The organism is Comamonas sp. wu1-DMT, from assembly GCF_040187805.1.
Taxonomy (GTDB): domain Bacteria; phylum Pseudomonadota; class Gammaproteobacteria; order Burkholderiales; family Burkholderiaceae_C; genus Comamonas; species Comamonas thiooxydans.
Map to the genome: position 1 here is coordinate 115344 of NZ_JBANEM010000006.1, position 112119 is coordinate 227462.

General features: G+C 63.3%; 103 protein-coding genes, 1 tRNA gene, 1 pseudogene and 1 riboswitch (2 of these 106 running past the window's edge). Of the genes and pseudogenes, 47 read left to right on the forward strand and 58 right to left on the reverse strand.

Annotation, left to right across the window (positions count from 1 at the left end; all coding sequences use genetic code 11):
• The 12 genes from V8Z78_RS10890 to V8Z78_RS10945 form a co-directional block, all read right to left on the reverse strand.
• On the reverse strand, positions 1-177 hold the 5' end (the start) of the coding sequence (locus V8Z78_RS10890; protein ID WP_280006480.1) for an ABC transporter substrate-binding protein. 828 nt of this gene lie to the left of the window's left edge; only the first 177 of its 1005 coding nucleotides appear in the window; the start codon lies at positions 175-177; its stop codon lies beyond the left edge, outside the window.
• Between the two features lie 14 nt (positions 178-191).
• On the reverse strand, positions 192-521 hold the full coding sequence (locus V8Z78_RS10895) for a 4Fe-4S dicluster domain-containing protein (RefSeq protein WP_003069544.1): 330 nt from the start codon (positions 519-521) through the stop codon (positions 192-194).
• Positions 518-2149, reverse strand: a complete 1632-nt coding sequence (locus V8Z78_RS10900; protein WP_034363127.1) for an FAD-dependent oxidoreductase — start codon at positions 2147-2149, stop codon at positions 518-520. Before V8Z78_RS10900 ends, V8Z78_RS10895 begins: the two co-directional genes overlap by 4 nt.
• A 151-nt stretch (positions 2150-2300) precedes the next feature.
• A complete protein-coding gene (locus tag V8Z78_RS10905) occupies positions 2301-3506 on the reverse strand; it encodes a DegT/DnrJ/EryC1/StrS family aminotransferase (RefSeq protein WP_349731361.1) in 1206 nt (401 codons plus the stop codon).
• 1 nt (position 3507) lies between these two features.
• Positions 3508-3894 (reverse strand): DMT family transporter, encoded by a 387-nt coding sequence (locus tag V8Z78_RS10910; protein WP_003069549.1) that lies wholly within the window; start codon positions 3892-3894, stop codon positions 3508-3510.
• A 12-nt stretch (positions 3895-3906) separates the two neighbouring features.
• Positions 3907-4275 (reverse strand): DMT family transporter, encoded by a 369-nt coding sequence (locus V8Z78_RS10915; protein WP_003069552.1) that lies wholly within the window; start codon positions 4273-4275, stop codon positions 3907-3909.
• Positions 4268-5176 carry an alpha/beta hydrolase gene (locus V8Z78_RS10920; RefSeq protein WP_003069554.1) on the reverse strand — a complete coding sequence of 303 codons (909 nt, stop codon included), beginning with the start codon at positions 5174-5176 and terminating at the stop codon, positions 4268-4270. The genes V8Z78_RS10915 and V8Z78_RS10920 overlap by 8 nt, the downstream gene beginning before the upstream one ends.
• Entirely contained in the window at positions 5173-5886 is a 714-nt protein-coding gene (locus tag V8Z78_RS10925) for an MtnX-like HAD-IB family phosphatase (protein ID WP_003069555.1), read from the reverse strand. Before V8Z78_RS10925 ends, V8Z78_RS10920 begins: the two co-directional genes overlap by 4 nt.
• Positions 5879-6814 carry an HlyD family secretion protein gene (locus V8Z78_RS10930; protein WP_003069556.1) on the reverse strand — a complete coding sequence of 312 codons (936 nt, stop codon included), beginning with the start codon at positions 6812-6814 and terminating at the stop codon, positions 5879-5881. Before V8Z78_RS10930 ends, V8Z78_RS10925 begins: the two co-directional genes overlap by 8 nt.
• A gap of 2 nt (positions 6815-6816) precedes the next feature.
• On the reverse strand, positions 6817-7572 hold the full coding sequence (locus V8Z78_RS10935) for an ABC transporter ATP-binding protein (protein ID WP_003069557.1): 756 nt from the start codon (positions 7570-7572) through the stop codon (positions 6817-6819).
• A gap of 10 nt (positions 7573-7582) precedes the next feature.
• Positions 7583-8731, reverse strand: a complete 1149-nt coding sequence (locus V8Z78_RS10940) for an ABC transporter permease (protein WP_003069558.1) — start codon at positions 8729-8731, stop codon at positions 7583-7585.
• Positions 8728-10116, reverse strand: a complete 1389-nt coding sequence (locus V8Z78_RS10945; protein ID WP_057094277.1) for an efflux transporter outer membrane subunit — start codon at positions 10114-10116, stop codon at positions 8728-8730. The genes V8Z78_RS10940 and V8Z78_RS10945 overlap by 4 nt, the downstream gene beginning before the upstream one ends.
• A 235-nt stretch (positions 10117-10351) precedes the next feature.
• Here V8Z78_RS10945 and V8Z78_RS10950 point away from each other — a divergent pair, with 235 nt between their 5' ends.
• Together V8Z78_RS10950 and V8Z78_RS10955 are read left to right on the forward strand one after the other, a co-directional pair.
• Entirely contained in the window at positions 10352-11101 is a 750-nt protein-coding gene (locus V8Z78_RS10950) for a response regulator (RefSeq protein WP_003069560.1), read from the forward strand.
• Entirely contained in the window at positions 11086-12258 is a 1173-nt protein-coding gene (locus V8Z78_RS10955; protein ID WP_057094275.1) for a sensor histidine kinase, read from the forward strand. Before V8Z78_RS10950 ends, V8Z78_RS10955 begins: the two co-directional genes overlap by 16 nt.
• Here the strand turns inward: V8Z78_RS10955 and V8Z78_RS10960 are convergent.
• The 3 genes and pseudogenes from V8Z78_RS10960 to V8Z78_RS10970 all read right to left on the reverse strand — a co-directional run bounded on the left by V8Z78_RS10960 (position 12233) and on the right by V8Z78_RS10970 (position 15241).
• Positions 12233-12865 carry a DUF3482 domain-containing protein gene (locus V8Z78_RS10960; protein ID WP_349731395.1) on the reverse strand — a complete coding sequence of 211 codons (633 nt, stop codon included), beginning with the start codon at positions 12863-12865 and terminating at the stop codon, positions 12233-12235. The two genes, V8Z78_RS10955 and V8Z78_RS10960, sit on opposite strands and share 26 nt — an antisense overlap.
• 508 nt (positions 12866-13373) lie before the next feature.
• A pseudogene (locus V8Z78_RS10965) lies at positions 13374-13793 on the reverse strand (GTPase); the annotation flags it as partial.
• Positions 13793-15241: a DUF2868 domain-containing protein gene (locus V8Z78_RS10970; protein WP_179627271.1), complete on the reverse strand. Its 1449-nt coding sequence runs from the start codon at positions 15239-15241 to the stop codon at positions 13793-13795. The gene V8Z78_RS10970 and the pseudogene V8Z78_RS10965, both read right to left, overlap by 1 nt.
• A 187-nt stretch (positions 15242-15428) precedes the next feature.
• Between V8Z78_RS10970 and trpB the strand changes: the two genes are divergently transcribed.
• The gene (gene trpB / locus V8Z78_RS10975) at positions 15429-16631 is read left to right on the forward strand and encodes a tryptophan synthase subunit beta (protein ID WP_034389931.1); all 1203 of its coding nucleotides are present in this window, start codon (positions 15429-15431) and stop codon (positions 16629-16631) included.
• A gap of 120 nt (positions 16632-16751) precedes the next feature.
• A complete protein-coding gene (locus tag V8Z78_RS10980) occupies positions 16752-18128 on the forward strand; it encodes a glycerophosphodiester phosphodiesterase family protein (protein ID WP_280031085.1) in 1377 nt (458 codons plus the stop codon).
• A gap of 66 nt (positions 18129-18194) precedes the next feature.
• Here the strand turns inward: V8Z78_RS10980 and V8Z78_RS10985 are convergent, their stop codons facing one another.
• Both V8Z78_RS10985 and V8Z78_RS10990 read right to left on the reverse strand, forming a co-directional pair.
• Entirely contained in the window at positions 18195-18515 is a 321-nt protein-coding gene (locus V8Z78_RS10985; protein WP_003069574.1) for a hypothetical protein, read from the reverse strand.
• Between the two features lie 26 nt (positions 18516-18541).
• Positions 18542-19774, reverse strand: a complete 1233-nt coding sequence (locus V8Z78_RS10990) for an ammonium transporter (RefSeq protein ID WP_179627273.1) — start codon at positions 19772-19774, stop codon at positions 18542-18544.
• A 209-nt stretch (positions 19775-19983) separates the two neighbouring features.
• On the opposite strand from V8Z78_RS10990, the gene cls reads away from it, so the two are divergent.
• The 3 genes from cls (at position 19984) to V8Z78_RS11005 (ending at position 23713) form a co-directional block, all read left to right on the forward strand.
• Positions 19984-21426 (forward strand): cardiolipin synthase, encoded by a 1443-nt coding sequence (gene cls, locus V8Z78_RS10995; RefSeq protein WP_179627274.1) that lies wholly within the window; start codon positions 19984-19986, stop codon positions 21424-21426.
• A 245-nt stretch (positions 21427-21671) separates the two neighbouring features.
• Entirely contained in the window at positions 21672-23012 is a 1341-nt protein-coding gene (locus tag V8Z78_RS11000) for a C4-dicarboxylate transporter DctA (protein WP_179627415.1), read from the forward strand.
• 8 nt (positions 23013-23020) lie between these two features.
• A complete protein-coding gene (locus tag V8Z78_RS11005; protein ID WP_003069582.1) occupies positions 23021-23713 on the forward strand; it encodes a GntR family transcriptional regulator in 693 nt (230 codons plus the stop codon).
• Positions 23714-23787: 74 nt separating this feature from the next.
• On the opposite strand, the gene metH is transcribed toward V8Z78_RS11005, so the two are convergent.
• On the reverse strand, positions 23788-26547 hold the full coding sequence (metH, locus tag V8Z78_RS11010) for a methionine synthase (RefSeq protein WP_003069583.1): 2760 nt from the start codon (positions 26545-26547) through the stop codon (positions 23788-23790).
• Positions 26548-26583: 36 nt separating this feature from the next.
• A riboswitch (S-adenosyl-L-homocysteine riboswitch) is annotated at positions 26584-26693 on the reverse strand.
• Between the two features lie 417 nt (positions 26694-27110).
• Here metH and gltS point away from each other — a divergent pair.
• Positions 27111-28349, forward strand: a complete 1239-nt coding sequence (gene gltS / locus V8Z78_RS11015) for a sodium/glutamate symporter (protein WP_003069585.1) — start codon at positions 27111-27113, stop codon at positions 28347-28349.
• 109 nt (positions 28350-28458) lie between these two features.
• Here the strand turns inward: gltS and V8Z78_RS11020 are convergent, their stop codons facing one another.
• On the reverse strand, positions 28459-28962 hold the full coding sequence (locus V8Z78_RS11020) for a PACE efflux transporter (RefSeq protein WP_003069587.1): 504 nt from the start codon (positions 28960-28962) through the stop codon (positions 28459-28461).
• A 93-nt stretch (positions 28963-29055) separates the two neighbouring features.
• On the opposite strand from V8Z78_RS11020, the gene V8Z78_RS11025 reads away from it, so the two are divergent.
• Together V8Z78_RS11025 and V8Z78_RS11030 are read left to right on the forward strand one after the other, a co-directional pair.
• Positions 29056-29967: a LysR family transcriptional regulator gene (locus V8Z78_RS11025; protein ID WP_003069589.1), complete on the forward strand. Its 912-nt coding sequence runs from the start codon at positions 29056-29058 to the stop codon at positions 29965-29967.
• A 126-nt stretch (positions 29968-30093) separates the two neighbouring features.
• The gene (locus V8Z78_RS11030; RefSeq protein ID WP_349731362.1) at positions 30094-31203 is read left to right on the forward strand and encodes a PPK2 family polyphosphate kinase; all 1110 of its coding nucleotides are present in this window, start codon (positions 30094-30096) and stop codon (positions 31201-31203) included.
• Positions 31204-31357: 154 nt separating this feature from the next.
• On the opposite strand, the gene V8Z78_RS11035 is transcribed toward V8Z78_RS11030, so the two are convergent.
• Positions 31358-32281 carry a fumarylacetoacetate hydrolase family protein gene (locus V8Z78_RS11035; RefSeq protein WP_314353065.1) on the reverse strand — a complete coding sequence of 308 codons (924 nt, stop codon included), beginning with the start codon at positions 32279-32281 and terminating at the stop codon, positions 31358-31360.
• A gap of 209 nt (positions 32282-32490) precedes the next feature.
• On the opposite strand from V8Z78_RS11035, the gene V8Z78_RS11040 reads away from it, so the two are divergent.
• A complete protein-coding gene (locus tag V8Z78_RS11040; RefSeq protein ID WP_034363165.1) occupies positions 32491-33798 on the forward strand; it encodes a Glu/Leu/Phe/Val family dehydrogenase in 1308 nt (435 codons plus the stop codon).
• A gap of 207 nt (positions 33799-34005) precedes the next feature.
• Here V8Z78_RS11040 and V8Z78_RS11045 read toward each other — a convergent pair.
• Positions 34006-34082, reverse strand: a tRNA-Met gene (locus V8Z78_RS11045).
• Positions 34083-34263: 181 nt separating this feature from the next.
• Here V8Z78_RS11045 and radA point away from each other — a divergent pair.
• The 5 genes from radA (at position 34264) to V8Z78_RS11070 (ending at position 38819) form a co-directional block, all read left to right on the forward strand.
• The gene (radA, locus tag V8Z78_RS11050) at positions 34264-35649 is read left to right on the forward strand and encodes a DNA repair protein RadA (RefSeq protein WP_012836620.1); all 1386 of its coding nucleotides are present in this window, start codon (positions 34264-34266) and stop codon (positions 35647-35649) included.
• A 180-nt stretch (positions 35650-35829) separates the two neighbouring features.
• Positions 35830-36285, forward strand: coding sequence for a hypothetical protein (locus V8Z78_RS11055; protein WP_012836619.1), 456 nt, complete (start codon positions 35830-35832; stop codon positions 36283-36285).
• A gap of 81 nt (positions 36286-36366) precedes the next feature.
• Positions 36367-37305 carry a branched-chain amino acid transaminase gene (locus V8Z78_RS11060; protein ID WP_349731363.1) on the forward strand — a complete coding sequence of 313 codons (939 nt, stop codon included), beginning with the start codon at positions 36367-36369 and terminating at the stop codon, positions 37303-37305.
• A gap of 144 nt (positions 37306-37449) precedes the next feature.
• A complete protein-coding gene (locus tag V8Z78_RS11065) occupies positions 37450-37659 on the forward strand; it encodes a zinc-finger domain-containing protein (RefSeq protein ID WP_003059801.1) in 210 nt (69 codons plus the stop codon).
• Positions 37660-37739: 80 nt separating this feature from the next.
• Positions 37740-38819 (forward strand): glycosyltransferase, encoded by a 1080-nt coding sequence (locus V8Z78_RS11070; RefSeq protein WP_349731364.1) that lies wholly within the window; start codon positions 37740-37742, stop codon positions 38817-38819.
• On the opposite strand, the gene V8Z78_RS11075 is transcribed toward V8Z78_RS11070, so the two are convergent.
• The gene (locus tag V8Z78_RS11075) at positions 38809-39573 is read right to left on the reverse strand and encodes a glycosyltransferase family 25 protein (protein ID WP_046461721.1); all 765 of its coding nucleotides are present in this window, start codon (positions 39571-39573) and stop codon (positions 38809-38811) included. The two genes, V8Z78_RS11070 and V8Z78_RS11075, sit on opposite strands and share 11 nt — an antisense overlap.
• A gap of 76 nt (positions 39574-39649) precedes the next feature.
• Between V8Z78_RS11075 and V8Z78_RS11080 the strand changes: the two genes are divergently transcribed.
• The gene (locus V8Z78_RS11080; RefSeq protein ID WP_349731396.1) at positions 39650-40948 is read left to right on the forward strand and encodes an O-antigen ligase family protein; all 1299 of its coding nucleotides are present in this window, start codon (positions 39650-39652) and stop codon (positions 40946-40948) included.
• Here the strand turns inward: V8Z78_RS11080 and V8Z78_RS11085 are convergent.
• Both V8Z78_RS11085 and V8Z78_RS11090 read right to left on the reverse strand, forming a co-directional pair.
• The gene (locus V8Z78_RS11085; protein ID WP_187427560.1) at positions 40939-41838 is read right to left on the reverse strand and encodes a lysylphosphatidylglycerol synthase transmembrane domain-containing protein; all 900 of its coding nucleotides are present in this window, start codon (positions 41836-41838) and stop codon (positions 40939-40941) included. The two genes, V8Z78_RS11080 and V8Z78_RS11085, sit on opposite strands and share 10 nt — an antisense overlap.
• Before the next feature lie 32 nt (positions 41839-41870).
• On the reverse strand, positions 41871-42887 hold the full coding sequence (locus V8Z78_RS11090; protein WP_039049354.1) for a glycosyltransferase family 2 protein: 1017 nt from the start codon (positions 42885-42887) through the stop codon (positions 41871-41873).
• 265 nt (positions 42888-43152) lie between these two features.
• Here V8Z78_RS11090 and V8Z78_RS11095 point away from each other — a divergent pair, with 265 nt between their 5' ends.
• The 3 genes from V8Z78_RS11095 to V8Z78_RS11105 are packed head-to-tail and all read left to right on the forward strand — an operon-like array spanning position 43153 to position 46873.
• Positions 43153-44532, forward strand: coding sequence for an ArnT family glycosyltransferase (locus V8Z78_RS11095; protein ID WP_052263520.1), 1380 nt, complete (start codon positions 43153-43155; stop codon positions 44530-44532).
• Positions 44529-45539, forward strand: a complete 1011-nt coding sequence (locus V8Z78_RS11100) for an NAD-dependent epimerase (RefSeq protein ID WP_003069624.1) — start codon at positions 44529-44531, stop codon at positions 45537-45539. Before V8Z78_RS11095 ends, V8Z78_RS11100 begins: the two co-directional genes overlap by 4 nt.
• Positions 45536-46873, forward strand: coding sequence for a UDP-glucose dehydrogenase family protein (locus V8Z78_RS11105; protein WP_349731365.1), 1338 nt, complete (start codon positions 45536-45538; stop codon positions 46871-46873). The genes V8Z78_RS11100 and V8Z78_RS11105 overlap by 4 nt, the downstream gene beginning before the upstream one ends.
• A gap of 52 nt (positions 46874-46925) precedes the next feature.
• Here the strand turns inward: V8Z78_RS11105 and V8Z78_RS11110 are convergent, their stop codons facing one another.
• From V8Z78_RS11110 to V8Z78_RS11120, 3 genes are all read right to left on the reverse strand, one after another.
• The gene (locus V8Z78_RS11110) at positions 46926-48146 is read right to left on the reverse strand and encodes a HAMP domain-containing sensor histidine kinase (protein ID WP_349731366.1); all 1221 of its coding nucleotides are present in this window, start codon (positions 48144-48146) and stop codon (positions 46926-46928) included.
• A complete protein-coding gene (locus V8Z78_RS11115; protein WP_034363143.1) occupies positions 48146-48895 on the reverse strand; it encodes a response regulator in 750 nt (249 codons plus the stop codon). Before V8Z78_RS11115 ends, V8Z78_RS11110 begins: the two co-directional genes overlap by 1 nt.
• Before the next feature lie 124 nt (positions 48896-49019).
• Positions 49020-50378 carry an AmpG family muropeptide MFS transporter gene (locus V8Z78_RS11120; RefSeq protein WP_223305695.1) on the reverse strand — a complete coding sequence of 453 codons (1359 nt, stop codon included), beginning with the start codon at positions 50376-50378 and terminating at the stop codon, positions 49020-49022.
• A gap of 103 nt (positions 50379-50481) precedes the next feature.
• Between V8Z78_RS11120 and V8Z78_RS11125 the strand changes: the two genes are divergently transcribed.
• The 4 genes from V8Z78_RS11125 to V8Z78_RS11140 all read left to right on the forward strand — a co-directional run bounded on the left by V8Z78_RS11125 (position 50482) and on the right by V8Z78_RS11140 (position 54806).
• A complete protein-coding gene (locus tag V8Z78_RS11125; RefSeq protein ID WP_003069633.1) occupies positions 50482-51177 on the forward strand; it encodes a helix-turn-helix domain-containing protein in 696 nt (231 codons plus the stop codon).
• A 113-nt stretch (positions 51178-51290) separates the two neighbouring features.
• Complete coding sequence (locus tag V8Z78_RS11130; RefSeq protein WP_349731397.1) at positions 51291-52163, forward strand: DMT family transporter; 873 nt, start codon at positions 51291-51293, stop codon at positions 52161-52163.
• Between the two features lie 37 nt (positions 52164-52200).
• On the forward strand, positions 52201-53034 hold the full coding sequence (locus V8Z78_RS11135) for a M48 family metallopeptidase (protein ID WP_057094248.1): 834 nt from the start codon (positions 52201-52203) through the stop codon (positions 53032-53034).
• 95 nt (positions 53035-53129) lie between these two features.
• Positions 53130-54806 (forward strand): acyl-CoA dehydrogenase family protein, encoded by a 1677-nt coding sequence (locus tag V8Z78_RS11140; RefSeq protein ID WP_349731367.1) that lies wholly within the window; start codon positions 53130-53132, stop codon positions 54804-54806.
• Between the two features lie 6 nt (positions 54807-54812).
• On the opposite strand, the gene V8Z78_RS11145 is transcribed toward V8Z78_RS11140, so the two are convergent.
• The gene (locus V8Z78_RS11145) at positions 54813-55715 is read right to left on the reverse strand and encodes a helix-turn-helix transcriptional regulator (protein ID WP_046461727.1); all 903 of its coding nucleotides are present in this window, start codon (positions 55713-55715) and stop codon (positions 54813-54815) included.
• A 167-nt stretch (positions 55716-55882) separates the two neighbouring features.
• Here V8Z78_RS11145 and V8Z78_RS11150 point away from each other — a divergent pair, with 167 nt between their 5' ends.
• The 7 genes from V8Z78_RS11150 to V8Z78_RS11180 all read left to right on the forward strand — a co-directional run bounded on the left by V8Z78_RS11150 (position 55883) and on the right by V8Z78_RS11180 (position 64246).
• On the forward strand, positions 55883-57445 hold the full coding sequence (locus V8Z78_RS11150) for a 3,4-dehydroadipyl-CoA semialdehyde dehydrogenase (protein WP_046461775.1): 1563 nt from the start codon (positions 55883-55885) through the stop codon (positions 57443-57445).
• Positions 57446-57448: 3 nt separating this feature from the next.
• Entirely contained in the window at positions 57449-59011 is a 1563-nt protein-coding gene (locus tag V8Z78_RS11155) for a benzoate-CoA ligase family protein (RefSeq protein WP_046461728.1), read from the forward strand.
• Positions 59012-59201: 190 nt separating this feature from the next.
• Positions 59202-60365 carry an ABC transporter substrate-binding protein gene (locus tag V8Z78_RS11160; RefSeq protein WP_003069648.1) on the forward strand — a complete coding sequence of 388 codons (1164 nt, stop codon included), beginning with the start codon at positions 59202-59204 and terminating at the stop codon, positions 60363-60365.
• A gap of 154 nt (positions 60366-60519) precedes the next feature.
• Entirely contained in the window at positions 60520-61389 is an 870-nt protein-coding gene (locus V8Z78_RS11165; RefSeq protein ID WP_349731368.1) for a branched-chain amino acid ABC transporter permease, read from the forward strand.
• Between the two features lie 160 nt (positions 61390-61549).
• A complete protein-coding gene (locus tag V8Z78_RS11170; protein ID WP_349731369.1) occupies positions 61550-62644 on the forward strand; it encodes a branched-chain amino acid ABC transporter permease in 1095 nt (364 codons plus the stop codon).
• The gene (locus tag V8Z78_RS11175) at positions 62637-63407 is read left to right on the forward strand and encodes an ABC transporter ATP-binding protein (RefSeq protein ID WP_046461731.1); all 771 of its coding nucleotides are present in this window, start codon (positions 62637-62639) and stop codon (positions 63405-63407) included. The genes V8Z78_RS11170 and V8Z78_RS11175 overlap by 8 nt, the downstream gene beginning before the upstream one ends.
• 137 nt (positions 63408-63544) lie before the next feature.
• Positions 63545-64246, forward strand: a complete 702-nt coding sequence (locus V8Z78_RS11180; RefSeq protein ID WP_349731370.1) for an ABC transporter ATP-binding protein — start codon at positions 63545-63547, stop codon at positions 64244-64246.
• 769 nt (positions 64247-65015) lie between these two features.
• Here V8Z78_RS11180 and V8Z78_RS11185 read toward each other — a convergent pair.
• The 4 genes from V8Z78_RS11185 to V8Z78_RS11200 form a co-directional block, all read right to left on the reverse strand.
• Positions 65016-65489 carry a PaaI family thioesterase gene (locus V8Z78_RS11185; RefSeq protein ID WP_003069658.1) on the reverse strand — a complete coding sequence of 158 codons (474 nt, stop codon included), beginning with the start codon at positions 65487-65489 and terminating at the stop codon, positions 65016-65018.
• 223 nt (positions 65490-65712) lie between these two features.
• A complete protein-coding gene (gene scpC, locus V8Z78_RS11190) occupies positions 65713-67227 on the reverse strand; it encodes a succinyl-CoA:acetate CoA-transferase ScpC (protein WP_349731371.1) in 1515 nt (504 codons plus the stop codon).
• Positions 67228-67465: 238 nt separating this feature from the next.
• A complete protein-coding gene (locus V8Z78_RS11195) occupies positions 67466-68788 on the reverse strand; it encodes a solute carrier family 23 protein (RefSeq protein WP_003069662.1) in 1323 nt (440 codons plus the stop codon).
• Positions 68789-69020: 232 nt separating this feature from the next.
• A complete protein-coding gene (locus V8Z78_RS11200; protein WP_349731372.1) occupies positions 69021-70940 on the reverse strand; it encodes a B12-binding domain-containing radical SAM protein in 1920 nt (639 codons plus the stop codon).
• A gap of 173 nt (positions 70941-71113) precedes the next feature.
• Here V8Z78_RS11200 and V8Z78_RS11205 point away from each other — a divergent pair, with 173 nt between their 5' ends.
• Positions 71114-73201 (forward strand): acetoacetate--CoA ligase, encoded by a 2088-nt coding sequence (locus tag V8Z78_RS11205; RefSeq protein WP_349731373.1) that lies wholly within the window; start codon positions 71114-71116, stop codon positions 73199-73201.
• A 72-nt stretch (positions 73202-73273) separates the two neighbouring features.
• On the opposite strand, the gene V8Z78_RS11210 is transcribed toward V8Z78_RS11205, so the two are convergent.
• Positions 73274-74023: an enoyl-CoA hydratase/isomerase family protein gene (locus tag V8Z78_RS11210; RefSeq protein ID WP_003069668.1), complete on the reverse strand. Its 750-nt coding sequence runs from the start codon at positions 74021-74023 to the stop codon at positions 73274-73276.
• A 149-nt stretch (positions 74024-74172) separates the two neighbouring features.
• On the opposite strand from V8Z78_RS11210, the gene minC reads away from it, so the two are divergent.
• Genes minC through minE form a run of 3 tightly spaced genes read left to right on the forward strand, consistent with a single transcriptional unit; the run spans position 74173 to position 76083 of the window.
• Positions 74173-74907: a septum site-determining protein MinC gene (minC, locus tag V8Z78_RS11215; RefSeq protein WP_003069670.1), complete on the forward strand. Its 735-nt coding sequence runs from the start codon at positions 74173-74175 to the stop codon at positions 74905-74907.
• Between the two features lie 58 nt (positions 74908-74965).
• Entirely contained in the window at positions 74966-75778 is an 813-nt protein-coding gene (gene minD / locus V8Z78_RS11220; protein WP_003069672.1) for a septum site-determining protein MinD, read from the forward strand.
• Between the two features lie 5 nt (positions 75779-75783).
• On the forward strand, positions 75784-76083 hold the full coding sequence (minE, locus tag V8Z78_RS11225; protein WP_349731374.1) for a cell division topological specificity factor MinE: 300 nt from the start codon (positions 75784-75786) through the stop codon (positions 76081-76083).
• A gap of 90 nt (positions 76084-76173) precedes the next feature.
• On the opposite strand, the gene gorA is transcribed toward minE, so the two are convergent.
• The 6 genes from gorA to V8Z78_RS11255 form a co-directional block, all read right to left on the reverse strand.
• Entirely contained in the window at positions 76174-77538 is a 1365-nt protein-coding gene (gene gorA, locus V8Z78_RS11230) for a glutathione-disulfide reductase (protein ID WP_349731375.1), read from the reverse strand.
• 129 nt (positions 77539-77667) lie between these two features.
• The gene (locus V8Z78_RS11235) at positions 77668-78579 is read right to left on the reverse strand and encodes a TauD/TfdA dioxygenase family protein (RefSeq protein ID WP_349731376.1); all 912 of its coding nucleotides are present in this window, start codon (positions 78577-78579) and stop codon (positions 77668-77670) included.
• Positions 78580-78710: 131 nt separating this feature from the next.
• Positions 78711-79235 (reverse strand): flavin reductase family protein, encoded by a 525-nt coding sequence (locus V8Z78_RS11240; protein WP_034406713.1) that lies wholly within the window; start codon positions 79233-79235, stop codon positions 78711-78713.
• Positions 79236-79432: 197 nt separating this feature from the next.
• Entirely contained in the window at positions 79433-80074 is a 642-nt protein-coding gene (locus V8Z78_RS11245) for a 3'-5' exonuclease (protein ID WP_046461739.1), read from the reverse strand.
• 26 nt (positions 80075-80100) lie between these two features.
• Positions 80101-80592, reverse strand: coding sequence for a homoprotocatechuate degradation operon regulator HpaR (gene hpaR, locus V8Z78_RS11250; protein WP_003065209.1), 492 nt, complete (start codon positions 80590-80592; stop codon positions 80101-80103).
• A gap of 113 nt (positions 80593-80705) precedes the next feature.
• A complete protein-coding gene (locus tag V8Z78_RS11255) occupies positions 80706-82082 on the reverse strand; it encodes a D-amino acid dehydrogenase (protein ID WP_280031093.1) in 1377 nt (458 codons plus the stop codon).
• Between the two features lie 42 nt (positions 82083-82124).
• Between V8Z78_RS11255 and V8Z78_RS11260 the strand changes: the two genes are divergently transcribed.
• A complete protein-coding gene (locus V8Z78_RS11260; RefSeq protein WP_057094227.1) occupies positions 82125-83039 on the forward strand; it encodes a LysR family transcriptional regulator ArgP in 915 nt (304 codons plus the stop codon).
• A gap of 146 nt (positions 83040-83185) precedes the next feature.
• Here the strand turns inward: V8Z78_RS11260 and V8Z78_RS11265 are convergent, their stop codons facing one another.
• Genes V8Z78_RS11265 through V8Z78_RS11275 form a run of 3 tightly spaced genes read right to left on the reverse strand, consistent with a single transcriptional unit; the run spans position 83186 to position 85510 of the window.
• Positions 83186-83608: a universal stress protein gene (locus V8Z78_RS11265; protein ID WP_003065214.1), complete on the reverse strand. Its 423-nt coding sequence runs from the start codon at positions 83606-83608 to the stop codon at positions 83186-83188.
• Positions 83609-83637: 29 nt separating this feature from the next.
• On the reverse strand, positions 83638-84516 hold the full coding sequence (locus V8Z78_RS11270; protein WP_003065216.1) for a metallophosphoesterase: 879 nt from the start codon (positions 84514-84516) through the stop codon (positions 83638-83640).
• A 13-nt stretch (positions 84517-84529) separates the two neighbouring features.
• A complete protein-coding gene (locus tag V8Z78_RS11275) occupies positions 84530-85510 on the reverse strand; it encodes a LysR family transcriptional regulator (RefSeq protein WP_349731377.1) in 981 nt (326 codons plus the stop codon).
• Between the two features lie 135 nt (positions 85511-85645).
• Between V8Z78_RS11275 and V8Z78_RS11280 the strand changes: the two genes are divergently transcribed.
• A complete protein-coding gene (locus V8Z78_RS11280; protein WP_349731378.1) occupies positions 85646-86074 on the forward strand; it encodes a hypothetical protein in 429 nt (142 codons plus the stop codon).
• A 318-nt stretch (positions 86075-86392) separates the two neighbouring features.
• Here V8Z78_RS11280 and V8Z78_RS11285 read toward each other — a convergent pair whose 3' ends face one another.
• Together V8Z78_RS11285 and V8Z78_RS11290 are read right to left on the reverse strand one after the other, a co-directional pair.
• Positions 86393-88249 carry a phosphoenolpyruvate carboxykinase (GTP) gene (locus V8Z78_RS11285; RefSeq protein WP_063662576.1) on the reverse strand — a complete coding sequence of 619 codons (1857 nt, stop codon included), beginning with the start codon at positions 88247-88249 and terminating at the stop codon, positions 86393-86395.
• 321 nt (positions 88250-88570) lie between these two features.
• A complete protein-coding gene (locus tag V8Z78_RS11290) occupies positions 88571-88708 on the reverse strand; it encodes a hypothetical protein (RefSeq protein ID WP_349731379.1) in 138 nt (45 codons plus the stop codon).
• Positions 88709-89011: 303 nt separating this feature from the next.
• Here V8Z78_RS11290 and V8Z78_RS11295 point away from each other — a divergent pair, with 303 nt between their 5' ends.
• The gene (locus tag V8Z78_RS11295) at positions 89012-89782 is read left to right on the forward strand and encodes a slipin family protein (RefSeq protein ID WP_003065227.1); all 771 of its coding nucleotides are present in this window, start codon (positions 89012-89014) and stop codon (positions 89780-89782) included.
• A gap of 22 nt (positions 89783-89804) precedes the next feature.
• On the opposite strand, the gene V8Z78_RS11300 is transcribed toward V8Z78_RS11295, so the two are convergent.
• On the reverse strand, positions 89805-91004 hold the full coding sequence (locus V8Z78_RS11300; protein WP_314353045.1) for a threonine ammonia-lyase: 1200 nt from the start codon (positions 91002-91004) through the stop codon (positions 89805-89807).
• 305 nt (positions 91005-91309) lie between these two features.
• Between V8Z78_RS11300 and boxC the strand changes: the two genes are divergently transcribed.
• The 4 genes from boxC (at position 91310) to V8Z78_RS11320 (ending at position 96586) form a co-directional block, all read left to right on the forward strand.
• Positions 91310-92968, forward strand: a complete 1659-nt coding sequence (gene boxC / locus V8Z78_RS11305; RefSeq protein ID WP_349731380.1) for a 2,3-epoxybenzoyl-CoA dihydrolase — start codon at positions 91310-91312, stop codon at positions 92966-92968.
• A 42-nt stretch (positions 92969-93010) separates the two neighbouring features.
• Positions 93011-94435, forward strand: a complete 1425-nt coding sequence (gene boxB, locus V8Z78_RS11310) for a benzoyl-CoA 2,3-epoxidase subunit BoxB (RefSeq protein WP_046461743.1) — start codon at positions 93011-93013, stop codon at positions 94433-94435.
• 108 nt (positions 94436-94543) lie between these two features.
• Complete coding sequence (gene boxA / locus V8Z78_RS11315) at positions 94544-95845, forward strand: benzoyl-CoA 2,3-epoxidase subunit BoxA (protein ID WP_057094218.1); 1302 nt, start codon at positions 94544-94546, stop codon at positions 95843-95845.
• A gap of 138 nt (positions 95846-95983) precedes the next feature.
• On the forward strand, positions 95984-96586 hold the full coding sequence (locus V8Z78_RS11320; protein ID WP_034351213.1) for an HD domain-containing protein: 603 nt from the start codon (positions 95984-95986) through the stop codon (positions 96584-96586).
• A 140-nt stretch (positions 96587-96726) separates the two neighbouring features.
• On the opposite strand, the gene V8Z78_RS11325 is transcribed toward V8Z78_RS11320, so the two are convergent.
• Both V8Z78_RS11325 and V8Z78_RS11330 read right to left on the reverse strand, forming a co-directional pair.
• On the reverse strand, positions 96727-97455 hold the full coding sequence (locus V8Z78_RS11325; RefSeq protein WP_003065239.1) for an aspartate/glutamate racemase family protein: 729 nt from the start codon (positions 97453-97455) through the stop codon (positions 96727-96729).
• A gap of 1 nt (position 97456) precedes the next feature.
• Positions 97457-98338 (reverse strand): amino acid ABC transporter substrate-binding protein, encoded by an 882-nt coding sequence (locus V8Z78_RS11330; protein WP_003065241.1) that lies wholly within the window; start codon positions 98336-98338, stop codon positions 97457-97459.
• Between the two features lie 280 nt (positions 98339-98618).
• Between V8Z78_RS11330 and V8Z78_RS11335 the strand changes: the two genes are divergently transcribed.
• Positions 98619-99842, forward strand: a complete 1224-nt coding sequence (locus V8Z78_RS11335; protein WP_349731398.1) for a D-amino acid dehydrogenase — start codon at positions 98619-98621, stop codon at positions 99840-99842.
• 12 nt (positions 99843-99854) lie between these two features.
• Here the strand turns inward: V8Z78_RS11335 and V8Z78_RS11340 are convergent, their stop codons facing one another.
• Positions 99855-100763 carry a LysR substrate-binding domain-containing protein gene (locus V8Z78_RS11340; RefSeq protein WP_003065245.1) on the reverse strand — a complete coding sequence of 303 codons (909 nt, stop codon included), beginning with the start codon at positions 100761-100763 and terminating at the stop codon, positions 99855-99857.
• Positions 100764-100784: 21 nt separating this feature from the next.
• The gene (locus V8Z78_RS11345; RefSeq protein WP_149355367.1) at positions 100785-101351 is read right to left on the reverse strand and encodes a cob(I)yrinic acid a,c-diamide adenosyltransferase; all 567 of its coding nucleotides are present in this window, start codon (positions 101349-101351) and stop codon (positions 100785-100787) included.
• Between the two features lie 184 nt (positions 101352-101535).
• On the opposite strand from V8Z78_RS11345, the gene V8Z78_RS11350 reads away from it, so the two are divergent.
• Positions 101536-101904 carry an EF-hand domain-containing protein gene (locus V8Z78_RS11350; RefSeq protein ID WP_179627296.1) on the forward strand — a complete coding sequence of 123 codons (369 nt, stop codon included), beginning with the start codon at positions 101536-101538 and terminating at the stop codon, positions 101902-101904.
• A 24-nt stretch (positions 101905-101928) separates the two neighbouring features.
• On the opposite strand, the gene V8Z78_RS11355 is transcribed toward V8Z78_RS11350, so the two are convergent.
• Together V8Z78_RS11355 and V8Z78_RS11360 are read right to left on the reverse strand one after the other, a co-directional pair.
• Positions 101929-102900 carry a BMP family lipoprotein gene (locus V8Z78_RS11355; protein WP_349731381.1) on the reverse strand — a complete coding sequence of 324 codons (972 nt, stop codon included), beginning with the start codon at positions 102898-102900 and terminating at the stop codon, positions 101929-101931.
• Positions 102901-102915: 15 nt separating this feature from the next.
• Positions 102916-103914: a Bug family tripartite tricarboxylate transporter substrate binding protein gene (locus V8Z78_RS11360; protein ID WP_012836571.1), complete on the reverse strand. Its 999-nt coding sequence runs from the start codon at positions 103912-103914 to the stop codon at positions 102916-102918.
• Between the two features lie 299 nt (positions 103915-104213).
• Here V8Z78_RS11360 and V8Z78_RS11365 point away from each other — a divergent pair, with 299 nt between their 5' ends.
• Positions 104214-105641, forward strand: coding sequence for an FAD-binding oxidoreductase (locus V8Z78_RS11365; RefSeq protein ID WP_279089449.1), 1428 nt, complete (start codon positions 104214-104216; stop codon positions 105639-105641).
• Between the two features lie 87 nt (positions 105642-105728).
• Here the strand turns inward: V8Z78_RS11365 and V8Z78_RS11370 are convergent, their stop codons facing one another.
• Positions 105729-106556: a hypothetical protein gene (locus V8Z78_RS11370; RefSeq protein WP_003065256.1), complete on the reverse strand. Its 828-nt coding sequence runs from the start codon at positions 106554-106556 to the stop codon at positions 105729-105731.
• A 49-nt stretch (positions 106557-106605) separates the two neighbouring features.
• Entirely contained in the window at positions 106606-107208 is a 603-nt protein-coding gene (locus V8Z78_RS11375) for a tetratricopeptide repeat protein (protein ID WP_003065258.1), read from the reverse strand.
• A gap of 197 nt (positions 107209-107405) precedes the next feature.
• On the opposite strand from V8Z78_RS11375, the gene V8Z78_RS11380 reads away from it, so the two are divergent.
• Positions 107406-108158 carry a class I SAM-dependent methyltransferase gene (locus V8Z78_RS11380; RefSeq protein WP_057094208.1) on the forward strand — a complete coding sequence of 251 codons (753 nt, stop codon included), beginning with the start codon at positions 107406-107408 and terminating at the stop codon, positions 108156-108158.
• Positions 108159-108164: 6 nt separating this feature from the next.
• Here the strand turns inward: V8Z78_RS11380 and sorU are convergent, their stop codons facing one another.
• The 5 genes from sorU to V8Z78_RS11405 all read right to left on the reverse strand — a co-directional run bounded on the left by sorU (position 108165) and on the right by V8Z78_RS11405 (position 111989).
• Positions 108165-108500, reverse strand: a complete 336-nt coding sequence (gene sorU / locus V8Z78_RS11385; protein ID WP_034362057.1) for a SorU family sulfite dehydrogenase c-type cytochrome subunit — start codon at positions 108498-108500, stop codon at positions 108165-108167.
• 91 nt (positions 108501-108591) lie between these two features.
• Positions 108592-109803 carry a SorT family sulfite dehydrogenase catalytic subunit gene (gene sorT / locus V8Z78_RS11390; RefSeq protein WP_003065262.1) on the reverse strand — a complete coding sequence of 404 codons (1212 nt, stop codon included), beginning with the start codon at positions 109801-109803 and terminating at the stop codon, positions 108592-108594.
• Positions 109804-109832: 29 nt separating this feature from the next.
• Positions 109833-110438 carry a hypothetical protein gene (locus V8Z78_RS11395; RefSeq protein WP_349731382.1) on the reverse strand — a complete coding sequence of 202 codons (606 nt, stop codon included), beginning with the start codon at positions 110436-110438 and terminating at the stop codon, positions 109833-109835.
• Positions 110435-110995: an RNA polymerase sigma factor gene (locus tag V8Z78_RS11400; RefSeq protein ID WP_012836565.1), complete on the reverse strand. Its 561-nt coding sequence runs from the start codon at positions 110993-110995 to the stop codon at positions 110435-110437. Before V8Z78_RS11400 ends, V8Z78_RS11395 begins: the two co-directional genes overlap by 4 nt.
• 100 nt (positions 110996-111095) lie before the next feature.
• The gene (locus tag V8Z78_RS11405; RefSeq protein ID WP_314353039.1) at positions 111096-111989 is read right to left on the reverse strand and encodes an AraC family transcriptional regulator; all 894 of its coding nucleotides are present in this window, start codon (positions 111987-111989) and stop codon (positions 111096-111098) included.
• 77 nt (positions 111990-112066) lie between these two features.
• Between V8Z78_RS11405 and V8Z78_RS11410 the strand changes: the two genes are divergently transcribed.
• Positions 112067-112119, forward strand: the start of a protein-coding gene (locus tag V8Z78_RS11410; protein WP_054073418.1) for an MFS transporter. It continues 1225 nt past the right edge of the window; 53 of the gene's 1278 nt are visible here — the first part of the coding sequence; its start codon is at positions 112067-112069; its stop codon lies beyond the right edge, outside the window.

The following is a 112119-nucleotide window of genomic DNA, read 5'->3' on the forward strand; positions in this document are numbered from 1 at the left end:
ATAAGCAGGCCTCTTTCCAGGACCGATATAGCCGATACGCAAGGTCTGCGCCGCGCTTTGAGACTGCGCTTCACCCAGCATGGGAATACTTGCCGCCAAAGCGCCAAGCAGCCATTGACGACGATTGAAAGCGGCACAAGAGCCTGCTTCCGACAAACGGATTTCATGTTCTGACATGGATGACAAAATTTCTAATGCGCACGCGCCAGCAGCTCGTAGCTGGCATCCAGTGCCGCGGTAGATTGGCGACCTTTGCCCCAACCAACGGAGGCGCGATAGCTGCCCAGCAAAGCTTGCGTGGCAGGCGAAAGCTCATCCACATGGGCAGCCGCATCTGCCACCGGGGCAACATACAAGGCGTCCTCGGGGCAATACAGCTCGCACATAAAGCAAGTCTGGCAATCGCTTTGCCGGGCAATGCGCGGAGCCTGCCCTTTGACCATGTCGAACACATTGGTAGGACAGGCATGGACGCAGATATTGCAGCCGGTGCAACGCTCTGAGCTGATGATTTCGATCATGCGAGCACTCCTTCGGAAGACGGCACTTCTTTGACCCGCTGACGACGCACCCAGACTTCATCAAGGCCGCCAGAAATCAATCGATGTCTCTGGCCAGGGTCCAATTCTTGATGATCGCGACGGCGATGCATGCCCCGGGTTTCGGTACGCTGCAAGGCACTCCGGTACATCCATCGCGAGGTAGCCAGCATGGCTGTTGCCTCCCTCAGGCGCAGGCGCTCTTCGATGGACTGGAACTGCACACCAGTACGCAGGCGCAGCCACAAGGCATCAAGGTTCTGCAGAGACTGCTGCAACTCATCGGATTGGCGATTCCAGTTGCGCTCGTACGGGAAGACTTCGGCCTGTACCGCTTGAATCAGCTGACTGCTGTCCAGCCGAGCTTGACCCTGCTCCTCAAGACCTGGACTGCCTGCGCGGTAAAGCAGCCGTTTTTTCATCGGGTTATGCAAGGCAAAGCGCGCAGCGCCGGCACCAGCCCAGAATCCCGAAGAGAGCGCCCAGGCTGCGTTATGACTGCCGCCCCCGGTAAAGCCACCACAGATCAGCTCGCGCGTTGCTGCATCGCCTGCAGCGTACAGCCCGGCCACGGAGGTTGCACAGTCGGCATCCACCACATTCAGACCGCCAGTGCCACGCACCGTTCCTTCCAGCCGCAAGCTGACCGGGAACATTTCATGAAAAGGGTTGATGCCTTTGCGGTCAAACGAGACAAAGAAGTTGGGCTGTGCCGTGCGCATCCATGCCTGAATGCTCGCATCGGCTTTATCCAAGCGCGCAAAAACAGGCTGTGTTTGCAACGTCTGCGCAATGATGCTGCGCCCACGCGAAGACCCTGCACCATCGATCAGCGAGCCGTCTGCATAGTAAAAACTGGCCCAGTTGTAGAACAGGGACTTGGTGACCGAAGAGAACGCCGGCCCCAGCCCATAGGCATTGGAGAATTCCATGCCCGAGAGCTGTGCCCCCACCTCGGCGGCCATCAGGTATCCATCACCGGTCAGCACATTGCAGCCCAGCGCGCGGCTAAGAAAAGCGCAGCCGCCGGTGGCAATGATGGTTGCACTTGCACGCACAACCCAGGTATCTTCGGCTTGCCTGCGCACACCTGTTGCGCCGCATACCGTGCCAGCGTCATCCACGAGCAATTCCAGCGCCGGGCTATGGTCAAGAATACGTACGCCGGCAGCCTTGACCTGCTTGCGCATCAAACGCATATATTCAGGGCCTTGCAGGGAGTTGCGCCGCAGCTTGCCTTCCACATCGACAGGAAACGGGTAGCCCCATTCAGTCAACAGCTCGATGTTGTTCCAGGTCTGCTCCAGCACCCGATCCATCCATGCCTGCTCGGCCAGCATGCCGCCCATGGTGTAACGGCTGGCTTTGGCTTTCTCACGCAAATCCCCGGTATTGTCGACATGCCAAACGCCGCAGCCCGAAGGTGCAGTTGCGCCCGATGTTCCGCAATATCCCTTGTCGACCAGCAGCACGTTTGCCCCCTGGCTGGCCGCACTGATGGCAGCCCATGCCCCTGCTGGCCCAGCGCCGATAACCAGAACATCCACATCGTGCTGGCAGGCCCCCGCCGCGCTTGACAGCGCTTGCCTTGAGCGTTTTCCTACTCCCATTTTCACCACTCCTTGTGCCTTGATCTGCGGGGCAACAGGCCATGCAGTCCGTTCAAGTTCAGTGTAGAAACGAGCCGGCGAAAACAGAACGAATGGATTTCTATATCGTTATTGCAGACAGATTGCAGGCGTAGGCGTAGGCGTAGGCATATCAGCGTGCTGCCAGCGTGTCCAGCAAATCCGCAAAGCGCTCGTCATCCAGCCATGGGCTATTGCTGATGGCCAGCAAGCGCTGCGCCCAGTCGCGCGCCTGGCTGACCGCATCGTCGCGTGCAGCACCCAGTACATGGTCGTAGCGGCCATAGTCGGGCAGCACATGGACAAAGGGCAGAGACAGACCACAGCCACCGCCCCAATGCGCGCGCAGCACGGCATCCCTGGCCTGCTGGCTCGGCATGCGCAGCAGGATCACCGGCCACACGCCCTGTGCCCGGGGCACGGCATCCTGCACCACTTCCAGCCCGCAAGCCTGCAACTGAGCGATGCGCAGGCGGGCCTGTCCGGATGCTTGCTGCTGAAACCCCTCCAGCCGCCGCAATGCCCTGGCCCCCACGCTCTGGCGCCAGCGCCCCAGACTGTGCTGGGGAATGAGATCGTCGAAGTCATCGCCTGCGGCCTCTACCCAGTCACCACACGACAATGATTTCTCCAGCGGCTTGCCATAGGCCATGCGCAGACCCGAGGGCCGGTAGAGCATGGCGTAGCCCAGCAGCTCGATGCTGCGGCGCAGCTCCCACCACAGGCTGAACCGGGTGGCGGCGCCGGCTGCGCTCAGCGCAGCACGCATGGAAGGCTCGCGCGCCATCAGCACGCCACCTTCAAAGGTGCTCAACCCCTTGCCGACGGCCAGGCTGAAAAAGCCGATATCGCCTTTGAGGCCCACCGAAGCTCCGCCGCTGCGCGCTCCCAGCGCCTGGGCGGCATCCTCGATCACATAGGCGCCCACGGCGCGCGCGCATTGCAGGGCGGCGTCCACATCGGCCACACGCCCGCACAGATGCGTGGGCAGCACGGCCAGCGTCCGGTCGCTGCACAGGCGCTGCAGGCAGACAGGGTCCATGTCCAGCGCATCGGCGCGCAAATCGCACAGGCGCAGTTGCAGCCCGCACTGCGCAATCGCCAGCGCCACCAGCGGACAGGTATAGGCCGGTGCAACGACCTCGCTGCGCCCAGGACTGAGGGCCTGCAGGCTGCGCAGCGCCACCATCAGGGCCGAGGTCCCCGAGCATTCGAGTTGCACCGCCTCCACGCCCAGCCAGCCAGCCAGCTGTCCTGCCAGGCTGCCCGCACCCGAAGGCCAGAGGTCGCCGAGCTGTAGTGGCAGGCCGGCCGTTGGCGGCACCGTGGGCTGGCGCATGTCAGGCGGCCTGCTCGGCCTCTGGCTTCTCGCTCACCGCCAGGCACATGATGCCGGCCACGATGAACAGACAGCCAATGATCTGCGGCCAGCCAATGGGCTCGTTGAACAGCCAGTACGAGATCGCCAGCACCGAGATGATCTCCAGATGCGAGGCCGCGAATGCCGGGCCGATGGGAGCGTGCTTGAGCAGGCTCATCCAGGTGAAAAAGGCACCGATGTAGCCAACGAATGCACCGTAGATCCAGGGCTGGCTGAACACGCGCAGCAGCCAGCCGGTGGAGAACTCCAGCGGCAGTGCGGAATCACCGGCCTGCTTGAAGCTGAGCTGCGCCAGCGTGTCAAAGGCCATGAGTACCAGAAAGCCGACAATGTAAAAACGCTTCATAGCCGACGGCCCTCAGTGCAATCCAACGATGGCCACGCCTACGGACACCAGCACGATGCCGGCTACGCGCATGGGCGCGAGCTTTTCGCGAAACAGCACCCGGCCCAGAATCATGATGGCGACGATGTTGATCGAGCCCAGCAGCACCCCGTCCGACAGCGGCACCAGCGACAGAAATGCCAGCCAGACCAGAAACTCCGCCACATAGCAGGCAATGCCCACCCACAGCCAGGGCCTGGCCAGCATGAAGCGCCAACGCTCCGTGCCATTGCGATGCCCCGGCTCGCTGGCCGCGGCCTTGAAAGCCAGCTGTCCCCCGCTGTCCACCAGCACATTGAGTATCCACAGCGTCACCACCAGGGGCGAGAGATCACTACCCATTCGCACCCCTGGCAGGCGCTGCCGAGCTGGCGATGCGCGCGATGAACTCGTTGAGCTTGGCAATCACGGTGCGGCGCTCGCGGTCGATGGTGATCATGTGATAGCAATTGTCCAGCAGAACCAGGTCGACATGGGCGTTGACCGCGCCGCGCTGGATATCGTGGGCATTGCTGACCGAGGAAATATCGTCTTCCCGGGCGTGAATGACCAGACAGGGCGAGCGCAGCTGAGCCAGTCCGGCCTGCACATTCGCGGACAGGGCGCGCAGCTCGATGACGCTCCACCAGGGATTGCCGGGCAGGCCTGCGGCAGAGCTGTCGCCGCTGTTCATCTGCTCGACCACGCGCGCGCGCAAGGCCTCGTCCTTGATGCCGTAGGGTGGCGCCTCCATGAAGACGCTGTTGCGGCCAATGCCCAGCAGGCGGAATAGCGGCAGCAGGAACGCCAGCTTGGTATAGGCAGGGATGCTCCAGCCGTCATAGCGGAAGGTGGTGGACAGCGCGCAGACGCCCGCAACCTTGTCGGGATGGCGCTCGGCCACGGCCAGCGACAGCAGCGCCCCCATGGAAAGACCGCCGACCACCACATGGTCCACATGCAGCGAAAAGCGCTGCAGGCCCGACTCCACACTTGCCAGCCAGTCCGTCCAGCGAGCAGCCACCAAGTCTTCCATGCTGCCGCAATGTCCTGCCAGCTGCACCCCGTAGACCGTGAAGCCCTGCTTGTTCAGCCCTTTAGCGAGCAGGCGCATCTCGGCGGGCGTGCCGGTCAGGCCATGGATCAACAGCACGCCCGTGCGGGCATTGCGGCCTTCGCCGGGCATGACGAACTCATGCGGCGTCACGCACAGCTGCTGCAAATCCGGCTGCTGCAGCAGCCCCAATCCATCGGCCGCATTCATGCAATCTGCTCCATGCCGAGCAGGACCTGCTCCAGCAGCTGGGTGGCCTGCGCAAAATGCTCGAAGCGCGCGTGGGCAATCCCCTGGCTCTCGCAATAGTCGATGAGCTTGTACTTGGCCAGCACGAAATCCGCCTTGCCGGAAACGCAGAAGTCCGACGTGCTGTCGCCGATATAGAGCACCCGCCCATGAACGGCCTGCTGCTCGGCCAAGCGTTCGCACTTGCAGTTGCCGCTGGCCCGTGTGCAGCGATTGCTGGCCCAGGGCGAATCCAGTCGCCAGCTACGCTCGCCCGTCTGCACCAGATGGTTGGCGATCACTTCCAGATCCCCGAGGCCATGGCGTGCGAGCACATGGCGAATCGCATAGTCAATGCCGTCGCTGACGACCTGCACCTTGATGCCATGCAGCCTGGCCTCGGCCACGAAGCCGGCAAAGTGCTCGTCGATCTCGATGCTGTCCAGATGGTTCTGCAGTTCGACCTCGCTCATGTCCAGCAGGGCCACCTGCCCCTTCATGCATTCGCGCGAGCCGATATCGCCGCGCTCCCAGGCGTCTTCCAGTTCCTGCCAGCCCGGCTTGCCAAAGCGATTGAGCAGAGTATCGGTCACGTCCAGCAGGCTGATGGTGCCGTCGAAATCGCTTTGCACCATCCAGCCGGCCGCAGCTGTACCTGCAGGCGACGGGAAAATCTGAATGCGCTTATTCATGGAAACTGACCCTCACGTTCTGACCGACCTTGACATTGGCGGGCGGCTGGTCAAATGCCAGCACGCATTCCACAACCCTTACCGGGCCGCGCTGCGCGTCGTCCTGCAGCTTGGCCGCTCCATAGACGGGACTGATGCGCAACACGGTCGCAGCAGGAAACTCCTGGCGGGCAGCGCTGCCGTCTGCGTCCACCGTCACCAGGGCCTTCATGCCCTCGCGAATCGCCGTCACAAAGCTTTCGTTGACTTCGGCACGCACGATAAAGGGGCGCTTGGGCAGCAGCACCGCCACCGGACTGCCGCTTTGCAGCATGCTGCCGCCCTGTGCCTGCAGACGCACCACGACTGCGGCCTCGGGCGCACGCAGCTCGTGGCGCTGCAGCAGGGCCCGCAACTGCTCGGCCTTGCGCTTGGCGACCGTGACTTCTGCAGCCGCAATATCCACTTCGGACTGCGCATCACGCAGGGCCTGCACGGCTTCGTCCACGCTCTGCAGGTCCGCTGCCCCCTGTTTGGCAGCGGACTGCCAGCGCGTCAGCGTGGCCTTGAGCGCGGGCAGGCGATTCTGGCGCGTCTTGAGTTTGGTCTGCGCCAGCTGCAGCTCGGACTCCGCCACCGCCAGATCGGCGCGCGCCGCATCGTCGGCGAGACGCAGCACTGGCTGGCCTTTCTGCACGCTCTGGCCTTCCTTGACCAGCAATTGCTGCACCACGCCCGATGCGGCAGACGAGAGATCGAGCAGACCGCCTTCGACATCGATCTTGCCCCGCGCAACGGCTACCTGGCTTTGAGGCTTGATCTGGGCTGCGGCCGGCGTGATCACGGAGGCTGCGTCCTGAGACGGAGAGCACCCGCCCAGCATCAGCACGGCAGCCGCCAGCAGCGGCGCGCCCGACACAATGCTGAGACGAAATGGGCTTGGGTTCATGTTTATTCCTTGATGGGGCTGTTCTGGCGCCAGTCGCTGCGAATGGCGCCGTCTTCCATGCCCAGCACACGATCGGCGTGGCGTACCAGGCGCGGATCATGGCTGACGCAGAGCACCGTGGTGCCGTGCGTGCGCGCTGCACGGTGCAGCAAATCAATGACACGCTGGCCGCTCTCGGCGTCCAGCGCACTGGTGGGCTCGTCGGCGAACAGCAGGCGAGGCTGCTTGGCCATGGCACGTGCGATGGCCACACGCTGCTTCTCGCCGCCCGACAGCTGGGCCGGGCGCATATGACTGCGGTGCGAGAGCCCCACTTCATCGAGAGCCTCCTTGGCACGGCGCAATGTCTCGGCGTTCTTGAGGCCCATATAGCCAAGCGGCAGCTGCACCTGCTCCAGTGCCGTCAAGGCCGGAAACAGATTGAAGCCCTGGAAGACAAAACCCGTATGACGCAGACGAAATTTCTCCAGTGCCGCCGTACCGAGCTTGGCCAGGTCCTCGCCCAGTGCCAGCGCATGGCCGGCATCGGGCTTTTGCAGTCCCGACATCAGCGACAGCAGCGTGCTTTTGCCGCAGCCCGAAGGGCCGGAGATCAGGCTCAACTCCCCCGCATACAGGCTGACGGACAGTCCTTGCAGCACATGCACCTGGACGATGCCCGACACAAAGGATTTGTCGAGACGCACGGCCTCGAGGCTGGGCGCTGCATCCTTGACTGCAGCAGAATTTTTGATGCGCTCCATGGTCTCGGCTTGCATGTTTCAGGCCTTAACGCAACAGGGTTGCCGGGTCGGCACGCAGCAAGCTGCGCATGGCGCCCAGACCCGACAGCAGCGACAGCACGGCCACCAGAAAGCCGCACGCAAGTACCGCGGACAGGTTGAGGGCAACAGGGACGCGGTAGCTGGATGCAATGCTGAGCAGCACCGCGCTGGCCAGTGCCGCCAGCACAAAGCCCAGGCCGCCAATCCAGCAGGCCTGCTCGACCACCACGCGGCCCAGGGCTGCTCGGCTCACGCCCAGAGCATTGAGCACCGCATACTCGCGGGCGGACCCTGCCACCACCGCCTTGAGCGACTGGCTGGTCACGATGGCGCCCACTAGGCAGACGATGACGGCCATGAAGAGCACGCCGGCACCGGCGCCGGTATCGAGCATCCAGTAACGCTGAGAGCGGCGCGCAAAGGCATCCGCCGTCCAGACCTCGTACGGGCCGAAGCTGCTGCTGGACTGACTCAATCTCGCCTGTGCCTCGCCGGCCTTGGCTCCTTGCTTGAGGCGCGCCACGAAATAGGTGCTGCCATGCTCGGCACTGGTTTCTGCAATTTCGCGGGCCGTGCTGAGCGAGGCGATCACGTTGACACCGCCCAGGCCGCGCAAGCCGTCTACGGCAGCCACGATCTTGACCGCATGGTTGTTGATCCAGGCCGTGCTGCCTTCCTGCGCGCCCAGAGTCCCCAGGTCCGCCCTGTCCACAATCACGGCACCGGGCTCGCGCAGCAGCTGTCGCTGCCAGGAGGTGAGCACCTTGGTGAACATCATGGAGTTGTCCGCAGTGCTGACGCCCGAAAGATAGACCGAGACTCCGCCTCCGGTCGCGCCCTGGGCACCGGCGCGCGCGCGCCAGTCGCCATCGACCCAGACATAGGATTCCACGGCCGCCACATCGGGGTCCATGCGCAGACGCATCTCCACATCGCTACCGATATTGCGCCCGAAGTTCACGCTTTGCGTGCCCGGATAGCCCACCCAGAGATCGGCCGAAGAAGCCGTCACGTAGATCGCGGCAGAGCCGAAGATGCCCAGCACCAAGGCGGCCTGCATGGCCAGCAGAACGCCCGAAAAGCCCACGGCGAACACCGAAGGGACAAAGCGTCTCCACTCATGGATCAGCGTCTTGCGCGCCAGGGCAATCATGGCTGAGCCTCTGTGGTCCGGGTAACAAGCGCGGCATCGACAGGGGCAGCACCCACTGCCTTGTAGAGAGCCACATAGGCCAGCGCCTCGGCAGCCCTGGCGGTTGCCAGCTCGCTCTGGTTTTGCAGGCTGGCGCGGGCGCTATCGATGCCCGCAAGCTCGCTGGACAGGCCCAGTTGCTGGCGCACTGCCTGAGCCTTCTCGCGCCCGGCATGAATCTGCTGCTGGGACTGCAGCTGCTGCTGCCTTTGCTGCTGGGCGGCAACCGCTGCCAGGGCAGTTTCGGCCTCGGCAATGCCATTGAGCACGGCCTGGCGGTATGCCTTGATGCTGGCCTGCAGCGCCAGCTCCTTGCCGTCTGCCACGGCACGGCGGCGACCCCAGTCAAAGAGCGGAATGTCGATCTGCGGACCGACCATGGGAATGGAGTCCGAGGTCGTGCGGTGATTGCGCGTCAGGTTGTATGCATACAGCAGGGACCCCGTCAGGGTCAACCGCGGATAGAGCGCCGCGCGCGACACGCCGACCTCGGCCGCAGCCTGCTCCACCGCAGCCTCGGCACTTTGAATATCGGGGCGGTTGCGCAGCAGGTCTGCCGGCAGTACGGCAAGCGCCTGCATTGCGGGCAACGCGGCATCCGTCCTGGGCTGCAGCCACTGCGGCTCGGCACGCTCACGTCCCAGCAGGGCAGCCAGCGCATGGGCAGCACGCGCCTGGGCCTCGTTCAGGGTGGACAGCTGAGACTCTGCGGTGCGCAGCTGCAGCTGTTGCTGCTCCAGAGACTGGGCATCTGTCAGTCTCTGCTCATGCCGAATCTGCAAGAGCTGCAGCTGTCGCTGCGCCTGCTGCAATTGCCTCTCGACCAGGCTGCGCTGCACCTGGGCCAGCCGGATATCGAGATAACGGTGCACCACATCGGCCACCAGCGCCACTCGCGCTGCATGCAGCTGGGCTTGCGCATCCAGCACGCTGGCCGCGCCTGCACGGCGCGCCGCTTCGGAGTCACCAAACAGACCAAGATCCCAGCTCACATCAATGCTGGCATGGAAGTAAGTATCAACTGCTGCAATATCCTGCAGAGTCCGCGCTCCGGTGCTGACTATGGGGCGAAAAGCCGCATCTGCCGTACCCGCCAGCAAGCGCTGCTGACGCAGACGCAGCACGGCCTGAGCCACATCAAGATTCTGGGCCAGTGCCTCATCCACCAGCGCATTGAGAGCAGGGTCATTCCAGGCACGCCACCATTGAGCCAGCTCCGCGGGGTCCGACTTTTGAGCCGACTCCTGCTGCTGCCATTGGGGTGGCGTGGTCCGGTCCAGCTTGACTGCCTCGGGCGCAGCACAGCCTGCCAGCAACGACAAGACACACAGACACAGACTGCCCATGCGAAGACGCGAGACGTGAGAGGGAAATATCACAGCGCAGTTGGCTCAAGCTTTAGGTTGTACCCCGGGGAAGCTGCAGAAAGCAGAGACAGCTTTCCATCCTCGCCATTGAACGGCAGCAAGCTTTCGCCAGATTGCAGGGTTTATGTAGGAATTATGGAGAGCCTCCGCCATTCGGCTATTGCAGCGGCAACGCACATAATGTGCAGATAACAAGTTTCAGGGAGTCCAGCAGATGCATGACTTTGCTGCACACAAAACCATGACTACTTTTACGCAACCCGCTTCCACGCCCATGGTGCTTGTAGTCGAAGACGAACCCGGAATTGCCGGCGTTCTCAGCGCCTATCTGGAACGCGACGGCCTGCGCATTCGCATGGCGCAAGACGGCGAGGAAGCCCTGCAGAGCTTTCGCCAGCTGCGCCCGGACCTGGTGCTGCTAGACATTCATCTGCCCAAGGTCGATGGAGTGGATGTGCTGCGCATGATTCGCAATGACAGCGATGTCCCCGTCATCATGGTGACGGCCCTGGCAGACGATGTGGACAAGCTGCTGGCACTGCGCCTTGGGGCGGACGACTATGTGGTCAAGCCTTTCAACCCTCCCGAGGTGGTGGCCCGGGTGCGTGCCGTGCTGCGCCGCACCCAGGCCAAGCCTGCGCCGGTGGCCGCGCCCATACGCGTCGGCCCCATAGAGATCGACGTGGAAGCCCATAGTGCAGCCGTCTATGACGATGCGGGCCAGGCCGTGCCTCTGGCGCTGACGCTCACGGAATTCCGTCTGCTGGCCTGCCTGGCGGCCCAGCCACGCCGCTGCTTTTCACGTGCCTACCTGATTGAGAACTGCCTGCCGGAAAGCGATGCGCTGGAGCGGGTGATCGACTCCCACCTATCCAAACTGCGCCGCAAGCTGCAACTGGCCGGCCAGGACGGGCTGATCGAGACCGTGCGCGGTATTGGCTATCGTCTATGGCCCTGGGACTGAACCGCATCTGGGTCCGCTTTGGTCTGTGGATCACGGCGGCCGTGCTGCTGGCCATTGCCTCCCTGGCCATTGGCGTGCTGGCGTTTTCCGAGCTGCAGTACCGCGAGTTCTACCGCCACCTGCCAAGTCCCGTCAGAACCGAGCTGGAGGCGTTGAAGTCCCAGGATCTGGAGGACAGCCCCAGAGCCCTGCAGATCTACTCCGAGTACTGGGAAGGCGACCGCCTGTTTGGCGAGAAATGGTCGCTGGTCATCGGCCTGGCTGTCAGCCTGCCTTTCGGCATGGCCGTGGGCTTCTGGATTTCGCGACGCATCACCAGTCCGCTGGCCTCCATGGTGGAAGTGGCTGCGCGCGTGGAGCGTGGCGATCTGGCCTCCAGAGCCGTCAAGGGCAATGCCCATGGCGAGATGGCCGAGATGATCGATGCCTTCAACGGCATGGTTGATTCGCTGGAGACGCTGGAAGCAGAGCGTCTGGCCACGGCCGCCTCCATCTCCCACGAGCTACGCACCCCATTGACGGTGCTGCAGGCAAGACTGCATGCGATCTGCGACGGCGTCATCGACTCCAGCCAGGCCGAGATGAAGACGCTGCTGGCCCAGGTCGAGCATCTGGGACGGCTGGTCGGCGATCTGCACACCCTGTCCATGGCCGACGCCGGACAGCTGTCTCTGCGCAAGGAACGCATAGACCTCGCCGCACTGGTCGGTGATGTCGTCGAGGACTTGCACCCGCAGCTGCAGAAGCTGGACATGGCCCTGTCACTGGATCTGCCCATGCAGGACGGCGATGGCAGCACCGACATCAAGGCCGACACCGATCGCTTGCGCCAGATCACCACCAACCTCATCAGCAACGTGCTGCGCCATGCCAGCAGCGGCCACTGGCTGAGCATCCGGGTGCATGCGAGCTCCGACCACCAGAACCAGTCATGGGTGATCCTGGAAGTAGGCGATGCGGGGCCCGGCCTTGCTGACGAAGTTCAGGCCCATCCGTTCCAGCGCTTTGCCCAGGCCCCAGGAAAGCGCCGCAGGGAAGGCTCTGGCCTGGGCCTGTCCATCGTCAAGGCTCTGGTGACCTCGCAGGGCGGCACCGTCAGCACGGGCGTCTCCGAGCGTGGCGGCGCGCTTTTTACCGTGCGCTTTCCCCGTCTCTGACACCGCACTCTGCATTCAGCCCCGGATAGAGGTCGGCCATGATCTGCTGCAGGCTTTGCGAGAGCAGCTCCATCATGGCGACTCTCTGCGCATCGGTAGCCGCTCCTGCGGCATGTGCTTCGCGCAGCTGCGCCCAAAGTGCGGCCCATTGCGCGGCATGCGTCTGCACCGTGCCTTGGGCCAGCTCACTCCATTGACTGGGCGCCGCAGGGCTGGTGTAGCGACCGCGACCACGGCCGAAATGCGAGATCAGCAGGTACTTGAGCAATACCTGACCCGCTGCTGCGTTCAGATAGTCGGTCGAGAGTTGAAAGCTCTGCTGCTCCTGGTTGAACATCTTGTTCGCTCCCCAAGCAGCGCCCCCAAAGGTGATGGCCCCCAGCAGCGCCCCCACCAGGGCCCCGGCACCCAGCGTCAAACCTCCTGCCATCAGATCGGCCCCCAGTCCTGTGGCTGCGCCGGCAGTCAACGCCCCCCCACAAGCTGGCTGCCTGCGCATCGACCGGCGTGGTGATCTGAAGCTGGCTGCGCAATTGCTCCTGTATCTGACTGGCCGCCTGACCGTCGAGTCCATGAATCTCGAGCAAGCGCTGGGTGGCCTGCACATCGGCCTGACGCAAAGCCTGCATCAGCCGCTGAACGGCTGCCTTGGCCTGGGCTCCGAGCCGCTCTTCACCCTCTGCCGATTTACCCAATTTGGAGGTGAGCTGGCTCAGGCTTTGCCAGGCTCGCGCCAGCAGTTTGCCTTGCTCGGGATCAAGCTTTTCATGCAGACCTGCCGCAGCTATCAGCTGATCTGCCATGACCCCCAGGCTCGCCTGCTCGCGCTGCTGCTGCAGCAAAGCTCGCTGTGCCAGCAGGCGCTGATAGGCAGACTGTTTGGACTGAGGCAACAAAGGCGCAATGCTTTGCATCATCTTGCGCTCATGCCACCAGCTGCGCGTGAAGGCATCCAGCACCAGCACATCGCGCACCACGCTTTGAAAGCTCTGCGTCGCCTGCTGCCAGCGCCGCAAATCTTCCTGTGTCTGCTCTGCCGTGGTGTCGCTGCCAATCTGGTTGAGAAGCACGATGACCGGCTTGTTCATCCAGGCCAGAATGTTCATCTCGGCGCTCCAGTAGCCTGCATCGGCCGGGTCTTCAGCCGCGTTGACGAGGTAGAGCATCACATCCGCATGATCGCGCGCAGCGAGCAAGGCACGCTGACTCAGATAGAAAGGCCTGTCGCGCCAGCGATCCCAGACATTGCTGAGAAACCAGCCCAGCGGATTGCCCTGCTGCCGCAGGCGTTCATAAAGCCGCACCGAGTCGCCGAAGCCCGGTGTATCCCAAAGCCACAGCTCATCGCCCTGCTGCGTTTTCTGAAGCAGATAGCGCTGTGACTGAGTGGTCACATGTGCGGCATCGTCAATCTCGCCGACATCGTCGGCCACCAGCGTACGGGTCAGCGTGGTCTTGCCGATATTGGTGTGCGACAAAAGACACCACTGAATGCTGCTGTCAATCGGAACCAGCTCGTTGCTCTCACTCATCATCACACTCCTGCGCCTGGCACCAGGGTCGCGTTCAGGCCCGCGCCGCGCACAAATTCCCGCCACAGCTGCTCGCGCTCCTGCACTCGCGCCGGGGCACCGCTGTTGCGCGCACGAAAGTCCGCCGCCCATAGCCACACATCGGTATGCGCGCCCCAGCGGTTCAATACCTGCGCCAGCAGCACGCCATGAATTTCCGCCTCGGGCGTGGCAGCCAGATTGAGCAACAGCACCTGCTGTGCGTCAACAGCCGAAGCGTCCGGCAAGGGCGATCCATAGGCCAGCACCGGCAGCAACGCAAGCTGCGCACCAGCGCCGTAGCTCTGCGCCACATGGCTGCGCAGGGCGGCTTCGCGCTCGGGCGTGATGTCCAGGCTGTAGGGCTGCACCAGCAGCGCCGTTGCACGCCCCGCCCAGTCACGCTGCAGCTTCTGGAAATAGGGCTGCTGCAGCGGCAATGTCAGATGCTGGCTCAACCACCAGACCCTGGCACCCTGCCACAGCGCCAGCAGCAGACGCGGCGCCACCACCATCAATCCCAGCAACCAGCTGTAGAGCTGCACCCAGCGCGGCCCCGCATCTGCGGCATCACCGGCCGACCAGCCCTGCAGTGCCTGGATCTGCGCCAGACTCCACGGTGCTTGGCCCAGCAGATGCTGCACCGGCGCAAACAGCATGTTCAGACAGGTCTGCACGGCAGAAGGCGAGAGGAAAGTGCTCTCCCACCCCACTTGATAAGCCTTGGTAAGGCCGGTGAGCCATAGTGATGCCAGCGCACCCAGTGCCAGCATTGCCGCACCCAGATGCAGACACACAAGCCATTGCGCATGGCGCGGTCTCTGGTTGACCTGCCACCAGTTGCGCTCGAAGTTCAGCGCCATCTTGCGCAGCCCGGTGCCGCGCGAAACACTCCACCTTTTCGTCTGCAGCTTTTGCAGCCAGCCACCGGGTGCAGCCACGAGCCGCTGCGGCGCAGCGCCCTGACCCGGCTCAGGCTCCAGCGGTGCAATCACTGTTTGCCTGCGCCGAACAAGACTGCGCAGCCAGGAGAGCAGCAACAGCACATAGACCAGCAGATTCCACAGCACGATACCGATCAAGGAGGCGGAGAGCAGATCCACACGATGCGGGTCCGTGATCGCATGACCCGCAAAGCCCAGCGCAAATGCCGCTGTCATCACGGCCAGCACCAACCAGCGTGAAATACCGGCGCGCTGCCGGGCCACGGCGCGTATGTCGGCAGGCAGCTGCGCTGCAGCAATCACGCGTTGTGCCCGCTCCTGCAGAAAACTCTCGAACGCGGCACGGCCGCCGCCCTTGGCCTTGCCCTGGGCATGCAGGCACTCCTGCGTGATGGCAGTGCAGCGTTCGGTCGTGGGCAGCGCCTCGTGCGGAGCTGCGGTTTCCAGGGCATGGGCAAAGACAATATCGCGGGCTGAGCTGGCTTTCATGTCGCTATTGTGTTTCAGAGCAGGAGCAGGTTGCCTGCCAATATCAAAACAATAGCTGTCAGCGCTTTCATCTTGAGGGCTGCGTTCATTTCTGTGCTGATTCCATCCGGACTTGCCTGCAAGCGACTTGAGCCCGCCGTGTGCTATGAATGCAGCTTTGCTGCACCACACACCAAGGAGACAAGCCATGACCCAGAACCCCCAGGCCATGCCCGATGCGCAAGGCTTCTTCGGCCCCTACGGCGGCCAGCTCGTGCCGCCAGAGCTCAAGCGATGCATGGACGAGATTGCCGCGGCCTACGAGGAGATCGTCAAACGCCAGGACTTCCAGGACGAGCTGGCCGCGCTGTTTGCCGACTATGTGGGCCGGCCCAGCCCCATCTTTCACGCCAGGCGCCTGTCCGATCAACTGGGCGGCGCGCAGATCCATCTCAAGCGTGAGGATCTGAATCACACGGGGGCTCACAAGATCAACCACTGCCTGGGCGAGGCACTGCTGGCCAAATTCATGGGCAAGAAAAAAGTCATTGCCGAGACCGGTGCCGGCCAGCATGGCGTGGCCCTGGCCACGGCCTGTGCGCTGGTGGGCATTCCCTGCGAGATTCACATGGGCCAGGTGGATATCGAGAAGGAGCACCCCAACGTCACCAAGATGCGCATCCTGGGCTGCAATCTGGTGCCAGTCACGCGTGGCGCGGCCACGCTGAAGGAGGCAGTGGACAGCGCCTTCGAGGTCTATCTGCAGGACCCCGTCAACACCATTTACGCGATTGGCTCGGTGGTCGGCCCCCACCCCTTTCCCATGATGGTGCGGGACTTCCAGTCCATCGTCGGTCGTGAGGCACGCGAACAGTTCCAGACCCGGCACGGCAAGCTGCCCGACCATGTGGCCGCCTGCGTGGGCGGGGGCAGCAATGCCATGGGCATCTTCACGGCCTTTCTGGGTGACGAGTCCGTGCATCTGGTGGGCGTGGAACCTGCCGGCGAGGGCGTGGACAAGCCCGGCCGCCATGCCGCCACGCTGTCGGTTGGCAAGCCCGGCGAGATTCACGGCATGAAGTGCTATGTGCTGGAGAACGCCGACGGCACGCCGGCCGCCGTGCACAGCATTGCCTCGGGCCTGGACTACCCCGGCGTGGGCCCGCAGCACAGCTATCTCAAGGATATAGGCCGCGTGGACTACCAGTCCGTGGACGACAAGGAATGCCTGAATGCCTTCATGACGCTGTCGCGTGTGGAGGGCATCATCCCGGCGCTGGAAAGTGCGCACGCCGTGGCCTGGGCCATGCGCGAAGCGCCGGGGCTCGGCAAGGACCAGCATATTCTGGTCAACCTCTCGGGTCGCGGCGACAAGGATGCCGATTACGTAGCCAGGAAGCTGGGACTGTAACTGCCGCACCCCGCACAAGGCTGCCGCCCCGGCAGCCTTGTGCTTCGGAGCGTGACATGCTCCGAGGGCACGGTCACACAACCGTCATCAACAAGCGCAAGCATGAGGCGATCTCCATCCATGCCTGAACCCATGTCCCATACCCGCCACCCCGTCTTTGCTCTGACCTTGCTAGCAGCCTTTGCCCTGAGCGCCTGTGGCGGCGGAGACGGCCCGACACCAGCGCCTGCGCCGCAGTTTCTGACGCTGGACGGCAAGCAGCCCCAGGTCATCGCCCACCGCGGCTACTCGGGTCTGTACCCCGAGCAGACCCAGATGGCCTATGAAAAAGCCATTGATGCGGGCGCCGACATGATCGAGCTCGACATGCACATGACGCGCGACTGCCAGCTGGTGGCACGCCACAACGCCTGGCTCAGCGACAGCACCAACATCGCCGACGTTGCCAAGAGCAATTCCTATGTGGCCGCGCGCAAGCGCACCACGCCCGGGGTATGGGTCGATGTGAAATACCCCGCGACACCCGACAACGGGCCGGCCCGCTATCTAAGCGACCGTATCGATCCCAACAACCAGAAATCCGTGCTTCAGGCCCTGGTCGTCGATGGCGAGGACCACACCGGCGACTGGTCCATCTCCGACTTCAGCCTGCATGAGCTGCGCACGCTGCTGGGCGGCACCATACTGGACAACCGTGCCGACCGCCCCACGGAATGGAATGGCAAGCTGCCGCTGATCAGCGCACAGGATGTGATCGATATCGCGCTCGCCAAGGGCAAGGCGGCAGGCCGCACGATTGCCGTCTACGCCGAGACCAAGAACCCTTACTGGAACAACCAGCAGGCCATCGCCAACAGCTGCGGCACGGGCGAGCATCCGTTCGAGGATGCCGTGATGGAGCTGCTCGAGAAGAACCAGCTCAACCGCAAGGATGCACCCATCTACATCCAGAGCTTCGATCCTGACAGCCTGAAGTATCTGCGCAAGGCGGGCATGAAGGCCAAGGGCGTGCAGCTGATCGATGGCAATGACTACAACTTCAGGGACGGCTCGGTCGGCTACATCACCAGCGACGAATGGACCTTCATCAGCGGCCGCCCCTACAGCTGGACGCTGGCAGGCGATGCGCGCACCTTCGCGGTCATGCAGACGCCGGCAGGCCTGGCCGAGATCAAGACCTATGCCGACGGCATCGGCCCCTGGAAACCCCAGGTGCTGGCCCATTCCGTCGTTCCCTACAAGGACGGAGCAGGCCTCAAGGATGTGAACACCTTGAAAGACACGGGCCTGATCGCCAATGCGCACAAGGCAGGACTGGTGGTGCACAGCTTTACCTTCCGCAGCGAGGCCAGCCGCCTGGCTGGCATCTTCAAGGGTGACCCTGCACAGGAATACCTCGCTTACTACCGCCTGGGCATTGACGGCGTATTCACCGATTTCACTGCTGCTGGCGTCAAGGCTCGCGAAGCCTATATCGCCGAGCTGAAAAAGCAATAGACCGGGCTCGTTGCCGGCATCGGCCTGAGCGCCGGTGCCGTCCCGGCCTCAGGTCCTGCTTGTGCCTCAGCGCAGCCCGCCGATATAGCGTGCCGAGGTGCGCAGTATCTCGGCGGCCTTGGTGGTGACCGAGCTGTCGCTCTGCGCAGTCTCGGCAGGCGCTGCATGCCGGGGCTTGTCGCCGCTCCAGCTGCCCTGCAGACGCCGGGCCAGGCGCGCCAGCTCCTCGTCCTGTTGCTCTCGCGCATGCTCCAGCGCAAAAGCCACCATGGCCTGTGCATAGGCCTGGTTGCAGGCCATCCATTCGGTATCGGTCACCCGGCCCGTCTTGCGCCGCAGCACCACATGCAGATGTGCGGCCACCGCCACTCGATCGCTGTCCTCCATACACCGCTCCTGTCTTTGATGGATCACTAGTGCTGACGCTCCAGATGCAGACTGATATCCAGGCCCTCCATTTCCTGCACGGCATCCACACGCAAAGGCATCAGCAGACGGATCAGCACCAGCACCCCGGCCGTGGCTGCGCCGCTGTAGGCAGCCACCGCTGCCACGGCAATCAACTGGTTCACCACCGTGGCGCCTGTGCCCGCAATCAGGGGGTCGGCAAACACCGCCGTGAGGATGGAGCCCACAATGCCGCCCACGCCATGCACGCCGAACACATCGAGCGAGTCGTCGGCCCCGAGACGGCGCTTGAGCCAGGTTGCGCCCCAGAAACAGACTGCGCCCGCAATCAAGCCTATCCACACCGCACTGCCCACCTGTACAAAGCCGGCAGCCGGTGTGATGGCCACCAGTCCGCCCACCATGCCCGAGAGCAGGCCCAACAAGGTCGGAGCACCGCGAACCAGCCATTCCACCACCATCCATGCCAGACCGGCAGCCGCTGCCGCCACGAGAGTGACCACAAAGGCCAGCGCTGCACGCCCATCGGCAGACAGGGCCGATCCCGCGTTGAAGCCGAACCAGCCGAACAGCAGCAGCGCCGTGCCCATGGCCGTCCAGCCCAGGCTGTGCGGCTCGAATGGCTCGGTTCCGTAGCCGCGCCTGCGCCCCATCATGAAGGCACAGACCAGTGCCGCCACGCCCGCATTCACATGCACCACGGCGCCGCCGGCAAAGTCCAGTGCGCCAAGCTGGTTCAGCCAGCCCCCGCTCTCCCACACCCAGTGGGCCACCGGCGCATAGACCACCACGCTCCACAGCGCGGCAAACACCAGCAGGGCCGCAAAGCGCATGCGCTCTACCACGGCCCCCACGATCAGCGAGGTGGTGATGATGGCGAATGCGGCCTGGAACAGGGCATAGGCCGCCTCGGGCAGATGCGGTGCCAGATGGCTGACCGAGATCACGCTGCGCCGGCCATCGAAGTGCAGCGAGGCAAACCAGGCTCGTCCCAGATTGCCAAGCCAGGCAGACTCGGCGGTGAACGCAAGCGAGTAGCCCAGGCCGAACCAGGTCAGGGTGACCACGCAGGCCACCGCAAACACGGCCACCATGGTGTTGACCACATTCTTGCGCCGCACCAGCCCCGCATAGAACAGGGCAATGCCCGGCAAGGTCATCAGCAAGACCAGCGCCGACGCGACCATGACCCAACCGGTATCTGCCTTGTCGATGGCAGTCAATGGCACCATTTCCATGCACTCCCCCCTGCTTGTTTGCTTTGACGAAAAAAGGAAGCAGGTTCCATGCCAGTGCCATGCCGATCTGTCGATGCTTCATGATGGATAGCAGCATGCGTTGATCCATCAAGGTCTTTGCGCCTGTTTCATGAGAACCACGACGGGCAGCTTGTGCTCAGGCCTGAGCCCGTTATGCTCGACAAGGTCCATCGTTGCTGCACTGATTCATGACCTGGCTGCTGCTGACTCTTCATGTATTGCTGATTGCCGGCTTCGGCCTGCGCATTCTGCTGCGCAGAGACATGCGGCCCGATGTGCGGCTGGCCTGGCTCATGGTCATCGTGCTGCTGCCCTATGTGAGCTGCCTGCTGTACTACCTGTTTGGGGAAGTGGCCCTGGGCCGTGTACCTGGCCGCAGAAGGCTCAATGTGCGCGAGTTCTGTCAGACCCGGGGCAGCGCCCTTGCGTCCGCACCCGGCCCCATGTCGCAGGCACGACCCGCCATTCCCGATCAATGGCTGCCGGCCTTCCGCTATGCCTCGTCCATCAACGGCTTTGTACCGCTGCCCGGCCACAGGGCCGAGCTCATGCGCGATGGCGCGCATGCCCGTGCGCAGATGCTGGCCGACATGGATGCCGCGCGCCACGAGATCAATGTGCTGTACTACATCTGGCTGGACGACAGCACCGGCACCGATGTGGCCCATGCCCTGATGCGTGCCGCGCAGCGCGGCGTGACCTGCCGGGCCATGGTCGACGGTCTGGGCTCGCGCGCACTGACGCGCTCGCCACTGTGGCAGCAGATGCGGCAGGCCGGCGTGCACCTGGCGATTGCCCTGCCCATCAGCAATCTGCTCAAAGTCATGCTGACCAGCCGCATCGACCTGCGCAACCACCGCAAGATCACGCTCATAGACGGCAGGATCAACTATTGCGGCAGCCAGAACTGCGCCGACGAAGGCTTTCGCATCAAGGCTCGCTATGCCCCCTGGGTGGACATCATGCTGCGCCTGCAGGGTCCGGTGGTCATGCAGATGCAGCAGGCTTTTGCCAGCGACTGGGCGCAGTCTGATGCGTGCCTTGCACCACCGACCCCCGAGGCCGGCGCTGCCGCTGACGACGGCTTCCATGCCGTTGCGATTGCCGAAGGGCCGACGGAAAGAGCACGCTCTACACCCCAGCTGGTTGCCAGCCTGCTGGCCTGTGCGCAGCGCGAGGTCGTGATCTCCACCCCCTACTTCGTGCCCGACAGCACGGTGCTAGATGCCTTGTGCGCCGCCGCGCTGCGCCAGGTGCAGGTCACACTGATCCTGCCCGCCCGCAATGACTCATGGATAGTCGGTGCCGTCAGCCGCAGCCATTACTGGCGGCTGCTGAGCGCCGGGGTCCATATCCACGAATTCCGCCCCGGCCTGCTGCATGCCAAGACCCTGTGTCTGGACGGATCGGTCAGCCTGATCGGCTCCACGAATCTCGATCTGCGCAGCTTTGACCTGAACTTTGAAAACAATGTATTGCTGCACGACGAAGCCATCACCGAGGCCATCCGTCATCGGCAACAGAGCTATCTGCACGAATCCGATGTGGTGACGCTGGCACAGGTGCATTCGGCTCCCTGGTGGAAGCGCATCTGGGACAACCTGCTGGGCGCCCTGAGCCCGCTGCTGTAAGCGCCATGCCCTGGCTTTGGGCATGCCCAAAGCCCGCGCACCACGCGCGTGCACACTGGCGCCCCCTCTCGCACCAAGGCGGAACGCCCTTTTATTTCATACGTGAAAGTCAGGGCTGATCCTCCCCTAATTTACACAAATCTGCAGGAATACCCTCTGCTGGCACGCCTTTCGCTTGCCTACATTCTTGTATGCAAGTTGCAGACAACTTGCATACAAGATTCCACAACTTGCGAAAGACGACTATGCGCCGCTTTGTCAGATCACTGTTCGGACAGGTGGTGATCGCACTCATACTGGGTGTGCTCGCCGGACTACTGGCCCCTGAATGGGCCGTGAAACTCAAACCCCTGGGCGATGGCTTCATCAAGCTCATCAAGATGATCATCCCCATATTGGTGTTCTGCGTGGTCGTGCACGGCATTGCCGGTGCAGGCGACCTCAAGCGCGTAGGCCGCGTGGGCGTCAAGGCCCTGATCTATTTCGAGGTTCTGACCACCATCGCCCTGGGTATGGGCCTGGTGCTGGCCTTTGTCTTCGAGCCCGGCGTGGGCATGAACGTGGACACCAGCAAGCTCGATGCCTCGGCCATGGCGGCCTATGCCAGCAATGCCGACAAGCTGACCAGCGGCGGCACGGTGGATTTCCTGATGAAGCTCATTCCCACCACCGTGGTGGAAGCCTTCGCCAAGGGCGACGTGCTGCAGGTACTGCTGTTCGCCGTGCTGTTCGGCTGCGCGCTGACCATGCTGGGAGAACGCGGCAAGCCCGTCTCCGCGCTGGTGGACGCCTTGTCCATGGCTCTGTTCAAGGTCATGGGCATCATCATCAAGCTGGCACCGCTGGGCGTGCTGGGCGCCATCGCCTTCACCGTGGGCCAGTACGGCATAGGCTCGCTCAAGCAGCTGGGCATGCTGGTGGCGCTGTTCTACGTCTCGGTGCTGATCTTCGTGTTCGTGGTGCTGGGTCTGGTGATGCGCCTGTCGGGCTTCAGCCTGATCAAGCTGCTGCGCTATCTGCGCGAGGAGCTGACCATCGTCTTCGCGACCACCTCTTCCGACAGCGTGCTGCCCCAGATCATGGCCAAGCTGCGCAACATGGGTGTGCGCGACTCCACCGTGGGCCTGGTGATTCCCACCGGCTACTCGTTCAACCTGGACGCGTTTTCCATCTACATCACACTGGCTGCGGTCTTCATCGCCCAGGCCACCAACACCCCGATCAGCATGTCCGACCTGCTGACCATTCTGGCCATCGCGCTGGTGACCTCCAAGGGCGCACACGGCGTACCGGGCTCGGCCATCGTGGTGCTGGCAGCCACCCTGCATGCCATTCCCGCCATCCCTGCGATCGGCCTGGTGCTGGTGCTGTCGGTGGACTGGTTCATGGGCATTGCACGCGCCCTGGGCAATCTGATCGGCAACTGTGTGGCCACTGTGGCGATTGCAGCCTGGGAGGGCGACATCGACCGCGAACGTGCCCATGCGGTACTTGACGGCAAGGCCGAGCCACTGACCGAAGAAGAAGACCATGCATCTGCTATCGTGCCGCCTGTCGTAGTCCCCATCCCTCAGTCCAGCCATTAAAGCCAGCAATGACTCCTGCCTCTCCACAGCACATCGCGGAACGCGTCGTCGAAGCCATCCTGGCCCAGAAACTGGCACCCGGGGAGCGGCTGGGAGAGCAGGAGCTTGCCAACAATTTCGACGTCAGCCGCACCGTGGTGCGCGAAGCGCTGATGCAGCTGCAGGCTCGCGGCTTTGTCCAGGTCCAGGCCCGCAGGGGCTGGTACGTGGTACAGCCATCGGCCGCCGAGGCCATGGATGCATTCTCTGCACGGCGGATCATCGAGACCGGCATATTGCAGGAAGCCGGCAAGCCGCTGCAGCGCGTCATCACCAGACTGCGCCGCCATATCGCCCAGGAGCAGAAAGCCATCGCCGGGGCGGACAGCGCCACGCGTGCCTTTCTGCTTGCGGATTTCCATGTCTGCCTGGCCGAACAGATGGGTCACAGGCTGCTGGCCGACACGCTGCGCGATCTGACGGCACGCACCACCCTGGCTGCCACGCTCTACCAATCCACGCACAGCGCCAGCCAGTCCTGCGCCGAGCACGAACGCATCGTGGCCGCCCTGGAACGCGGCGACACCGAGGGTGCCAAGGCGCTGCTGCTGGAACATATAGGCATGGTGGAACGCTCGCTGGAAATCCGTGCGACCGAGAACGAAGAGCCCGGCGACCGACTGCGTGCCACGCTCGCCCCCGTGCTCAAGCAACGCCTCTGAGCACCGCGCCCCAAGCGAAAAGCCAGGGTCGACCCTGGCTTTTCTCATTTGCGAAGTGCGATCTCGAAGCTGGTTCAGCCCAGATTCGGCGCCAGATAGCGGCGCAGCTCCTCGACATCCATGCCACGTCGCTGGGCCATGTCGGCGAGCTGGTCTTCGCCGATCTGGCCCACGTTGAAGTAGCTGGCCTCGGGGTTGCCGATGTAGAAGCCGCTCACGCTGGATGCGGGGTTCATGGCCAGGCTCTCGGTCAGCGTCATGCCGATCTCATCGGCCTGCAGCGCCTTGAACAGGTCGATCTTGGCCGTGTGATCGGGGCAGGCAGGGTAGCCGGGCGCGGGGCGAATGCCCTTGTAGGCTTCCTTGATGAGCTCCTCGTTGCTCAGGTTCTCGTCTTCGGCATAGCCCCAGAGATCCTTGCGCACGCGCTGGTGCAGGCATTCGGCAAAGGCTTCGGCCAGGCGGTCGGCCAAGGCCTTGAACATGATGCCGCTGTAGTCGTCCAGCGCGGCTTCGAATTCCTTGTCCTTCTTCTCGGCACCGATGCCGGCGGTCACGGCAAACAGGCCGGCATAGTCGGCAATGCCCGACTCCTTGGCGGCCACAAAATCGGCCAGGCAGCGGCTGGGGCGCATCACGGGTCGGCCATCCGGGCCGTCCACGGCCTGCTTTTCGGTCTGCTGGCGCATGCCGTACCAGGTGGTCAGCACCTGGCTGCGCGATTCGTCGGTGTAGAACACGATGTCGTCGCCCACGCGATTGGCGGGGAACAGGCCCATCACGCCATTGGCCTGCAGCCAGCGGCCGTCGATGATCTTCTGCAGCATGAGCTTGGCATCGGCCAGCACCTTGCGCGCCTCCACGCCCACGACCTCATCGTCGAGGATGGCCGGGTAGGGACCCGCCAGATCCCAGGTCTGGAAGAACGGGCCCCAGTCGATGTACTGGGCAATTTCGGCCAGGTCGAAGTTCTTGAACACGCGGCGGCCCAGGGTGCGCGGCACCACAGGCGCATGGCCCACCACGGCAGCATTGGCTCTGGCCTGCTCCAGCGTCCACAGCGGCGTCTTCTTCTTGTTGGCATGCTGGGTGCGCACCTTGTCGTAGTCGGCGCTCAGCTCGTCCAGATAGGCCTGCTTGCCGTCGCCCAGCAGGCTCTGCGCCACGCTGACCGAGCGCGAGGCATCGGGCACATAGACCACGGGGCCGTCGTACTTGGGGGCAATCTTCACGGCCGTATGCACACGCGAGCAGGTCGCGCCGCCGATCAGCAGCGGAATCTTCTTGATGCGGAAGTAGTCGTCCTTGTCCATCTCGCCGGCCACATACTGCATCTCTTCGAGACTGGGAGTGATCAGTCCCGACAGGCCGATGATGTCCGCGCCCTCGGCCTTGGCACGCGCCAGGATCTCGTGGCAGGGCACCATCACGCCCATGTTGATGACCTCGAAGTTGTTGCACTGCAGGACCACGGTGACGATGTTCTTGCCGATGTCGTGCACATCGCCCTTGACGGTGGCGATGACGATCTTGCCCTTGCTGGTCACGTCCATGCCCGCCGCTTCCTGCTGGCGCTTCTCTTCCTCGATATAGGGCACCAGGTGGGCCACGGCCTGCTTCATCACGCGTGCGGACTTGACCACCTGGGGCAGGAACATCTTGCCGGCGCCGAACAGGTCGCCGACGATATTCATGCCGTCCATCAGCGGGCCTTCGATCACGTGCAGCGGGCGACCGCCGCCCTGCACCACGATCTGCTGGTAGGCCTCTTCGGTGTCTTCGGTGATGAAGTCGGTGATGCCGTGCACCAAAGCGTGCGACAGACGCTCACCCACGGTCTTCGGTGCCTCCGGCGTGCCGCGCCACTCGAGCTTCTTGCTGTCGTCCTTGGCAGCGCCCTTGGCGCTGTCGGCGATCTCGAGCAGGCGCTCGGCCGCATCGGGGCGGCGGTTGAGTACCACGTCCTCCACGCGTTCGCGCAACTGGGGCTCCAGGTCATCGTACACACCGACCATGCCGGCATTGACGATGCCCATGTCCATGCCCGCCGCAATCGCGTGATAGAGGAACACCGTGTGGATGGCCTCGCGCACGGGGTCGTTGCCACGGAACGAGAACGAGACATTGGAGACGCCGCCCGAGACCTTGGCACCGGGCAGGTTCTGCTTGATCCAGCGTACGGCCTCGATGAAATCGACGCCGTAGTTGTTGTGCTCTTCGATGCCGGTGGCCACGGCAAAGATGTTGGGGTCGAAGATGATGTCCTCGGGCGGGAAGCCCACTTCGTCGACCAGAATGCGGTAGGCGCGTTCGCAGATCTCGATCTTGCGCGCAAAGGTGTCGGCCTGGCCTTTTTCGTCAAACGCCATCACCACGGCGGCAGCGCCATAGCGCTTGACCAGCTTGGCGTGCTTCTTGAACTCCTCGACGCCCTCCTTCATGGAGATCGAGTTGACGATGCCCTTGCCCTGCAGGCAGCGCAGGCCGGCCTCGATCACGTCCCACTTGGAGCTGTCCACCATCACCGGCACCTTGGCGATATCGGGCTCGGAGGCAATCAGGTTCAGAAAGCGCACCATGGCGGCCTTGCTGTCCAGCATGGCCTCGTCCATGTTCACATCGATGACCTGGGCGCCGTTTTCCACCTGCTGGCGCGCCACGGCCAGAGCCTCTTCGTACTGCTCGTTGAGGATCAGGCGCGCAAAGGCCTTGGAGCCGGTGACGTTGGTGCGCTCGCCCACGTTGACGAACAGCGTCTCATCGCCGATGAAGACGGGCTCCAGGCCGGACAGGCGCATGGGAGGAATGGCAGTGGAAGGGGTAGCAGCGGACATCAGCTCACCTGTGTGAAAACCAGAAACAGAATCGAAAACAGGTGAGCGCCGTTGTGAGTGCCAGCAGATCGTCAACCAGATCTGCGACCCCGAGCCTGACGGGTCAAACATCTCTGGGATGACCGGCTGCAGCGCTCCTCGGGGTGAAGCCCGTCATTCTACGGCGAGGGCGGGCAATCGGGGCTTCAAGGCGCTTTGCCCCGCGGCTGTGCAGGAGAGCTCTATGCGAATGGCTATAGCAGATTCGACTTTCCACACCCCAAAAACAGGAGCAGGGCAAAAGGTAATTTCGCAGAACACGAATGCAACCATCTCATTTCAAGCATATTCCCGACATGGTGCGCATCCGCAAGGAATGGCGCACACCGCTTTCCTGCTCTCAGGCAGCCCGGCACCGGCGGGTCCGCCTGCCATGAGTGGACAAGCACCTACAGCCCCTATCTTTGAGTCTTTGGCACCATCGACAGCAAATGTCTGGTCCATGTGCTCAGCCGTGCACAGCCGATTGCCAGCCATGACCGGGCAGGCCATTCAGCCCTCGCATGGAACACCCAGGAGATCCTATGAACGTGACCTTCGGCGCGTACTACACCCTCATCATGGCCGTGCTTGTGCTCATGCTTGGCAAGCTCATGACAAGACATATCCGCTTTCTGCGCGACTTCAATATTCCCGAGCCTGTCTCCGGCGGCCTGGTCGTGGCGGCCATCATCTTCATGCTGCATCAGACCACGGGACTGGCGCTGAGCTTCGAGGGCAGTCTGCAGTCGGCGTTCATGCTGGTGTTCTTCTCGTCCATCGGCCTGAGTGCGAACTTCGCGAAGCTGCGTGAGGGCGGCTCTGCGCTGTTCCTCTTCCTGGGCGTGATTGCCGTCTTCATCATCATGCAGAACATCGTGGGCGTGAGTCTGGCGTCCGTGCTGGGACTGGACCCGCTGATCGGCCTGGTCGCGGGCTCCATCACGCTGGTGGGCGGTCACGGTACGGCCGGAGCCTGGGGCTCGGTGCTGGAAAACCAATACGGTCTCACGGGAGCCACCACCCTGGGCATTGCCTGCGCCACTTTCGGCCTGATCATCGGCGGCCTGGTGGGCGGCCCGCTGGCCAAGCGACTGATCACGCGCCATCAGTTGGCCCAGCCGCTGACCGAGTCCGAGCAGCTGCGCGCCGATGCGCCCACGGTCAGCGAAGGCAGCGAGGTCGCCAACTTCGAGTCGCCCAACAAGGCACCGCGCCTGATCACGGCCGATGCTGCAGTGGAAACACTGGCCCTCTTCGCTGGCTGCCTGGCCTTTGCCGAATTCATGACTGGCCTGACCATGGGAACGGTCATCCAGCTGCCTACCTTTGTCTGGGCGCTGGGGGGAGGCGTGATCATCCGCAACGTGCTGGACTATATGTTTGGCTTCAAGGTCTTTGACCGCGCCATCGACGTCTTCGGCAATGCCTCGCTGTCCATGTATCTGGCCATCGCGCTGCTGTCGCTCAAGCTGTGGGAGCTGACCGACCTGGCCGGCCCGCTGATGGTCATTCTGGCCGCGCAAGCCATCGTCATGACGCTGTATGCGGCCTTCGTGACCTTCCGCATCATGGGCAAGAACTATGACGCCGCCGTGCTGGCCGCCGGCCACTGCGGCTTCGGCATGGGGGCCACGCCCACGGCCGTGGCCAATATGCAGGCCATCACCAACCAGTACGGTCCTTCGCACAAGGCCTTTCTGATCGTGCCCCTGGTCGGAGCCTTCTTCATCGACATCATCAACGCCTTTGTGCTGCAGGCCATGCTCAGCATTCTTCGCTGACCGCTACATCAGCCCCCCAAAAAAAGCGTGTTCCTGTTTGACAGGAACACGCTTTTTTCATGGCTGCTTGCGCTTTCAGGGCAAGCGTCAGAGGCTTGTGCGGCTCAAATCATGCAGCCACGGCCTGGGCCGAAGCCGGCAGGCCGAAGATGCGGTCGAACGCCCAGTTGAAGGCAAAGGTGTAGACCATGAAGAACACCAGCAGACCGGCTTCCATCACTGCAGCTTCCCACAGCGAGATGCCGAACCACCAGGCCATCAGCGGGATCAGCATGGCGGCGATGCCGCCTTCGAAACCGATGGCATGCACCACGCGGCGCATCAGGGAGCGGCCCTTGACACTCTGGCGCGATTCCCATTTCTCGAACAGGTGGTTGAAGCTCAGATTCCAGCAGATCGCGATCACCGAGGCAGCCACGGCCATGACGCCGGAATCGCTGGCCTTCTGGCCGATGGCCATGAAGATCAGGCTGGAGACGATGATGGCAATGATTTCGTACAGACCCACATAGAGGATGCGACGTTTGGGACCTTGAAGGCCCTTGGCCTTGGCGGGGGTGGCAAAAGCGGCGGTATTTTTGAGAGAAACGGCAGAGGAAGAAGCGGATGCCATCGCTGAGGCTTGTTGAGACATGGGCTGCAGTGTATGTTCTATAAATTGAAGATAAAAGTCAGTTCCTTTCAATTTTTCTGACAGATCGACACCATGCCCTTTAGCGCCGACCAGGTTCCGCTGTTTCTTGCCGTGCTGGATGCCGGCTCTTTCTCGGCGGCTGCACGCAAGCTGGGGCGTGTGCCCTCGGCCGTCAGCATGGCCATTGCCCAGTTGGAGGCAGAGCTGGAACTGCAGCTGTTTGACCGCAGCGGACGCGAGCCCGTGCCCAGCGCCGCCGCCCGCGCGCTCGAGCCGCAGGCGCGCCTGCTGGCCGAGCAGTTGCAGCTGCTGAACTGGCAGGCTCAGGCGCTGCATGCCGGGCTGGAGGAAAGGCTGACGCTGGCCATCGCCCCCGAACTGCTGGCCACGCACTGGAGCGAACCGCTGAACCGGCTGGTGCGCGAGTTTCCTGCGCTGCCGATTGAGGTGCTGGCAGCACCCCAGGCAGATGCGCTGGAGCTTTTGCATGCCGGCCGCGCCCATCTGGCCCTGGTGTTCGAGCGGCCCGCCATTGACGGGCGCGAGGGTTTCCAGGAAATGGGCCGCGAGACGCTGGTGGCCGTGATGTCGCCGCAGTTCGAGCTCTGGCAGCAGGCGCTGGCCGAGCATGAGCAGGGCCGCACCACACGGCCACAGCTCACGGTGGAACAACTGGCTGCCACGCGTCAGGTACTGGTGGCCAGCCGCGACCCGCAGCAGACAGACCCGCGCTTTGTGTTTGCGCGCCAGCTCTGGCGCACGGACAGCCACCAGGCAGCGCTTTCGCTGATAAGTGCAGGTCTGGCCTGGGGCTGGCTGCCCAAGGGCCTGGTGGAGTCGCATATCGGCAGCGGTGCGCTGATGGAAATTCCCGTGCTCAACATCAGCAACGGCACGACCTTGTTCGTGGACTGGGTCTGGTCCAAGGAGCGGGCCCAGGGTCTGGCGGCCAGGCGCTTTGTGCAACTGCTGCGCGAGCGCTGAGCTTCCATGGGCTGGCCTCCAACATCTGGTCTTGAAGACAAAAAAGCTTAAGGAGCAGAATGTACAAGCGCCAGCCGCTAGTCATTCCATAGCGAATCAATTTGCACTGCACAGGAGTTTCAATACATGCCCCGTCAGCCCGCCAAAGCCGCCCCCGCTACCTCGTCTGCCGCGCAGGCCGAACCCGATCGCCAGCCAGCGCGCAAGCGCCTGCCGTTTCCGACCAGCGAATCGGTACAGGCCACCAAGGCAGCCAAGCCATCGCCCTCCCGGCCTGTGTCGCGCAAAAAGCCTGCCGCCAAAACCGTGAGCCGGACCGCTGCGCCCACGGCAAAAGCACCCGCCTTGTCCTTGATCTATCCTTTCGAGACCAAGGACAAGGCGCTGCGCAAGCTATGGCAGCCCTGGCAACCGGGCCAGCCACGGGACAGTCGTTTGACCACCGGACACCCTCGGCCCGCAGTGGAGTTGCAGAAGTTCGACCCGTCCGCCAAGCCCTTCTCCTCCGACAAGGGCAAGCAATATAACAAGGACAGCGTGAACCAGCTGGCCGAGGCACTGGACGGGCTGCAGAATATTTTCTATGCCGACCGGCGTTTCAAGCTGCTGGTCATCCTGCAGGGCATGGATGCCGCGGGCAAGGACGGCACGCTGCGCGCAGTCTTCGGTCGCATGTCGCCGCTGGGCGTGCGCACCGTGGGCTGGAAGGCGCCCACCGAAACCGAGAAGGCGCATGACTATCTATGGCGCATTCACCAGCAGTTGCCAGGTGCGGGCGAGATCGTGCTCTTCAACCGCAGTCAGTACGAGGATGTGCTGGTGCCCGTGGTCAACGGCTGGCTCACGCCCGAGCAGCAGACCCAACGCTATGCGCAGATCAACGACTTCGAGCGCATGCTCAGCGAGACCGGCACGGTGATCGTCAAGTTCATGCTGCACATCAGCAAGGACGAACAGCGCGAGCGGCTGCAGCAGCGGCTGGACGACCCCTGCAAGCACTGGAAGTTCGACGAGAACGACCTCAAGGTACGCGCTCAGTGGGACGACTACCAGCAGGCTTACGGCCAGCTGCTGGGCGCCACGCACACGCCCTGGGCACCCTGGACCATCGTGCCCGCCGACTCCAAGACCCACCGCAATCTGATGGTGGCCACGGTGTTGCGCGAGGTGCTGGGCAATTTGGAGCTCAAATATCCGCCCGGGGCACCGGCGCTGGATCACATCAAGGTCCGGTGACGCACACAGCTCCCGCCGCCATCAGAGCTCGCATATAGCTCTCAAAAAGAGAGCTGTTGGCGTTTGTTCTCAATGATTTTCAGATTAAAAAGCATCTGAAGTCATTCATCAAAAGGCGCTAGCAGCTCCTGTTTTTGAAAACTACCGGGACAGATCAGAACTGCCAGCCCAGTGCGCCCAGGCCATCGAACTCCATCTCGAAGCGATCGCCGGCTTGAAGCGGCATGCAGCCGCACCAGGTTCCCGTCGTCACCACGGTGCCGGCAGGCACGCTGCCGTATTCGCGCGCCACATGCTGCAGCCAGTCCACGAGCAGCCAGGCCGGATCGCCCAGGCTGTGCGTTCCGGTAAAGCGCTGTGGCGGGCCGTCATTTACGGTCACCGTGCACCGCTGTCGGGCCCAGTCGCGGCCGGCAATGACGGAAGCACTCTGCCACTCGCCCAGCGCCAGTCCGCCATGGCATTGGCCGTCGGCCAGCAAGGCCAGGGCCGGGGCCTTGAGGCCGTCGCGCCAGCGCACATCCACCCATTCCACTGCCACGCAGGCGGCGTCAACCAGCGCCAGCGCGCTGTCGTAATCGAGGGTTGCCGCCTGATCGGCGCTCACATCCAGGCCTATGCGCAGGGCGATCTCGGCCTCGGCACAGCGCAGATTGAAGACGGTGTCGGGCGCGGGCACCGGATTCACGCCCTGGCGAATGCCGTCCTCGGGCAGCGGCACATGCAGCAGCGCGGCGTTGCGGCCCGGGCCGCCGGACTTCCAGTAGCGCGGCGCGCGATCGGCGGGCCACCAGTTCCAGGTACGCGCCAGCGCGCTTTGCACGGCACGGGCATCGGCGGCATCGCGCATCAGCGCTGCCACGTCGGCTCCCAGAGCCTGGGCCGTGCCCAGTTTGCGCGACCACCACAGCGCATCGGCCGTGGCATAGCTGTCCTCGGGCAATTCGGGCCACAACGTCTTCCAGTCGGGCAGCACCTCATCCTGCGTCTGCAGCTCGGGAGCCAGCCCAATGGGCGGGGTATTGGCAAACGGTGCCGGGCCGCACCAGCCGCTTTTGCAATCATTGTTTTCAGACATGACGGCAATGATGGCAAATTTCCTGTCTCCATGTCACCAATTCAGTGCTTGGCCCACATCCAGAGCGGCTTTCAGATGGTTATGCACAAAATGCATAGCATCTCAAACAAGAAGCCTTGGACAGGAAAATCCGGCGCGCGCACACTGTGAATCCCGGACAGCAAGGGCTTACAACGACCTTGCTCCACTCAGTCAACCAGGCCTACATCATGCAAGCCAAAGACTCTTCAGCGCTGTCCACAGCGCATGCTCTGCCCTCCTACCTCAACTCCGATCATCTCGGTCCCTGGGGCATTTATCTGCAACAGGTCGACCGTGTCACCCCCTACCTGGGCTCGCTGGCCCGCTGGGTTGAAACGCTCAAGCGACCCAAGCGCATCCTGATCGTCGATGTCCCCATCGAGATGGACGACGGCCGTATCGCACACTTCGAGGGCTACCGCGTGCAGCACAACCTGAGCCGAGGTCCCGGCAAGGGCGGTGTGCGCTTCCACCAGGATGTGACGCTGTCTGAAGTGATGGCACTATCGGCCTGGATGAGCATCAAGAATGCAGCCGTGAACGTGCCCTACGGTGGCGCCAAGGGCGGCATCCGTGTCGACCCGCGAAAGCTGTCCAAGGCCGAGCTGGAGCGCCTGACACGCCGCTATACCAGCGAAATCGGTCTGCTGATCGGCCCCACCAAGGACATTCCGGCACCTGACGTGAACACCAACGGCCAGGTCATGGCCTGGATGATGGACACCTACTCCATGAACACGGGCGCCACGGCCACCGGCGTGGTCACGGGCAAGCCCGTGGACCTGGGCGGATCGCTGGGTCGCGTCGAGGCCACGGGCCGCGGCGTGTTCACCGTGGGCGTGGAAGCCGCCAAGCTCACCGGCCTGAATGTGCATGGCGCACGCGTGGCCGTGCAGGGCTTCGGCAATGTGGGCGGCACTGCGGGCAAACTGTTTGCCGATGCTGGAGCCAAGGTTGTGGCCGTGCAGGACCATACGGGCACCATTCAGAACGCCAATGGCCTGGATGTGACGGCATTGCTGGAGCATGTGGGCAACACCGGCGGTGTGGGTGGCTTTGCCGGTGGCGAAGCCATGGATGCAGCCGCCTTCTGGGGCGTGGATTGCGACATCCTGATCCCCGCGGCACTGGAAGGCCAGATCACCGAGGAAAACGCCGGCCAGATCAAGGCCAAGCTCGTGATCGAAGGTGCCAACGGCCCCACCACTCCCGAGGCCGACGACATCCTCAGCGAAAAAGGCGTGCTGGTTCTGCCCGACGTGATTGCGAATGCCGGCGGCGTGACCGTGAGCTACTTTGAGTGGGTGCAGGATTTCTCCAGCTTCTTCTGGACCGAAGACGAAATCAACGCCCGTCTGGTGCGCATCATGCAGGAAGCCTTTGCCGGCGTCTGGGCCGTGGCCCAGGAGCACAAGGTGACACTGCGCACCGCCACCTTCATCGTGGCCTGCAAGCGCATTCTCCACGCCCGCGAGGCACGCGGCCTGTATCCATAAGAACCCCTCGAGGCGCTACGCGCGCCTTCTCCCGAGAGGGACGCCCCTGGCCGGGCGCCCCTCTCTACGCGCTTCGCGCTAAGAGAGGGGTCGGCGGCTTCGCCGGGGCCGCGAGGCGGCTCTTGCTCGGCATCTCTTTGTCGGGATGTGCCTTTTTCAGCGCGAGCACAACGAAAAAAGCCTTCTGTTTCCAGAAGGCTTTTTGTTTGGTTGCGCGAGAAGGATTTGAACCTCCGACCTTTGGGTTATGAGCCCAACGAGCTACCAGACTGCTCCATCGCGCGGTAATTTGTTTCTCAACAGCAGTCGCTGTGTCGATAGGCGCAATTGTAGCCTAAATCGGCCTGTCATGCGGAGCAGTTATATAAACACGCGCTTTTTATGGTTACTGGCTCTGAGATTTGTCGCCAGCTCCGCATGGGCAGCAGCAATTGCCGCCCATGCCAGTCGGTATAGTTGCCGCCCATGGCCAAAGAGAAAACCACTTTCACCTGCAACGCCTGTGGCGGCACCAGCCCGCGCTGGCTGGGCAAATGCCCTGGCTGCGGCGCTTGGAACACCCTGGTCGAGACCGTGGCCGACTCCGCCTCGGGCGGCAAGAACCGCCTGAGCCAGCCCCAGGGCTATGCAGGTCTGGCCAATGCCCAGCCCGTCACCCCGTTGTCGGCCATCGAGGCCCAGGATGTGGCGCGCACGCCCAGCGGCATCGAGGAGCTGGACCGCGTGCTGGGCGGCGGCGTGGTCGAAGGCGGCGTGGTGCTGATTGGCGGAGACCCTGGAATTGGTAAGTCCACACTTCTTTTACAGGCCATGGATGCATTGCATCGTATCGGCCTGCCCACGCTCTATGTGACGGGCGAGGAAAGCGGCGCCCAGGTGGCGCTGCGCTCGCGCCGGCTGGGGTTGGACAACAGCCAGGTCAATGTGCTGGCCGAGATCCAGCTCGAGAAAATCCTCGCCACCGTGGAGGCCACCCAGCCCGCCGTGGTGGTGATCGACTCGATTCAGACCGTGTATTCGGACCAGCTTTCCTCGGCACCGGGATCCGTGGCCCAGGTACGCGAATGCGCGGCCCATCTGACGCGCGCGGCCAAGACCACGGGCATCACCATCATTCTGGTGGGCCATGTGACCAAGGACGGTGCGCTGGCCGGCCCACGCGTGCTCGAGCACATGGTGGACACGGTGCTCTACTTCGAAGGCGACACGCACAGCAACTTCCGTCTGGTGCGCGCCATCAAGAACCGCTTTGGCGCCGTCAACGAGATCGGCGTCTTCGCGATGACGGAAAAAGGTCTCAAGGGCGTGACCAACCCCAGCGCCATCTTCCTGAGCCAGCACAGCGAACCCGTGCCCGGCAGCTGCGTGCTGGTGACGCTGGAGGGCACACGCCCCATGCTGGTGGAAATCCAGGCCCTGGTGGACCAGGGCGGACCTGCCGCGCGCCGCCTCTCGGTCGGCCTAGACCGCGACCGGCTGGCCATGCTGCTGGCCGTGCTCAACCGCCATGCGGGCGTGGCCTGCGCCGACCAGGATGTCTTCGTCAATGCCGTGGGTGGCGTGCGCATCAATGAGCCTGCAGCTGACCTGGCGGTGATGTTGGCAATCACTTCCAGTCTACGTGGAAAGTCGTTGCCCAAGGGCTTTATCGCGTTTGGCGAGGTCGGTCTGGCCGGCGAGGTGCGCCCCGCCCCTCGCGGTCAAGAGCGTCTCAAGGAAGCAGCAAAGTTGGGATTCACTATCGCCGTGGTTCCCAAGGCCAATGCCCCAAAGAAGCCCATCGCCGGCCTGACCATCCATGCCGTGGAGCGCGTTGATGAAGCCATCAACATCGTGCGCGGCATTGGCTGATGTACTTTGATAGCTGCTTGCGCCTTTCAGTCATCGATATCAGCCAATAAATGATCTGAAATCGTTGATTGAAATACGCATGCAGCTACTGTTTTTGAAAACCCCTTGGTCACAGCAGCCTGTACGGGCATACGCACTGTCCGCACACTCAAACCCATACCCTCGTAAGACAATAAGCCCATGAATTTGCGCAATATTTTGGTTCCCCTGGGCTTGATCGTGCTGGTGATCGCAGCCTACAACTCTGCGGGCTGGCCCGGCGTGGCGGCCGTGGCAGGCGGCATCATCATGTGGGTGCTGCTGCACTTCACTCGCCTGATGTCCATCATGAAGAAGGCGTCGGACCGGCCTATCGGCTATGTGGGCAGCGCCGTGATGCTCAATGCCAAGCTCAAGCCCAAGGCCCCTCTGGTCCATGTGGTGGCCATGACCCGTTCTCTGGGCCAGCGTCTGTCCGAAGAGGGCCAGAGCCCCGAGATCTACCGCTGGACCGACGGCACACAGTCCCATGTGACCTGCGAGTTTGTCGCCGGCCGTCTCATGAAGTGGGAGCTGCAGCGTCCCGAGCAAAAGGAAGACTCGGCGGCGGCTGATGCGCAAGCAACAGACCGGACATCGGAGCCCACCTCCCCCTAAAATGGCAGCTTCAGGAGACAAGCGCTGCCGCCGACCCGGCAGCAGCGCCCGCCGAACACACAACCCATAGAGGATGGTTTTATGAGCCCTGTTGTTCCCTCGATGTCCGACCGCGACGGCAAGATCTGGATGGATGGTCAGCTGGTGGAGTGGCGCGATGCCAAGATCCACGTGCTGACCCATACGCTGCACTATGGCTGCGGCGCCTTTGAAGGCGTGCGCGCCTATGAAACCGCACAGGGCACGGCCATCTTCCGCCTCGAAGAGCACACCAAGCGCCTGTTCAACAGCGCCAAGATCCTGCGCATGCAGATCCCATTCAGCCAGGAGCAGGTCAACCAGGCTCAGGTCGAGGTGGTCAAGGCCAACGGCCTCAAATCCTGCTATCTGCGCCCGCTGACCTGGATCGGCGACCGCAAGCTGGGTGTCTCGCCCAAGGGCAATACCATCCACCTGATGGTGGCTGCCTGGGCCTGGGGCGCCTATCTGGGCGAGGAAGGCATGCAGCGCGGCATCCGCACCAAGATTTCCAGCTACACCCGCCACCATGTGAACATCACCATGAGCCAGGCCAAGGCGGTGAGCAACTACACCAATTCCATCCTGGCCAATACCGAGGCTCTGGACGACGGCTACGACGAGGCCATCCTGCTGGACGCATCGGGCTTTGTCTCCGAAGGATCGGGCGAGAACATCTTTGTGATCAAGGATGGCGTGATCTACACACCCGATCTATCCGCCGGCGCACTCAACGGCATCACGCGCAACACCGTGCTGCACATCTGCAAGGACCTGGGCCTGGAAGTGGTGCAAAAGCGCATCACCCGTGATGAGCTTTACATCTCGGACGAGCTGTTCTTCACCGGCACCGCCGCAGAAGTCACGCCCATCCGCGAAGTGGACCGCCTGCAGATCGGCGAAGGCCGCCGCGGCCCGATCACCGAGAAAATCCAGGCGGCCTACTTTGACATCGTCAACGGCCGCAATCCCAAGTACGCACACTGGCTGACCTTGGTATAAATCCTCCCCCTGGGCGGCTTTGCCGCTTCCCCCTCGGGGGACAGCACCGTCGCTGCGGGACGGCCCTTGATTGGTGCTTCTGACCTCAATTGCGCCAGTATTTCCGGCCATGCTTCATTATTGAAAACACGAAAGATACGAGAAATGACCACGAATGCCGTCGTCGAACTGGCCGCCAAAGACCTCAACGCACAAGGTGGCGTGTTCTGCCCAAGCCCCAAGGCCGACATGAAGCTGTGGAACAGCCACCCCAAGGTCTATCTGGACGTGGCCAAGACCGGCGACGCCAAATGCCCTTATTGCGGCACGACCTACCGCCTCAAGGCCGGTGAGGTGTTTGCCGGCGGACATTGATTCCTTCGATCCCCAAGGCATCTGGTCGCTCCAGCGGACGACCAGATGCTTTTTTCATTTGCGAGCCACGATAGCGAGCCATGCGCATTCTTCACTTTGTTACCGGAGGCTTCTCCGGTGCCACCCAGGTCGCCGTGGACCTGAGCCTGGCCGCGCTGCGCACGCCCGGCCATGAGGTTCTGCTGGTGCTGCGCCGCAAGCCCAGCACGGACGAGCACAAGATCGAGGCCCTGCGCCAGCAAGGCCTGCAGGTCATCGTGGTCTCCAACTGGCTGCATGCACTGACTGTCTGGGAGCTGCGCAAGATCATTCGCGGCTTCAGGCCCGATGCGGTGTTCGCCCACGGCTTCAGCGACCATATCTGGGGCAGGCGCGCTGCTGCAGCCGAGGGTGTGGCGCATATCTTTCATGTGGAGCACAACTCGCGCGAGCGCTACACGCCGCGTCGTCTGCGCCAGGCCCTGGCGCTGGAGCCCTTCACCAAGGCCCATATCGGCGTCTCCGAAGGCGTCAGGACCAGCCTGGTGGAGCGCGGTTTCCCGGCCGAAAAATGCATTGCCATCTGCAACGGCATCGACCTGACGCGCTTTCCCCAGGAGGCCATGCCCCCGCTATGGCTGGAGCGCGAACCCGCGATTTACATGGCCTCGCGCTTTGCCCGCCAGAAGGATCACGACACGCTGATCAGGGCTATGGCCACTCTCAGGCAACGCGGCCTAAGGCCCACACTCTATCTGGCCGGCGCGGGCAAGAGCTCGCTCAGGACCAAGGCCGAGCGACTGGTGGCCGAGCTCGGACTTGAGCAGCAGGTGCGCTTCCTCGGCAATGTCTCGGATCTGCCCCAGCGGCTGTCGAGAACGCAGATCTTTGTTCTGGCCACGCATTGGGAAGGCATGCCTCTGGCCCTGGTGGAGGGCATGGCCGCAGGCTGTGCCTGTGTGGTCTCCGATGTCATAGGCGCCCGAGAAGTCGTGAGCCCCGAGGTGAACGGCCTGCGTGTGCCGCAATCCGATCCCGGCGCCATGGCCGATGCATTGCAAAGACTGCTGCAGGATACGGCCCTGGCCCAGCGTCTGGGCTCGGCCGCGCGGGCGCATGCACTCGCCCACTACGGGCGCGAGCAGATGTGGAGCCAGTATCAGGGCCTGCTCAAGGCCTGAGAACCGCCGCTACCTGGGGTTTTGAGGCTCGCAGATTGCCCCAGTTCAATGCCAGCTTCATCTTGAACTTGCGCAATTTCTGCAGGCGACTCGCAGGCGCCGCCTGCTGGGCCCAGATGCTGCTGATCTCGCTGGTGTCGTCCAGGGCGATGACCGAGGGATAGACCCCGTAAACGCGCAAATCGTTTTCAAACCAGAAGCGGATATCCACATCCACCGGCCTGTCGAACGGCATGCGCGTTTCCAGCATCTTGCGCGCGCCGCTGCGGCTGATGACATAGCCGGCGGCAAAGCTGGGCACCCGCTGATAGGAGATCAGCTGCAGGGCACCCGCGACCAGCGGGCCTTGGTTGGCGATCTTTTCCGGCTCGCGCCCGTAGAGCTTGATCATGTCCCAGCTGCCATCTGCGGGAAGTGCCTCTATCGCAGCCAGCGCCTGCGGCAGCTGCGGCAGCAGCCGCACATCATCTTCAAAGACCACCATGGCCGGCGCATCGCTGCCCAGCAGCTGCTGCCATGACCTCAGATGACTGGCGTAACAGCCCTTCTCGCCGTTGCTCAGGGGCTTGAAATAGCGGCCATGGCTTTGCGGCGCGCAAAAGAAGGCCTTTTGCTCGGCCTCGGACAGATCCGCCCACCACACGGCAGGCAAGCGCGACGCCGTCAGCCCCATTTGTGCGAACTGGGCCGTCATGCGCTCGCGACGCTCCGCATCCTTGGACAAATTGATAAAGACAATGGGTAATGACGACATACACTTCTGCACCGAATACAAGACCTGCAGTGTAGGTTGAAGCCAACCGCCACGCAGGAGAACCTGATTGACAACTATGAATGTGCCTACACAAGCCACACCTCGAACCGGCAAGCGGACCGCTGCTCTTGCTCATGCCCTCGATGCCGCCTGCTTTGCATTCTTTGCGCTGAGTCTTTGCGTCCCCTCTGGCTACTCCTACGGATCCACGGCCCTGGCCCTTTTGACTCTCGCCGGTTGTATCGCGGCCCGCCCCCAAGGCCTTGCCAGGCGCGAGACTTTCGTGCTGGTGGGCCTGCTGCTGGTGCTGGGCCTGCTCTGGAGCCTGTCCTTCGACCACTGGTTCTCGGCGGCGGGCTGGGGTTATGGCGCGAAATACGCGCTGGCCGCTCTCTGCCTCTGGTATCTGAGCAAAACCGGTCTCCGGCTCACGGCCATTGTCTGGGGCCTGGCTCTGGGTAGTGTGGGTGCTCTGGCGATTGCCGCCTATCAGGCCGGCGTGCTCAAGATGCCGCGTGTTTCGGGCTTTACCAATGCCATCCAGTATGGTGGCATCGCCATGTATATGGGTTTTGCCACCTTGTCCCTGGCTTTGCTGGGCCGCTGGAGCAAGTCTCAAACAGCAGCCCTGGGGCTAATGGCTGCATGCGGTATTTATGCGTCCTTTCTTTCCGACTCCCGCGGCTCCTGGGTCGTGATCCCACTGCTGATTGCGGCCATCTGGCTGATGGCATGGCTCAATGGCTACAAGCGTCTGGCCAGCATGACGGCGGGAGCCATGCTGCTGCTCGGGCTGATCGTGGCAGTGCCGGCCTACCCAAAGCTCGAGCAGCGCAGCGCCGAAGCCGCGCGTGAAGTCTCACAGTATCTGCAGGATCCCCAGAAATATGCGGTGACCTCGGTCGGCCAGCGCCTGGAGCAATGGCGGCTTGCGATTCATCTGATCGAGCAGCGCCCCTTCAGCGGCTGGGGACTGGCCGGCTACCCTGCGGCCAAGCAGCAAATGGTCGATCAAGGCCTGGCCCACCCTTCGGTCATGGAATATGGGCATGCGCACAATGAAATCCTGGACATGTGGGTCAAGCGCGGGCTGCCGGGTCTGATCCTGCTGCTGGCGTTCTATGCCGTGCCTGCAGCCATTTTCTGGCCCACGCAGCGCCGTCTGGCCCACGCCGATGCGGCGCAGCGCTCCAAGCTGCTGGCTCTGCGCGTGGCCGCCACGCTGCTGCCGCTGGCCTACTTCGGCTTTGGCTGGACCCAGGTGTTCTTCGCGCACAACAGCGGAAACATGTTCTATATTTTCAGCCTCGCCGTGCTCTGGGGCGGTATTTGCAGAATGGAAACCCAGTCTGCAGTCACCAAAACTCAGTCCTGAGACCTGCCCGGCAAACCCAGGGCCAGAGCTCCCAGAGCCCCCTGGCCCAGGGCAAAGACACCATACAAGAGCCCAACCCCAACCGCTAGTACCGCAGGTACTCCGAAGGGAGCCAGGGCTGCCACTGCAGCGGCTTCACGGGTGCCCCAGCCGCCCACACTCACCGGCAATGCCGCCATCAGGAACACGGGGGCGATGACAAAGGCCCAGACGACCAGCGGCAAATGCAGGCCCAGAGCGATCGCGCCGCAGGCCAGCGCAGCAGCAGACAGCAGTTGCACGAGTGCCGAGGATGCCGCCTGCAGCCAAAGCTGCGAAAGAAAGTCAGGGCGGTTGGCCGCCGTACGCACAGGCTCCAGCCATGCACCAGGCAACTTGAACCAGTGGCTGCGCAGACCCTGCAGCAAGGCCCAGGGCAGCAGCAGCCAGATCACGGTGACGGCAAGCAGCAGCGTGATGAAGAGAGCGGTATTCAGGCGCACCCAGGGGGCCAGCGTGGAAGCGCAAGCCACCGCACCCAGACCGCCGATCGCGCACAGCATCCACAGACCGCTGACGCGATCCAGAATCACCGACAGATTGCTTGCCGCCTTGGTCTGCCCGGTCTTCTGCAGCGCAATCGCACGATAGACATCACCGCCCACAACAGCGCCAGGCAGCAACACATTCAGGCCAATCGCCTGAAAATACCAGCGCATGCCTGAGGCCAGCGACATCTCGGCCCCGAGCCACCGCGCCATGGCGCGCCAGCGCCATGCCGACACTGCGTTCGAGGCAATGGAAATCCCCAAGCCCCCCAGCAACCACCAGGGGCTGGCCTGTTGCAGCCGGCCCCACAGTTGCACAGGATTGGCGAGATAGACAACGGCTGCCAGCAAAGCGATGCCCATCAGGGCCCGGACAAACGCCTTTCGCGCCTTGCTCACAGAACCGCGGTCTCGGTTTTCGCGGCCTTGTCTGCAGGCTTGTGTTCGACAGCGCCGTAATCCTTGGCGTAGTACTGCAGGCCGCTGCCCGACTCGTAATAGATACGCGTCAGCAGCTCGCCGATCAGGCCCGCCGCGATGAACTGCATGCCCATCAGCACCAGCATGACCCCTGCCATCAAGAGGGGCCGGCCGCCAATCGATTCACCCATGATCTTCTGTGCCAGCAGCCACAGCAGGATCAGCACGCCAGGCGTTGCCATCCACAGCCCCATGCCGCCGAAGGCATGCAGGGGACGCTGGCGAAAGCGCATGAAAAATACAATGAAGATCAGATCCAGAATCACCCGGAAGGTGCGATCTATGCCGTATTTGGAAACACCGCGCGTGCGTGCATGGTGACGCACCGGAATCTCAGTGATACGCGCGCCGGCATCACGCGCCAGTGAAGGGATGAAGCGATGCATCTCGCCATAGAGGCGAATGCGGTCGATGATCTCGCGGCGATAGGCCTTCAATGCACAGCCATAGTCGTGCAGCTGCACATTGGTGAATTTGGAAATCAGGCGGTTGGCCAGCACCGAGGGCAGGCGGCGCGACAGCGCCTTGTCCTGGCGGTTCTTGCGCCAGCCCGAGATCATGTCCACATCGGGATCGTTTTCCAGACGCTCCAGCAACAGCGGAATATCGCCGGGTTCGTTTTGCAGGTCGGCATCCAGCGTGACCACATACCGGCCGCGCACCCGGTCAAAGCCGGCCTGCAGGGCGCTGGACTGACCGTAGTTGCGCACCAGACAGACGGCACGCACCCAGGGGTGCTGCTCGGCCAGCTCGCGCAGACGCCTGGCACTGCCATCCGTCGAGCCATCGTCCACCGCAATCAGTTCGTAGCTCAGCGGCTGGGTGCGCATGGCCTCGTCAATGCGGGCCACCAGGTCGGGCAGATTATCGAACTCGTTATAAACAGGAACAACGATGGAAACTTCGGGATTGGAATCGTGCACGGACGTCATGCTCAATGATTTTGGATAACAGTCACCTATACTAACTGAATACCCTAGGTGCCATTTGCGCCAGGCCCATTGTTTGGCCTGCAAAGCCAAGCGCAATCGTAAGTGCGCACTATCAAAACATGTGCACCCGCCAAATCCTATGGCATCAAACTCCTCGACTTCTATTCGCCCAGACTGGCAACAGACCCTTTATGCCAAGCCATGGATATGGCTGGCTCTTTTAGTTTTTGCCCATATCGTTTCCCGTATCAGCATTTCAGCAGGCATGAAATGGGATGAGTCCGAACAGATTCTCTGGGCCCAGCAATTGCAGCTGGGTTATGGCCCGCAGCCGCCTCTGTATACCTGGATGCAATGGGCGGTCTGTCAGCTTCTCGGCCCTTCGGTGCTGGCACTGGCCCTGCTCAAACATCTGCTGATTGCCCTGGCCTATTGCCTGGCATGGCTGGCTGGCCGGCAGTTGCTGGGTCAGAAAGGTGCCTGGTGGGTTGCCGCAGGTCTGCTGCTGATGCCGCCCTTCGGCTGGGACTCGCTGCGCGACCAGACGCATACGGTGATGGTGACGGCCATGACCATGGGCTTGTGGTGGGCCGTACTGCGCCAGGTTCAAAAGCCGCAGGCCGTCAATTTTGTTTTGATCGGCCTCTTCTGCGGTCTGGGCATGCTGTCCAAATACAGCTATGCCATGCTTATTGGCGCCTTGTTTCTGGCCTCCATGACGGTGGCACAGGTCCGCTCGGCCATCTTCGCCAGGGGCTGGTGGCTGGCTCCGCTGGTGGGCTTGCTGGTGTTTGCGCCCCATGGCTTCTGGCTGGCTTCGCACTGGGGCATGGCAACCACCGAGACCGTACAGAAGATGTCCATCTCCACCGAGGCCTCGCATCTGAAAGGTCTGGGCAATCTGCTCAAGGCCCTGCTTTCGACCTTGGGCCTGTGGCTGATTGCCGCTCTGATCAGCTACCGCTCCAGACTCTGGAGACCAGGCATCAATGCGTCTTTGCCGGCCCAGGTCTGGGCCAGGCCTTTGCTGCGCAACTACCTGCTCATCATTGCCGTCTGCCTGCTGGCCATGGTGCTGGCTGCCGATGTCACGGACTTCAAGCAGCGCTGGATGCTGCCTCTGACGGCTGTTGCGCCCTTGGCCCTCTATGTCTGGCGCCCGGCACTGCTGGAACAAGGCGTGGGCCGCCTGTTCACCGTCTTCGTCATCGTCTTTGCCCTGATCTTTCTGATCATGGCCACGCTGCGCCCCTGGCAGGGCGGCCGCAAGAACGATCCCGACGAACTCAACCACCCGGTCAAGACGCTGGCCCAGGAACTGCGCCAGGCCGGCTACAGCGGCAAGGGAGTCATCGTCGGCTCGGACCATATGCTGGCGGCCATGCTGCATTCGCAGTTCCCGCAAACATACGCCCTGGGCTGCTCTGATGGCGCACTGCTGAGGCAATGTCTATCTCAGGCCGGCGCCGATACCACAGGCGGCCTGCTGCTGATCACACGCGCCGACAAGCCCGTCGCGGGCTGGTGGGACGGCATCTTCACCACCCAGGCAAAAACCGCGCTGCAGACACTGAGCATGCCTTTCGAGAAAATGCCTGCCAGCGCAACACCTGCGCAATACCAATATCTCTGGATTGCCCCATGAATCCCGTCCTGATCACCGGCTGTGCCGGCTTTATCGGCATGCATTGCGCCAAGCGACTGCTTGAGCAAGGCGTGCCCGTGCTTGGTATCGACAACCTCAACAACTACTACGACGTGGCGCTCAAGCATGCCCGCCTCGCCGAGTTGCGCCCACACGCCCACTTCCGCTTTGTGGAACTCGATCTGGCGGACCGGCAAGGCATGGCCGACCTGTTTGCCGAGGCAGCCCCCAGCAAAGTTCTGCACCTAGCCGCACAAGCCGGTGTGCGCTACTCCATCGATCAGCCCGACGACTACACCGATTCGAATCTGCTGGGCTTTGGCAATATCTTGCAAGGCTGCCGCAAGCACCAGGTCGAGCATCTGGTCTATGCCAGCAGCTCCAGCGTCTATGGCGGCAACACCAGGATGCCGTTTGCCGAAAGCGATGCGGTGGACCACCCCATCAGCTACTACGCAGCCACCAAGAAGGCCAATGAGCTGATGGCCCATAGCTATGCGCACCTCTACGGCATTCCCACCACAGGCCTGCGCTTCTTCACGGTGTACGGCCCCTGGGGCCGCCCCGACATGGCCTTGTTCAAGTTCACCAAGGCCATGCTGGCGGGCGAGAGCATCGATGTCTATGGCGAAGGCAAGCTGGTGCGCGACTTCACCTATATCGACGATATCGTCGAAGGCATCATGCGCGTGCTGGACAAGCCCGCCACGCCCGACGCCGGCTATGACAGCCGGAACCCCAATCCCGGCACCAGCACCGCGCCCTATCGCATCTTCAATATAGGCAACAACTCGCCCACCGTGCTGATGGACTACATCGCAGCACTGGAGGGCGCCCTGAAAATTACCGCCCGCAAGCAAATGCTGCCCATACAGCCCGGCGACATGCACAGCACCTCGGCCGACACGCGTGCCCTGCAAGCCTGGGTCGGCTTCTCGCCAGCCATGCCCGTGGCCACCGGCGTGCAGCATTTTGTGGATTGGTATCGCTCTTTTTATCGCGTATGAAAGTTACTGTCTTTGGTACCGGCTATGTCGGTCTTGTGCAAGGTGCCGTGCTGGCCGATGTCGGCCACCAGGTGCTTTGCGTGGATGTGGATGAGAAGAAAGTCGCGGCACTCAAGGCCGGACAGATTCCCATCCATGAACCAGGCCTCGATGCACTCGTCATCAACAACCAGCAACTGGGCCGTTTGCAGTTCACCACCAATGCCACCGAAGGCGTGGCGCACAGCGAGCTGATCTTTCTGGCCGTGGGCACGCCGCCCGACGAAGACGGCAGCGCCGACCTGCAATATGTGCTGGCCGTGGCCCGCACCATCGCCCAGCACATGGACGGACCGCGCATCGTCATCAACAAATCGACCGTGCCCGTGGGCACGGCGGACAAGGTCTCGGCCGTGATTGCCGAAGGCCTTGCTCAGCGCAATCTGCAGCACCCTTTCGATGTGGTGTCCAACCCCGAGTTTCTCAAGGAGGGTGCGGCAGTGGGCGACTGCCAGCGCCCGGACCGCATCATCATCGGCACCGGCAACCCGGCTTCCGAAGCCAAGCTGCGCGAGCTCTACGCGCCCTTCAACCGCAATCGCGACAAGATCGTGATGATGGATGTCCGAAGCGCCGAGCTGACCAAATATGCGGCCAATGCCATGCTGGCGACCAAGATCAGCTTCATGAACGAGATTGCCAACCTGGCGGAAAAGCTGGGTGCCAACGTGGAGGCCGTGCGCCGCGGCATTGGCAGCGACCCGCGCATCGGCTACCACTTCATCTACCCGGGCGTGGGCTATGGCGGCAGCTGCTTTCCCAAGGACGTGAAGGCGCTGATCCACACCGCCAGGGAGGTCGAGTTTGAGCCTCTGCTGCTCAATGCCGTAGAGGACCGCAACCATGCCCAGCGCAATGTGCTGTTCGAGCGCATCAGCGCCTTCTACAGCGGCCAGCTTGAGGGCAAGACCATCGCCGTCTGGGGCCTGGCTTTCAAGCCCAATACCGACGATATGCGCGAAGCGCCCAGCCGCAACCTTCTGGAGTCGCTCTGGGCCGCCGGTGCCAAGGTGAAGGCCTACGATCCCGTTGCCATGAAGGAAGCCCGTCGCATCTACGGCGAGCGTGCCGACCTGGAGCTGGTGGATAGCCCCCTGGCTGCCGTGCAGGATGCAGACAGTCTGGCCATCGTGACCGAATGGCAGATATTCCGTGCGCCGGACTTCGACCTGCTGGCCGCAACACTGAACGACAGAATGATTTTTGACGGCCGCAACCTCTACGAGCCTGCCCTGCCTGCCAGCCATGGCCTGGGCTATGTCTCCATAGGCCGCCCCGCCCAGCAGCCGCGCTGAAACAAAAAGCCCCGCAGGCAGAAACCTGCAGGGCTTTTTTCCGGGCAGCGGCTCAGGACAGCGGCAGGCAGATCACAAAGCTCGCACCGCTGCGGCCGTCCTGGCGCGCCTCGCAGTGCACGGTGCCGCCATGGCGCTCGGCGATCGAACGCACCAGCGACAGGCCCAGGCCCACGCCGCCGGAGCGCTCGCTGGCCCCGGGCAGGCGATAGAACTTCTCGAAGATACGCTCGCGCTGCGCCTTGGGAACCCCGGGGCCGTGATCCTCGACACGGATCAACGCCATGCCATCCTGTTTGGACAGGGACAGAGTGATCTCGCCCTCGCTGTAGCGGCGCGCATTCTCCAGCAGATTGCGCACGGCACGGCGCAGCAGTTTCGCGATACCTTGCACCTCAAGCGGACCATCGGTCTGCATCTCCAGTTCGGCATCGATGCGCGCGCATTCCTCGGCCGCCAGACCGATCAGATCGACCGACTCCACCGTGCCCACATCGACCTCGCTGGAGTCCAGGCGGCTGGCCAGCAGGATCTCGTCGACCAGTTGGTCAAGCTCGCCAATATTGCGCTGGATCTCGGCCTTGGCGCGTGCACTGGCCGGATCGTCACCCATGAACTCCAGGCCCATGCGGATGCGCGTCAGCGGCGAGCGCAGTTCATGCGAGGCATTGGCCAACAGAGATTTGTGAGACGTCATCAAGGTCTCGATGCGCGCTGCAGCGGCGTTGAACTGGTGCGCCAGATCCGCCACCTCGTCATGACCATGCTCGGGGACACGCACCGACAGATCGCCCTCGCCAAAGCGCTTGACGCCGCGCTGCAGGTTTTCCAGACGCTTGAGCAAACGGCGAATGATGGGGAACACGCCCACAACCACCGCCACGCCGACCAGGCCCAGCATCCACAGGAAGCCGAACGGCGGCCGCAGCCAGAAGGCGACGGCACCATCACGCGGGGGAGGGCGGCCCTCACGCCACTCGCGTGGCGCCATCCATAGCTCATAGACCTGCCCGTCCCTGGCGGCAATTTCAAAACGCACGCCATCCACGGGCGAGCCGGAGATGCGGTTGCCGCGCCCCTCCACCAGCACCTCGCCCTCGGGGCCTTTGAGCACCATCTCGCGCGAGGGCGGCGTGGTGCTGTTCTGAGCGCGCTGCTCTTCGGCAATATTCCAGGCCCAGGCCACGCACAGCGTGAGCACGGCCACGCCGACTACCACCGCCAGCCAGATGCGCAGATACAGGCGCTGGGAGAAAGCGTGCAGCAGCTTCATCAGTCTTGTTGCTTGGCAAAAACGTAGCCCACACCGCGCACCGTGAGAATGCGCTTGGGAGCCTTGGGGTCGGCTTCAATAGCGGCGCGGATGCGACCCATATGCACGTCGATGGAGCGGTCGAAGGCCTCCAGTTCGCGGCCGCGCACGGCTTCCATGATCTGGTCGCGCGTCAGAACGCGACCGGCGCGCTCGGCCAGTGCCACCAGCAGGTCGAACTGGTAGGAGGTGAGGTCGGCCTGCTGCTCGCCCACCGACACGGTACGGGCATCGCGATCGATTTCCAGGCTGCCGAAGCGCATGACGGCATTGGCGGGGGTCGCCTGGCTCTCGCTGCCTTTACGGCGCAGGATGGCGCGAATGCGGGCCAGCAGCTCGCGCGGCTCGAAAGGCTTGGGCAGATAGTCGTCGGCGCCCAGTTCCAGACCGATGATGCGGTCCATGGGATCGCCCTTGGCGGTCAGCATCAGCACGGGGACCTGTGCCGGAGTGCCGGGCATGGAGCGTATGCGACGGCAGACCTCGAGACCGTCCATGTCGGGCAGCATCAGGTCAAGGATCACCAGGTCAGGCAGCTCGACCGAGCCACCATCGCTGGGCTGCAGCTGTTCGAGGCCGCTTTTGCCGTCGGCCATATGGGTCACTTCCAGGCCGTTATTGCCCAGGTAATCGCTCACCATTTGCGCCAGGCGAACGTCGTCCTCAATCATCAGAAGTTGGTGCGTGCTCATAGGGGGCAGTGTAGTCATGCTCGCGCCTCGGTATTTCTTCAAGACGTCATGCTGCAGCACGCAGGTGACCTGCTCTTGTCTGGTGCGTAAAGTTGGGTAAACGCCGATTCACTCAAAAACAATAGCTGTCAGTGCTTACCCATCAATCGTCAGAGCCAATTTTTACTCTGGATGCCAGGAAAATCAGCAGCAGCACGGGGAAGCCCATCAGCGCCGTGGTGTGGAAAAACGCCTCGTAACCATAAGCATCGACAAACGCCCCCGAGAAGCCCGCCAGCCACTTGGGGGCCAGCAGCATCATCGAACTGAACAGCGCATATTGCGTGGCCGAGTACTGCACATTGGTCAGGCCCGAGAGATAGGCGATGAAGGCCGCCGAGGCGATTCCCCCGGCGAGATTGTCGGCGCTGACCACCCAGACCAGCGCCGAGACATCGTGGCCGCGCGTAGCCAGCCAGGCAAACAGAATATTGGTGCAGGCCGACAGCACGGCGCCCAGCATCAGCACGCGCATCACGCCCCAGCGCACTGCCATGGTGCCGCCCACAAAGCCCCCCAGCAGCGTCATGATGACGCCGAACACCTTGGTCACGGCAGCCACCTCTTCCTTGGTATAGCCCATGTCCACATAGAAGGGATTGGCCATGATGCCCATGACCACGTCGCTCACGCGATACAGGCCGATCAGCGCCAGCAGCAGCAACGCCTGCCAGCGGTAGCGGCCTATGAAGTCGGCAAACGGAGCGATCAGCGCGCCCTTGATCCACTCGGCCGCATTGCGTGCCGGTGCCATGGGACGAGCTTCAGGCTCGGGCGAGAGCAGCACTGTGATCATGCCCACCAGCATGCTCGCCGCCATGGCCGTGTAGGCCACATGCCAGGCCTGCACCATATAGCCCTGCACATCACCTTGAACCTGGGCCGCTACCCACAGCACGCCGGCGCCAGCCCAGATCATGGCCAGGCGATAGCCGGTCTGGTAGGTGGCCGCCAGAGCCGCCTGATCGTCGACCTTGGCGGACTCGATGCGATAGGCATCCAGCGCGATATCCTGCGTAGCCGAGCCGAAAGCCACCAGCACCGCGCACAGCACCAGCGGCTGCAGGGATTGCTTGGGGTCCATGAAGGACATGCCGAGCAGGCCCGCCACGATCAGCAGCTGCGAAAACAACAGCCAACTGCGGCGACGCCCCAGCATCCGCGTCAGTGCCGGCAAGGGCAAACGGTCCACCAGCGGAGACCACACCCATTTGAAGGCATAAGCCAGACCCACCCAGCTCAGGAAGCCGATCGTCGTGCGATCGATATCGGCCTCGCGCAGCCAGAAACTCAAGGTACCCAGCACCAGCAACAGCGGCAGGCCTGCCGAAAAACCCAAAGCCAGCATGCGCAGACTGGTGGGCTGGGCATAGACCTTGAAGGCCTGGCTCCAGCTGCGCTTGGGCTTGATGACGACATCTGCGGAGGAGGGGTTGCGACTTGTTTGGGACGACTCGGTCATGGTCTGGTTCTCTGAGGCAGAGGGCATTATCGGTTGCCCACGCCAGTCGCCGGGCGCTACCATTACCGCGACCGTCGTCTCTTTCTGTAAGCAGGATTGCCCCATGAGCCGTGACACCGCATCTCCGCGCCCTGTGCTTGACCAGGCACAGACCTCGGTGCGCAGCTACAGCGGCGAGCATCAGGCCCATGCCCATGACCATGCCCAGATTCTGTTTGCGCTGCAAGGCCGCATGGAGCTGGAGGTGGGTGGCAGACCCAGCTTTGTGGACAGCGCCTGCGGCATGGTCATACCCGCAGGAACCGGCCACGGCTATCTGGCAGCACCGCAAACCCAGGTGCTGGTGATCGACGCGCCCATGACCCAGGGGCTGGACAAGCTGCGCCGCTTTGCCGTGCCCCCGGCGTTGCGCTTTCCGCAATCAAGCCTGTCAGCCGCCGCGCAGATGGCGCTGGTGCTGCAGGCTCCCACCTTGCTGCAGCGTCGCGGCATGGATCTGCTGTGGCTGCAGCGCCAAGTACAGGCGGCTTTGCATGAAAGCTGGCCCACGGCCCGGCTGGCGGACCTGGTGCATCTGAGCGTGGCCCAGTTCCACGCCCGTTTCGTGGAACTGACGGATCGCACGCCGCAGGACTGGCTTCGCGGCCTGCGTCTGGACGCTGCCGTGCTGCAGCTCAGAAAGGGGGCGGCACTCGAAGCGACCGCACTGCGCTGCGGCTACGCATCGGCCAGCGCCCTGGCCTATGCACTGCGGCGCGAGCGCGGCCTGACATCGCGCCAGCTGCGCGAACGCCGCTGAGCCGCCCCTCGCACTTCAAGCGTTTCTCGACAGATGAGCAGCCCTGGCCCGCGCATGATGGCTCACTCATGTCTGTCACTTCCGCTATCTCTTCTCCCTCGCCCCGCAGCGCCTTGGGCCCTGTCGGCCTGGTGCTGGCCGCCGCCATGCTCTGGGGCACCACGGGCACGGCACAGCATTTCGCGCCTGCACAGCTCTCGCCCTACTGGGTGGGCGGCCTGCGCATGGTCATGGCCGCGCTGTTCTTTGGCGCGCTGGCGCTGCTGCTGGACCGAGGCCATGCGCGCCAACCCATGCGCTGGGCGCGCATCGTGTTCTGCGGCCTCTGCATGGCCATCTACAACCTCAGCTTCTTTGCCGGCGTCAAGGCCAGCGGCGTGGCCCTGGGTACGGCGCTGGCCATAGGCAGCGGCCCCATCTGGGCCGGCCTGATGCAGGCCGTGGTGCAAAAGCGCATGCCCAGTCTCCAATGGTGGCTGGGCACCTGCACCGGCGTTGGCGGAGGCATTGTCATGGCGCTGGCCGCCACCGAGAGACAGCATCTGCCATGGGCTGGCATGGCCCTGTGTCTGCTGGCCGGTCTGTCCTATGCCGCCTACGCGCTGGTCAACCAGGCACTGGTGCTGCAATCGCGCGTGGCCACGGTCAATGCCTGGGTGTTTGCCTGCGCGGCCCTGCTGTCACTGCCCGTTTCGGCCTGGCTGGGCGGGCCGCTGCAGATCAGCGCCGGCGGCTGGGCCGTGGTGATCTATCTGGGCATGTTCGCCACGGGCTTTGCCTATCTGCTGTTCTCCGTGGGCCTGCGCGGCATGTCTGCCGCGACCGGCGTGGCACTGAGCAAGGCCGAGCCGATCACCGCTTTTGCGCTGTCGCTGCTGGTGGTTGGCGAGCGCCCCGCCTGGTGGTCCGTGATCGGTCTGTTCGGCGTGATCGGCGGTCTGTGGCTGGTAGTACAGGCAGAGCGCAAGACTGCAGAAACCGTCTGACCCGAGGCAGGCTACAGCTCGCATAGACTTGGCGCTTATGCACGCCCTCATCTCATCCCTGCGCCTGCCCGCCACCCGCAACTGCCTACTGCCCGCACTGGTCTGTGCTGCGCTGATGCACGCGCCAGCGCAGGCTCAGGTGGAGGTAGGCAAGGCCTCGGTGATGCGCCAGCTGGTACCGGCCGAGACGCTGGAAAGCTCTGCGACCCAGCAGTACCAGGAGCTGCTGCAAAAGGCCAAGGCCCAGGGCGCGCTGGCAGACGCCGGCAACCCGCAGCTGCAACGCCTGCGCGGCATTGCCCAGCGCCTGATTCCCTATGCCGCGCAGTGGAACCCGCGCGCCAGCCAGTGGCGCTGGGAGGTCAATCTCATAGGCAGCAAGCAGATCAACGCGTTCTGCATGCCCGGCGGCAAGATCGCCTTCTACACAGGCATCATCGACCAGCTCAAGCTCACGGACGACGAGATCGCCATGATCATGGGCCACGAGATGGCCCATGCCCTGCGCGAGCATTCGCGCGAGCAACTGGCCAAGAACCAGGCCACCAGCATAGGCATATCGCTGGGCGCGCAATTGCTGGGTCTGGGCGATATCGGCAATGCCGCTGCACGCCTGGGCGGGCAATTGCTCAGCCTCAAGTTCAGCCGCAATGACGAAAGCGATGCCGACCTGGTCGGACTGGAGCTGGCCGCCCGCGCCGGCTACAACCCGCAGGCCGCCGTGAGTCTGTGGCGCAAGATGAGTCAGGCCACGGGCGAAGGCGGCATAGGCTTTCTCTCCACGCACCCTACAGGCCCCGATCGCATACGCCAGCTGGAGGGTAATGTGCCGCGCGTCATGGGCTTGTACGAGCAGGCACGCAGGCGCTGAACACCAGCGACAAGGCAGCTGAAAACCCGCTTTGCGTCAGCCATGCGGCGCTCTATATTGGGCTGTGACAAGCGCACAGCTACAGGAGTGATCGCATGCAGGCCCTGGACACCCATGACGTCTTCAACCAGTTCGATGAGCTGACCGACATCAATCTGCTGCAGGCCGACACGGCCTTGCAGGAAGTGCTGCAACGCCAGCAGGCCCAGGGCTTTGTTCCGGCCCTGAGCCGCTTTGCGCAGCAGCTTGGCGAGAAGCACAACTGGGAGCATGCCGAGCTCGCCAACCGCCATACGCCCGAGCTGCAGCGCTTCGACGCGCGCGGGCGTGTGCTAGATGCCGTGGAATTCCACCCCAGCTGGCATCGCCTCATGGAGCTGTATCGCAAACAGGGCCTGATCTCCTTGCCCTTCGAGAGTCCAAGCCGCGGCCGCTGGAGCGCCTGGGCCGCCGGCTTCTACCTGCACGGCCAGGTGGAGCAAGGCACGTTATGCCCGGCCACCATGACCACCGCGGCCATCCCCGTGCTGCAAAAAGAGCCCCAGCTATGGAGCCAGTTGCAGGCCCGGTTGTTCAGCCATGAGTATGACGCACGCGATCTGCCCTTGGACCAGAAAAAATCCATCTGGATAGGCATGGGCATGACAGAGAAACAGGGCGGCTCGGACGTGCGTGCCAACACCACGGTGGCCCGCCCCGTGCATGAGGGTGGTCGCGGCGGCGAGTATCTGCTGCGCGGCCACAAATGGTTTTTCTCGGCCCCCATGTGCGACGCCCATCTGGTGGTGGCTCGCATGGCCACGGCAAGCGGTGAGCTCGGCGGTCATGCCTGTTTTTTCGTGCCGCGCTGGCGTCCCGACGGAAGCAAGAACCCCGTGCGTGTGCAGCGCCTCAAGGACAAGGTAGGCAACCGCAGCAACTCCAGCTCGGAAGTGGAGCTGCAGGACGCCTGGGGCATTCTCATGGGCGAGGAAGGCCGAGGCATTCCCACCATCATCGAAATGGCCAGCTACACGCGGCTGAACTGCGTGCTGGGCAGCGCGGCCATTTTGCGCAGCGCCACCGTGCAGTCGATTGCCTATGCGCGCCAGCGCTCGGCCTTTGGCAGACATCTCGCGGATCAGCCGCTGATGGCCACCGTGCTCGCGGACCTGGCACTCGAAAGCGAAGCCTCCATGCAGCTCGCCATGCATCTGGCTCAGGCCTATGAGTCGGAGGCCGAAGGCGATCTGCTGGCCCGCGCCTGGAAGCGCATCATGACTCCGGCCGCCAAGTTCTGGGTCTGCAAGCGCTCGGTGGAGATCACGGGCGAAGCCATGGAGGTCTTTGGCGGCAACGGCTATGTACAGGACAGCATCGTCTCGCGCCTGTTCCGTGAAGCGCCGGTCAACTCCATCTGGGAAGGCTCTGGCAATGTGATGTGTCTCGACGTTCTGCGCGCCATGGGCCGCGAGCCTGAAGCCACGCGCCTGCTGTTGCAGGATCTCGGCGATATGGCTGCCGACCAGCCCCTTCTGGCGGCGATGGCGCAATCGCTGGCCAAACGCCTGTCCGGTTCCCCCGAGGCACTGGAGCCGCAGGCCCGCCGACTGGTGCAGGACTTGTGTCTGCTGGCCCAGGCCTGCCTGCTGCACAGGCATGCGCCCGAGCACATGGCCGATGGCTTCATCCACACCCGCCTGGGCGGACAGAACGGAGCCATGGTGGTAGGGGCATTTGACCCCGCAGGACTTGACATCGCCGCCGTGCTGGAGCGTGCCCTGCCCCTGTGAATACCGTCAGGCTGCGACCAGCACTTTCAGCTGCTTGAGGCTTTGCGCCACGCTCTTTCCGCTGGTGTCCAAGACATGATCGGCCTTGGAATAGAAAGCCGATCGGCCGTCCAGAATACGGCGCAAATCATCCATGGCCTCGGGGTTGGCCGCCATGGGCCGCGTGTCGCCCTGGGCCACGACACGGCTCATATGCTCATCGGGCTGGGCCTGCAACCAGACCGTGGTGCAATGGCTGAGCAGTTCGTTGAAGGTTGCGGGGTCTGACACGATGCCGCCCGGGGTGGCAATCACCACGTCGCTGTAGATCTGCACGGCCTCTTCCAGCGCGCGGCGCTCGTAGCGGCGATAGGCTCCAGCGCCATAGAGGTCATAGATCTCGCGCACGCTGCAACCCGCGACGCGCTCGATTTCCTGGTTCAGTTCCAGAAACGGCACATTCAGCTGCTCCGCCAGCATGCGCCCCAGCGTGGACTTGCCCGCGCCGCGCAGGCCGATCAGGGCAATGCGCGAAGCCCGGTGCGGATCGCCGATGGGTGCGGTACCCAGAATCTCTCCGGCGGCCAGTCGCACGCGCTGCAAATCGGCCTCGCTGCGGCCTTCCAGCAATTCGCGCAGCAACAGCCATTCGGCACTGGCCGTCGTCACATCGCCCAGCAGCTCGGCCATGCTGCACTGAAGTGCATGTGCGATCTGCTGCAGCACCAGGATGGAGACGTTGCCCGTGCCGTATTCGAGATTGGCCAGATGGCGCTCGGACACCACGGCCGCCGAAGCCAGCCCGCGGCGCGTGAGACCGCGGCGCGCACGCAGATTGCGCACCCTCTCGCCCAAGGCCTGCAGCAACGGGCTTTTGCCCGCTTCATCCCCTTCCGCAACCGACGCGGATGCCATGTCTAACTGATCCATAAAGCTCCTCAGAGGCCGTGAATGATAAACAGTCGGGGTTAACGCGAATCATGCAATATATTGCTTGACACTGCATTGTCTCGTATTTATCTTTTGAATGTACGCACAATATTGCATGTTTCATCAAAGATTTGATGCTGATCAGAACAGCACTTCAGGAGACCCCCATGACCGAGTTACTGGCCAACCATGTGGCTGGCCGCTGGCAAACCGGCAGCGGCCCGGGCAGTTTGTTACGCGACCCGGTACTGGGAGCAGAGCTGGTGCGTGTCGATGCCACAGGGCTTGATCTGGGCGCCGCCTTTGCCTTCGCACGCGACACAGGAGGCAAGGCCTTGCGAGCCCTCAGCTACGCCCGGCGCGTCAGCCTGCTGGCCGATATTGCCGCCGTGCTGCAAAGCCGCCGCGACGTGTATTACGAGATATCCACCGCCAACAGCGGCACCGTCAGAAACGACACCGCCGTCGATGTGGATGGTGGCATCTACACCCTGAACCAATACGCCAGATGGGGCGCGGCGCTCGGCGATGCGAGGCATCTGAGCGACGGCGAAGCCGTGGCGCTGGCCAAAGACGGTGCCTTTCTGTCCCGGCATATCCAGGTCCCGACACGCGGCGTGGCGCTGTTCATCAACGCCTTCAACTTCCCTGCCTGGGGGCTGTGGGAGAAGGCGGCACCGGCCCTGCTCTCGGGCGTGCCCGTCATCGTCAAGCCGGCCACGGCCACCGCCTGGCTGACCCAGCGCATGGTCAAGGATGTGATCGATGCCGGCATATTGCCGCCGGGCGCTTTGTCCATCGTCTGCGGCAGCGCTGCCGGATTGCTGGATCAGCTGCACCCCATGGATGTGGTCTCGTTCACGGGGTCTGCGGAGACGGCTTCGACCATACGTTCTCACGCGGCCATAGCCCGCCACTCGGTGCGCAGCAATATCGAGGCCGACAGCGTGAACTGCGCGCTGCTGCTGCCCGGCCATGGCCCGGACAGCGAAGCTGCCGCCTTGCTGGCGCGTGAGGTGGTGCGCGAAATGACGGTCAAATCCGGCCAGAAATGCACGGCCATACGCCGCGTGCTGGTACCACAAGCTCTGTACGACGATGTGGCCCAGGCCCTCGGTGCACAACTGGCAAAGATCGCCGTGGGCAACCCGCGCAACGACGCCGTACGCATGGGATCTCTGGTCAGCCGCGAGCAGTACGACAGCGTGCAGCAGGGCCTGGGCCGGTTGCTGGAGCACACCACGGCCCTGTATGACGGCCGGCGTAATGCGCTGATCGATGCCGACCCGGCGATTGCCGCCTGCGCCCAGCCCGTGCTGCTGGGAACACAGGACCCCGATGGCAGTGCACTCGTGCATGACATGGAAGTCTTTGGCCCGGTGGCCACGCTCATGCCCTACCGTGACCTGGCACATGGCCTGGCACTGGCGCATCGCGGCCAGGGCTCGCTGGTCTGCTCGATCTACGGCGATGACGACCAGGCCCTGGCCGCAGCCGCCACCGATCTCGCAGCCAGCCACGGCCGCGTGCACGTGGTCACGCCCGCTGTCGCCAGGCTGCATACGGGCCACGGCAATGTCATGCCCCAGTCCCTGCATGGCGGTCCGGGCCGCGCCGGCGGCGGCTCCGAACTCGGCGGCCTGCGGGCACTGGATTTCTATCATCGCAAAAGCGCCATACAAGCCGCACCACAGCTTCTGCAGGCACTGGCCGAAACGACGGGAGCATGAGCCATGACCGACTTCAGCCAAGCCTTCAACTTTGCCCAGCATCTGTTCGATCTCAACCAGGGGCGCGGTGACAAGAACGCCTACACCGATGACCAGGGCACGCTCAGCTATGCTCAGTTGCAGGAGCAGGCGCGCCGCCTGGCCCATGGCCTGCTCGCTGCCGGCATCCATCGCGAGGAGCGCGTGCTGCTGGTCATGCACGATATGCGCGAGTGGGTGATCTCATTTCTGGGAGCCATGTACGCAGGCGTGGTGCCGGTGGCGGTGAATACCTTGCTCACTGCTGCCGACTACGCCTATATGCTCGAGCATTGCCGTGCTCAGGCGATCGTGACCAATGGCGCGCTGGTTGCCGTGGTGCAGCAGGCCCTGGAGCAGGCGCAGCATGAGGTCAACCATATCTGGGTCGCCAGGCCCGATGAAGCACCGCAAGGCCTGCCGCCGGCCTTCGAGCCGCTGCAGCCCTGGCTGCAGCAGCAAATGCCGCTCGCTCATGCCGCCAGAACCATGGGCGACGACCCCGGCTTCTGGCTGTATTCCTCGGGCTCCACCGGCAAACCCAAGGGGGCGGTGCATACCCACGCCAACCCCTACTGGACGGCCGAGCTGTATGGCAAACCGGTGCTGGGCCTGAACGAAAACGATGTCTGCTTTTCCGCCGCCAAGCTCTACTTCGCCTACGGCCTTGGCAATGCCCTGACCTTCCCCCTGAGCGTGGGAGCCAGCGTGGTGCTGATGGCCGAGCGACCCACGCCGGAAGCCACTTTCAGGCGCTGGACCGAGCACCAGCCCACAGTGTTTTTCGGAGCGCCTACGGGCTTTGCGGGCATGCTGGCTCACCCCACCCTGCCGGCACGCGAACAGGTCAGCCTACGCATGTGCTCGTCGGCAGGCGAAGCCCTGCCGGCCGAGATTGCCCAGCGCTTCAAGACCCACTTCGGCGCCGATATCGTGGACGGCATCGGCTCCACCGAAATGCTGCATATCTTCCTCTCCAACCGCCCGGACGATATACGCTACGGCAGCACCGGCAAACCTGTGCCCGGCTATGCGGTGGAGCTGCGCGGCGAGGACGGACAGCCCGTGGCCGATGGCGAGATCGGCGACCTCTACATCAAGGGCCCGAGCGCGGCCCTGATGTACTGGGCCAACCGCGACAAGACGCGCGACACCTTCCAGGGTGCCTGGCTCAAGAGCGGCGACAAATATGTGCGCGATGCCGACGGCTACTACACCTATGCAGGCCGCAGCGACGACATGCTCAAGGTCAGCGGCATCTATGTCTCGCCCTTCGAGGTCGAATCCACGCTGCAGCAGCACCCTGCCGTACTTGAGGCGGCCGTGATCGGCGTGACCGACGAACAGGGCCTGACCAAGACCAAATCCTATGTGGTGTGCAAGCCCGGACAGAGCGCCAGCGAGGCTGAACTCAAGGCCTTTGTGAAGAATCGGCTGGCCGCCTACAAATACCCGCGCTTCATTGAATTTGTCGATGAGCTGCCAAAGACCGCGACAGGAAAGATCCAGCGCTTTCGTTTGCGTGAGCTGGAATCCAAGCCGCGCTAATTGCTTATCGCAAGGTTGCAAGAAGCTATCAAAACAGTAGTCACAAACTAGGGCAATCGCTGGTATTGCTTTAAACCTAAAGTTGTTAGAGTGCGCTCGTGCATCAGTGCCAACCCCAGCACCACAGCCAGTCATAACCGTTGATCTGAGAGTAAGCCGGCATTCGTCCATCAACCAGCAGGAGACAAGCATGAGCAAGCAATGGGCAATATGGAGCGCAATCGCACTGGCTGCCGCCGCAAGCGGCAGCAGCGCCATCGCGCAGGAGAAGATCAAGGTCGGCTTCATGCTGCCTTTCAGCGGCACTTATGCAGCCCTGGGCGTGGCGATCGAGAACGGCTTTCGCATGCAGGTAGCCGAGCAAGGCGGCAAGCTGGGCGGGCGCGAGATCGAATACTTCAAGGTCGACGATGAGTCAGATCCCGCCAAGGCAACGGACAACGTCAACCGCCTCATCAAGCGCGACAAGGTCGATGTGATCATCGGCACCGTGCACTCCGGCGTGGCCATGGCCATGGCCAAGGCCGCCAAGGAAAGCGGCACCGTGCTCATCGTGCCCAATGCGGGAGCCGATGCAGTCACCGGCCCCATGTGCGCTCCCAATATCTTCCGAAGCTCCTTCTCCAACTGGCAGACGGCCTACCCCATGGGCGTGGTCGCAGCCAAGGAAGGCAAGAAAAATGCCATGACCCTGACCTGGAAGTACGCTGCCGGTGAAGAGGCCGTCAACGGCTTCAAGGAAGGCTTCGAGAAAAGCGGCGGCAAGGTCAGCAAGCAGCTGACGCTGCCGTTTCCCAACGTTGAATTCCAGGCTCTGCTGACCGAGATCGCAGCGGCCAAGCCCGATGCCGTGTTCTCCTTCTTCGCGGGCGCAGGTGCCGTGAAATTCGTCAAGGACTATCACGCCTCGGGCCTGTCCAAAACCATTCCGCTCTACGGACCGGGCTTTCTGACCGACGGCACGCTGGACGCTCAGGGCGAGGCCGCCCAGGGCATGCTGACCACGCTGCACTATGCCGACGAACTGGGTACGGCGCGCGATCAGGCCTTCCGCACCAATTACGCCAAGAACTACAAGCTGCAGCCCGATGTCTATGCCGTGCAAGGCTATGACGCCGCACAGATGCTGGCCGTGGGCCTGAAGGCCGCCGGCGGCGACATCGGCAAGAAGGATGTCTTCCGTACAGCCATCGAGAAAGCCACGATTGCCAGCCCGCGCGGCGACTTCACCTTGAGCAAGGCCCACAATCCCGTGCAGGACATCTATCTGCGCAAGGTTGACGGCAAGGAGAACAAGAAGATCAGCGTGGCAGTGAAGGCGCTGGCGGACCCGGCCCGCGGCTGCCGCATGTAATAGACGCGAGCCATACCGCCCTCGATACCTGCTTGCTCTGTCCTGCCGCACCTTCGGTGCCGCCTGCGACAGAGCACCTCGTCTCCAGCGCGAATCGACGATTCGCCGGGCTGTATGCCCCGCTTTGCAGCCTCCTGCTTCAACAAGGATTGCCGTGGATCTCGCCACTTTTCTGGTGCAGTGTCTGAACTCTGTTCAGTACGGACTGCTTCTGTTTCTGCTGGCCTCCGGCCTGACGCTGATCTTCGGCATCATGGGGGTGATCAACCTCGCCCATGGCAGCTTCTACATGATCGGTGCCTACGTGGCGTTCTCGCTCGCACCGTACCTGGGCCAGCATTTCATCATCATGCTGCTGGTCGGCATGGTGCTGGCCGTGGTGCTGGGCTATTTTCTCGAATGGGCATTCTTCAGCTTTCTCTACGAACGCGATCACCTGCAGCAGGTGCTGATGACCTATGGCCTGATTCTGGTGTTTGAAGGCCTGCGCGCCATCCTCGTGGGCAACGATGTGCATGGCGTGGAAAAGCCTGCCTGGCTGGCCGGCAGCTTCCCTTTGATGGGCATGATGCAGTACCCCTGGTACAACGTGTTTGCAGCCGCTGCCTGCCTGCTGGTGGCGCTGCTGATGTACTACACCGTCAACCGCACGCGTCTGGGCATGATGATTCGTGCCGGTGCCAGCAACCGCGACATGGTGCGCGGCCTGGGCATCAACATCAAGCGCCTCTACCGCATCGTCTTTGCCGTGGGCGTGGCCCTGGCGGCCCTGGCCGGAATGATCGCGGCGCCCATGAGTTCGGTCTATCCGAACATGGGCTCCAGCGTGCTCATCATCTGCTTTGTGGTGGTGGTCATCGGCGGCATAGGCTCTATCACCGGCGCGCTGATTGCCTCGCTGCTGGTGGGCTTTGTGGATACCTTCGGCAAGGTGTTCTTCCAGGAACTCAGCGGCATGAGCATCTATCTGCTGATGGCCGTGATCCTTGTATGGCGCCCGGAAGGCCTGATGGGCAAGAGATGATGAAGCTCCTCCTGAGTCGCTTCGCGCCTTCCCCCCCTTGCTCGCCACGCGAGACGGGGACAACACCTTCGCTGCTGGGCAGCGCGGCCGGTCAGGCCCTTGCCCCATGTCCCCTGCTTGGTTCACGCCAATTCTGCAAGCAGTGTCAAGGATCACTGATATGAGCGACACCTCCTATACGCCGCTGCCGCAATCCAATCAGGCCTATGCAGAAGCACCGGCCGTCACCAACCAGAGCCGCCCCATTCGCGCCAAAAGCGTGTGGGTAGCTGTGGTGCTGCCGCTGGCTGTTGCAGCGCTGCTGGCTGCCGCACAGCCCTTCTGGTCGGCCTATCTCTCCGATCTGGTCGTCAAGATCATGATCCTGTCCATCTTTGCTCTGAGCCTGCATATTCTGGTGGGCGGCGCAGGGCTGGTCAGTCTGGGCCACGCCGCCTACTTCGGCCTGGGTGCCTATGCGGCGGTGAAGGCTGCCGGCCAGGACGGCAGCAACTTTCTCGTCATGCTGGGCGCCGCCGTCGGCGTCTCGGGTCTGTATGCGCTGGTGGTGGGGGCCCTGAGTCTGCGCACCAAGGGCGTGTACTTCATCATGGTCACGCTGGCATTCGCGCAACTGGCTTTCTTTGTCGTGCACGACGTGGGCTACTTTGGCGGCAGCGACGGCATCTACCTGATGCAGCGCCCGGCCATCGGAGCACTGGACATGGAAAGCAGCAGCACGCAGTACTTCGTGGTACTGGCCGCGCTGGTGCTGGCCTATGCCTTCATCGCCATGCTGCGCCACTCTCGCTTCGGCCATGCGCTGGCCGGCATTCGCGTCAACGAGCAGCGCATGCGCGCTGCCGGCTTTGCCACCTACGGCTACAAGCTCGCCGGCTTTGTGATTGCCGGTGCGCTGGCGGGTCTGGCGGGCTTTCTGCTGGCCGCACGCGATGCCGTGGTCAACCCCGAGCTGCTGGCCTGGCACCACTCCGGCGAGGTATTGCTGATGCTGATTCTGGGTGGCGTGGGCTCGCTGCGCGGTGCCGTACTGGGCACCATCACCTTTGTGCTGCTCAAGGAGCTGCTGAGCACCCATGCCATCGTTGGCAATGCCGCAGATCACTGGCAGCTGACGCTGGGCATCTCCATCATCGCGCTGGTCGCGCTGCTGCCCAAGGGGCTGGTAGGCATCAACGACAAATGGCAGAAGAAGGCAGCAGCGCAGAAGTCTCAGTCGGCAAGCGCCGGCCAGCAAGGAGCAGATCATGGCTAATGCGGACAATGCTCCCCAGATGTCGGTGCGCGGCCTGACGCGGCGCTTTGGCGGGCTGGTGGCCGTGAACAATGTGGACCTGGATCTGCACCAGGGCGAGGTCCATGCCGTCATCGGCACCAACGGCGCAGGCAAGTCCACGCTGATCAACATGCTCTCGGGCGAGATAGCGGCCAGCAGCGGCAGCATTGCGCTTGAAGGCCGGGACGTCACGCAGATGCCGCAGCCGCAGCGCGCCAAGGCCGGCATCGGGCGCAGCTATCAGCGCACCACCATCTTTCCCGAGTTCACGGTGCTGGAGAACTGTCGCCTCACGGCCCAGGCCCAGGCGCTGCCCAGGCCCTGGCGCATCTGGGAATCGGCCCAGCATTGCGCAACGAGCATGCAGCGGGCGCAATCTGCACTGCAGCGCGCAGGTCTTGACCAGCATGCCGGGCGCATCGCCGGCAGCCTGAGCCATGGTGCCAAGCGCCAGCTGGAGGTCGCCATGTGTCTGGCCACGGCGCCGCGCGTGCTGCTGCTGGACGAACCTCTGGCAGGCATGGGCGCCGAAGAGACAGAACGCATGCTGGAGCTGCTGCAGGAGCTCAAATCCGCGCATGCCGTGCTGCTGGTGGAGCACGATATGGATGCCGTTTTCCGCATCGCCGATCGCATCACCGTCATGGTCAACGGCAGCGTGGTCGCCACGGGCACGCCCGATCAGATTCGCAACGACCCGGTCGTGCGCACCGCCTATCTGGGAGAAGAAGAGCATGCTTGAAACAAGGCACCCCCTGAGCGGCTCTGCCGCTTCCCCCCTCTCTCGCTGCGCGGGAGCGGGACGGCACCATCGCTGCGGGGCAGCCCTTGCTTGCTGCCTCTGGCACGCGCCCACTTTCCGGGGCTTCGAACCATGCCATGTTCAGCCTGCAAGAGGTGCACAGCTTTTACGGCGACAGCCATATCCTGCACGGCATCTCGCTGGACCTTCCTCAGGGCCAGGCCGTGGGCCTGCTGGGCCGCAACGGCATGGGCAAGACCACGCTGATCCGCACGCTGATGGGCTATGTGGCGGCACGTTCGGGCCGGGTGTTTGCCGACGGCAAGGAGGTAACGAATTCCGCCCCCGAACGAATGGCACGTCTCGGCATTGGCTACGTCCCCGAAGGGCGCGGCGTTTTCCCCAATCTCTCCGTCAAGGAAAACCTCTTGATGAGCGCCAGAGCCGGCCTGGACGGCAGCCGGGGCTGGACCTACGAGCGTGTGCTGGAAACCTTTCCACGCCTCAAGGAGCGACTGTCCAACGGCGGCGATCAACTCTCGGGCGGCGAGCAGCAGATGGTCTCCATCGGCCGCGCACTGATGACCAATCCTCGCCTCATGATTCTGGATGAAGCCACCGAGGGCCTGGCTCCGCTGGTGGTGGCCGAAATCTGGCGCGTGATTGCCCAGATTCGTGAAACCGGCATCTCCACGTTGATCGTGGACCGCGATTACAAAAAGGTGCTGGCACATACCGACTATGCGGCGGTGATGGAGAAGGGCCGGCTTGCGCTGCAGGCTGAGTCCGCGGATCTGCTGCAGCAGCCGGAGAAGTTGTCGGTGTTGTTGGGAGTTTGACTGTCGTCTTGTTTTGATAGCTGTTCACGCCTGATAGATAAGCTTTTGAGACTTCCTCTGTTTGATGTTTGGAGTGAAACTGGGTACCTGATTTATGGACAGAGGCCGGGACTCGCCCCGGCTGGCGACCTACTTTCTAGCGCGCTAGAAAGTAGGCAAAGAGCGCTATCCGATTGCCTGTGTCCCTGCGCTTCGCTCCGGGTAAACCTGCGTCACACAATTCAGCCTACGGTGCCGCCCAACTCGCTGCGCGGCATGCCGCTGCGCTCAGACAAACGGCGGCAAGCCAGTTCACAAAGCAATGCTGTCCTGCGGCAGCATTGCCCGCAGCCTGAACCGCGTGCCGCAGGCACAGCCAGACGGGTGGGAGCGGACAGCCTGCAAGACTTGTGGCGAAATCAGGCTCAATCGCTTATATGAATTGTGGTGGCAGCTATCAAATTTATCTCGGAGCTATCCTGTCTCCGGTATTGCCCCTTGTGCCCACGCCTGCGACGGCAGCCTCTTGTGGCGCGCGGCTGCACCGTAGAGTGCAGACGCATCGTCATCACTTTTACGGCAATGTGTTTGAACGAAGAGCGAAGCTCGAAGTGAGTTTTGCCGTACAGCAACAAGAGGTTGTCGGCGCAGGTTGCCCACAGGCGAAGCCGGAGGGACGTGGGCAGTAGGGGCCTGCTCTTTGCCTACTTTCTTGCGAAGAAAGTAGGTCGCCAGCCGGGCGAAACCCGGCCTATATCCTCAAAACAAAGCAGTTTCGCAAACAAAAAACCTACTGCACCCCGCCCAACGAAGCCGCATCCAGCCGCGCATTCTTGGCTGCCTCTGGCGGCAGGATCGCCATCGTCAGGCTGCAGTTGCAGGTCAGCTTGCCCTCTTCATCGCGCAGCTCCACCGCCCAGACATGCGTGGTGCGCCCCAGGTGCGTGGGCCGCGCCGTGGCGGTGATCCAGCTGCCCTTGCGGCCTGCTCGCACATGATTGGCAGTCACGCCCAGGCCCACGCAGCGGTAGCCTTCGGGAATGCTGCAGGCCGCAGCCATCGACCCCAACGTCTCGGCCAGCACCACGCTGACACCGCCGTGCAAAATGCCATAGGGCTGGCAGGTGCGTTCATCCACATGGATGCGGGCGCGTACATAGTCGTCGCCGTATTCGGTGAACTCAATGCCCAGGTGGGAAATTGCAGTGTTTGCGCTGCCTGCGTTCAGCGCTTTCAGATCGAGCTCTCGGGTCCAGATCGCCATACCAGTCCTTGTGGTGCATGAAAAAAGGACGCTCTTTGCAGAGCGTCCTTCGATGCTAAGGACTTGGAGCAGCAGACGCCAGCACCAAGCGGACTAGTACACGGCGACCAGTTCACCAGCTACCAGATCAGAGACACCAAGCAAGAGCCTAGGCGGCCCCGCCGCCCCGCAGCAATGGTGTCGTCCCCCTTGGGGGAAGCCGCAAAGCGGCTCAGGGGGTAACTCAGCCCCGCATATCGCCCTTGTCCATGAAGCGCTGATGCCAGGACAGCGCCTCGGTCAGGATGTGCGGCGTGTGCTGTGCACCCTGCTGGCGCGAGCGGTCGAAATAATCCTGCAGCTGGGCGCGATAGTCCGGATGGACACACTTGTCGATGATGACTTGCGCACGCTGCTTGGGCGACAGGCCGCGCAGATCGGCCAGGCCTTGCTCGGTGACGATGATCTGGGTGTCATGCTCGGTGTGGTCCACATGCGAGCACATGGGCACGATGCAGCTGATCTTGCCGTCCTTGGCCACCGAAGGCGTGACGAAGAAGGACAGATAGCCGTTGCGAGCAAAGTCGCCCGAGCCGCCGATGCCGTTCATCATGCCTGTGCCCATGACATGGGTCGAATTGATGTTGCCGTAGATGTCGGCCTCGATCATCGAGTTCATGGCGATGATGCCCAGGCGGCGCACCAGCTCGGGGTGGTTCGAGATTTCCTGCGGGCGCAGGATGATGCGCTCGCGGTAGAAGTCGATGTTGTCCTCGAAGTCCTTGTAGGCCGCAGCAGACAGAGAGATGGAAGTGGCCGAGGCCTTGCTCATCTTGCCCGCGCGCAGCAGATCCAGCATGCCGTCCTGCAGCACTTCGGTAAAGCCCAGCAGGTTCTCGAACGGGCCGGTCAGCAAGCCTGCCAGCACGGCATTGGCCACATTGCCCACACCCGACTGGATGGGCAGCATTTCCTTGGGCAGGCGGCCCATCTTCATCTCGTGGGCCAGGAAGTCGATGATGTAGCCGGCTATTTTCTGGGAGTTTTCGTCCGGTGTGGCAAACACATTGTCGCGGTCGCCCTTGTGGGTCTCGACCACGGCCACGACCTTGGCGGGGTCCACCTTCAGGTAGGCATCGCCGATGCGGTCATCGGCATGCGTCATGTTGATGGGCATGCGGCGCGGCGGGATGGCCGTGCCGTAGTAGATGTCGTGCATACCCTCCATCCGGGCGGGCGGCTTGGTGTTGACTTCCAGAATCACCTTGTCGGCGATCTCCAGCCAGGTCTTGTTGTTGCCCACGGCTGTCGACGGGATCAGCAGACCATCGGCGGTCACGCCCAGCACCTCGATCACGGCGATATTCATATGGCCCAGAAAGCCGAACCAGGCATGCTGCGCCACATGGGACAGGTGCATGTCGATGAAGTCGATCTCACCCGAGTTCACGGCCTTGCGCGCGATGGGATCGGTGTTGAAGGGCAGGCGCTGACCCAGTGCGTGGGCTTCGGCCATCACGCCGTCGCATTCGGCGGCGGTGGACGCGCCGGTCCAGACATTGATCTTGTAGGGCTTGCCCTGGGCATGCTCTGCCTTGGCACGGGCCGCTATGGCCTGTGGCAATGCCTTGGGATAACCGGCTCCGGTAAAGCCGCTCATGCCGACATTGACACCATGGGGAATCAGGGCGGCGGCCTCTTCGGCCGTCATGACGCGCGAGAGGAATTCTGGGTAACGTACGCGATCTGCGATGGACATTGCATGCTCCAAACTCAGAGGCCCCGGCCCGGCACGCGAGCCTGGCCGGCGCCAACGCGCTGGCATTCTTGCGGCTCATGCTCGGCGCTCAGACTGGCACCTCTAAAAAAAAACCGCCCGGGTAGGGCGGCATATCTCCAGAGAGAAATGTTACCAGCGCGGAACATTAACACCGGGATTCTCGGCAAAGGCCCCGCGCTGCTGTCAGGGGAATGTTCCCTCGATTACATGTTGGCACTCACTTGGCCTGTACCTTGGTTTCAGATTTGCGCTCGCCCATGGTCAGCAGCGCATACAGGATGATGGCGCCAAAGGTGGCGCAGCCGATGCCGCCCAGCGCAAATTCGCCGAACCTCAGCGTGAATTCTCCGGTGCCCAGAATCAGGGTGATGGCTGCCACAATCAGATTCTTGGTGTCGGAGAAGTCCACCTTGTTGTCCACCCAGATCTTGGCGCCGGCAATGGCGATCAGGCCGAACACCACGATGGAGACACCGCCCATCACGGGCAGGGGAATGGCCTGGATCAGCGCACCGAACTTGGGCGAGAAGCCCAGCAGCACGGCCAGCAGGGCCGCCACAAAGAACACGGCCGTGGAGTAGATGCGAGTCGCCGCCATCACGCCGATGTTTTCGGCATAGGTGGTCACGCCTGTGCCGCCGGCTGCGCCGGAGACCATGGTGGCCACGCCGTCACCGATGAAGGCACGACCCATGTACTGGTCCAGGTTCTTGCCCGTCATGGCGGTCACCGCCTTGATATGGCCCAGGTTCTCGGCCACCAGGATGATGACCACGGGCACGATCAGCAGCATGGCATTGCTGGTGAACACCGGCGCATGGAAGCTGGGAATGCCGAACCAGGCGGCATTGAGCACGCCGCTCAGATCCACGGGCTTGCCCCAGCCCAGGCCGTTGGTGAAGACGGCGTAGAGCACGCTGGCAATGATCAGGCCGATCAGAATCAGCAGGCGCTGCAGCATGCCGCGCGTGAACACGGCCACCAGTGCCACGGAGACAAAGGTCAGCGCCTGCATCCAGGATTCGAAGTTGTTGGACGCCATGTTCTTGATGGGAATCGAGGCCAGGTTCAGGCCGATGATGGCCACCACGGCGCCCGTCACCACGGGCGGCATGAAGCGTTCGATCCAGGCCGTGCCCACCATCTGCACCAGCAGGCCGACCAGCATGTAGACAAAGCCGCAGGCAATGATGCCGCCCAGCGCCACGCCGATATTGGCGTTGGCAGGTCCCTGGCTGGCCACGTAGCCGGTGGCGATGTTGACCACACCGATGAAGGCAAAGGAAGAGCCCAGATAGCTGGGCACCTTGCCGCCGGTGATGAGAAAGAAGATCAGCGTGCCGATGCCGCTCATCAACACCGCCAGATTGGGATCGAACCCCATGAGGATGGGAGCCAGCACCGTGGAGCCGAACATGGCGATCACGTGCTGGATACCCATCAAACCGGTCTGCGTCCAGGGCAGTCGCTCATCGGGGCCGATGACGCCACCGCCCTGCAAGACATCGGACGATCGCTCCGTCCATTGAAACATTCCCATCCCATCGCTCCTTGGAGATATCAAAAACGGAGCAGATTATGGCAAGCAGTGCTTGCCCGCTGGGGTCGTGCAAGCACTGGTAAACCAGGGACTGTGGTCTCTCGCACACGCGGGAAAACGGCGGCAGAACGTCAGACTATCAAATACATAGCTTCCAGCGCCAACCCATCAATGACTTCATTGATAAATAGATATGAAGTGATTGATCAGCAAGCGCAAGAAGCTATCAAATTCATTGCTTCTGCTGCAGCGCGCGCGCAATGCGATCGCGCTTGACCGTAGGCTTGGGCACCTTGAACGGGAACCACATGCGCACATCCTCCTCCAGCGCGATGCCGTGCATGAAGTTGTAGATGGCCTTCTTGAGCGCCGCGCCCAGTGCGTCGTGATCGACGCCCGTGGGGTCGATGAAGGGACGGTCGTTCTTGGCAAAGTTGCCCTCGGGCAGCGGTGGCAGCTCGATGCCGTATTCCTCGGGGTTGAGGCCCACGGGCGAGTGCACGGTGCAGCTGAAGCGGTGAAAGAAGCCGCTTTGGATACAGCCGTTGAGGAACAGCTGGCGCACATACTCGAGCGCGTCCACCGTGTCCTGCACGGTCTGCGTGGGAAAGCCGTACATCAGATAGGCGTGGACCAGGATGCCAGCCTCCGAGAACGCCTTGGTCACGCGTGCCACCTGATCCACGGTCACGCCTTTTTTCATCAGCGCCAGCAGCCGGTCGGAAGCCACTTCCAGGCCGCCCGAGATGGCGATGCAGCCGCTGTCGGCCATCAGCTCGGCCAGCTCGGGCGTGAAGGTCTTCTCGAAGCGCACATTGCCCCACCAGGAGATGCCGGCGTTGCGCGCAATCAGCTCCTGCGACAGCGCCTTGAGCGCCTTGGGCGGCGCGGCTTCATCGACAAAGTGAAAGCCGGTCTGGCCGGTCTCGGCGACGATGGCCTCGATGCGGTCGGCCAGCACGGCGGCGCTGGCGCCCTCGTAGCGGCCGATATAGTCCAGGCTGACATCGCAGAAGCTGCACTTCTTCCAGTAGCAGCCATGGGCCACGGTGAGCTTGTTCCAGCGCCCGTCGCTCCACAGACGGTGCATGGGGTTGAGCATGTCCAGCAGCGACAGGTATCGGTCCAGCGGCAGGCCGTCCCAGGTGGGCGTTCCGACCTCGGCAAACGCGATATCGGACTCCATCATGTTCACGTACTGCACCTTGCCGCCTTCGTCATCACTGCCGCGCACGAAAGTGCGCACCAGGCGCGATCTGCCGCGCTCGCCGCGCAGATGCTCGAGCAGCGCCAGCAGCGGGCGTTCGCCCGCATCCAGCGTCACGAAGTCGAAGTAGTCGAACACGCGCGGCTCGGCCAGCTCGCGCAGCTCGGTGTTGACAAAGCCGCCGCCCAGCACGGTGGCGATCTGCGGGAAGCGCCGCTTGATGGTCTGGGCAATGCGAAACGCCGCATAGGCCGAGCCCGGAAAGGGCACGGACAGCAGCACCACCGTGGGCTGGTGGCGCTCCACGGCCTCCAGCGTCAGGCGCTCCAGCACTTCGTCCACCAGATTCGGCTCTGCCGCCAGTGCGCTGGCCAGCGGATCGAAGCTGGGCTGGCTGCCGGCCAGCGATTCGGCATAGCGCACGAACTCGAAGCGCTCGTCCACGGCATCGCGCAGCACATCGGCCAGATCGTTGAGGTATAGCGTGGCCAGATGCTTGGCCTTGTCTTGCAGGCCCAGGGCGCCAAAGGCCCAGCCCAGCGGATCGCCGTCTTCCTCGTCCTCATACACATCGAGCGTGGCAAAGCGTGGGCCTTCGGGCAGAAAGTGGCGCCCCACGATGCGATGGGCCAGCGTGGAGTCTCGCCCCTGCAAAAACGCAATCGTGGGCGCGATCGTGGCCAGATAGCGCTCCTGCTGCGCGACAAAGGACTGGACGGCAGGCGTGTGCTGCCTGGCAGGCAGACTCTGGATGCGCTCGGCCACGGCGCGCAGGCCATCGGGCGAGAGCAGTTGCAGCACCAGGGCCAGTGCCAGGTCTTCCTGCATGGCGGTGATGCCGCGCGAGCGCAGAAAGCCGGTCAGATAGGCCGTGGAGGGGTAGGGAGTGTTGAGCTGCGTCATCGGCGGAATGACGGCCAGCACGCGGGTGGGCAAAGCGGACATGGGGTGCGGGTCGCCGGCATGCGCCGTTGACGGTGTAAACAGGCCCCGATTATCGGTTTGACCGCTCAGCTGTGCTCGTGTGCGCCCATACAGCCGACCGCGCTGCTGCACAGGTGACATCTGGCGGGGCCACCACCAATGACTTGCAAGGGCTGCAGCGCTAGGCTGGACCCATGTCTTCCGCACCGCAACACCCCGCTCCCTATATCCCTCAGATCCGGCTGTACCAGAACTGGCTGCATGAAACGCGCGACCTGAGCTTTGCCGACTATGACTCGCTGTGGCGCTGGTCGACCAGCGATCTCGATGCCTTCTGGCAAAGCATCTGGGACTACTTCGATCTGCAGTCGCCCACGCCGCACAGCGCGGTGCTGGCCGGGAACACCATGCCCGGTGCGCAGTGGTTCCCGGGCGCGCAAGTGAACTATGTGCAGCAGGTGCTGCGCCATGTCCAGCCGGCCCATGCCGCCGGCATGCCGGCCGTCATCAGCCGCAACGAGCAGGGTCTGCAGCGCGAGCTGAGCTGGCCCGAGCTGCAGCGCCAGGTGGCGGCCCTGGCCCTGCATCTGCGTGCCCAGGGCGTCGCCAAGGGCGACCGCGTCGCGGCCTATCTGCCCAATATTCCCGAGGCCATCGTCGCCTTTCTGGCCTGCGCCAGTCTGGGCGCCATCTGGAGCATCTGCGCGCCCGACATGGGCACCCATGCCGTGCTCGACCGTTTCAAGCAGATAGCGCCCAAGGCGCTGATCGCTGTGGACGGCGTGCATTACGCAGGCAAGGACATAGACCGCCGCGAGGTCCTGCAGGAGCTGCGCCAAGGCCTGCCCAGCGTGCAGCACGTGGTGCTGGTGCCCAATCTGGATACCTCGATAAAGATAGCCGACACCGCAGACTACACCAACGTTACCGCACGAAATGATGCGGAGACGGCAGCCTTCACGCCAGAGTGGCTGCCCTTCGACCACCCGCTGTGGATCGTCTACTCCAGCGGCACCACGGGCCTACCCAAGCCCATAGTCCACGGCCATGGCGGCATGGTGCTGGTGGCCTTGCAGCTCAAGGCCCTGCACAACGACATCGGCTGCAGCTACGAGCCCAATAGCTGGGGCGAGCGCTACCACTGGTACAGCTCCACGGGCTGGGTGATGTGGAATGCCCAGGTCTCGGGCCTGCTGGGCGGCACGAGCTGCGTGATCTTTGACGGCAGCCCCGGCGGCAGCAAGGACAAGCCCGACTGGGGCACGCTGTGGCGCTTTGCGGCCGAGACTGGCGTGACCAGCTTTGGCTCGGGCGCGGCCTTCTATGCCAACTGCATGAAGGCCGGCCTTGAGCTGTCCACCTGCGGCGACCTGTCGCGCATACGCGGGCTGGGCAGCACGGGCTCGCCGCTGTCTGCTGAAGTTCAGCAATGGGGTACAGACCAATTCGAGAAACTGGGCCGCGCCAATATTTGGTGGAATAACTTATCCGGCGGCACCGACTTCGCGGGCGCCTTTATCGGCGGCAACCGCGATCTGCCGCTGGTGCCCGGCGTCATGCAATGCCGCCAGCTGGGCGCCGCCGTCGAGGCCTGGAACGAGCAGGGCCAGCCCGTGATGGACGAGGTCGGCGAGCTGGTCTGCACCCAGCCCATTCCCTCCATGCCGCTGTTTCTCTGGGGCGATGCGGACGGCAAGCGCTATTTGTCGAGTTACTTCGATATGTACCCGGCTGGCCATGGCCGCCAACCGGGCGGCGGCGATGGTGACGCCGAAATGGGGCCTGTTTGGCGTCATGGCGACTGGATCAAGCTGCTTGGCGAGGGCGGCTGCATCATCTACGGTCGCAGCGATGCGACCATCAACCGCCATGGCCTGCGCATGGGCACCAGCGAGATCTACAGCGCCGTCGAGGCCCTGCCCGAGGTGCTGGACAGCATGGTGGTGGATCTCGAATATCTGGGCAAGGACAGCTATATGCCGCTGTTTGTGGCCCTGCGTCCGGGCGTGGAGCTCGATGCGGCGCTGCGCGAGCGCATCAACAAGGCCATCCGCTCGGCGCTGTCGCCCCGCTTTGTGCCCGACGATATCTTTGCCGTGGCCGAGATACCACGCACGCTCAGCGGCAAAAAGCAGGAGCTGCCCATCAAGAAGCTGCTGCTGGGCCAGCCGCTGGCCAAGGTGGTCAACAAGGACGCCATGGCCAACCCAGGCTGCCTGGACTGGTACGAAGGCTTTGCCAGGGAATATCTGGCCAGGACAGAAGCAGGCACAGTGTCCTGACGCGGCAGGCGCGGTGCGAGGGCCTGGGTGGCCCCCACCGCCTTGCAAAGGATTACCGTCCCTTCTTGGGGATCAGTGCCCCTGAAAGCGGGCAGCTCTCTTTTCGCGCCAGGCCGCACCGCCTTCCTTCAGATCGGCCGAGGCGATGGTGGCCTGCACGGCAGCATCGATGCCGGCCTTGTCATGCACGCCACGGGCAATGGCGTTGAGGTGTTTCTTCATTCCCAGCAAGGCCAGCGGCGCCATGCCGGCCAAGGTGGTCTGCAGCTGCATCACGCGCTCGCCGATATCGGTGCCGTCCACCAGATCGGTCAGAAAGCCGCAGTCCTTCATGGCCTGGGCCTGCAGCTTCTCGCAGCTCAGGAACAGGCGCTTGGCCGTATCCACGCCCAGGCGGGTCACATAGCGCTCCAGGCCCGAGAGGTAGAAATGCAGGCCCAGCCGCGCGGCGGGCATGAACATCTGGCTGTTGGCCCCGCCCACGCGGAAGTCGCAGGCCAGTGCCATATCGGTGGCGCCGCCGAACACGCCGCCCTGAATCGCGGCAATGGTGACGGGACGGCAGTTCTCGATGGCATCCACCATCTCGCCGAAGGAGCTGCCCTCGTTCTGGCTGTTGGCGATCTCGCCAATGTCATAACCGCTGCAGAAATGCCTGCCCACCGCCTGCAGCGTCAGCACCAGCACCGCGGGGCTGGCGTTGACCTCGTCGATCTGACGGCGCAGCACGATCAGGTCTTCGGGCAGCAGTTTGTTGGCAACTTCGGGACGGCGCAAGGTGATGCTGGCACAGGCGCCCTGGATCAAAAGCTCTGGAGACATGACTGTATTTTCATCCAGACCTGCACAGACACAGGCCTCTGAGGTGCATCAAGTGTTGCAGTGCAAACACTCGGTGACCATATCTTTTGCCGGTAGGCAGGTACACTTTGTCGTCCTCATAGAGCACCTGATGTGCGCTGATCCCATCCATGTCTGTTGAATCGACCGGCGCCGAGCGCCCCAGCTTTGACCTCAAGAGCGCACAACTGCCGGTGCTTTCCGTGGTACTTCGCAGCACCGACATGCAGGCGCTGGCCCAGGATCTGGCCCGCCGTCTTGCCGACGACCCGGACTTCTTCGACAACGACCCTGTGCTGATCGACCTCAGCCAGGTGCGCGAAGCAGAGGAAGAGATCGACTTCCCGGCCCTGATCGAGGCCCTGCGCAACCACCGCACAGTGCCCGTTGCCGTGCGCAGCGGCAGCGAGGCCCAGATGGAAGCAGCCAAGGCCCTTGGTCTGAGCGCAGCCCCCGATGCCATGCCGACGCGTCGCGCCGAGCCGGAAATCCACGAAATCATTCGCGAAGTGGAGGTCGAGGTGCCTGCTCCGCTGGCCGATGCCGTCATCGTGGACCGGCCGCTGCGCTCGGGCCAGCGCGTCTATGCCAAAGGCACCGACATTGTGGTTCTGGACATGGTCAGCTATGGTGCCGAGGTGATTGCCGACGGCAACGTCCATGTCTATGCGCCGCTGCGCGGCCGCGCCGTGGCCGGGGCCAGCGGCAACACCAGCGCAAGAATTTTTAGCACTTGCATGGAGGCGCAACTGCTTTCCATCGCAGGTATCTACCGCACAATTGAAACCGATCTCCCCAAGGACGTCGCCGGCAAAGCTGCCAAGGTGCGCCTGGAGGGAGAAAGAATCGTTATCGAACCGGTATGAGAGACACACCGGACACCCTATCAACCTGCCCCATTTGTCTTAAAGGAATCGTGCAAACATGGCCAAAATCGTCGTCGTGACCTCTGGCAAAGGCGGTGTCGGCAAGACCACCACCAGCGCCAGCTTCGCATCCGGCCTCGCACTGCGCGGCCACAAGACCGCAGTGATTGACTTCGATGTGGGTCTGCGCAATCTCGATCTGATCATGGGCTGCGAGCGCCGCGTGGTCTATGACCTCATCAATGTCATCCAGGGCGAAGCCAATCTGAACCAGGCCCTGATCAAGGACAAGCAGTGCGAAAACCTGTTCGTGCTGGCCGCTTCGCAGACCCGAGACAAGGAAGCCCTCACGCAGGAAGGCGTGAAGAAGGTGCTGGACGACCTGTCCGCCATGGACTTCGAGTTCATCATCTGCGACTCGCCCGCCGGCATTGAAAGCGGCGCACTGATGGCCATGCACTATGCCGAAGAGGCCCTGGTGGTGACCAACCCCGAAGTCTCGTCGGTGCGTGACTCGGACCGTATCTTGGGCATGCTCAGCTCCAAGACGGAGCGTGCGGTCAAGGGCGAGCGCATCAAGGAGCATCTGCTGATCACGCGCTACAACCCCAATCGCGTGGAAGACGGCCAGATGCTGTCGCTGGAGGATATCCAGGACATTCTGCGCATCGAGCTGATCGGCGTGATCCCCGAATCCGAAACCGTGCTCCAGGCCTCCAACCAGGGCATTCCCGCCGTGCACATGCAAGGCACGGATGTGGCAGAGGCCTATCAGGACGTGGTGGCCCGATTCCTGGGCGAAGAAAAACCCATGCGCTTTACCGAAGCCGTCAAACCCGGTTTCTTCAAGCGCATGTTTGGCGGGAGGTAAGCCTGATGTCCATGTTGTCGTTTCTGCTCGGAGAGAAGAAGAAGTCCGCCTCGGTCGCCAAGGAGCGACTGCAGATCATTCTCGCGCGCGAGCGCGTGGGCGGCGAAAGTGGCAAGCCCGACTATCTGCCTGCCCTGCAAAAAGAGCTGATGGCCGTGATTTCCAAGTATGTGGACATCAACCCCAATGACATCAAGGTACAGCTGGAGCGCCAGGAAAACCTTGAGGTTCTGGAAGTCAAGATCGAGCTGCCGGACGCCGCGCGCGCTGATACCAACTCATCTATCCATAGCGCTAGCGCTTGATGGACAAGGAAATGGGCCTGAAAAGGCCCATTTTTCATTGCGATGCCGCCGCGCGGCCCTGCACCCTGCGAAAGCGTGGGGTGTCATTCCTCATTCGCGCACCGGCTCCCGCATGGTCACCAGCTCCTCGGCCACGGTCGGGTGTATGCCTATGGTCGCATCGAACTGCTGCTTGGTCGCGCCGCATTGCAGCGCCACGGCAAAGCCCTGCATCAGCTCGCCCGCGCCCTCGCCCACCATATGCACGCCGCGCACGCGCTGATCGGCCTTGGAGACGATGAGCTTGAGGAAGACATTCTCGGGCTCGGCCCCCATGCGGTTGGTCAGCGGCCTGAAGCCGGACTGGAAGACCTCCACCGCGCCGAAGCGCTCTCGCGCAACCTCCTCCGACAGGCCCACGGTGCCTACCTGCGGATGGGAAAACACCGCCGTCGGCACCAGCTCATAGTCGGGAGCGCTCTTGCCGCCCTGGCCGAACAGATGATGGGCGAGCACCGTCCCCTCGGCCAGCGCCACGGGTGTCAGAGCCATGCGATCGACCACATCGCCCACGGCATGGATGGAGGGCACGTTGCTGCAGAAATGCTGATCCACCTCGATGGCACCCTTGTCGTTGACCTTGACACCCGCGGCCTCCAGCCCCAGGCCTTCGATCAGGGGCACGCGACCCGTGGCGTACATCACGCAGTCCACGACCAATTGCTCGCCGCTCTTGAGCTGCAGATGCAGGCCGTCCGCCTGCTTGCTGATGGCCTGGATTTCTTCACCCCAGCGAAAGTTCACACCCAGCTGAGCCATTTCCTGGCCCAGATGCAGACCCAGGTCTGCATCAAAGCCGCGCAGCAACTGCTGGCGGCGATGCAGCAGAGTCGTCTCGGCGCCCAGGCCGTTGAAGATGGAGGCAAACTCCACGGCGATATAGCCTCCGCCCACGACCACCACCCGCCTGGGCAGATGCGGCAGATGGAAGGCCTCGTCAGAGCTGATGGCATGCTCCACGCCAGGAATATCGGGCAGGCTGGGCGTTCCGCCCGTTGCAATCAGGATATGGCGGGCATGGATGGTCTGGCCGTTCACCAGCACGCTATGCGGCCCCGAGAGCGCCGCACGGCCATGGATAAGGCTAATGCCTGCGCCGGCCAGCATGCGGCCGTAGACACCGTTCAGGCGCTCGATTTCGCGGTCCTTGTTGGCAATCAGCGTGGGCCAGTCGAAGCGCGGCTGCTCCAGCTGCCAGCCAAAGCCTCGGGCCTCCTCGGTCAGCTGGCTGAAGTGCGCGGCATGGCTAAGCAGCTTCTTGGGGATGCAGCCCACGTTGACGCAGGTACCGCCCAACTGGGCAGCCTCCACCACAGCCACACGGGCCCCCAGGCCGGCAGCCACACGGCTGGCGCGCACGCCGCCCGAGCCACCGCCTATGACCAGAAAATCGTAATCAAAGTCTTGTTGCTGCATGTCCTGTCTCGCTGTTTGGGAGGTTCAAAGCAGATGCTTGCTGCTTTGAACTCTACAAGACAAGACTGCCGCAGGTGGTTTAACGCAGCGTTAAACCACCTGCACGACCCAGTTTGATTGGCGGGAGGCTCAGAACGGTTTGTCGCCCACGACCGTGGCGCGATGCATGCGGCGCACGGCCGGGAAATAGTCCTGAATCGCGTAATGCTGGGTAGAGCGGTTGTCCCACATGGCAATGGTATTGGGCTCCCAGTGCAAGCGCATCTGGTATTCCAGAATCGCAGGCTGGCGCAGCAGATAGTTCATCAGATCCTGTTGCTGGGCATGAATTTCGTTGGCTGAGCGGAAGCTGTCGAAGTTCGAGCTGAAGTTGGCGAAATGCGTGACGAAGGTCTCGTTGACGTAGAGAATCTTTTGGCCGCTTTCGGGGTGGGCGCGCACCACCGGGTGCACCACAGGCGGGTATTTGCCACGCGCCTGGGCCTGCTCTGCGGGCGTCATGCGCGCACCGAACGAGGGCAGGATGTCATGCACGGCATACAGGCCGGCGATCTGCTGCTTGCGCGTCTCGGGCAGCTGCTCGTAGGCCTGCTCCATATTGATCCAGACCGTGTCGCCGCCGACCTCGGGGCATTCCACGCAGCGCAGCACCGAAGCCATGGAAGGCGTCTCGCGCCAGGAGACATCGGTGTGATAGACGTTCTCGGTGCCAGGGATCTTGCTGTTGCCGCCCAGCAGCACCAGTTCGGCATGGTCGGGGTGATGGGGAAATACCGGATGCAGCTCCAGCTCGCCGAAGCGGCGCGCAAACGCCACATGCTGGGCAGGCGTGATGTTCTGCTCGCGAAACACCAGCACCTTGTGCGCCACCAGCGCCTGGCGCAGCTCGCGCGCCTGCTCCTCGCTCATGGGCTGGCGCAGGTCTATGCCCGAAACCTCCACGCCGATGGCGGGTGAGATGCGCCTGAGCTCGATACCCGTCCTGCTTGCCACGGCCACCTTGAGCTGGGTATGGGCCGGCCTGTCTTCGCAATCGATCATGATGTGTCTCCAAAGCGTTGCAACCACTGTCCTCGGGCCTGACGCGGCAGGCCTGGGGGCAATCTAGGGCGGGCCTTGGAGATCGGTATCGTTCAAGCCGACTAGGTAGGGTTCCCAGTCGGCAGCCGGCCTTACCTGACGAAGCCGTGGGCGTGCATATGGCCCGAGTGGTAGAGCAGCGGCGCGCGGTCGGCATGGTGCTCGCAGCGTTCCACCTCGCCGATGAAGAGCAGATGGTCGCCTTCCTCATGCTGGCGCAGATTGCGGCACTCGAAGACCGCGCTGCAGCCCTCGAGCAGCGGCACGCCATGCTCGGAGTCATGGTGCTGCGTATGGCTGAAACGGTCCGCGCCCTTGCGTGCAAACAGCTCGGCCAGCGGCTTTTGCGAAGCCGCCAGCACATGAATCGCGTAATGCGTGCTGTGGCGGAACACGGGCAGTGAGTTGGCCTTCAGACCCAGGCTCCAAAGCACCAGCGAGGGCGCCAGCGACAGTGCGTTGAAGGAGCTGACCGTGGAGCCCACCGCATGGCCCTCTGCACTGCGCGCCGTGATGATGGTCACGCCGGTGGCAAATTGCCCCAGCGCATCGCGAAATTCGCGCTGCGAGAAAGGCAAGGCCGAACGCAAGACGGAGGTAGGCAAGGCGGAGTTCACGAAATTCAGAGCTCAGGTCAGCGACCACAACGGTGCGCCACGGTTCAAGATCAGCAGATCCAAAGAGCATCTGCAGGACTTGATCAATTATCAACTTGAACCTTGCCGGTCACAATCCGTAAGGGCTTAAGGCCAGAATCATCAATTTTGATAGCTTATCGCGCAGTAATGCAAAGGCCTGCAGGCCTAAACCTTCATCAATCCTGGGTCTGAGCTGCCAGCAGCCCTTGACCGGCCTGCTGCGCCAGCCAGCCGCCGACCTTGGCTTTGCTGCAGCGTTGCAGCTGCATCAGCAGCTCGTGCTCGGGCCAGGGCAAGGCATGGCGCTCGCACAAATCCTGCTGCATGCGGGCCAGCAGGGCCGCCGCCATCTCTGCATCGGCCAGCGCCCGGTGGGCGCGGCCCGTGGAAGGCAGGTGCAGGTAGCGCGCCAGATTGCCCAGGCTGTGGCTGGGCGCCTGCGGGTAGATGCGGCGCGACAGCAGCACGGTGCAGGCAAACAGCTGGGGGGCGGCTTCGCCCGCCAGCGCCAGCTCGGCCTGCCAGAACTTGCTGTCGAACGATGCGTTGTGGGCCACCATGGGCGCAGCGCCCACAAAGCGGGCCGCATCGCGCATCACCTCGGCGGCGGGCGGCGCCGTGCGCAGCATGGCATTGGTGATGCCGGTGAGTTCGGTGATGAAGGGCGAGACCCAGGCCCCGGTCTGCATCAGGCTCTGGAAACGGTCCACCACGCGGCCCTGCTCCATCAGCACGATGGCCACCTCGGTGGCTCTGGCACCCTGGGCGGGCGTCATGCCCGTGGTTTCGAAGTCGATGACGGCAATCGCAGCACTCATGACTGCATTGTGCCGTGGCCGGCGCCTCAGTCCTGGCCCAGCTCGTCTTCGCCGGGCAGACCCAGGCTCTGCACCACATGCTCGAGTATGCGGAACAGCTGCTCGCTCTCGGCGCTGCCCAGTTGCTCCTCGATCTCGGTGTAGATGGTCTCGAAGTGCGGCACGATCTGGGCCACCATCTCCTGGCCTGCTGGCGTGAGGGCGAACTCGGAGCCCCGCAGGTCGGCCACATGGCGGCCGCGCTTGATGAGCAGGCGTCCTTCCAGCGTCTTGAGCAGGCGCGAGAGGCTGGGCATGCTGATGAAGGTCAGCTGCGACAGCTCCATGGGACGCAGACGCTTGTCGGCCACCCACATGATGCGCAGCACGCGCCATTGCTGCTCGGTCAGGCCGTGCGCACGCAGCGAGGGACGAAAGCGCACCATGACCGCCTCGCGGGCCTTGAGCAAAGCCATGGGCAATGAGCGCGCAAAGGAACGTGAGGTTTCAAGGGCAGGAGTGATGTCGTGCTGGATCATGGCATGGACGAGTTGCTGGCGTGATTGTATGTAAGAGCCCCACGCAGCGATACCGTCAATCCGGGCAAAAGAGTCAGCCAGCCCGTACTCGTCCTGCAGTCCTATGCCCTGTCTCAGGCCGACGCAATCCGCGCGCCGCGTGCGATCTCGGGGGCCGGCTCATCCCAGAACCGGAAATCCAGCGCCGGGCGCTCACCGCTCATCAGCGCCGCCATGGCCTTGCCCGAGCCTGCACCATGCGTCCAGCCCAGGGTGCCATGCCCGGCATTGACCCAGATTCCGGCAGCCTGGGTCGCACCGATGCAGGGAATATTGCTGGGCGTGGCTGGCCGCAGACCGCACCAGAACTGCGGATCGCCACCCTGCTCGGGCAGGCGCGTGTCGCAGACGCCGGGCATCAACTCCTCCACGCGCCTGACCAGCATCTCGCAGCGCGCCCTGGCCGTGGGCGTGTCCAGACTCAGATCGAAGCCTCCCAGCTCTATGGTGCCGGCTACCCGCAGTCGGTTGCCCAAACGGCTCATGGCGACCTTGCGGCTGTCGTCGATGGTGGAGACCATGGGGGCTTTTTCAGGCCGCAGCAGCGGCAAGGTGGCGCTATAGCCCTTGCCCGGATAGATGGGAACCTTCACGCCCAAAGGCTTGAGCAGCAACGGCGTGTAGGAGCCGCAGGCGACCACCACGGCATCCGCGCTCAGCATGCGCGGGGCGCCATCGCTGCCGTCGCGAATCTGCACCTGGGCAGGCTTGCCCCGACGCGCCGACTGCAGACTCAGGATGTCGTGGCCGTAGAGGAATTGCACACCGGCCTGGGCACAGAGATCGGCCAGCTTTTCGGTGAACAGACGCGCATCACCGGACTCATCGGTGGCGGTGAAGGTGCCGCCCGCAATCTGCGCCGCATAGGGCGTGAATGCTGGCTCGATGGCCAGCAGCTCGTCGCGGCTGACCAGACGACGCTGCACGCCGTATTGCCGCATCAGCTCCACGCCTTCGGCGGCCTCGGCAAACGCCTGCGGGCTGCTGTAGAAATGGGCAATGCCGCGCTCCAGCCGCTCGAACTCGATACCGGTCTTCTGGACCATGTCCTTGAGCGCCAGATGGCTGTAGGCGCCCAGCGCCACGATCTGCTGCACATTGCGCGCAAAGGCACGGTCGTTGCACTGGGCCAGGAACTGCAGGCACCAGCGCCATTGCGCGCTGTCGGCCTGAGGCCGCAGCAGCAGAGGAGCCTCTTTGTCGAACATCCATTTGAGCGCCTTCCAGGGCGCCTGGCGATTCGCCCAGGGCTCGCAGTAACTGACCGATATCTGGCCGCCATTGGCATAGCTGGTCTCCAGGGCCGGACCGCTCTGGCGGTCCACCACGGTGACTTGGTGACCGCGCTCGCGCAGATGCCAGGCGGTGCTGATGCCGATGATGCCGGCGCCCAGGACGATGATGTTCATGCGGCCAGTGTCTGCACTCTTGCGGGCAAACAAAAGCAGCATTAAATTTTCAGCAGTTTCATCAGAAATGCTAATGAAGTTGCTATGAGCTCCTGGGACCCTGTTGCACTGGAATGCCTGGCCGCCATCGTGGAAGAAGGCGGCTTCGAGCGCGCGGCGCAAAAGCTGCACATCACCCAGTCGGCGGTGTCCCAGCGCCTGCGTGCACTGGAGGCACAGGTGGGCTCGGTGCTGGTGGAGCGCACGCGTCCCGTCAAGCCCACCAGCGCCGGGCGGCTGCTGCTCAAGCATGCCAAGCAGCTGCGCCTGCTGCGCGCCGATCTCGCTCATGAGTTGCAGGAGCTGGCACCGCAAACCGGGCAGAGTCTGGCCGGAGAAATCGTCTCCATCGCCATCAATGCCGACAGCATTGCCACCTGGGCCATGACGGCTCTGGACGAGCTGGTGAAGAGCGGCCTGCCGCTGGAGGTGGTGGTCGACGACCAGGACTTCACGCAGGAGCTGCTGCGCTCGGGCCAGGTCATGGGCTGCGTCACCACGCTGAGCCAGGCCCTGCGCGGCTGCACGGTGCAGCCCCTGGGCGCCATGCGCTATGTGGCCGTGGCCTCGGCCGAGTTTGCCCGGCAAAGACTGCCGCAGGGGCTGACGCGCAAGAACTTCAACCAGCTGCCCTATCTGTCCTTCAACCGCAAGGACGATATGCAGGCCGAATTCGTGGCGCGCTGCCTGGGCCTGCGCAATGTGTCGCTGCAGCACCAGATCCTGCTGCCCAGCTGCGAGGCACAGGTGCGCGCCGTACGTGCCGGCTGGGGCGTTGGCGTGCTGCCGCAACTGCTGGTGCAGCCCGCGCTGGATGCCGGTGAGCTGATCGACGTAGCAACAGGCCATGCACTGTCCATCGCATTGTTCTGGCATTGCTGGAATCTGGAGTCACGCGTGCTGGCCCGTGTCAGCCAGGCCTTGCTGGGCAAGGCCCGCCAGGTGCTGCAAGCGGTTTGATGCAGACAAGAAAAAAGGCCGTGCTTTGCAGCGCGGCCTCGAGAGCTTGATGTCGGTTTTTGTAGCTGTGGACGCTCATCTAGCCTTGATTTGAAGCTGAATTAAGCCTGATACGCATGTAAATCAAGCGCAAGCAGCTATGAAAATCAGCGAATCAGCAGCACGGGAATGGTGCAGCCCGCCAGCACCTGAGAGCTGACCGAGCCCATGACCAGACGGCCCAGCGCGCCATGGCCATGCGTGCCCATGGCGATCAGGTCGAACTTGCCGTCCTGGGCGGCATGGATGATGGTGTCGGCAATGGGGCCGACCTTGGCGATGCTTTGCGCCTCGACGCCACGCCCCTTCAGGAACTCCAGCACGGGCTGCAGGATCTTGGCGGATTCTTCGTCGTAGTACTGCTCCACCACTTCCTTTCCCAGCGCAGCGCGTGCACGAGGCGGCAGCAGCGGCTGCACGGTGATGATGGTGTACTCATGGCCCGTGCCCAGCATCTCCTGATGCGAGGTCAGATAGGCCAGCATTTTCTGGGTATAGGCACTGCCGTCCACGGCGAGCAAGATCTTCATACCAATTTCTCCTTGTTGATGTCTCAAGCCTAAGGGCTGGGGACAGTCAGCATCTTGACTTGGCTCAAGTCAATTGTCGATGCCGGCAGAAAGTCATCCTGCTCTCCCTTGCGGGCATAGCCCAGGGGATTGGCCACCACACGGCATTGCCATTCGCTGCCGTCATCGCGCTGGCCGCACGCGATGTAGTCGCTGGCGCAATGCAGATGGCCGTGCAGCCAGAGCTGGGCATGGGGCAGAAAGTCGTCCATCACATTGCAGAAACCGGCCGTGCCGGGTACCAGGCCGTAGCGCGGATCGGCACTGCGCAGGCTGGGTGCAAAGTGGGTCACGGCCACCGTGGGTCCGTCAAAAGGCTGCTGCAGCGCAGCGCGCAGCCAGTCCTGGCAGAGCAGGCTTTCCTCGCGCATGGGCGCGGCCAGAAACGGCTCGCCCTGGCGACTGCCGCCTGTCTTTTGCAGATAGAAATTGGCGGCGCGAAAGGCCTTCTCGCGCAGCTTGTGCAAGCGCGTGGCATCGCTCACGCCTTCATGCATGGCCATGGCGTCGAAGTCGCTCCACAGCGTGGTGCCGATGAAACGCACCCCGTCCATGACCACGGTTTCACGATCGAGCCAGATCAGGCCCAGCCTGTCGCACACACGCTGCAGGCGCAGCCTTGCCTCGTCGAAGTCCTGCATGTCGTATTCGTGATTGCCGGGCACGAACAGCACGGGTGTGGGCCAGTTGGCGTATTGCGGCAGCGGCGAGAAACGCTCCAGCCCGAAGTTCTCGCCGTCGACCTGGGTGCTGCTCTGGTAGGAGCCGATGTCGCCGGCCAGCACCAGCACATCGGCGCCCGCGGCTGGCTGGGCCACGAATTGGGGGTGGACTTCGAGGTGCAGGTCGGACAGCAGCTGGATCTTCATGTGGCTAGTTTAGTCAACCATGGTGAGTGACCTGGGCCGAACCGTTGGCAAAGGTGATCTCGGCCGAGCGCGTCAGCGTTTTCAGCAGCCAGTCATAGGCCTGCGGGTGCGGGCCGCGCCGACGCCACAGTGCATCCACATGCACGGGCGTGACATCGAAGGGCAGATCGCGCAGCTCCAGCTGGTCGCTCATGCCGGTCACGGGCACAAAATGGCGCGGCAAGATGGTCAGCAGATCGGAGTTGAGCACCACGCGCGCCGCGGTGAAGAACTGGTTGACGGTGAGCACCACTTCACGCGAACGCCCCAGCGAGGCCAGGGCCTCGTCGATGAAGCCAAAGGAGCGGCCCGAAAAGCTGACCAGCATATGGCGTGCCGCGCAATAGTTGTCCAGCGTCAGCGGAACATGCGCCAGCGGATGGCCTTTGCGCATCACGCACAGGTACTCGCCCTCATACAGACGGCGGCTGTCAAACGCCACCAGACCGCCAGCCTGGGCACGCGCCGTCAGATCGGCCAGTACGGCGGGGAAATAGCCCACGGCCATATCGGCCTCGCCATCATCGAGCAAGGGCCTTGGATCGCGCGTGGTCAGCGGCAGCAGGCGTATGCCCAGGCCCGGTGCCTCGCGCTCCAGAATCGGGTACAGCGGCGGAATCAGCGTGGCGGCCGTGGCATCGGCCATGGCGATCACGAACGTGGTGGCGGCCGTCTCGGGATCGAACTCATCGGGTGCGAGTGCACCCTCCAGATGCTGCAAGGCCTCGCGTATCACCGGCCACAGGGCCTGGGCACGCGGCGTGGGCTCCACACCCTGTCCCTGGCGCACCAGCAGCTCGTCGCCCAGGACCTCGCGCAGCCGGCGCATGGCATTGCTGACCGCCGGCTGGGTGATGCTGAGCTTGTGCGCCGCACGCGTGAGACTGCGCTCGGACATGACCTCGTCGAAGACGCGCAGCAGATTGAGATCCAGAGAACGAAAGTTCAAAGACATGGCATCACCCAATACATCACTGCTGTGAATGCTACAGATTCAAAATATAAATTTGAACACACCTAGGGTAATCCCTATAGTTACACCTATTCCCCGGGCAATTCGCCAAAAGCGTGGGTCAAAGGGTTAACTGCCATGAGCAACTTTATTTACAACTCCTACTGTGTCGAGCACCCTGGTGTGGTGCGTATCTATCAAGCCAGCGATGAACGCATGGCCGCCATTGCCACCGAGCACGAGGCGCAATCCCAGTCCAGGTCGTACTGGATGGTGCTGGCTGTGGTGCTGGCCGCCCTGGCCGCCGGCGTCTTCCAGGCCACCGAAACCTGGAGCGACGGTCATATGATGGCTGCCTGGATGGTTCTGTGGGCCATGGCCTTTGCCAGCATTGCCCTCTTCTCCACTCCCGCACGCCGTGCCATCAATCTGGTGCGCACCGGCTACCGCGCCTGGGTCAAGAGCCGCCAGCAAGCTGCTGCCGATGAACGCGTCTGGAACGCCGCGCTGCAAGATGCCCGCCTGATGGCCGATCTGGCCCGTGCCATGGATCGCCAGAGCCGCTAAGCGCCCGGACTGCTCCCCCGAAGAGCCGCTGCCCACAAGGCCAGCGGCTTTTTGCATGGGGGAATAGGTTTTTGAGTCAAACAAGCCTCTATCCCAGATTCAGAAAGCGCTTACAGCTACAAAAATAAAAGCAAACAAAAAGCCCTGCTGAAAAAAATCAGCAGGGCTTTTTTAATGTGCACAGTCTCAGTCAGGGACACCGCGCAAGGGCCGCCCCGCCGCGCTGGTGTCGTCCCCTCCCATAGCGCGAAGCGCGTAGAGAGAGGGGCGCCCGGCTAGGGGGAAGCCGCGCAGCGGCTCAGGGGGAGAATCAAGCGCTCAAGCGCTCAAGCGCTTTTCCAGCTCAGCCTTGGTATCCAGCATGGCCTTGGGCAGGTTGTAGGCCAGCTTGTCGAAATGCTCGCCGTGCAGCTTCATTTCCTCGGCCCAGGCCGCCTTGTCGATATTGGTCACGCTGTCGAACTGGGCAGCGTCGAAGTCCAGACCGCTCCAGTTGATTTCGGCGTACTGGGGAGCAATGCCAAAGGCGGTTTCCTGACCCTGAGCCTGGCCTTCCAGACGGTCGATCATCCACTTCAGAACGCGCATGTTCTCACCGTAGCCGGGCCAGACGAACTTGCCTTCGGCATTCTTGCGGAACCAGTTGGTGGTGAAGATCTTGGGCAGGGTTGCTCCCTGGCCTTCGATCTTGGCGCCCAGATCCAGCCAGTGCTGGAAATAGTCGCTCATGTTGTAGCCGGCAAAAGGCAGCATGGCGAAGGGGTCGCGGCGCACCACGCCTTGCGCGCCAAAGGCGGCGGCCGTGGTTTCGGAGCCCATGGTCGCAGCCATGTACACGCCCTCGGTCCAGTCACGGGCTTCGGTCACCAGAGGCACGGTGGTGGAGCGGCGGCCGCCGAAGATCATGGCATCGATCTTCACGCCGGCGGGATCGTCCCAGGCTTCGTCCAGCGCAGGGTTGTTGGTGGCAGCCACGGTGAAGCGGGCATTGGGGTGGGCGGCCTTGGCGCCGGTTTCCTTGGCGATCTGGGGCGTCCAGTCCTTGCCTTGCCAGTCGATCAGGTGATCGGGCAGCTTGCCCTGGTCCTTTTCCATGCCTTCCCACCACACGTCGCCGTCATCGGTCAGGGCCACATTGGTGAAGATCACGTTCTTGTCCAGGCTCAACATGCAGTTCGGGTTCGTGAGCATATTGGTGCCGGGAGCCACACCGAAGTAACCGGCTTCGGGGTTAATGGCGCGCAGCGAGCCGTCGGCCTGGGGCTTGATCCAGGCGATGTCGTCACCGATGGTCGTGACTTTCCAGCCGTCGAAGGCCTTGGGCGGCACCAGCATGGAGAAATTGGTCTTGCCGCAGGCCGAGGGGAAGGCCGCAGCCACGTGGTACTTCTTGCCTTCGGGGTTGGTAACGCCCAGGATCAGCATGTGCTCGGCCAGCCAGCCCTGGTCACGGCCCATGGTGGAGGCGATACGCAGCGCAAAGCACTTCTTGCCCAGCAGCGCATTGCCGCCGTAGCCCGAGCCGTAAGACCAGATCTCGCGGGTTTCGGGATAGTGAACAATGTACTTGGTCTTGCTGCAAGGCCAGGTGGTCTCGTCCTTCTGGCCTGCGGCCAGGGGTGCGCCGATGGTGTGCACGCAGGGCACGAACTCGCCGCTGGTGCCGATCACGTCATACACGGCCTTGCCCATGCGGGTCATGATCTTCATGTTGACGGCCACATAGGGGCTGTCGGACAGCTCGATACCCACGTGGGCGATGGGCGAACCCAGCGGGCCCATGGAGAAAGGCACCACGTACATGGTGCGGCCAGCCATGCAGCCGTCGAACAGCGGGTTCAGCGTGGCGCGCATTTCCGCAGGTTCCATCCAGTTGTTGGTGGGGCCTGCGTCTTCCTTCTTGGCGGAGCAGATATAGGTGCGGTCTTCCACGCGAGCCACGTCCGAAGGATCGGTCCAGGCCAGGAAGGAGCCGGGGCGCTTGGCCAGGGGCTTGAAGGTGCCGGCATCCACCAGCTGCTGGCACAGCGCGTCATATTCGGCTTGCGAGCCGTCGCACCAGTGGATCTGGGCAGGCTTGCACAGCGCGGCCATTTCGGCGACCCAGGCAATGAGCTTGGGGTTCTTGACGTAGTCGGGAGCCTGGATGTTCAGGCTTTGCACAGCGGCGTTCATGGGGGAAGTCCTTCAATTAAAAAACCAGTTTTTCAAAGAAGCATCCTCGGCTGCGTCTTTGAAAAAAGGCTTTTGAAGGTGTCTCGCTTGCTTTCCCTAGCGCTTGTTGGCGCCTGAAATCCGTCTGAAATAGTCAAAACAACCTTGTTTTGAATAGCAGCGGGAGATCGATTTTAGGTAGGAGCCTTGAATTTGTCAGCAAATCACCGGCAATATCTATGCATTCTGCGCATCAATATATGCATGTTGCATTCATTCATAACCTGCACAGACGTAAAAAAACCCCGCGTCGCGGGGTTGGGCTCGAGAAGGTTGGAATGCCTAGGCCATGTTCACGGCAATAAAGGCCAGCAGGAACATCATCACGGCGCCAGCGGCGGGAATGATGATGGGAATATAGGGCACAACGGCTTCGGCCGCGTCCTGTGCCTCGTGGTTCACTGCGGATTCATCTGACATGTGATCAATGCTCCTCCTGAAAGCAGGCGGTGAAACAAGCAAGCTCTGCGGCCATTCTAGGCACAGCCCTGGCGACATGGCTCAGGGAAAGCCATAGCCACCTTTTGCGCTCAGACCCGCGTCCCATGTCCGCCAATGGCGAACAGCACTTCTTCGATGTCGACCATGCGCAGGCAAGTTCACACTCGGAGTGCAACAGCATATGCTGGGCTTGCGGACGACCCGGCGCCGATTGCGAAATCGATGTGCACCGTCCAACATCAGATCGCAGCGCCGAAGTCCCTCGCTGAAAGGATGGCTTCTATGGTTAGCGCTTCTTTCCTGTTCTGGCTGATCCTGCTGATGCTGGTGATTGGCCTGGGGACGGCGTCGATCCGGATTTTTCGCGAGTATGAGCGCGGCGTGGTCTTCACGCTGGGGCGCTTCTGGAAGGTCAAGGGGCCGGGACTGATCTTCATCATTCCCGCCATCCAGCAGGTGGTACGGGTCGATCTGCGCACCGTGGTCCTGGAGGTCCCCGCGCAGGATGTGATCTCGCGCGACAACGTCTCGGTCAAGGTCAATGCCGTGATCTATCTGCGCGTGGTGGATGCGGAAAAGGCGGTGATCCAGGTGGTCAATTATCTGGAGGCCACCAGTCAGCTCGCGCAAACCATGCTGCGCTCCGTGTTGGGCAAGCATCAGCTCGACGAAATGCTGGCAGAGCGCGAATCGCTGAACCTGGACATCCAGCAGGCGCTGGATGCGCAAACCGACACCTGGGGCATCAAGGTCTCGAACGTGGAGATCAAGCAGGTCGATCTGACCGAATCCATGATCCGGGCGATCGCACGTCAGGCCGAGGCCGAACGCGAACGCCGCGCCAAGGTGATTCACGCCGAAGGCGAATTGCAGGCTTCGGAAAAGCTGTCTCAGGCAGCGAAAGTTCTGGCGCAGGAGCCTCAGGCCATCTTGCTGCGCTACCTGGAGACGCTGACCGTGATCGGCGCGGACAGGAACACCACGGTGGTGTTCCCCTTGCCCATGGATCTGGTGACCCCGCTGATCAAGAAGATCACGCCCCTGCAGGCCTGAGCAAGGCCTGCAGGCTCAAGCCTCACACCAGGGCCGCCTCCATGCCTGCGCGGCGCAATTGCTCCAGCACCTCGCTCACATGGGCGTGGCCGCGTGTCTGCAGCACGAACTCGATCTCCACATTCTGCGCGGCCAGCATGGTGAAGGCACGCTGGTGATGGACTTCCTCGATATTCGCGCCAGCTCCGGCCACCGTCGCCGTGATCTGGGCCAGCACGCCTGGTACGTCGCGCGCGCTGACACGTACACGCGCCAGACGACCGGAGCGCACCATGCCGCGCTCGATGATGGCAGCCAGCAGCATGGGGTCGATATTGCCGCCCGACAGCACCAGACCTATTTTGCGGCCCTTGAAGCGAGCGGGATAGCGCAGCAAGGCCGCCAGGCCCGCCGCCCCTGCGCCTTCGACCAAGGTCTTCTCGATCTCCAGCAGCATGAGCACGGCCTGCTCGATATCTCCTTCGTCCACCAGCAGCAAGTCATCCACGCAGCGCTGCACCACCTCCTGGGTGATGACGCCGGGCTGGGTCACGGCAATGCCTTCGGCAATCGTCGATGTACCCATGGGCAGATCGGTGTGGCGCAGTGCGTTGACCATGGAGGGAAAGCGCTGAGTCTGCACACCCACGATTTCGATCTCGGGCTTGATGGCCTTGGCCGCCGTGGCAATGCCCGCAATCAGACCGCCGCCGCCAATGGCAATGACCAGCGCATCCAGATCGGGCTGTGCCTGCAGGATTTCCAGCGCCAGCGTGCCCTGGCCGGCGGCGATCGCCTCGTCGTCATAGGGATGGACAAAAGTCAGTTGCTGCTCCTGCGCCAGCTGATAGGCATGGGCTCGCGCCTCGGCCAATGTATCGCCATGCAGCACCACCTCGGCACCGAAGCCGCGCGTGCGCTCCACCTTCACGCCGGGCGTGAAGCGCGGCATGACGATGACGGCACGCAGACCCAGGCGTTGCGCGTGATAGGCCACGCCCTGGGCATGATTGCCCGCACTCATGGCGACCACGCCGCGTGCGCGCTCGGCATCGCTGAGCATGAGCAGCTTGTTCAGCGCGCCACGCTCCTTGAAGGATGCAGTGAACTGCAGGTTCTCGAACTTGAGATAGACCTGCGCCCCCGTGATCTGCGAGAGCGTGCGTGATTCCACAAAAGGGGTTTGAAGGACGGCGCCATTCAGGCGCGCAGCGGCGGCTTGGATATCTGCAAAGGTCAGCATGGTGGATCCATTTTGCAAGCAGCTCATCACCCCGCGCCAGTGCTGGGTTTGCGAATCGAGGGCATCCGGATCACTTGCTCAGTAATTGCTAGCTACTCGTCCTTTCCTAGCAAAGGAATAGCCGTCAAAACACTTCTAATCCTGCGCCGTTCTGCAAACTGTGAGCATCTAAGGATTTCCCTTGGTTTTAGCAAAACATGCAACATAGTGCCTAAATCGACGTGCTTTTTTTTCGATGAATCTGCATAATTGTGCTAACACCGAGTCAGTAACTGCACTATCTTTCATCTCAGCAGGAGCCGAGCATGCAGCAGCAAACCAACGTCGATTACCGCACCGAGCCCAGCCAGTACCGGCACTGGTCGTTTGAAGTGGATGGCAATATCGCCCGGCTCAAGCTGGACATTGCCGAGGACGGCGGCATACGCCCCGGCTACAAGCTCAAGCTCAACAGCTATGACCTGGGCGTGGATGTGGAACTGCACGACGCCCTCAACCGCATCCGCTTCGAACACCCGCAGGTGCGCTCCGTGATCGTCACCAGCGGCAAGGAACGCATCTTCTGCTCGGGCGCGAATATCTTCATGCTCGGAGTCTCGTCCCACGCCTGGAAGGTGAACTTCTGCAAGTTCACCAACGAGACTCGCAACGGCATGGAAGACAGTTCCCGGCACGACGGACTCAAGTTCGTCGCCGCTGTCAACGGTGCCTGCGCAGGCGGCGGCTACGAGCTGGCTCTGGCCTGCGATGACATCGTGCTGATCGACGACCGCTCTTCTTCCGTGTCACTGCCCGAGGTCCCGCTGCTGGGCGTTCTGCCCGGCACCGGCGGGCTGACGCGCGTGACCGACAAGCGCCATGTGCGCCACGACCTGGCCGACATCTTCTGCACCAGCGTGGAAGGCGTGCGCGGCCAGCGCGCCGTGGACTGGCGACTGGTGGACGCGATTGCCAAGCCCGCGCAGTTTGCCGAGGTGGTGCAACAACGTGCCACGGCGCTGGGCGAAAGCAGCGCGCGCCCGGCTTCCGCCCAGGGCATACAGCTGGCCAGACTGCAGCGCGAGGAAAGCCCGGACGGCCTGCACTATCGCCATGTCAGCGTGCAGATCGATCGCAGCAAGCGCAGCGCCACCATCACGGTCAAGGCCCCCCGTGGCGAACAGCCCGCCAGCCTTGAAGCCATAGAAGGCGCAGGCGCCGCCTGGTGGCCGCTGGCCATGGGCCGCGAGCTCGACGACGCCATCCTGCATCTGCGCACCAACGAGCTCGATGTGGGAACCTGGATTCTCAAGACCGAGGGCGATGCACGCGCCGTGCTGGCGGCGGGCCAGACCCTGGTGACGTACCGCGATCACTGGCTGGTGCAGCAAACCACAGGCCTGCTGCGCCGTACCTTTGCACGCCTCGATGTGTCGTCGCGCTCGCTGTTCGCCTTGATCGAGCCCGGCTCCTGCTTCGCCGGCATGCTGGCCGAGCTGGTCTTCTGCGCCGACCGCGCCTACATGCTGGTGCTGCCCGACGAGCCCGAGCGCGAGCCCGTGATCGAGCTCGATGAATTCAACTTCGGCCTGCTGCCGCTGGTCAACGATCAAAGCCGTCTGCAGCGTCGCTTCTACGAGGAGTCTGAGCCCCTGGAAGCCGCGCGCGCTGCCGTGGGCAAGCCGCTCAACGGCGATGCGGCGCAGCAACTCGGACTGGTCACCGCCGCACTTGACGATATCGACTGGGAAGACGAGATCCGCATCGCCATGGAAGAGCGCGCCGCCATGTCGCCCGATGCGCTCACGGGTCTGGAAGCGAACCTGCGTTTTGCCAGCCAGGAAAACATGGTCACGCGCATCTTCGGGCGTCTGTCGGCCTGGCAGAACTGGATCTTCAACCGCCCCAACGCGGTGGGCGAAAAAGGGGCGCTGAAGCTCTACGGCACCGGACAGAAAGCCGGCTTCGATTTCAACAGGGTATGAGCCAACGGCCCTGAATCGGCAAAACATCACAGGAGACACCCCATGAGCAGCATCGACTACAGCCAGAAGATTCCCAACAACGTGGACCTCAGCGGCGACCGCACGTTGCAGCGTGCCCTGGAGAGCTGGCAGCCTAATTTCATCCGCTGGTGGGACGACGTGGGCCCCGAAGGATCGACCAACCACGAGGTCTATCTGCGCACCGCGGTGAGCGTGGATCCGCAGGGCTGGGCGCAGTTCGGCTACGTCAAGATGCGTGACTATCGCTGGGGCATCTTCCTGAACCCGGCGGATCAGGAACGCAGCATTCACTTTGGCGATCACAAGGGCGAGAAAGCCTGGCAGGACGTACCCGGCGAGCACCGCGCCAACCTGCGCCGCATCATCGTCACGCAAGGCGATACCGAGCCCGCATCGGTGGAGCAGCAGCGCCACCTGGGCCTGACCGCGCCGTCCATGTACGACCTGCGCAATCTGTTCCAGGTCAATGTGGAAGAAGGCCGCCATCTCTGGGCCATGGTCTACCTGCTGCACAAGCATTTCGGACGCGATGGACGCGAGGAGGCCGAGGCCCTGCTGGAGCGCCAGAGCGGCGATGAAAACAACCCTCGCATTCTGGGCGCCTTCAACGAAAAAACGCCGGACTGGCTGGCGTTCTTCATGTTCACCTACTTCACCGACAGAGACGGAAAATTCCAGCTCGCAGCGCTGGCCGAATCCGCGTTCGACCCGCTGGCGCGCACCACCAAATTCATGCTGACCGAAGAGGCCCACCACATGTTTGTCGGCGAGTCCGGCGTCTCGCGCGTGCTGGCCCGAACCTGCCAGGTCATGAACGAACTCAAGACCGACGATGTGAACAAGCTGCGCAGCGCGGGCGTCATCGATCTGCCCACGATTCAGCGCTATCTGAACTTTCACTACAGCGTGACCATCGACCTGTTTGGTGCCGACCAGTCGAGCAATGCCGCCACCTTCTACAGCTCGGGCCTCAAGGGCCGTTACGAAGAGGGAAAGCGCGAGGACGACCACAGACTGCACGACCAGAACTACAAGGTGCTGGAAGTGGTGGACGGCAAGTTGCAGGAGAAGGAAGTGCCCATGCTCAACGCCTTGAACGAGGTGCTGCGCGACGACTACATCAAGGACAGCAATGCCGGTGTGGGCCGCTGGAACAAGGTGATGGAAAAGGCCGGAATCGACTTCCGCCTGACGGTGCCGCACAAGGCCTTCAACCGGCAGATCGGCGCGCTGGCAGGCGTGCGCATCAGCCCCGACGGCCGTCCCGTGAGCGAGCAGGAATGGTTGGCCAGGAAGAACGAGTGGCTGGCCAGCGACGACGACCGCAGCTTTGTCGCATCGCTGATGAAGCCATGCCTGGAGCCCGGCAAGTTCGCCGGCTGGATTGCCCCACCGGTCATGGGTATCAATCGCCAGCCCGTGGACTTCGAGTATGTGAAATTTTGATCCCCCCTGAGCGGCTGAGCCGCTTCCCCCAAGGGGGACGACATCCTCGCGGCGGGGCGGCCCTTGCTCGATGTCACTGAGTTGGGTTGCCACGGTTTGGAGAACGAAATGAGCACCATCACGCTGATTGAAAACGGCATCCTGAAGCAGCATCTGATCGACCCGGAAATCTGCATTCGCTGCAATACCTGCGAGGCGACCTGCCCCGTGGACGCCATCACGCATGACGACAACAACTATGTGGTCATGGCGGACAAGTGCAACGGCTGCATGGACTGCATCTCGCCCTGCCCGACCGGCTCCATCGACAACTGGCGACTGGTATCGGCAAGCAAGCCCTACAGCGTGGCCGAGCAGCTGGGCTGGGAGAGCCTGCCCGAAGAGCTTTCTGCCGATGCACTGGCCGCCGCGCAGACGGCCGAGAATGCCGGCGATGTGCAGGATCTGAGCCAGGCCCAGGCCGTGATCGCAGCCGCTGCCGGTCTGGCCGAAAGCGGCGCTGCGCAAGTCTTTCGCGCAGCCAGTTATGGCGCCACCACGCCGCCCTGGTCTGCCGCCCATGCCTACACCAATCTGCATGGTCCCAAGGCTCCGGTAACGGCCACGGTGGTGGGCAATCTGAACTGCACGGAAGCCGGCTTCGACAACGAGACCCACCATATCGTGCTGGACTTCGGTGCCATGCCTTTCCCGGTGCTCGAAGGTCAGTCGCTGGGCATTGTCCCGCCCGGTGTGGATGCCGGCGGCAAGCCCCATGTGGCGCGCCAGTACTCGATTGCCAGTGCCCGCAATGGCGAGCGCCCCGGCTACAACAATCTGGCATTGACCGTGAAACGCGTGGTCGAGGATCACCAGGGCCAGCCCGTGCGCGGCGTGGCCAGCAACTATCTCTGCGATCTGCAGGTGGGTGACAAGGTGCAGGTCATAGGCCCGTTCGGCAGCAGTTTTCTCATGCCCAATCACCCGCGCTCGCACATCGTGATGATCTGCACCGGCACGGGCAGCGCGCCCATGCGCGCCATGACGGAATGGCGCCGCCGCCTGCGCAAGAGCGGCAAGTTCGACAGCGGGAAACTGCTGCTGTTCTTCGGTGCGCGCACGCCTCAGGAGCTGCCCTATTTCGGCCCCCTGCAAAACCTGCCCAAGGATTTCATCGACATCAACTTCGCCTTCTCGCGCGTGGCCGGCCAGCCCAGGCGCTATGTGCAGGACGCCATGCGCGAGCGCTCGGCCGATCTCATGGAGTTGCTGCGCGACGACAACACGCACATCTATGTCTGCGGCCTCAAAAGCATGGAGGACGGCGTCGTGCTGGCCCTTCGTGACGTAGCCCAGCAAGCAGGCCTGGGCTGGGAGGAACTGGGCGCCAGACTCAAGCGCGAAGGACGTCTGCACCTGGAAACCTATTGAGGCCTCGAGCCCCCGCGAATCCTGTGGACGGAAAACAGGATTCGCGCATCAACGCTGCGGCTGCATGTCATGCCCTTGACAGCGCAGCCCCTGCCAGCGCCCTACAGTGCAACGACCATAACCCACGAAAGACATGGCATGAATGCACGGGCGAACTTTCTGCGCATGCAAGACAGCACGCGTGAAGACTGGCAGTTGATCGGCGGCGAATTTGCACAGTTCAGCCAGGGCCTGCCCGAGCGGGTGATGGCCCATCTGAAGCTGCTGGAAGGCGACTATGGTGGCTTTCCGGTGGACCGCTACACCCACTCGCTGCAAACCGCCACGCGCGCGCTGCGCGACGGCCGTGACGAAGAGTATGTGGTGTGCGCGCTGCTGCACGACATTGGCGATACCCTGGGCTCGTTCAACCACCCCGACATTGCCGCAGCAATCCTCCAGCCCTTTGTGAGTGAGGCCAATCACTGGATGGTCCAGCATCACGGCATCTTCCAGGGCCATTACTTCTTCCATCACATCGGCCTGGACAGGGACATGCGCGAGCAGTTCCGGGAACATCCGCACTACCAGCGCACGGCCGAGTTCTGCGAACTCTATGACAACCCGGCCTTCGATCCCCGAGCCGAGACCTTGCCCCTGAGTGAGTTCGAACCCATGCTGCGCCGCCTGATGCAGCGGCCCCGGCAAAGCATCTACAAGGCCGCCATGGACTCGGAGATGCGGGACGCCCGGAAGTCCTAGCACGTGCCGGCAAACCACCATTAAAAGATGAGCTGACACCGTACACCCATCAACAGATCTGGCCGTGATTCGATACCTATTTGTTGTACAGCAAGCGATTGCAGCTCATCTTTTTACAGGGCTCTGGCCCTCCCTCGCCGCTAATGTGCGTAGGCGTCCTGCGCCAGCGCGCAGGCCAGTATCCAGGCCGGGTCCACCAGCTCGGCGCCACGGGCCTGCGATGCCTGCGGCAGGGCCAGCGGAATCTCGGTGCAGCCCATGATCACGGGCACGGCGCCATGGCGCTGCAGCAGCGGTGCCAGCGCCTCGCCGAAGCATTGCACGGCCAGCGGCATGTCGCCTTGTTTCACGCCCTCGTATATGCCTTGCATGAGCCGGGCTCGCCCCGCCTGTCCGGGGCGCAGCGCGGCAATGCCGCAATCGGCCAGCGCTGCGTCGTAGAGCCCGCTGTCATAGGTGCCGTCCGTGGCCAGCACCAGGGCCTGGCGCGCGCCGCCTGCCTTCAGGTACAGCGCCGTCTGCTGCGCGATGTGCAGCACGCGCAGCTGCGGGAAAAGCGCCTGTATCTGCCCATGCCAGGCATGGGCCGTGTTGCAGGCCAGGGCCACGCTGCGCACGCCCAGGGCCGCGAGCCGGCCCGCGCCCTGCAGCAGATGCGCAGCCGGGCCCTCAGGCGACTGCGGATCGCGGCGCAGCGCCTGTGTGCGATCGGGCATGGGCAGTTGCACCAGCCAGTGCTCGGGATAGGCCTGGTCATGCACGGGCAGGCCCTGGTCCTGCAGGTGCCGGGTGCAGGCCTGCACGAACAGGCGCACGAAATCCGCGCCCGCTGCAGGCCCCATGCCGCCGAGAATGCCGACCGCCTGCATCTCAGAACGCCGGCTTGTCGCCGCGCTCCTGCAGGTTGCGCTGCAGCTGCTCGCTCATGGGCAGACCCAGTGCCGCGTTCTTGGGCGGAATGGGCTGCATGAACCATCTGTCGTAGAGCCTGGCGAAGGCGCCAGACTTCATCATGTCGCCGATCACGCCATCCACCAGCTGCTTGAACTGCGGGTCGTCCTTGCGCAGCATGCAGGCATAGGGCTCGACCTGCAGCGCATCGGCCACGACGTGGAAATCCCTGGGATTCTTGGCGTTGGCGATCAGGCCGTAGAGCAGGATGTCGTCCATGCCGAAGGCCGCGGCGCGGTCGTTCTCGACCAGCAGAAAGCCGTCGGCATGGTCCTTGGCCATGACGATGTTCATGCCCCAGCCCTGCTCGGCATTGGCCTTGCGCAGCACCTGCAGATTGGTGGTGCCGGTGGTGATGGCCGCCGTCTTGCCCTTGAGATCGGCATAGCTCTGGATGCCCGAGCTCTTCTTCACCAGCAGCCGCGTGCCGGTGTAGAAGTGGTTGATGGCAAAGCCCACCTCCTTGGCCCGCACCGTGTTGTTGGTGGTCGATCCGCACTCCAGGTCTATGGTGCCGTTGGCCAGCAGCGGCATGCGGTTTTGCGAGGTCACGGCCTGCCAGCGCACCTCCAGCGCGGGCAGGTTCAACTGCTTCTTCACGGCTTCGGCCACCGTCTGCGAAAGCTCCACGGTCATGCCTATGGGCTTGCCGTTGTCCAGGTAGCTGAAGGGCACGGAGGACTCGCGGTAGGCCAGCGTGATGCGCCCGCTATCGCGCACCTTGGCCAGGGTATCGGCATGGACGGCGCCCAGAAAACCCAGGCCCAGTGCCGCACAAAGCACGGTGGAGTGAAGTTGCATGCGGTGTCTCCTCTTCGGTGGTGGATGTGCCGCCAGTGTAGAAAGCGCGCCAGGCTCCGGAGGATGACAATATCGGGCTGATCCATGCCCCTGGTTTATGGGTGGCAGCGCAGGCACTGCCATGCTCCGGGTAAACACCGCAACCGAGGGCCGCCCGGCCGCACGCATACATCGACATCGCGCGGGCAGACCATAACCTGGGTGCATACCCTGCATGCCAAATGCCATGGCTGCGCAGCCCCGTACGGGCCTACAGTGCGGCAGCATGGAGAAACGATCAATGCATGTCTGCATCGTGGGCGCCGGCATCGTCGGCCTGGCCACTGCCTATGCGCTGCAGCGCGCGGGCTGCCGCGTCACGGTCCTGGAGCGCGGGCCCGGCCCGGCAGCGGGCGCCAGCGGCGGCAACGGCGCGCAGCTCAGCTATTCCTACGTGCAGCCGCTGGCCGATCCCGGCATCTGGAAGATGCTGCCGCAGCTGCTGCTGGAAAAGGACTCGCCGCTGGCCCTGCGCCTGCGCGCCGACCCCGCCCAATGGGCCTGGGGACTGCGCTTTCTGGGCGCCTGCAATGCACGCGCCTCCATGGCCGGCACGCAAGCGCTGCTGAGGCTGGCCGCCGAAAGCCGGCAGGCCTTCGAGCGTCTGCAAGCGCAGGAGTCCCTGAGCTGCGCATTGCACACGCCGGGCAAGCTGGTGCTGTACCACACGCAGCAGGGCCTGGATGCCGCGGCCCGGCAGGTGGCCCTGCAATCGCGCCTTGGCGGCGCCAGCCAGCAGGTGGTGGATGCCACCGCCACCGTGCGCCTGGAGCCCGCGCTGGCCGGCTACGCGGGCCGCATGGCAGGCGCCGTTCACACCCCCAGTGAAAGCGCTGCCGACTGCCGCCAGCTGTGCGAGCAGTTGGCGGCGCTGCTGGCCGCGCGCGGCGCCGAGCTGCGCTACGACACCGAGGTGCTGGGCTTCGAGCGCCAGGGCGACGCCGTCACCGGCCTGCGCACCGCCGCAGGCCTGCTTCAGGCCGAGCACTACGTGCTGGCCAGCGGCTGGGAAAGCCCGGCCCACGCGCGCCAGCTGGGCCTGCGCATTCCCGTCTATCCGCTCAAGGGCTACAGCATCACCGTGGACATAGCATCCGTCCACAACCAGGCCGCGCCGCGCGTGAGCGTGACCGACACCGCGCGCAAGGTGGTGTTCGCACGCCTGGGCGAGCGCCTGCGCGTGGCCGGCATGGTGGAGATCATCGGCCGCGACACACGCATCGATCCGGCCCGCATCGACAGCCTGCGCCGCTCCACACAGCAGGTCTTTGCCCAGCTGCCGCTGCAGGGCTCGCTGCATCCCTGGAGCGGCATGCGCCCGGCCACGCCCACAGGCCTGCCCATCACCGGCCGCCAGCGCGGCGGCCCGCGCAATCTGTGGCTGCAGACCGGGCATGGCGCGCTGGGCCTGACGCTGGCTTTCGGCTCGGCACAGCGGCTGGTCGCGCAGATGCACGCTGCCTGAGCGCGGGCCTGCTCAGGACTCTCTCAGAAGCTCCTGCAGGGCCTTGCGCATTTCCTGGGTCATGGCGCGCGCCAGCACCGAGCCCGGGCGCTGGGGCAGGCTCAGCGCGTTCACTCCCACGGTGATGCGCGGCAGCAGCGGCACCACATGCACTCGGCGCCGGTCGGCCGCCAGGGCCGTGCAGCCATCCATGATGGCCGCGCCCAGCCCGTATTCGGCCATGGACAGCGCCGCATGATAGGTCTGCACCGTCACCACGGGCGACAGCCCCACGCCATGCTCGCGGCAGGCCTGGCCCAGACGCATGCCCAGCGGGTCGCGCGCATCGAGCGCGACCACAGGCAGATCGGCCAGGTCCTTGAGTTCCATGCCTTCGGCGCGCACGCGCGAAGGCGGAAGCAGTCCCTTGGGCAAGACGCAGAACATGTCCACTTCGGCCAGCAGCTCGTGCTCCAGCGCGGGCTGACCCACGGAGCTGATCACAAAGCCCACATCGGCCTCCTGCAGCAGCAGGGCCGACACCACCTGCGGCGTGTGCAGCGCCTGCACGTGCACCTGGACCTGCGGATGGCGACGCCTGAAGCCCGCCACGGCGCGCGGCAACACCTCGCGGCTGAGCGCAAATACCGTCAGCACATTGAGCCGGTCGGCCGACTGGCCATGACGCAGATTGGCGGCCAGGCGCTGCACCTCGTCGAGCTGCTCGAACAGCTTCTCGATATGCGGAAACAGGGCCAGTGCCTCATTGGTCGGCGTCAGCCGCCCCCGCGCGCGCTGGAACAGCGCAAAGCCCATCTGCAGCTCGGCATGCTGCAGCGTGCGGCTGACCGCTGGCTGGGTGACGTTGATGAGGCGCGCGGCCGCGCTTACGCTGCCGGTCTGCATCACGGCATTGAAGACTTCGATATGTCGCAGACGCATGCCCGGCCTCCTGCCTCCGCCTCACTCGGACTGGGCGCGCGCCAGGCGTTCGCTCTTCCAGTACACATCGTCGCCGCCGTCGATGCGGTTGAGCACGCGGGCCAGCACGAACAGCAGATCGGACAGGCGGTTCAGATACTGGCGCGGAGCAGCTCGCATGGCCTCGGCCTGCTCCAGCGCCACCACCTGGCGTTCTGCACGGCGCGCCACGGTGCGGCATACATGGGCCTGCGCGGCAGCGCGCGTGCCGGCCGGAAGGATGAACTCCTGCAGGCGCGGCAACTGTGCGTTGTAGTGGGCCAGCGCGTTGTCGAGCTGCAGCAGCGCATCGTCCTTGAGCAGCTCATAGCCCGGCATGGACAGCTCGCCGCCCAGGTTGAACAGCTGGTGCTGGATGTCGATCAGCAGGTCGCGCACATCCTGGGGCATTGGCTCGCACAGCAGCAGGCCGATATGCGAGTTCAACTCATCCACATCGCCCATGGCATGCGGGCGGCCGCTGTTCTTGGAAACGCGGGTGTTGTCTCCGAGGCCGGTGGTTCCGTCATCTCCGGTGCGGGTGGCGATTTGCGTGAGGCGGTTGCCCATGGGTCATCCCTTGTCAAAGCTGCGAATTTTCGGGGCCGGCGCGGCCCTCAGATACGGCCGCCATTGTGCGTTACAGCCCGCAGGCAAATGTAGTCTGAGGCAACAGCAGGCAAAAGTGCTGGCCCTTTGCCGCCTCACAGGGTGCAATGCACTCCTGTTATCGCATAGAGAAGGAATGCCATTCATGAACAAGAAGAATCTGCTCAATTGCAAGGTCTCGTCATTCGAAGTCGTCAGCGTGGTGCTGTTCTCCGCACTCACCCTCGGCGGGGGCATGGCTTTTGCGCAAACCGGAGGCGGCAATGCCGGCGAGAACAAGGAGCCGGCGCGCATCGTGCAATCGGGCGCGGCCACCGGCGTGCAGCAGGCCCCCACCGCCAAGAACAGCGTGCAAGCGGCCTTCGAGCGTGCCGACGCCAATCGCGACGGTCAGCTCAGTGCGCAGGAAGCACGCCAGCTGCCTGTCATCTCCCAGCGCTTTGAAGAGATCGACAGCGACCGCAACGGCCAGCTGTCACGCGCCGAATTCGACAAGGGTGCTCAGCAGTACTGAGGCCTTGCCGCGGCGCTTTCCTGATCACGCCGCAGCGCCGAGCTCCTCCTGCGGCAAGGCAAACTCGGCCCCGGCATAGTCCAGGTGAATCTCGAACTCGCGGCGCAGCAGGCGCTGCGCCCAGTCTTCGACCAGGCTGCGCTGCGCAACACTCACCCGCCCTCCCATTTCCAGCCGCACCAGGCTCGGCTCCTCGAGGCCAAAGGCACGATTGCCACCCAGCGGCAGCAGACCCCGGGCATGGTCCTCGACGGCGCGAAACAAGGCCTCGCCAGAATCGCAGATCGCCGAGGCCACAAACACCTCGGGGTCACGTTCCACCCAGTTCAGCACATTGCCGATCTGCGCCACGCCATGCGCCCGGCAGGCCTGCGTGACGCCGGGGCGGCCGCCATCCAGCATGGCAAACACAATGTCCAGGCCCGTCTGCTCGATCATTGCCGAGACACAGGTCCGGGCCCAGCCTGGGCGATGCTGGTGACCGCAGAACTGGGTGACGAGTTGCCCCTCAAAACCGGCGTGCCTGAGACCGTCCGCATAGGCCGCGCGGCCACGCAGACCCGGCGGCACCTTCTCGCCTGAGAAATGCCCCACCTTGCCCGTCTTGCTCCACTGGCTGGCCAGCACGCCGGCGAGGAATGCCGATTGCTCCTGCAGCACCTCGTAACGCGCCACATTGGCTGCCGCCCAGCTGCCTTGCGTGACCGCAAAGGCCTGCTCGGGCCAGAGCTCGGCCAGGATCTGCACCGGACCGTCACCCTGACCGCCATGCGCAAGAATCAGCGCATAGCGGCCGCCGCACAATGCGGACATTTCGGCGGCGCGCTGCTGCGCCGACTGGCCGGCCACCCAGAGCACATCGACCTCGTGGCCGGCATCTCTTGCCTTGTGGGCTCCGCGCAGTCCCGACTCGTTGAAACTGCCCTGCCCTTCGGGGCCAAACAGCACCACGGCATAGCGTGGCTTACGGGGTGAATACAGTTTCTCGCTGCTCATCGTTGTCTCTTCTGCTTAAAGTTTTGCACCTGTCTTTTTCGCGATATCTCCCCAGGCCAGATGCTGGTCCGCAATCAGCTGGGTGAAGGCCTTGGATTCCATATCCCGGGTCACGAATCCCTGGGCTTCGAGCGTCTGTGCAAACTCGGGACGCGCGCTGATCTGTCGCACCGCGCTGGCGATTCTTTCGGCCAGCGCCCTGGGCAAGCCGGCGGGAGCCGAAATGCCGACGAAGTTTTCGGAAACCAGCTGCGCCAGCCCCAGCTCGGCCACGCTGGGCACCGCCGGTGCCTGGGCTACGCGGCGTGGCGATGTCAGTGCCAGCAGCTTGAGCCGGCCCTGCTTGTGCAGCGCGATGTTCTGCGGCAGCGCATCGATGGCCAGCTTGATATGGCCGCTGAGCAGATCCGCACGCATGGGGCCGGCGCCGCGGTAAGGCACATGCTCCATGGACAGCTTGAGCGTCTGCGCAAACTGCTCGCCCACCAGATGCCCCACCGAGGCAGCGCCGCCGCTGCCAAAGGCCACGGGGGCAGGCTGCTCCTTGATCCAGCTCACCAGCTCGCTCAGGCTGTTGGCGGGCACCGAGGGATGCACGGCAAACACCGTAGGCACGGCGCCGATATAGGCCAAGTGTTCGAAGCTGCGCAAGGGGTCGTAACCAGGGCTTTGCAACAGCGATGGTGCTATCGACAGCGCCGCCGAATTCGATACCAGCAGCGTGTAGCCGTCGTTGGCGCTGTGCGCCACGATCTGCGCGCCAATCGACGAGCCCGCGCCGGGCTTGTTGTCTATGACCACGCTCTGGCCCAGCTTCTCGGCCAGCGCGGGAGCCAGCACCCGCGCCACGATATCGCTGGAGCCGCCGGGCGGAAAGGTCACGACCAGTTTGATGGGCCGCGCCGGCCAGGCCTGGGTCTGCGCCGCACGCACATGCCATGCCGCGCCCAGCATGCCTGCGGCCGACACCCCGGCCAGCCCTTGTATGAATGATCTGCGACCCGTATCGCGCATAGCTCTGCCCTCCGAACTGCTTTTGGTTTGAAGCGAGCTCTGCAGCGCACGCCATGAGGCTTGCCAATATAGGCACACCCGGCACAAACCCTAAACACTGATTTCTCATTAGCTAGGGCGGAACTTATCTATGTGCCCGCACCAGACGGCTGCGCCACGACGAAACCGCGATCTCTGCCAGCTCCAATGGGCATGCGCCATGCATAGCGATCGCGACCTTGAGCGGCATGGCCTAGTACCCAATACGTACACGCCCGGACCGGGCCAGGTGGTATTCTTTTTCTCCTCTGGAGACCCCGATGAACGCACCTGTTGCCCATACCTCGCTGCAGCCCGATTTCGTGCAGCGCCCCATCCCCGAAGAATTTCTGCAGGCTCTGCAAACACGTTTCGGCGGCCAGTGCTCCACGGCCTTGGCCGTGCGCGAGCAGCATGGCCGCGACGAAGGCGCGATTTCCGCGCCCCCTCCGGCAGCCGTGGTGTTTGCCGAATCCACCCAGGACGTGCAGGATGCCGTCAAGCTCTGCGACCAGTACGGCGTGCCCGTGATTGCCTATGGCGCCGGATCGTCGCTGGAAGGTCATCTTCTGGCCGTGCAAGGCGGCATCACCATCGACGTCAGCCGCATGAGTCGCGTGCTCTCGGTCAACACCGAAGACCTGACCATCACCGTGCAACCCGGCATCACGCGCAAGGCGTTGAACGAGGCCATCAAGGACACCGGCTTCTTCTTTCCCATCGACCCCGGTGCCGACGCTTCGATTGGCGGCATGACCTCGACCCGCGCCAGCGGCACCAATGCCGTGCGCTACGGCACCATGCGCGAGAACGTGCTGGCCCTGGAAGTAGTGACAGCCAGCGGCGAAGTGATGCGCACAGGCAACCGCGCCAAGAAGAGCGCCGCCGGCTACGACCTGACCCGCCTGCTGGTGGGCAGCGAAGGCACGCTGGGCATCTTCACCGAGATCACGCTGCGCATCTATCCGCTGCCCGAAGCGGTGAGCGCAGCCATCTGCTCTTTTTCCAGCATCGAGAACGCCGTACACACGGTGATCCAGACCATTCAGATGGGCATTCCCATCGCCCGCGTGGAACTGGTCGATGTGAACTCCGTGCGCATGGTCAATGCCTACAGCAAGCTGTCCCTGCGTGAGGAGCCCATGCTGCTGATGGAGTTCCACGGCTCGCCCACGGGCGTGAAGGAGCAGGCCGAGATGGTTCAGGACATTGCCCATGAATTCGGCGGCAATGCCTTTGAATGGGCCGAGCGCCCCGAAGACCGTACGCGCTTGTTCACCGCGCGCCACAACGCCTATTTCGCAGCCGTCTCCAGCGTGCCCGGATGCCGCTGCATCACCACCGATGCCTGCGTGCCCATCAGCCGCCTGGCCGATGCGCTGCTGGAGTGCGTGACCGAGGCCGATGCCAGCGGCATCCCCTACTTCCTGGTCGGCCACGTGGGCGACGGCAACTTCCACTTCGGCTATCTGATCGACCCCGACAACGACGCCCAGCGCCAGCAGGCCGAGCAACTCAACCACACGCTGGTGGCTCGCGCGATTGCGCTGGGCGGCACCTGCACGGGCGAGCACGGCATCGGCATCCACAAGCAGGGCTTTTTGCTCGAAGAGGCGGGAGCCGGTGCGGTGCAGATGATGCGCGCCATCAAGCAGGCTCTTGACCCCAAGAATATCCTGAACCCGGGCAAGATCTTTCAGCTGCAGTAAGCAGCGCTCGCGGCACTTGCTGAAGACGCACAAACCATGAAAAAAGGGCCTGCAGTTGCAGGCCCTTTCTGTTTTCGGATCGGAGCTTTACTTGCCGACCTTGAGCTGACCGCCACGACCCAGGCCGCCCTTGACTTCCTGTGCCTTGTAGTTGCGCAGCGAGATCACCATGTTGTTGTAGGCATCCATGAAGGCGGCCACCGTGGCCTTGCCTTCGGGTGAGCGCGAGAAGCCGCCCAGACCACCACCCACACCACCGCCGAACGCGCCCATGGCTGCGCCGAAGTTGGTGGCTGTGGAGTTGCCTTCGGAGATGGAGATCTGCACGCCCGAGCGGATGTCGAACATGCTCAGCGTCACCACCGAAGCCTTGCTCTGCATGGCGCCGCCGATCAGCGTACCCACATTGCCGAACAGACCGCCCACGCCCGCTGCCAGCTGACCGGTTGCATCGTTGTCGATGATGATGGAAGGCTCCATGTAGTAGTCGGCTGCCACGCGCTGGCCCTTTTGCTGCTTGGAGCCGGCGCGGAATTCACCGGAATTGCGCTGCTTGTCGGTGATCGCCGACATCTTGCTTTCGGTACGGTTGTTGCCGATGGAGGTGATCACAAAGCAGTTGGACTGCTGCACGGCCAGACGGATCAGGGGCTCGATGGTCGTGATCTTGGTGGCGGCGCCAAAGCTGGCATACCATTCCTTGCCGCGACCGTCGTCCACGGCCAGCGTACCCAGAGGGGCATCGCAACGCTCGAGCGTAGAGTTCGCATTCACGCTGGTTGCGCCGCCCGCCGCGCCAGTGGCAGCAGTGGGAGCCGTCCCCGTGGAAATGGTGCCGCCGCCGGGGGTCACGCAACCGCCCAGTGCCAGGGCCGATGCGATGGCTGCCAGACGCAGCGTTGTCTTCTTGGACATAGTGTGATGCTTTCAAAAAAATAGAAAATGCTGCAGCGCTCACAGCGCCTCAGCGGTAATACCAACCCGACGAGCCCCACACCATGTAGTAGGGCGCGCCCACATACCAGCCGTTCCAGGACTTGCGCTCATCCTCGATGGCCTGATAGCGTGCATGAGCATTCTGTTTGGCGGCTTGCGCCTGGGGCAGCAGGCGCTTGGCTTCCTTGAAGCCCTTGGCGGCAGCACGCGACAGCCAGGCCTCGGCTTCGGCGGGGTCCGGGCCCATTTCTTCAAAGCCCAGCAGATACAGACGGCCCAATGCAAACTGGGCCTGACCGTTACCGGCATCGCCGGCCTTGCGCATCCACTCGATGGCCTGATAGCTGTTGCGCTCCACGCCATCGCCGCGCAGATAGCGCAGCCCCAGGTCATAGGCTGCGCGAGGATCGGCCTCGGCTTTTTGCACCAGTGCCGCCAGGCGGCGCTCCGCCTCGGGATTGACGGGCTCGCCACGGAAAGTCGCGACATTGCGCGGCAGCTCGGAACAGTTATTGCCTTCGCACAGGCGCACGGTGGGCGAAGCAGGTGCCAACTGCTCCTGCGGTGTCTGTACCGCGCATGCTGTCAATGCAAGAGCCGCCAATGAAAAGGTGGGGGCGAGCAGGCGCATGGATGTCTCCTCTGAATTCTCAGCCGCTGAAAGCCGAAAAGTATACATAAGCAAAAATCAGTAATTTTTACGACGAGTTGACAACACGCATACCCCACCAAAGAGGGGTATCCCGCACAAAATGCAAAACTCCGACAAGGCCTTGTCTGCATTGCGGTGTCTTGGCGCCTATGTATGACGGATACATTTCAAAACTCATGACAAAAAAATGGCTTGCTTCGACATGGCCTCTGCCTGCATTGCTCGTCTGGCTGCTGGCCTGGGTGATCTTTGCGGGTCTGGCGCGCCTGCTGCCCTGGTGGCTGGCCTTGCTGGTCGCCGGCAGCTTCAGCACGGCGGCCAGTCTCTGCGGGCCCAACTGGTGGCGCAGGCTCATCATTGCGGCCGGGTTTCCGCTGTCGTTTCTGGTGCTCAGCGCCAGCCAGTTGCCCGCCTGGGGCTGGCTGCTGCCTCTGGCCTTGCTGCTGCTGATCTACCCGCTCAATGCCTGGCGTGATGCCCCCGTCTTTCCAACGCCGTCCAATGCGCTCAAAGGACTGGCAGAGGTCGTGCAGTTGCCGGGGCAGGCGCTGGTGCTGGATGCCGGCTGCGGCATGGGCGATGGCTTGCGCGCACTGCGCAGTGCGCTGCCGCAGGCCCGCCTCAATGGTCTGGAATGGAGCTGGCCACTGGCGATTGCCAGCGCCGTGCGCTGCCCCTGGGCACGCGTGCGGCGTGGCGATATCTGGCTGGCCGACTGGAGCGGCTATCAGCTGGTCTATCTGTTCCAGCGGCCCGAAAGCATGGGCCGCGCCGCTGTCAAGGCTGCCACCGAGATGCAGCCCGGCAGCTGGCTGGTGAGCCTGGATTTCCAACTGCCTGGTGTGGAAGCGACGGCATGCCTGCAAGGCAATAGCCGCCACAAGGTATGGATCTACGCCATGCCGCTGGATGGCGCAGAACGCAGCTGAGGCGCTTTATTTGGCTCCGCCGCTGGCCTTGCTCACGTAGAGAGAAACGGCAGCGATATCGGCTTCGCTCATTGTGGCCTTGAAGGAGGGCATGGAGCCGATGCCGTCCTTCAGAGCACGTGCCACGCGGGCCGCATCGGGCTGCAACTCGTCCAGCACCGGGCCTATGGCACCTTCCGCACCAGCGTCCTTGAGGGTATGGCACACCGCGCAGGCAGGGACTGCAGCAGTGGTGAACAGCTCTTTGCCGCGCGCCATCTGGGCAGCCTGATCGGCGTGGGCAGCAGTACCCGCCAGGACGGTCAGCAAGAGGGCGGCGAGGGTGGGTTTTGTCTTCATCATTGTTCTTGGTGAAATGCGATACATCGGGGTTTTGATACCCATCGCCCGGCGCCCCTTCTTCGGCACCCGGCATGGGTAGCGAGTGCGGCGCTCAGGCCACGGTGACAGTGACGGCGTGGTCGGCCCAACTGGTGTTGTTGTAGCCGCTCTGGTTTTCACCGCGCGTTTCGGGCTGCACATTGCCCTTGACGTCGGTAGCGCGGCTGGCCAGGGTGTAGGTACCCTTGGGCAGCTGTGCCTGCAGCACGAACTGGCGCCAGGCATACTTGCCCATATCGGGGCCAATCAGGCGCGCCTGCTTCCAGGTCTTGCCGCCGTCGATGGAGACTTCCACCCCCTTGACGGCGTTCATGCCGCCGAAGGCAACGCCCTGAATCTGCACCAGGCCGGAGGCCTGATTGCCGTCCTCGGGGATGGGGCTGTTGATCCAGGACTTGACGCTCATTTCCTGCACCGAAGGCTGGCTGGGGTCGCCCTTGCTGCCGGGGGGCGAGATGCGGTAGCCGTGCGACATGATGTGCGCTTCGCTTTCCTTGACGGTAAAGGCCAGCTGCTTGATGTACTTGATGTTGTTCACGCCGGTGTAGCCGGGCACGATCAGGCGCAGCGGGCCGCCATGGGCCAGAGGCACGGGCTCGCCGTTCATCTCCCAGGCCAGCAGCGCGTCCTCCATGGCCGACAGAGGCACGGAACGCTCCACCAGCACGCTCTTGGGGTCCAGTCCTGCAGGCAGCACCTCTCCGCCCGTTCCCGTCATGTAGACCATGCCGTCGGCCACGCCGCCCAGGGCCTTGACCACCTCGCGCACTGGCACGCCGCTCCAGACCACGCAGCCTGCAGCGCCTACGGTCCATTGCGTACCGCTGGGCTTGGTGGGGAAGAAGGCGCGGCCATTGCCAGAGCATTGCAGCACCATGGTCACCGTTTCCAGGCCCAGCTTCTTGAGCTCGCCAACGGTCAGCTTGGCGGGCTTCTTCACGCCATCAATCTGCACCGCCCATGCATCGCGATCGGCCACGATGGACTCGGAAGGCGTGGGCAGGTTGTTGCGCACATAGAGCTGGTTGGTGGGCGTGACCACGCTGGAGCCAAACGCGCTGCGCTTAGTCTCGATGGTGGTGGAGCTGTGCACGATCACGGCATCGGCATTCTTGAAGCCGGCATAGCCAGGTAGAGGCTTGGCTGCGGGTGCAGCGGCCTGTGCCATGGCCTGGCTCTGGAAGCTTGCCAGACCGGCTGCAGCCAGCGCGCTGGCGCTACCGGCGAGCAGGCGGCGACGTGGCAGAGAGGTGGGTTGTTGCATGGGGTCTCCTCGGTAATTTTGGTGAATGATCAGAGCGAAAAATCCGGTTCAGCCATCGACTTTCTCAGGGGCCCCAGAGCGCGCGATGCCACGGCCAGAGCCTGTTTCTTCTGTGCGATCAGCACCAGCGGGCGGCCTTCTCTCGAACGCACCACCTTCCAGTAGCTGTTGGCCCACCAGCCCTGGCCGTCGGCCATCCGCTGGGGCTGCTCGAAAGCCAGCACGGTAACGATGCCGCCTTTTTCAAAGAAAGTGGTCAGGTGATAGGCGCGACTGCCGTCGATGTCGCAGGGCCGCATGAGCTGGGTATAACCAGGCAGCTTCTGATCGACAGGCCAGTCCATATGCCTGGCAATCTCGGCCTCCGGGATGAACTGACCACGCAGCGTGCGCTCGTAATACTCATGCTCGATGGCCGAGCGCACCATCTGCGGCGGGCGCAGGCTCAGCACGCTGCCCGCAGCGACGCTGCCGACGATCACTGCGGCACACAGCGCCTGCAGGCCACGACGGGCATGCCATGGCGTGTGACGCAGCAAATAGGCCGGCGGCTCGCCGGGCTCGAAAGCCAGCGCCAGCTCGGCACGGGCACGCAGGTCGAAATCGGTGTCTTCGGGGCGGTCTTGGTGTTTCATGGTGCGCGCTTTCTCAGCGGTATCACGCTGGCAGCTGCGGAAGATTCAGTGGCGGCCCCGGCGGGATGGCGCGCAGGCTCCTGCAGTGCCGTCTTGAGCGCTTCACGTGCCCGCGCCAGGCGAGAGAGCACGGTGCCCGGTGCAATATCCAGCGCCTCGGCCATCTGGGCCGTGGGCATGTCGTCAAAGTAGTAAAGCACCAGCACTTCACGATGGATGGGGGCAATGCGGCTCAGCGCCTTGACCACGTCCAGCTGCGCATCGAGTGCATCGTGATGATTCACGCCCTGCTCGCAGGCTTCATCCAGAGACTCGGTCTGCGATTGCACAGGATCGAAGTGCCTGAAGGCATGGCGGCGCATGATCTGGAACAGCCAGGCCCTGGCCATGCTCTGGTCGCGCAGCTGGTGGCGAAAGCGCCAGGCGCTGGTGAAGCAATCCTGCACCACATCCTCGGCCGTGGCGCGAGAGCCCGTCAGCGCCCAGGCGCTGCGCAGCAAAAAGCGGTAGTGCTCGCGCACCCACTGGTTGTAGCGCGACTCGGCGGAGAAGATCATGGTGCTAAAGAGCGCAGGTTTGCTGCTTTCATTCCATGCCGCTGCAAATATTTTCTGGAGCCACCCGGAAAATAGAGATAAGGCTTGCAGCCCTTTTCAATCAATCGCTGGTGGCCATGACTTTGGTGTGCATGCCAAAGAACTGTGCAGGCGGCATACCCACCGTGCGGCGCACCATGGCGCTGAAGGCGCTGGGACTGTAGTCCAGCTCGGCCGCAATGCGCTGAATCGGCCAGTTGCGCGCTGCCAGGCTGACGGCATGGGCCAGCACCACCTGCTGGCGCCACTGGGTAAAACTGCATTCCAGTTGCTGGCGAAACAGTCGCGCCACCGTGCGCGGACTGGCCCCGGTATCGCGCGCCCAGTCCTCCAGCGTTTCGTTGCGCGTGGGATCGGCCAACACGGCCTCGCAGAGCTGGCGCAAGCGCTTGTCCTGGGGCAGGTTCACGCCCAGCTGCACGGCACTGGCACGGCGCAGCTCGTCGAGCAGCAGCTGGCTCAGATGGTGCTCGCGTGCCCTGTCCTGCTCGCACAGCTGCTGGCTGTCATCGGGCAGCGTAGGCAGCTCGCGCACCACGGCGCGCAGCAGATCCGAGGCATTGAGCACCCGGCACTGGCGCCAGGCCGCCTCTTCGCCGGGGGCCACATCGGGGCCGCAACGCCCCTGGGTCTGATAGAAGTACAAGGTGCGCAGATCGGCGCTTTCCACCATGGTCACGGCATGCTCCATGCCCGGCGGCACCCACAGCACGCGCGAGGGCGGCACGATATAGGTGCCCTGCGCTACTGTCAGGCGTATGGTGCCCGTGGTGGAGATGGCCAGTTGCCCCCAGGGATGACGGTGCGGCTTGACCTGGGTGTCGGCCTCCAGCCAGCGACATTTGGCCCGCACCGGACGCTGTGCCGTGGGTATGTAGAGATGGGGTGTCAGCGTCTCCACATAGGCGCTGGCCTTGCCTGCGCGCAGGGGCTCGGGGTCGTGGAGGCTGGACATGATGGTTGGCTGGCTTGCGATAGCAATTGGCAGACTATCGCATACAAGACGCGAGCAGTCTGCCTAAGATGCGACATATGAACCGCCCTGCCTCCACAACACCTCAAAACCAGGCGCCAGAGACACTGCG

Bases quoted from the DNA above. Each gene is read 5' to 3' on its own strand.
- V8Z78_RS11355 (WP_349731381.1), bottom strand. From the start codon at position 102,900: ATGAGCAGCGAGAAACTGTATTCACCCCGTAAGCCACGCTATGCCGTG.
- V8Z78_RS11175 (WP_046461731.1), top strand. From the start codon at position 62,637: ATGGCTAATGCGGACAATGCTCCCCAGATGTCGGTGCGCGGCCTGACG.
- V8Z78_RS10980 (WP_280031085.1), top strand. From the start codon at position 16,752: ATGCCTGAACCCATGTCCCATACCCGCCACCCCGTCTTTGCTCTGACC.
- V8Z78_RS11210 (WP_003069668.1), bottom strand. From the start codon at position 74,023: ATGTCTCCAGAGCTTTTGATCCAGGGCGCCTGTGCCAGCATCACCTTG.
- V8Z78_RS11055 (WP_012836619.1), top strand. From the start codon at position 35,830: ATGAATTTGCGCAATATTTTGGTTCCCCTGGGCTTGATCGTGCTGGTG.
- V8Z78_RS10970 (WP_179627271.1), bottom strand. From the start codon at position 15,241: ATGAAAGCCAGCTCAGCCCGCGATATTGTCTTTGCCCATGCCCTGGAA.
- V8Z78_RS11285 (WP_063662576.1), bottom strand. From the start codon at position 88,249: ATGAACGCCGCTGTGCAAAGCCTGAACATCCAGGCTCCCGACTACGTC.
- V8Z78_RS10905 (WP_349731361.1), bottom strand. From the start codon at position 3,506: ATGCGCCAGCCCACGGTGCCGCCAACGGCCGGCCTGCCACTACAGCTC.
- V8Z78_RS10985 (WP_003069574.1), bottom strand. From the start codon at position 18,515: ATGGAGGACAGCGATCGAGTGGCGGTGGCCGCACATCTGCATGTGGTG.
- V8Z78_RS11345 (WP_149355367.1), bottom strand. From the start codon at position 101,351: ATGGGCAACCGCCTCACGCAAATCGCCACCCGCACCGGAGATGACGGA.
- gorA (WP_349731375.1), bottom strand. From the start codon at position 77,538: ATGCAGCAACAAGACTTTGATTACGATTTTCTGGTCATAGGCGGTGGC.
- V8Z78_RS11110 (WP_349731366.1), bottom strand. From the start codon at position 48,146: ATGAAGCTGCTGCACGCTTTCTCCCAGCGCCTGTATCTGCGCATCTGG.
- V8Z78_RS11120 (WP_223305695.1), bottom strand. From the start codon at position 50,378: ATGACCGAGTCGTCCCAAACAAGTCGCAACCCCTCCTCCGCAGATGTC.
- scpC (WP_349731371.1), bottom strand. From the start codon at position 67,227: ATGTCCATCGCAGATCGCGTACGTTACCCAGAATTCCTCTCGCGCGTC.
- V8Z78_RS11150 (WP_046461775.1), top strand. From the start codon at position 55,883: ATGACCGAGTTACTGGCCAACCATGTGGCTGGCCGCTGGCAAACCGGC.
- V8Z78_RS11180 (WP_349731370.1), top strand. From the start codon at position 63,545: ATGTTCAGCCTGCAAGAGGTGCACAGCTTTTACGGCGACAGCCATATC.
- V8Z78_RS11290 (WP_349731379.1), bottom strand. From the start codon at position 88,708: ATGTCAGATGAATCCGCAGTGAACCACGAGGCACAGGACGCGGCCGAA.
- V8Z78_RS11350 (WP_179627296.1), top strand. From the start codon at position 101,536: ATGAACAAGAAGAATCTGCTCAATTGCAAGGTCTCGTCATTCGAAGTC.
- V8Z78_RS10960 (WP_349731395.1), bottom strand. From the start codon at position 12,865: ATGTGCAGGCCACCCAGCGCTTGCTCGAGATTCATGGACTCGACGGTC.
- V8Z78_RS11070 (WP_349731364.1), top strand. From the start codon at position 37,740: ATGCGCATTCTTCACTTTGTTACCGGAGGCTTCTCCGGTGCCACCCAG.
- V8Z78_RS11300 (WP_314353045.1), bottom strand. From the start codon at position 91,004: ATGCTGACCTTTGCAGATATCCAAGCCGCCGCTGCGCGCCTGAATGGC.
- V8Z78_RS11000 (WP_179627415.1), top strand. From the start codon at position 21,672: ATGCGCCGCTTTGTCAGATCACTGTTCGGACAGGTGGTGATCGCACTC.
- V8Z78_RS11080 (WP_349731396.1), top strand. From the start codon at position 39,650: ATGAATGTGCCTACACAAGCCACACCTCGAACCGGCAAGCGGACCGCT.
- V8Z78_RS11270 (WP_003065216.1), bottom strand. From the start codon at position 84,516: ATGAAGATCCAGCTGCTGTCCGACCTGCACCTCGAAGTCCACCCCCAA.
- V8Z78_RS11360 (WP_012836571.1), bottom strand. From the start codon at position 103,914: ATGCGCGATACGGGTCGCAGATCATTCATACAAGGGCTGGCCGGGGTG.
- V8Z78_RS10955 (WP_057094275.1), top strand. From the start codon at position 11,086: ATGGCCCTGGGACTGAACCGCATCTGGGTCCGCTTTGGTCTGTGGATC.
- V8Z78_RS11065 (WP_003059801.1), top strand. From the start codon at position 37,450: ATGACCACGAATGCCGTCGTCGAACTGGCCGCCAAAGACCTCAACGCA.
- V8Z78_RS11035 (WP_314353065.1), bottom strand. From the start codon at position 32,281: ATGTCTGAAAACAATGATTGCAAAAGCGGCTGGTGCGGCCCGGCACCG.
- boxC (WP_349731380.1), top strand. From the start codon at position 91,310: ATGCAGCAGCAAACCAACGTCGATTACCGCACCGAGCCCAGCCAGTAC.
- V8Z78_RS10940 (WP_003069558.1), bottom strand. From the start codon at position 8,731: ATGATTGCCCTGGCGCGCAAGACGCTGATCCATGAGTGGAGACGCTTT.
- V8Z78_RS11200 (WP_349731372.1), bottom strand. From the start codon at position 70,940: ATGTCCGCTTTGCCCACCCGCGTGCTGGCCGTCATTCCGCCGATGACG.
- V8Z78_RS10900 (WP_034363127.1), bottom strand. From the start codon at position 2,149: ATGGGAGTAGGAAAACGCTCAAGGCAAGCGCTGTCAAGCGCGGCGGGG.
- V8Z78_RS10895 (WP_003069544.1), bottom strand. From the start codon at position 521: ATGATCGAAATCATCAGCTCAGAGCGTTGCACCGGCTGCAATATCTGC.
- V8Z78_RS11025 (WP_003069589.1), top strand. From the start codon at position 29,056: ATGCCCTTTAGCGCCGACCAGGTTCCGCTGTTTCTTGCCGTGCTGGAT.
- V8Z78_RS11125 (WP_003069633.1), top strand. From the start codon at position 50,482: ATGAGCCGTGACACCGCATCTCCGCGCCCTGTGCTTGACCAGGCACAG.
- V8Z78_RS11320 (WP_034351213.1), top strand. From the start codon at position 95,984: ATGAATGCACGGGCGAACTTTCTGCGCATGCAAGACAGCACGCGTGAA.
- V8Z78_RS11115 (WP_034363143.1), bottom strand. From the start codon at position 48,895: ATGACTACACTGCCCCCTATGAGCACGCACCAACTTCTGATGATTGAG.
- V8Z78_RS11155 (WP_046461728.1), top strand. From the start codon at position 57,449: ATGACCGACTTCAGCCAAGCCTTCAACTTTGCCCAGCATCTGTTCGAT.
- minE (WP_349731374.1), top strand. From the start codon at position 75,784: ATGTCCATGTTGTCGTTTCTGCTCGGAGAGAAGAAGAAGTCCGCCTCG.
- V8Z78_RS10950 (WP_003069560.1), top strand. From the start codon at position 10,352: ATGCATGACTTTGCTGCACACAAAACCATGACTACTTTTACGCAACCC.
- minD (WP_003069672.1), top strand. From the start codon at position 74,966: ATGGCCAAAATCGTCGTCGTGACCTCTGGCAAAGGCGGTGTCGGCAAG.
- V8Z78_RS10930 (WP_003069556.1), bottom strand. From the start codon at position 6,814: ATGAACCCAAGCCCATTTCGTCTCAGCATTGTGTCGGGCGCGCCGCTG.
- V8Z78_RS11005 (WP_003069582.1), top strand. From the start codon at position 23,021: ATGACTCCTGCCTCTCCACAGCACATCGCGGAACGCGTCGTCGAAGCC.
- V8Z78_RS11235 (WP_349731376.1), bottom strand. From the start codon at position 78,579: ATGATCGATTGCGAAGACAGGCCGGCCCATACCCAGCTCAAGGTGGCC.
- V8Z78_RS11205 (WP_349731373.1), top strand. From the start codon at position 71,114: ATGTCTTCCGCACCGCAACACCCCGCTCCCTATATCCCTCAGATCCGG.
- V8Z78_RS11060 (WP_349731363.1), top strand. From the start codon at position 36,367: ATGAGCCCTGTTGTTCCCTCGATGTCCGACCGCGACGGCAAGATCTGG.
- V8Z78_RS11085 (WP_187427560.1), bottom strand. From the start codon at position 41,838: ATGGGCATCGCTTTGCTGGCAGCCGTTGTCTATCTCGCCAATCCTGTG.
- boxA (WP_057094218.1), top strand. From the start codon at position 94,544: ATGAGCACCATCACGCTGATTGAAAACGGCATCCTGAAGCAGCATCTG.
- V8Z78_RS11135 (WP_057094248.1), top strand. From the start codon at position 52,201: ATGCACGCCCTCATCTCATCCCTGCGCCTGCCCGCCACCCGCAACTGC.
- V8Z78_RS10990 (WP_179627273.1), bottom strand. From the start codon at position 19,774: ATGGAAATGGTGCCATTGACTGCCATCGACAAGGCAGATACCGGTTGG.
- V8Z78_RS11405 (WP_314353039.1), bottom strand. From the start codon at position 111,989: ATGTCCAGCCTCCACGACCCCGAGCCCCTGCGCGCAGGCAAGGCCAGC.
- V8Z78_RS11275 (WP_349731377.1), bottom strand. From the start codon at position 85,510: ATGTCTTTGAACTTTCGTTCTCTGGATCTCAATCTGCTGCGCGTCTTC.
- V8Z78_RS11295 (WP_003065227.1), top strand. From the start codon at position 89,012: ATGGTTAGCGCTTCTTTCCTGTTCTGGCTGATCCTGCTGATGCTGGTG.
- V8Z78_RS10945 (WP_057094277.1), bottom strand. From the start codon at position 10,116: ATGGGCAGTCTGTGTCTGTGTGTCTTGTCGTTGCTGGCAGGCTGTGCT.
- V8Z78_RS11090 (WP_039049354.1), bottom strand. From the start codon at position 42,887: ATGACGTCCGTGCACGATTCCAATCCCGAAGTTTCCATCGTTGTTCCT.
- V8Z78_RS11030 (WP_349731362.1), top strand. From the start codon at position 30,094: ATGCCCCGTCAGCCCGCCAAAGCCGCCCCCGCTACCTCGTCTGCCGCG.
- trpB (WP_034389931.1), top strand. From the start codon at position 15,429: ATGACCCAGAACCCCCAGGCCATGCCCGATGCGCAAGGCTTCTTCGGC.
- V8Z78_RS11020 (WP_003069587.1), bottom strand. From the start codon at position 28,962: ATGGCATCCGCTTCTTCCTCTGCCGTTTCTCTCAAAAATACCGCCGCT.
- V8Z78_RS11330 (WP_003065241.1), bottom strand. From the start codon at position 98,338: ATGCAACTTCACTCCACCGTGCTTTGTGCGGCACTGGGCCTGGGTTTT.
- V8Z78_RS11400 (WP_012836565.1), bottom strand. From the start codon at position 110,995: ATGATCTTCTCCGCCGAGTCGCGCTACAACCAGTGGGTGCGCGAGCAC.
- V8Z78_RS11185 (WP_003069658.1), bottom strand. From the start codon at position 65,489: ATGGCGATCTGGACCCGAGAGCTCGATCTGAAAGCGCTGAACGCAGGC.
- V8Z78_RS11145 (WP_046461727.1), bottom strand. From the start codon at position 55,715: ATGGATCAGTTAGACATGGCATCCGCGTCGGTTGCGGAAGGGGATGAA.
- minC (WP_003069670.1), top strand. From the start codon at position 74,173: ATGTCTGTTGAATCGACCGGCGCCGAGCGCCCCAGCTTTGACCTCAAG.
- V8Z78_RS11335 (WP_349731398.1), top strand. From the start codon at position 98,619: ATGCATGTCTGCATCGTGGGCGCCGGCATCGTCGGCCTGGCCACTGCC.
- cls (WP_179627274.1), top strand. From the start codon at position 19,984: ATGACCTGGCTGCTGCTGACTCTTCATGTATTGCTGATTGCCGGCTTC.
- V8Z78_RS11370 (WP_003065256.1), bottom strand. From the start codon at position 106,556: ATGTCCAAGAAGACAACGCTGCGTCTGGCAGCCATCGCATCGGCCCTG.
- radA (WP_012836620.1), top strand. From the start codon at position 34,264: ATGGCCAAAGAGAAAACCACTTTCACCTGCAACGCCTGTGGCGGCACC.
- V8Z78_RS11105 (WP_349731365.1), top strand. From the start codon at position 45,536: ATGAAAGTTACTGTCTTTGGTACCGGCTATGTCGGTCTTGTGCAAGGT.
- boxB (WP_046461743.1), top strand. From the start codon at position 93,011: ATGAGCAGCATCGACTACAGCCAGAAGATTCCCAACAACGTGGACCTC.
- V8Z78_RS11040 (WP_034363165.1), top strand. From the start codon at position 32,491: ATGCAAGCCAAAGACTCTTCAGCGCTGTCCACAGCGCATGCTCTGCCC.
- V8Z78_RS11255 (WP_280031093.1), bottom strand. From the start codon at position 82,082: ATGCTGCTTTTGTTTGCCCGCAAGAGTGCAGACACTGGCCGCATGAAC.
- hpaR (WP_003065209.1), bottom strand. From the start codon at position 80,592: ATGATCCAGCACGACATCACTCCTGCCCTTGAAACCTCACGTTCCTTT.
- V8Z78_RS11365 (WP_279089449.1), top strand. From the start codon at position 104,214: ATGAACGCACCTGTTGCCCATACCTCGCTGCAGCCCGATTTCGTGCAG.
- V8Z78_RS11140 (WP_349731367.1), top strand. From the start codon at position 53,130: ATGCAGGCCCTGGACACCCATGACGTCTTCAACCAGTTCGATGAGCTG.
- V8Z78_RS10935 (WP_003069557.1), bottom strand. From the start codon at position 7,572: ATGCAAGCCGAGACCATGGAGCGCATCAAAAATTCTGCTGCAGTCAAG.
- V8Z78_RS10925 (WP_003069555.1), bottom strand. From the start codon at position 5,886: ATGAATAAGCGCATTCAGATTTTCCCGTCGCCTGCAGGTACAGCTGCG.
- V8Z78_RS11375 (WP_003065258.1), bottom strand. From the start codon at position 107,208: ATGCGCCTGCTCGCCCCCACCTTTTCATTGGCGGCTCTTGCATTGACA.
- V8Z78_RS11280 (WP_349731378.1), top strand. From the start codon at position 85,646: ATGAGCAACTTTATTTACAACTCCTACTGTGTCGAGCACCCTGGTGTG.
- V8Z78_RS11245 (WP_046461739.1), bottom strand. From the start codon at position 80,074: ATGAGTGCTGCGATTGCCGTCATCGACTTCGAAACCACGGGCATGACG.
- V8Z78_RS11260 (WP_057094227.1), top strand. From the start codon at position 82,125: ATGAGCTCCTGGGACCCTGTTGCACTGGAATGCCTGGCCGCCATCGTG.
- V8Z78_RS10920 (WP_003069554.1), bottom strand. From the start codon at position 5,176: ATGAATGCGGCCGATGGATTGGGGCTGCTGCAGCAGCCGGATTTGCAG.
- metH (WP_003069583.1), bottom strand. From the start codon at position 26,547: ATGTCCGCTGCTACCCCTTCCACTGCCATTCCTCCCATGCGCCTGTCC.
- V8Z78_RS11075 (WP_046461721.1), bottom strand. From the start codon at position 39,573: ATGTCGTCATTACCCATTGTCTTTATCAATTTGTCCAAGGATGCGGAG.
- V8Z78_RS11100 (WP_003069624.1), top strand. From the start codon at position 44,529: ATGAATCCCGTCCTGATCACCGGCTGTGCCGGCTTTATCGGCATGCAT.
- V8Z78_RS11325 (WP_003065239.1), bottom strand. From the start codon at position 97,455: ATGCAGGCGGTCGGCATTCTCGGCGGCATGGGGCCTGCAGCGGGCGCG.
- gltS (WP_003069585.1), top strand. From the start codon at position 27,111: ATGAACGTGACCTTCGGCGCGTACTACACCCTCATCATGGCCGTGCTT.
- V8Z78_RS11170 (WP_349731369.1), top strand. From the start codon at position 61,550: ATGAGCGACACCTCCTATACGCCGCTGCCGCAATCCAATCAGGCCTAT.
- V8Z78_RS11265 (WP_003065214.1), bottom strand. From the start codon at position 83,608: ATGAAGATCTTGCTCGCCGTGGACGGCAGTGCCTATACCCAGAAAATG.
- V8Z78_RS11095 (WP_052263520.1), top strand. From the start codon at position 43,153: ATGAAATGGGATGAGTCCGAACAGATTCTCTGGGCCCAGCAATTGCAG.
- V8Z78_RS11340 (WP_003065245.1), bottom strand. From the start codon at position 100,763: ATGCGTCTGCGACATATCGAAGTCTTCAATGCCGTGATGCAGACCGGC.
- V8Z78_RS10910 (WP_003069549.1), bottom strand. From the start codon at position 3,894: ATGAAGCGTTTTTACATTGTCGGCTTTCTGGTACTCATGGCCTTTGAC.
- V8Z78_RS10915 (WP_003069552.1), bottom strand. From the start codon at position 4,275: ATGGGTAGTGATCTCTCGCCCCTGGTGGTGACGCTGTGGATACTCAAT.
- V8Z78_RS11395 (WP_349731382.1), bottom strand. From the start codon at position 110,438: ATGAAACACCAAGACCGCCCCGAAGACACCGATTTCGACCTGCGTGCC.
- sorU (WP_034362057.1), bottom strand. From the start codon at position 108,500: ATGATGAAGACAAAACCCACCCTCGCCGCCCTCTTGCTGACCGTCCTG.
- V8Z78_RS11380 (WP_057094208.1), top strand. From the start codon at position 107,406: ATGACAAAAAAATGGCTTGCTTCGACATGGCCTCTGCCTGCATTGCTC.
- sorT (WP_003065262.1), bottom strand. From the start codon at position 109,803: ATGCAACAACCCACCTCTCTGCCACGTCGCCGCCTGCTCGCCGGTAGC.
- V8Z78_RS11160 (WP_003069648.1), top strand. From the start codon at position 59,202: ATGAGCAAGCAATGGGCAATATGGAGCGCAATCGCACTGGCTGCCGCC.
- V8Z78_RS11195 (WP_003069662.1), bottom strand. From the start codon at position 68,788: ATGGGAATGTTTCAATGGACGGAGCGATCGTCCGATGTCTTGCAGGGC.